The organism is Citrobacter sp. Cpo147, assembly GCF_030332405.1.
GTDB lineage: Bacteria > Pseudomonadota > Gammaproteobacteria > Enterobacterales > Enterobacteriaceae > Citrobacter > Citrobacter portucalensis.
The window spans coordinates 287482-401630 of sequence record NZ_JAOWHX010000041.1 but is presented as its reverse complement, the minus strand read 5'-3'; the positions used below and the strand labels follow the sequence as shown (position 1 = coordinate 401630).

Annotated in this window: 103 protein-coding genes, 1 tRNA gene and 4 pseudogenes (1 of these 108 running past the window's edge); 62 read left to right on the top strand and 46 right to left on the bottom strand. The window is 52.7% G+C overall.

The genetic code is table 11. The annotated features are described in order from the left end of the window. Positions 1 to 33 precede the first annotated feature (33 nt). The 6 genes and pseudogenes from OGY06_RS22585 (at position 34) to OGY06_RS22560 (ending at position 5543) form a co-directional block, all read left to right on the top strand. Positions 34 to 1167: an amidohydrolase/deacetylase family metallohydrolase gene (locus OGY06_RS22585; protein ID WP_003830377.1), complete on the top strand. Its 1134-nt coding sequence runs from the start codon at positions 34 to 36 to the stop codon at positions 1165 to 1167. Beyond that, complete coding sequence (locus OGY06_RS22580; RefSeq protein ID WP_032942188.1) at positions 1151 to 2269, top strand: DgaE family pyridoxal phosphate-dependent ammonia lyase; 1119 nt, start codon at positions 1151 to 1153, stop codon at positions 2267 to 2269. The genes OGY06_RS22585 and OGY06_RS22580 overlap by 17 nt, the downstream gene beginning before the upstream one ends. Further along, positions 2266 to 3006 (top strand): 2-dehydro-3-deoxy-phosphogluconate aldolase, encoded by a 741-nt coding sequence (dagF, locus tag OGY06_RS22575; protein WP_286605973.1) that lies wholly within the window; start codon positions 2266 to 2268, stop codon positions 3004 to 3006. The genes OGY06_RS22580 and dagF overlap by 4 nt, the downstream gene beginning before the upstream one ends. Before the next feature lie 21 nt (positions 3007 to 3027). Continuing rightward, a pseudogene (locus tag OGY06_RS22570) lies at positions 3028 to 4949 on the top strand (BglG family transcription antiterminator). A gap of 77 nt (positions 4950 to 5026) precedes the next feature. After that, positions 5027 to 5269 (top strand): type II toxin-antitoxin system RelB/DinJ family antitoxin, encoded by a 243-nt coding sequence (locus OGY06_RS22565; protein ID WP_003830370.1) that lies wholly within the window; start codon positions 5027 to 5029, stop codon positions 5267 to 5269. Beyond that, positions 5259 to 5543, top strand: a pseudogene (locus OGY06_RS22560) (type II toxin-antitoxin system RelE family toxin). Before OGY06_RS22565 ends, OGY06_RS22560 begins: the two are co-directional and overlap by 11 nt. 3 nt (positions 5544 to 5546) lie before the next feature. Here OGY06_RS22560 and nrdG read toward each other — a convergent pair. The 5 genes from nrdG to treR all read right to left on the bottom strand — a co-directional run bounded on the left by nrdG (position 5547) and on the right by treR (position 12904). Beyond that, a complete protein-coding gene (gene nrdG / locus OGY06_RS22555; RefSeq protein ID WP_003830365.1) occupies positions 5547 to 6011 on the bottom strand; it encodes an anaerobic ribonucleoside-triphosphate reductase-activating protein in 465 nt (154 codons plus the stop codon). A 120-nt stretch (positions 6012 to 6131) separates the two neighbouring features. After that, complete coding sequence (gene nrdD, locus OGY06_RS22550; RefSeq protein WP_048236263.1) at positions 6132 to 8270, bottom strand: anaerobic ribonucleoside-triphosphate reductase; 2139 nt, start codon at positions 8268 to 8270, stop codon at positions 6132 to 6134. Positions 8271 to 8678: 408 nt separating this feature from the next. Beyond that, complete coding sequence (treC, locus tag OGY06_RS22545; RefSeq protein WP_286605972.1) at positions 8679 to 10331, bottom strand: alpha,alpha-phosphotrehalase; 1653 nt, start codon at positions 10329 to 10331, stop codon at positions 8679 to 8681. Positions 10332 to 10380: 49 nt separating this feature from the next. Next, a complete protein-coding gene (treB, locus tag OGY06_RS22540; RefSeq protein ID WP_286605971.1) occupies positions 10381 to 11799 on the bottom strand; it encodes a PTS trehalose transporter subunit IIBC in 1419 nt (472 codons plus the stop codon). A 157-nt stretch (positions 11800 to 11956) separates the two neighbouring features. Further along, positions 11957 to 12904: a trehalose operon repressor TreR gene (gene treR, locus OGY06_RS22535; RefSeq protein WP_286605970.1), complete on the bottom strand. Its 948-nt coding sequence runs from the start codon at positions 12902 to 12904 to the stop codon at positions 11957 to 11959. Between the two features lie 11 nt (positions 12905 to 12915). On the opposite strand from treR, the gene mgtL reads away from it, so the two are divergent. From mgtL to OGY06_RS22515, 5 genes are all read left to right on the top strand, one after another. Continuing rightward, entirely contained in the window at positions 12916 to 13149 is a 234-nt protein-coding gene (gene mgtL, locus OGY06_RS23240) for a mgtA regulatory leader peptide MgtL (RefSeq protein WP_122973918.1), read from the top strand. A 144-nt stretch (positions 13150 to 13293) separates the two neighbouring features. Further along, positions 13294 to 16002 (top strand): magnesium-translocating P-type ATPase, encoded by a 2709-nt coding sequence (mgtA, locus tag OGY06_RS22530; RefSeq protein ID WP_197385335.1) that lies wholly within the window; start codon positions 13294 to 13296, stop codon positions 16000 to 16002. Positions 16003 to 16377: 375 nt separating this feature from the next. Further along, positions 16378 to 17355 (top strand): TRAP transporter substrate-binding protein, encoded by a 978-nt coding sequence (locus OGY06_RS22525; RefSeq protein ID WP_286605969.1) that lies wholly within the window; start codon positions 16378 to 16380, stop codon positions 17353 to 17355. A 62-nt stretch (positions 17356 to 17417) separates the two neighbouring features. After that, positions 17418 to 17927: a TRAP transporter small permease gene (locus OGY06_RS22520; protein ID WP_043018240.1), complete on the top strand. Its 510-nt coding sequence runs from the start codon at positions 17418 to 17420 to the stop codon at positions 17925 to 17927. Positions 17928 to 17957: 30 nt separating this feature from the next. Continuing rightward, on the top strand, positions 17958 to 19244 hold the full coding sequence (locus tag OGY06_RS22515; protein WP_003830349.1) for a TRAP transporter large permease: 1287 nt from the start codon (positions 17958 to 17960) through the stop codon (positions 19242 to 19244). A gap of 91 nt (positions 19245 to 19335) precedes the next feature. Here the strand turns inward: OGY06_RS22515 and ridA are convergent, their stop codons facing one another. The 4 genes from ridA to pyrL form a co-directional block, all read right to left on the bottom strand. Next, entirely contained in the window at positions 19336 to 19722 is a 387-nt protein-coding gene (gene ridA, locus OGY06_RS22510; protein WP_000047544.1) for a 2-iminobutanoate/2-iminopropanoate deaminase, read from the bottom strand. A 76-nt stretch (positions 19723 to 19798) separates the two neighbouring features. Beyond that, positions 19799 to 20260 (bottom strand): aspartate carbamoyltransferase regulatory subunit, encoded by a 462-nt coding sequence (gene pyrI / locus OGY06_RS22505; RefSeq protein WP_003025816.1) that lies wholly within the window; start codon positions 20258 to 20260, stop codon positions 19799 to 19801. A 13-nt stretch (positions 20261 to 20273) separates the two neighbouring features. Beyond that, complete coding sequence (gene pyrB, locus OGY06_RS22500; RefSeq protein WP_003025818.1) at positions 20274 to 21209, bottom strand: aspartate carbamoyltransferase; 936 nt, start codon at positions 21207 to 21209, stop codon at positions 20274 to 20276. Positions 21210 to 21245: 36 nt separating this feature from the next. Then, complete coding sequence (pyrL, locus tag OGY06_RS22495; protein ID WP_003025819.1) at positions 21246 to 21347, bottom strand: pyr operon leader peptide; 102 nt, start codon at positions 21345 to 21347, stop codon at positions 21246 to 21248. A gap of 238 nt (positions 21348 to 21585) precedes the next feature. Here pyrL and OGY06_RS22490 point away from each other — a divergent pair, with 238 nt between their 5' ends. After that, complete coding sequence (locus OGY06_RS22490) at positions 21586 to 22038, top strand: YhcH/YjgK/YiaL family protein (RefSeq protein WP_048215052.1); 453 nt, start codon at positions 21586 to 21588, stop codon at positions 22036 to 22038. Positions 22039 to 22144: 106 nt separating this feature from the next. Here OGY06_RS22490 and argF read toward each other — a convergent pair whose 3' ends face one another. Beyond that, positions 22145 to 23149: an ornithine carbamoyltransferase gene (argF, locus tag OGY06_RS22485; RefSeq protein ID WP_003830265.1), complete on the bottom strand. Its 1005-nt coding sequence runs from the start codon at positions 23147 to 23149 to the stop codon at positions 22145 to 22147. 163 nt (positions 23150 to 23312) lie between these two features. On the opposite strand from argF, the gene rraB reads away from it, so the two are divergent. The 3 genes from rraB to OGY06_RS22470 all read left to right on the top strand — a co-directional run bounded on the left by rraB (position 23313) and on the right by OGY06_RS22470 (position 25544). Next, complete coding sequence (gene rraB / locus OGY06_RS22480) at positions 23313 to 23738, top strand: ribonuclease E inhibitor RraB (RefSeq protein WP_003025845.1); 426 nt, start codon at positions 23313 to 23315, stop codon at positions 23736 to 23738. A 51-nt stretch (positions 23739 to 23789) separates the two neighbouring features. Further along, the gene (miaE, locus tag OGY06_RS22475; protein WP_148362521.1) at positions 23790 to 24548 is read left to right on the top strand and encodes a tRNA isopentenyl-2-thiomethyl-A-37 hydroxylase MiaE; all 759 of its coding nucleotides are present in this window, start codon (positions 23790 to 23792) and stop codon (positions 24546 to 24548) included. A gap of 165 nt (positions 24549 to 24713) precedes the next feature. Beyond that, positions 24714 to 25544, top strand: a complete 831-nt coding sequence (locus OGY06_RS22470; RefSeq protein ID WP_003830260.1) for a hypothetical protein — start codon at positions 24714 to 24716, stop codon at positions 25542 to 25544. 26 nt (positions 25545 to 25570) lie between these two features. On the opposite strand, the gene OGY06_RS22465 is transcribed toward OGY06_RS22470, so the two are convergent. From OGY06_RS22465 to pepA, 4 genes are all read right to left on the bottom strand, one after another. Continuing rightward, positions 25571 to 26074, bottom strand: coding sequence for a GNAT family N-acetyltransferase (locus OGY06_RS22465; RefSeq protein WP_003830259.1), 504 nt, complete (start codon positions 26072 to 26074; stop codon positions 25571 to 25573). A 206-nt stretch (positions 26075 to 26280) separates the two neighbouring features. After that, positions 26281 to 29136, bottom strand: coding sequence for a valine--tRNA ligase (locus OGY06_RS22460; protein WP_008786064.1), 2856 nt, complete (start codon positions 29134 to 29136; stop codon positions 26281 to 26283). Further along, complete coding sequence (holC, locus tag OGY06_RS22455; RefSeq protein WP_003830256.1) at positions 29136 to 29579, bottom strand: DNA polymerase III subunit chi; 444 nt, start codon at positions 29577 to 29579, stop codon at positions 29136 to 29138. Before holC ends, OGY06_RS22460 begins: the two co-directional genes overlap by 1 nt. 119 nt (positions 29580 to 29698) lie before the next feature. Further along, a complete protein-coding gene (gene pepA, locus OGY06_RS22450) occupies positions 29699 to 31210 on the bottom strand; it encodes a leucyl aminopeptidase (protein WP_003025870.1) in 1512 nt (503 codons plus the stop codon). Positions 31211 to 31363: 153 nt separating this feature from the next. On the opposite strand from pepA, the gene OGY06_RS22445 reads away from it, so the two are divergent. From OGY06_RS22445 to lptG, 3 genes are all read left to right on the top strand, one after another. Further along, positions 31364 to 31414: a hypothetical protein gene (locus OGY06_RS22445; RefSeq protein WP_212723231.1), complete on the top strand. Its 51-nt coding sequence runs from the start codon at positions 31364 to 31366 to the stop codon at positions 31412 to 31414. 62 nt (positions 31415 to 31476) lie between these two features. Then, a complete protein-coding gene (lptF, locus tag OGY06_RS22440) occupies positions 31477 to 32577 on the top strand; it encodes an LPS export ABC transporter permease LptF (protein ID WP_003830254.1) in 1101 nt (366 codons plus the stop codon). Beyond that, positions 32577 to 33659, top strand: a complete 1083-nt coding sequence (gene lptG, locus OGY06_RS22435) for an LPS export ABC transporter permease LptG (RefSeq protein WP_003025875.1) — start codon at positions 32577 to 32579, stop codon at positions 33657 to 33659. Before lptF ends, lptG begins: the two co-directional genes overlap by 1 nt. A 103-nt stretch (positions 33660 to 33762) precedes the next feature. Here the strand turns inward: lptG and OGY06_RS22430 are convergent, their stop codons facing one another. Together OGY06_RS22430 and ahr are read right to left on the bottom strand one after the other, a co-directional pair. Next, positions 33763 to 35265 carry a helicase HerA-like C-terminal domain-containing protein gene (locus OGY06_RS22430; protein ID WP_206160189.1) on the bottom strand — a complete coding sequence of 501 codons (1503 nt, stop codon included), beginning with the start codon at positions 35263 to 35265 and terminating at the stop codon, positions 33763 to 33765. A 147-nt stretch (positions 35266 to 35412) separates the two neighbouring features. Then, positions 35413 to 36432, bottom strand: a complete 1020-nt coding sequence (gene ahr, locus OGY06_RS22425) for an NADPH-dependent aldehyde reductase Ahr (RefSeq protein WP_111466188.1) — start codon at positions 36430 to 36432, stop codon at positions 35413 to 35415. Positions 36433 to 36662: 230 nt separating this feature from the next. Between ahr and OGY06_RS22420 the strand changes: the two genes are divergently transcribed. The 4 genes from OGY06_RS22420 to OGY06_RS22405 all read left to right on the top strand — a co-directional run bounded on the left by OGY06_RS22420 (position 36663) and on the right by OGY06_RS22405 (position 39443). Beyond that, positions 36663 to 36747: transfer RNA gene (locus OGY06_RS22420), tRNA-Leu, on the top strand. A gap of 164 nt (positions 36748 to 36911) precedes the next feature. Continuing rightward, positions 36912 to 38174 (top strand): tyrosine-type recombinase/integrase, encoded by a 1263-nt coding sequence (locus OGY06_RS22415; protein WP_080084040.1) that lies wholly within the window; start codon positions 36912 to 36914, stop codon positions 38172 to 38174. Positions 38175 to 38204: 30 nt separating this feature from the next. Then, positions 38205 to 38843, top strand: coding sequence for a hypothetical protein (locus OGY06_RS22410; RefSeq protein WP_121528458.1), 639 nt, complete (start codon positions 38205 to 38207; stop codon positions 38841 to 38843). Between the two features lie 369 nt (positions 38844 to 39212). Beyond that, positions 39213 to 39443: a helix-turn-helix transcriptional regulator gene (locus tag OGY06_RS22405; RefSeq protein WP_001670042.1), complete on the top strand. Its 231-nt coding sequence runs from the start codon at positions 39213 to 39215 to the stop codon at positions 39441 to 39443. Positions 39444 to 39539: 96 nt separating this feature from the next. Here OGY06_RS22405 and OGY06_RS22400 read toward each other — a convergent pair whose 3' ends face one another. Beyond that, complete coding sequence (locus OGY06_RS22400; protein ID WP_000190569.1) at positions 39540 to 39725, bottom strand: YlcI/YnfO family protein; 186 nt, start codon at positions 39723 to 39725, stop codon at positions 39540 to 39542. Positions 39726 to 39915: 190 nt separating this feature from the next. Between OGY06_RS22400 and OGY06_RS22395 the strand changes: the two genes are divergently transcribed. The 9 genes from OGY06_RS22395 to OGY06_RS22355 all read left to right on the top strand — a co-directional run bounded on the left by OGY06_RS22395 (position 39916) and on the right by OGY06_RS22355 (position 48641). Then, a complete protein-coding gene (locus OGY06_RS22395) occupies positions 39916 to 40092 on the top strand; it encodes a host cell division inhibitor Icd-like protein (protein WP_001118612.1) in 177 nt (58 codons plus the stop codon). Beyond that, positions 40085 to 40444: a hypothetical protein gene (locus OGY06_RS22390; RefSeq protein WP_039023359.1), complete on the top strand. Its 360-nt coding sequence runs from the start codon at positions 40085 to 40087 to the stop codon at positions 40442 to 40444. Before OGY06_RS22395 ends, OGY06_RS22390 begins: the two co-directional genes overlap by 8 nt. Before the next feature lie 31 nt (positions 40445 to 40475). Further along, positions 40476 to 40760: a hypothetical protein gene (locus tag OGY06_RS22385; protein WP_001027162.1), complete on the top strand. Its 285-nt coding sequence runs from the start codon at positions 40476 to 40478 to the stop codon at positions 40758 to 40760. Then, positions 40757 to 41140, top strand: a complete 384-nt coding sequence (locus tag OGY06_RS22380; RefSeq protein WP_175330035.1) for a DUF5375 family protein — start codon at positions 40757 to 40759, stop codon at positions 41138 to 41140. Before OGY06_RS22385 ends, OGY06_RS22380 begins: the two co-directional genes overlap by 4 nt. Beyond that, complete coding sequence (locus OGY06_RS22375; protein WP_000211877.1) at positions 41137 to 43809, top strand: TOPRIM and DUF927 domain-containing protein; 2673 nt, start codon at positions 41137 to 41139, stop codon at positions 43807 to 43809. The genes OGY06_RS22380 and OGY06_RS22375 overlap by 4 nt, the downstream gene beginning before the upstream one ends. Before the next feature lie 400 nt (positions 43810 to 44209). Next, entirely contained in the window at positions 44210 to 44971 is a 762-nt protein-coding gene (locus OGY06_RS22370; protein ID WP_001066197.1) for a phage polarity suppression protein, read from the top strand. Further along, positions 44971 to 45243 carry an ogr/Delta-like zinc finger family protein gene (locus tag OGY06_RS22365; protein ID WP_001185337.1) on the top strand — a complete coding sequence of 91 codons (273 nt, stop codon included), beginning with the start codon at positions 44971 to 44973 and terminating at the stop codon, positions 45241 to 45243. The genes OGY06_RS22370 and OGY06_RS22365 overlap by 1 nt, the downstream gene beginning before the upstream one ends. Before the next feature lie 313 nt (positions 45244 to 45556). Continuing rightward, positions 45557 to 47794: an AAA family ATPase gene (locus OGY06_RS22360; RefSeq protein WP_044699105.1), complete on the top strand. Its 2238-nt coding sequence runs from the start codon at positions 45557 to 45559 to the stop codon at positions 47792 to 47794. Between the two features lie 4 nt (positions 47795 to 47798). Then, positions 47799 to 48641 (top strand): hypothetical protein, encoded by an 843-nt coding sequence (locus OGY06_RS22355; protein WP_121528462.1) that lies wholly within the window; start codon positions 47799 to 47801, stop codon positions 48639 to 48641. 286 nt (positions 48642 to 48927) lie between these two features. Here OGY06_RS22355 and OGY06_RS22350 read toward each other — a convergent pair whose 3' ends face one another. The 5 genes from OGY06_RS22350 to OGY06_RS22330 all read right to left on the bottom strand — a co-directional run bounded on the left by OGY06_RS22350 (position 48928) and on the right by OGY06_RS22330 (position 53837). Further along, positions 48928 to 49800, bottom strand: coding sequence for a phosphorothioated DNA-binding restriction endonuclease (locus tag OGY06_RS22350; RefSeq protein ID WP_126957117.1), 873 nt, complete (start codon positions 49798 to 49800; stop codon positions 48928 to 48930). A 501-nt stretch (positions 49801 to 50301) separates the two neighbouring features. Continuing rightward, positions 50302 to 51558 (bottom strand): NAD(P)/FAD-dependent oxidoreductase, encoded by a 1257-nt coding sequence (locus tag OGY06_RS22345; RefSeq protein WP_126957119.1) that lies wholly within the window; start codon positions 51556 to 51558, stop codon positions 50302 to 50304. After that, positions 51545 to 51799, bottom strand: coding sequence for a (2Fe-2S)-binding protein (locus OGY06_RS22340; protein ID WP_008786074.1), 255 nt, complete (start codon positions 51797 to 51799; stop codon positions 51545 to 51547). The genes OGY06_RS22345 and OGY06_RS22340 overlap by 14 nt, the downstream gene beginning before the upstream one ends. Further along, positions 51796 to 52899, bottom strand: a complete 1104-nt coding sequence (locus tag OGY06_RS22335) for an NAD(P)/FAD-dependent oxidoreductase (RefSeq protein ID WP_286605968.1) — start codon at positions 52897 to 52899, stop codon at positions 51796 to 51798. Before OGY06_RS22335 ends, OGY06_RS22340 begins: the two co-directional genes overlap by 4 nt. Next, positions 52896 to 53837, bottom strand: coding sequence for a 4-hydroxyproline epimerase (locus OGY06_RS22330; RefSeq protein ID WP_079937204.1), 942 nt, complete (start codon positions 53835 to 53837; stop codon positions 52896 to 52898). Before OGY06_RS22330 ends, OGY06_RS22335 begins: the two co-directional genes overlap by 4 nt. 308 nt (positions 53838 to 54145) lie before the next feature. On the opposite strand from OGY06_RS22330, the gene OGY06_RS22325 reads away from it, so the two are divergent. The 8 genes from OGY06_RS22325 to OGY06_RS22290 all read left to right on the top strand — a co-directional run bounded on the left by OGY06_RS22325 (position 54146) and on the right by OGY06_RS22290 (position 62317). Beyond that, positions 54146 to 54961 carry an AraC family transcriptional regulator gene (locus OGY06_RS22325; RefSeq protein ID WP_286605985.1) on the top strand — a complete coding sequence of 272 codons (816 nt, stop codon included), beginning with the start codon at positions 54146 to 54148 and terminating at the stop codon, positions 54959 to 54961. Positions 54962 to 55099: 138 nt separating this feature from the next. Beyond that, a complete protein-coding gene (locus OGY06_RS22320) occupies positions 55100 to 56020 on the top strand; it encodes a dihydrodipicolinate synthase family protein (RefSeq protein WP_003830108.1) in 921 nt (306 codons plus the stop codon). A 14-nt stretch (positions 56021 to 56034) separates the two neighbouring features. Continuing rightward, a complete protein-coding gene (locus tag OGY06_RS22315) occupies positions 56035 to 57642 on the top strand; it encodes an aldehyde dehydrogenase (NADP(+)) (protein WP_286605984.1) in 1608 nt (535 codons plus the stop codon). Positions 57643 to 57653: 11 nt separating this feature from the next. Then, a complete protein-coding gene (locus tag OGY06_RS22310; protein WP_286605967.1) occupies positions 57654 to 59255 on the top strand; it encodes an APC family permease in 1602 nt (533 codons plus the stop codon). Positions 59256 to 59266: 11 nt separating this feature from the next. Then, entirely contained in the window at positions 59267 to 60277 is a 1011-nt protein-coding gene (locus OGY06_RS22305) for an Ldh family oxidoreductase (RefSeq protein WP_286605966.1), read from the top strand. A 766-nt stretch (positions 60278 to 61043) separates the two neighbouring features. Further along, positions 61044 to 61493 (top strand): STM2901 family protein, encoded by a 450-nt coding sequence (locus OGY06_RS22300; protein WP_003830103.1) that lies wholly within the window; start codon positions 61044 to 61046, stop codon positions 61491 to 61493. Then, on the top strand, positions 61487 to 61813 hold the full coding sequence (locus tag OGY06_RS22295) for a DUF1493 family protein (protein ID WP_003830102.1): 327 nt from the start codon (positions 61487 to 61489) through the stop codon (positions 61811 to 61813). Before OGY06_RS22300 ends, OGY06_RS22295 begins: the two co-directional genes overlap by 7 nt. Before the next feature lie 18 nt (positions 61814 to 61831). Continuing rightward, positions 61832 to 62317: an Hcp family type VI secretion system effector gene (locus OGY06_RS22290; RefSeq protein ID WP_003830101.1), complete on the top strand. Its 486-nt coding sequence runs from the start codon at positions 61832 to 61834 to the stop codon at positions 62315 to 62317. Positions 62318 to 62372: 55 nt separating this feature from the next. Here the strand turns inward: OGY06_RS22290 and symE (OGY06_RS22285) are convergent, their stop codons facing one another. After that, complete coding sequence (gene symE, locus OGY06_RS22285; protein ID WP_003830100.1) at positions 62373 to 62735, bottom strand: endoribonuclease SymE; 363 nt, start codon at positions 62733 to 62735, stop codon at positions 62373 to 62375. Between the two features lie 777 nt (positions 62736 to 63512). Between symE (OGY06_RS22285) and OGY06_RS22280 the strand changes: the two genes are divergently transcribed. From OGY06_RS22280 to pdxY, 3 genes are all read left to right on the top strand, one after another. After that, positions 63513 to 64883, top strand: a complete 1371-nt coding sequence (locus OGY06_RS22280; RefSeq protein WP_003830098.1) for a tyrosine phenol-lyase — start codon at positions 63513 to 63515, stop codon at positions 64881 to 64883. A 190-nt stretch (positions 64884 to 65073) separates the two neighbouring features. Continuing rightward, the gene (locus tag OGY06_RS22275) at positions 65074 to 66339 is read left to right on the top strand and encodes an aromatic amino acid transporter (protein WP_126957743.1); all 1266 of its coding nucleotides are present in this window, start codon (positions 65074 to 65076) and stop codon (positions 66337 to 66339) included. Positions 66340 to 66350: 11 nt separating this feature from the next. Next, positions 66351 to 67208, top strand: coding sequence for a pyridoxal kinase PdxY (pdxY, locus tag OGY06_RS22270; protein ID WP_126957745.1), 858 nt, complete (start codon positions 66351 to 66353; stop codon positions 67206 to 67208). Between the two features lie 500 nt (positions 67209 to 67708). Here the strand turns inward: pdxY and OGY06_RS22265 are convergent, their stop codons facing one another. Beyond that, the gene (locus OGY06_RS22265) at positions 67709 to 69262 is read right to left on the bottom strand and encodes an L-lactate permease (RefSeq protein ID WP_079937197.1); all 1554 of its coding nucleotides are present in this window, start codon (positions 69260 to 69262) and stop codon (positions 67709 to 67711) included. Between the two features lie 436 nt (positions 69263 to 69698). On the opposite strand from OGY06_RS22265, the gene dld reads away from it, so the two are divergent. The 4 genes from dld to OGY06_RS22245 all read left to right on the top strand — a co-directional run bounded on the left by dld (position 69699) and on the right by OGY06_RS22245 (position 74316). After that, positions 69699 to 71396 (top strand): D-lactate dehydrogenase, encoded by a 1698-nt coding sequence (dld, locus tag OGY06_RS22260; RefSeq protein WP_191221870.1) that lies wholly within the window; start codon positions 69699 to 69701, stop codon positions 71394 to 71396. A 74-nt stretch (positions 71397 to 71470) separates the two neighbouring features. Further along, positions 71471 to 72190, top strand: a complete 720-nt coding sequence (locus OGY06_RS22255; RefSeq protein ID WP_001102107.1) for a (Fe-S)-binding protein — start codon at positions 71471 to 71473, stop codon at positions 72188 to 72190. 10 nt (positions 72191 to 72200) lie between these two features. After that, positions 72201 to 73628, top strand: a complete 1428-nt coding sequence (locus OGY06_RS22250; protein WP_003830092.1) for a LutB/LldF family L-lactate oxidation iron-sulfur protein — start codon at positions 72201 to 72203, stop codon at positions 73626 to 73628. Continuing rightward, a complete protein-coding gene (locus OGY06_RS22245) occupies positions 73621 to 74316 on the top strand; it encodes a LutC/YkgG family protein (protein ID WP_003830091.1) in 696 nt (231 codons plus the stop codon). The genes OGY06_RS22250 and OGY06_RS22245 overlap by 8 nt, the downstream gene beginning before the upstream one ends. A gap of 49 nt (positions 74317 to 74365) precedes the next feature. Here the strand turns inward: OGY06_RS22245 and gntP are convergent, their stop codons facing one another. Beyond that, positions 74366 to 75709 (bottom strand): gluconate permease GntP, encoded by a 1344-nt coding sequence (gene gntP, locus OGY06_RS22240; protein WP_286605965.1) that lies wholly within the window; start codon positions 75707 to 75709, stop codon positions 74366 to 74368. A gap of 261 nt (positions 75710 to 75970) precedes the next feature. On the opposite strand from gntP, the gene uxuA reads away from it, so the two are divergent. From uxuA to OGY06_RS22215, 5 genes are all read left to right on the top strand, one after another. Further along, a complete protein-coding gene (gene uxuA / locus OGY06_RS22235; protein ID WP_003830090.1) occupies positions 75971 to 77155 on the top strand; it encodes a mannonate dehydratase in 1185 nt (394 codons plus the stop codon). An 80-nt stretch (positions 77156 to 77235) separates the two neighbouring features. Then, on the top strand, positions 77236 to 78711 hold the full coding sequence (locus tag OGY06_RS22230) for a fructuronate reductase (protein ID WP_149335442.1): 1476 nt from the start codon (positions 77236 to 77238) through the stop codon (positions 78709 to 78711). Positions 78712 to 78887: 176 nt separating this feature from the next. Further along, a complete protein-coding gene (gene uxuR, locus OGY06_RS22225) occupies positions 78888 to 79661 on the top strand; it encodes a Uxu operon transcriptional regulator (RefSeq protein ID WP_032934226.1) in 774 nt (257 codons plus the stop codon). Positions 79662 to 80288: 627 nt separating this feature from the next. Beyond that, positions 80289 to 80498 carry a hypothetical protein gene (locus OGY06_RS22220; protein WP_003830087.1) on the top strand — a complete coding sequence of 70 codons (210 nt, stop codon included), beginning with the start codon at positions 80289 to 80291 and terminating at the stop codon, positions 80496 to 80498. Between the two features lie 193 nt (positions 80499 to 80691). Continuing rightward, positions 80692 to 81765 carry a porin gene (locus OGY06_RS22215; protein WP_286605964.1) on the top strand — a complete coding sequence of 358 codons (1074 nt, stop codon included), beginning with the start codon at positions 80692 to 80694 and terminating at the stop codon, positions 81763 to 81765. 62 nt (positions 81766 to 81827) lie between these two features. Here OGY06_RS22215 and OGY06_RS22210 read toward each other — a convergent pair whose 3' ends face one another. From OGY06_RS22210 to OGY06_RS22175, 8 genes are all read right to left on the bottom strand, one after another. Next, positions 81828 to 82229 carry a hypothetical protein gene (locus OGY06_RS22210; RefSeq protein ID WP_286605963.1) on the bottom strand — a complete coding sequence of 134 codons (402 nt, stop codon included), beginning with the start codon at positions 82227 to 82229 and terminating at the stop codon, positions 81828 to 81830. A 191-nt stretch (positions 82230 to 82420) separates the two neighbouring features. Next, a complete protein-coding gene (locus OGY06_RS22205) occupies positions 82421 to 83608 on the bottom strand; it encodes an MFS transporter (protein ID WP_003830081.1) in 1188 nt (395 codons plus the stop codon). Positions 83609 to 83702: 94 nt separating this feature from the next. Continuing rightward, positions 83703 to 83954 carry a putative Se/S carrier protein gene (locus tag OGY06_RS22200; protein ID WP_003830079.1) on the bottom strand — a complete coding sequence of 84 codons (252 nt, stop codon included), beginning with the start codon at positions 83952 to 83954 and terminating at the stop codon, positions 83703 to 83705. Continuing rightward, on the bottom strand, positions 83951 to 84718 hold the full coding sequence (gene yjiL / locus OGY06_RS22195) for a putative 2-hydroxyacyl-CoA dehydratase activator YjiL (protein ID WP_286605962.1): 768 nt from the start codon (positions 84716 to 84718) through the stop codon (positions 83951 to 83953). Before yjiL ends, OGY06_RS22200 begins: the two co-directional genes overlap by 4 nt. A gap of 9 nt (positions 84719 to 84727) precedes the next feature. Continuing rightward, positions 84728 to 85879 (bottom strand): double-cubane-cluster-containing anaerobic reductase, encoded by a 1152-nt coding sequence (locus OGY06_RS22190; RefSeq protein WP_003830073.1) that lies wholly within the window; start codon positions 85877 to 85879, stop codon positions 84728 to 84730. Between the two features lie 95 nt (positions 85880 to 85974). Further along, positions 85975 to 86439 carry a GNAT family N-acetyltransferase gene (locus OGY06_RS22185; RefSeq protein WP_003830072.1) on the bottom strand — a complete coding sequence of 155 codons (465 nt, stop codon included), beginning with the start codon at positions 86437 to 86439 and terminating at the stop codon, positions 85975 to 85977. 13 nt (positions 86440 to 86452) lie between these two features. Then, positions 86453 to 87733 carry a DUF445 domain-containing protein gene (locus tag OGY06_RS22180; protein WP_003830070.1) on the bottom strand — a complete coding sequence of 427 codons (1281 nt, stop codon included), beginning with the start codon at positions 87731 to 87733 and terminating at the stop codon, positions 86453 to 86455. 75 nt (positions 87734 to 87808) lie between these two features. Then, complete coding sequence (locus OGY06_RS22175) at positions 87809 to 88735, bottom strand: LysR family transcriptional regulator (RefSeq protein ID WP_003845596.1); 927 nt, start codon at positions 88733 to 88735, stop codon at positions 87809 to 87811. Positions 88736 to 88954: 219 nt separating this feature from the next. Here OGY06_RS22175 and OGY06_RS22170 point away from each other — a divergent pair, with 219 nt between their 5' ends. Together OGY06_RS22170 and metC are read left to right on the top strand one after the other, a co-directional pair. Continuing rightward, complete coding sequence (locus tag OGY06_RS22170) at positions 88955 to 90187, top strand: dicarboxylate/amino acid:cation symporter (protein ID WP_003830065.1); 1233 nt, start codon at positions 88955 to 88957, stop codon at positions 90185 to 90187. A gap of 30 nt (positions 90188 to 90217) precedes the next feature. Continuing rightward, complete coding sequence (metC, locus tag OGY06_RS22165; RefSeq protein WP_286605961.1) at positions 90218 to 91408, top strand: cystathionine beta-lyase; 1191 nt, start codon at positions 90218 to 90220, stop codon at positions 91406 to 91408. A 79-nt stretch (positions 91409 to 91487) separates the two neighbouring features. On the opposite strand, the gene mdtM is transcribed toward metC, so the two are convergent. The 3 genes from mdtM to OGY06_RS22150 form a co-directional block, all read right to left on the bottom strand. Continuing rightward, on the bottom strand, positions 91488 to 92729 hold the full coding sequence (gene mdtM / locus OGY06_RS22160; protein WP_286605959.1) for a multidrug efflux MFS transporter MdtM: 1242 nt from the start codon (positions 92727 to 92729) through the stop codon (positions 91488 to 91490). Between the two features lie 324 nt (positions 92730 to 93053). Further along, the gene (locus tag OGY06_RS22155; protein ID WP_286605958.1) at positions 93054 to 93704 is read right to left on the bottom strand and encodes a LysE family translocator; all 651 of its coding nucleotides are present in this window, start codon (positions 93702 to 93704) and stop codon (positions 93054 to 93056) included. Positions 93705 to 93752: 48 nt separating this feature from the next. Further along, complete coding sequence (locus OGY06_RS22150; RefSeq protein ID WP_126957763.1) at positions 93753 to 94568, bottom strand: helix-turn-helix transcriptional regulator; 816 nt, start codon at positions 94566 to 94568, stop codon at positions 93753 to 93755. A 230-nt stretch (positions 94569 to 94798) separates the two neighbouring features. Here OGY06_RS22150 and OGY06_RS22145 point away from each other — a divergent pair, with 230 nt between their 5' ends. Further along, a complete protein-coding gene (locus tag OGY06_RS22145) occupies positions 94799 to 95713 on the top strand; it encodes an Rpn family recombination-promoting nuclease/putative transposase (protein WP_286605957.1) in 915 nt (304 codons plus the stop codon). Between the two features lie 51 nt (positions 95714 to 95764). Here OGY06_RS22145 and OGY06_RS22140 read toward each other — a convergent pair whose 3' ends face one another. After that, positions 95765 to 97177, bottom strand: a complete 1413-nt coding sequence (locus tag OGY06_RS22140; RefSeq protein WP_286605956.1) for an aminotransferase-like domain-containing protein — start codon at positions 97175 to 97177, stop codon at positions 95765 to 95767. Positions 97178 to 97354: 177 nt separating this feature from the next. Between OGY06_RS22140 and OGY06_RS22135 the strand changes: the two genes are divergently transcribed. The 4 genes from OGY06_RS22135 to OGY06_RS22120 all read left to right on the top strand — a co-directional run bounded on the left by OGY06_RS22135 (position 97355) and on the right by OGY06_RS22120 (position 100259). Beyond that, on the top strand, positions 97355 to 97519 hold the full coding sequence (locus OGY06_RS22135; protein WP_008786105.1) for a DUF1127 domain-containing protein: 165 nt from the start codon (positions 97355 to 97357) through the stop codon (positions 97517 to 97519). Positions 97520 to 97667: 148 nt separating this feature from the next. Further along, on the top strand, positions 97668 to 98132 hold the full coding sequence (locus tag OGY06_RS22130; protein ID WP_149335433.1) for a MarR family winged helix-turn-helix transcriptional regulator: 465 nt from the start codon (positions 97668 to 97670) through the stop codon (positions 98130 to 98132). A 5-nt stretch (positions 98133 to 98137) separates the two neighbouring features. Further along, positions 98138 to 99205 carry an HlyD family secretion protein gene (locus OGY06_RS22125; RefSeq protein ID WP_286605955.1) on the top strand — a complete coding sequence of 356 codons (1068 nt, stop codon included), beginning with the start codon at positions 98138 to 98140 and terminating at the stop codon, positions 99203 to 99205. Then, positions 99195 to 100259, top strand: a complete 1065-nt coding sequence (locus tag OGY06_RS22120) for a DUF2955 domain-containing protein (protein ID WP_286605954.1) — start codon at positions 99195 to 99197, stop codon at positions 100257 to 100259. Before OGY06_RS22125 ends, OGY06_RS22120 begins: the two co-directional genes overlap by 11 nt. A gap of 105 nt (positions 100260 to 100364) precedes the next feature. Here the strand turns inward: OGY06_RS22120 and symE (OGY06_RS22115) are convergent, their stop codons facing one another. From symE (OGY06_RS22115) to hsdR, 5 genes and pseudogenes are all read right to left on the bottom strand, one after another. Then, positions 100365 to 100709, bottom strand: coding sequence for an endoribonuclease SymE (gene symE, locus OGY06_RS22115; protein ID WP_164563160.1), 345 nt, complete (start codon positions 100707 to 100709; stop codon positions 100365 to 100367). A 226-nt stretch (positions 100710 to 100935) separates the two neighbouring features. Then, positions 100936 to 101877 (bottom strand): annotated as a pseudogene (locus OGY06_RS22110) (restriction endonuclease subunit S); the annotation flags it as partial. Between the two features lie 300 nt (positions 101878 to 102177). Next, positions 102178 to 102345, bottom strand: a pseudogene (locus tag OGY06_RS23345) (restriction endonuclease subunit S); the annotation flags it as partial. Next, positions 102342 to 103931 (bottom strand): type I restriction-modification system methyltransferase, encoded by a 1590-nt coding sequence (gene hsdM / locus OGY06_RS22105; protein WP_286605952.1) that lies wholly within the window; start codon positions 103929 to 103931, stop codon positions 102342 to 102344. The gene hsdM and the pseudogene OGY06_RS23345, both read right to left, overlap by 4 nt. A 157-nt stretch (positions 103932 to 104088) precedes the next feature. Beyond that, the gene (gene hsdR, locus OGY06_RS22100) at positions 104089 to 107598 is read right to left on the bottom strand and encodes a type I restriction-modification system endonuclease (RefSeq protein WP_286605951.1); all 3510 of its coding nucleotides are present in this window, start codon (positions 107596 to 107598) and stop codon (positions 104089 to 104091) included. 198 nt (positions 107599 to 107796) lie between these two features. Between hsdR and OGY06_RS22095 the strand changes: the two genes are divergently transcribed. From OGY06_RS22095 to OGY06_RS22085, 3 genes are all read left to right on the top strand, one after another. Continuing rightward, positions 107797 to 108711: a restriction endonuclease gene (locus tag OGY06_RS22095; RefSeq protein WP_286605950.1), complete on the top strand. Its 915-nt coding sequence runs from the start codon at positions 107797 to 107799 to the stop codon at positions 108709 to 108711. Between the two features lie 270 nt (positions 108712 to 108981). Then, entirely contained in the window at positions 108982 to 109269 is a 288-nt protein-coding gene (locus OGY06_RS22090; RefSeq protein WP_286605949.1) for a BrnT family toxin, read from the top strand. Further along, a complete protein-coding gene (locus OGY06_RS22085; RefSeq protein ID WP_003830041.1) occupies positions 109256 to 109558 on the top strand; it encodes a BrnA antitoxin family protein in 303 nt (100 codons plus the stop codon). Before OGY06_RS22090 ends, OGY06_RS22085 begins: the two co-directional genes overlap by 14 nt. Before the next feature lie 112 nt (positions 109559 to 109670). On the opposite strand, the gene yjiA is transcribed toward OGY06_RS22085, so the two are convergent. From yjiA to OGY06_RS22065, 4 genes are all read right to left on the bottom strand, one after another. After that, complete coding sequence (gene yjiA / locus OGY06_RS22080) at positions 109671 to 110627, bottom strand: GTPase (protein WP_071692305.1); 957 nt, start codon at positions 110625 to 110627, stop codon at positions 109671 to 109673. Positions 110628 to 110639: 12 nt separating this feature from the next. After that, the gene (locus OGY06_RS22075) at positions 110640 to 110834 is read right to left on the bottom strand and encodes a YbdD/YjiX family protein (protein WP_003830038.1); all 195 of its coding nucleotides are present in this window, start codon (positions 110832 to 110834) and stop codon (positions 110640 to 110642) included. A 106-nt stretch (positions 110835 to 110940) separates the two neighbouring features. Next, the gene (gene btsT, locus OGY06_RS22070; protein WP_003830033.1) at positions 110941 to 113091 is read right to left on the bottom strand and encodes a pyruvate/proton symporter BtsT; all 2151 of its coding nucleotides are present in this window, start codon (positions 113089 to 113091) and stop codon (positions 110941 to 110943) included. Positions 113092 to 113379: 288 nt separating this feature from the next. Beyond that, positions 113380 to 113922, bottom strand: a complete 543-nt coding sequence (locus OGY06_RS22065; protein WP_003830032.1) for a hypothetical protein — start codon at positions 113920 to 113922, stop codon at positions 113380 to 113382. A gap of 191 nt (positions 113923 to 114113) precedes the next feature. Here OGY06_RS22065 and tsr point away from each other — a divergent pair, with 191 nt between their 5' ends. Continuing rightward, on the top strand, positions 114114 to 114149 hold the start of the coding sequence (gene tsr, locus OGY06_RS22060; protein WP_043018314.1) for a methyl-accepting chemotaxis protein. Its footprint extends 1626 nt past the window's final position; 36 of the gene's 1662 nt are visible here — the first part of the coding sequence; its start codon is at positions 114114 to 114116; the stop codon falls past the right edge of the window.

The following is a 114149-nucleotide window of genomic DNA, read 5'->3' as shown; positions in this document are numbered from 1 at the left end:
ACACGACCGCCCCCATTTCAACAGGAGAGAGACATGTTTGATTTACTCCTGCGCCGTGCGCGCCTCGTTGACGATACGGTGAGCGATATTGCGCTCAAAGACGGCAAGATCGCGGCGTTGGGTGACGTTGATGGTCCGGCGCTGAAAACCATCGAGCTGGGCGGTGAGTGCTACGTCAGCGCAGGCTGGATTGACTCCCACGTTCATTGCTACCCGAAATCCCCGATTTATCACGACCAGCCGGATAGCGTCGGTATTGCGACCGGCGTCACTACCGTGGTGGATGCGGGCAGCACCGGGGCGGATGACATCGACGATTTTTACACCCTGACCCGGGAAGCTGCGACCGAAGTGTACGCGTTGCTGAATATCTCCCGCGTGGGGCTTATCGCCCAGAACGAGCTGGCCAACATGGCCAATATTGACGCTGATGCGGTGCGAGAGGCGGTGAAACGCCACCCTGATTTTATCGTCGGTCTGAAGGCACGTATGAGCAGCAGCGTAGTCGGTGAAAATGGCATCACGCCGCTGGATCGCGCCAAAGCGATGCAAGCACAGAACGGCGACCTGCCGCTGATGGTGCATATCGGCAACAACCCGCCGAATCTCGATGATATCGCTGAGCGCCTGAGCGCGGGTGACATCATTACCCACTGTTACAACGGTAAGCCGAATCGCATTCTGACGCCGCAAGGCGAGCTGCGGGCGTCAGTGACGCGGGCGATTTCACGTGGCGTGCGTCTGGACGTTGGGCATGGCACCGCCAGCCTGAGCTTTGCGGTGGCAAAACGCGCGATCGGCCTGGGCATTTTGCCGCACACCATCAGCTCCGATATTTATTGCCGCAACCGTATCAGCGGCCCGGTACATTCCCTGGCGAATGTGATGTCGAAATTCCTCGCCATTGGGATGTCGCTTCCGCAGGTCATTGAATGCGTTACCGCCAATGCCGCCGATGGTCTGCGCCTGAAACAGAAGGGGCGGCTGCAGGTCGGTCTGGATGCCGATTTAACCCTCTTTACGCTTAAGCGCCAGCCAACCGTGCTGGTAGATGCAGAAAACGACAGCCTGCAGGCTGAACAACTGCTGGTGCCGCTTGCCGCAATACGTGCGGGCAAGGGCTATATGACCGAACAAGGGAGCGCGGAACATGCCTTCGATTTTTGAGAAATACGATTTAAAACAGGTGATTAATACCTCCGGCCGTATGACGGCGCTTGGCGTCTCCACGCCGCGACCAGAAGTGGTTGAAGCCGCGATGGCGGGGATGAACCAATATTTCGAGATGAAAGACCTGGTCAATAAAACAGGCGACTACATCGCGAAATTACTGGAAGTGGAAGGGGCAACGGTTGTCTCTTGCGCCTCGGCCGGGATCGCCCTGTCGGTGGCTGGCGTATTGGTTAAAGATAGCGACTGGCTGCTGGAGAACCTGCACGTCACGCCCATTGAAAACAACGAAATCGTGCTGCCCAGAGGTCACAACGTCAACTTTGGCGCTCCGGTAGGCACCATGGTGGCGCTTGGCGGCGGCAAGTTAGTGGAAGCCGGTTATGCCAACGAATGTTCCGCGGCGCAGCTGGCGGCGGCCATTACACCGCGTACGGCGGCCATTCTGTATATCAAATCTCACCATTGCGTCCAGAAAAGTATGCTCAGCGTGGAGCAGGCCGCGGTGGTGGCGCGTACGCATAATCTGCCGTTGATCGTGGACGCGGCGGCGGAAGAGGATTTGCAGTGCTACTACCGGGTTGGTGCAGATCTGGTGATTTATAGTGGCGCCAAGGCGATAGAAGGACCAACCAGCGGTCTGGTGATAGGTAAAACCCAGTACGTTGAGTGGGTGAAGCGCCAGACGGCGGGAATTGGCCGGGCGATGAAGGTGGGCAAAGAGGGAATTCTTGGACTGACCTGCGCCATCGAACTGTATTTGAACGCGCAGAAAGAGAGCGGCGCGGAGATGGTCGAGAAAATGACGCCGTTCATTAATGCCTTGAACCAGCTTAACGGCGTGAGCGCCCGCGTGGTGTGGGATAGTGCAGGGCGCGACATCGCACGCACGGAAATTAAGTTTGATGAAGCGGTAACCGGGATCGCCACGGGGGAACTGGTCGACGCGCTGAAACAGGGGGAGTACGCGATTTACTTCCGTGGTTACAAAGCCAATGAAGGCATTATCGAAGCCGATGTGCGCAGTGTCGATCGCGCGCAGCTGGAGATTGTGGCCCGTCGAATTGGTGAAGTGATTTCGCAGGAGAAAAATGCATGAAACTGACCCCTAACTTTTATCGCGACCGCGTCTGCCTGAACGTGCTGGCAGGCTCCAAAGAAAATGCCCGAGATATTTATGCGGCGGCGGAAGGACACGTGCTGGTTGGCGTATTGTCAAAAAATTACCCGGATGTCGCAAGCGCGGTAGCGGATATGCGTGAATACGCGGCCCTTATCGACAATGCGCTCTCCGTGGGGCTGGGGGCGGGCGATCCTAACCAGTCGGCGATGGTCAGTGAAATCTCCCGTCAGGTGCAGCCACAACATGTCAATCAGGTCTTCACCGGCGTGGCTACCAGTCGCGCGCTGCTGGGCCAGCAGGAGACAGTGGTCAACGGACTGGTCTCGCCAACCGGCACGCCGGGCAGGGTGAAAATCTCCACTGGTCCGCTAAGCAGCCAGACGCCGGACGGTATTGTGCCGGTAGAAACCGCGATTGCGCTGCTCAAAGACATGGGCGGTAGCTCAATTAAATACTTCCCGATGGGCGGCCTGCAATGCCGTGACGAGTACATTGCGGTCGCGCAGGCCTGCGCCCGTCATGACTTCTGGCTGGAGCCAACCGGCGGTATCGATCTGGATAATTTCACTGAAATCCTGCAAATTGCCCTCGATGTCGGAGTGAGTAAAATCATTCCTCACATCTATAGTTCGATTATTGATAAGGTGAGTGGTAACACTCGTCCGGACGACGTACGCCAGCTGATGGCGATGACCCGGGCCTGCGTAGGCTAACTGACTGATGAGGAAACTGACGTGCGATTCCCCAACCAACGTTTAGCACAGCTGTTTGACATGTTGCAAAACGAAGCGCTTCCGCAGGACGAGCTGGCGCAGCGGTTGTCGGTTTCCACACGCACCGTACGGGCGGATATCACCGCGCTAAACGCGCTGCTCACCCAGTACGGCGCACAGTTTGTCCTCAGCCGGGGTAATGGTTATCAGCTCAAAATTGACGACCCGGCAAGCTTTCACACCCTGCAAACGCAGCAGCCCAATACGTTGCTGCGCATCCCACGCACCAGCCAGGAACGGATACACTGGCTGGTGGTGCGTTTTCTGACATCGGCTTTCTCGCTGAAGCTGGAAGATTTGGCTGATGAATGGTTTATCAGCCGCGCGACGCTGCAAAACGATATGGCTGAGGTGCGCGAGCATCTGCAACGTTATCATCTGACGCTGGAAACGCGTCCCCGTCACGGCATGAAGCTGTTCGGCAGCGAAATGGCGATCCGCGCCTGTTTGACCGATCTGCTGTGGACGCTGGCGCAGCAGGATCCGCAGCATCCGTTAGTGACGCAAGAAGCGCTGAATGCGGGGCTCCCTGAACAGTTGCAACCCGTTTTGCAGGATATTTTTGCCCGTTTCCATATTCGTCTGACCGATGAGGGCGAGCTGTTTTTACGCTTGTACTGCGCGGTGGCGGTACGGCGGATTAGCGAAGGATATCCACTCCCGGATTTTGCCGCAGAAGAGGCCGATCAATCGGTGTGCCTGGCCACGCGGGAAATCGCGGCGGTATTGCACCGCCTGGCAGACAAACCGCTTTCCGTTTCCGAAGAAAACTGGCTACAGGTGCATATTGCTGCCCGCCAGGTACAAGAGATCGCGCCCAGTGCTATCAATGCGGATGATGATGAAGCGTTGGTCAATTACATCCTGCGTTTTATCAACAGCCAGTACAACTACAACCTGTTGAATGACAAACAGTTACATGCTGACATGCTGACCTGCTGACGCATATTAAGACGATGATCACCCGGGTGCGTTACCAGATAATGATCCCCAATCCGCTGCTGGAAAATATTAAACAGCACTACCCCATGGCGTGGGACATGACGCTGGCCGCCGTCTCGGGATGGGGAAAATATACGCCGTACACCATCAGTGAAAATGAGATTGGCTTCCTTGTGCTGCATATTGGCGTCGGGCTGGAGCGTAGTTACAACATCGGTTACCAGAGACAGCCGAAGGTTCTGCTGGTATGCGATGCCGGAAATGCGATGGCGCGGATGATTGAAGCGGTACTGGCGCGTAAGTATCCGCAGATAGAGATCGTCGATACCGTAACGCTTCGCGACTACGAACAGCGGGAAAGCATCAGCGAAGATTTTGTCATCTCTACCGCGCGGATTGGTGAAAAAGATAAACCGGTGGTGATGATTGCGCCGTTCCCTACCGATTATCAGCTGGAACAGATTGGTAAACTGGTGCTGGTCGACAGAACCCGTCCGTGGATGTTGAACAAATTCTTCGATGCCGCCCATTTTCGTGTGATTGACGAGCCAATGGATCAACAAACGTTGTTCAAAACCTTATGCCGTCAGTTGCAGGATGAAGGTTTTGTCGACGCGGAGTTTCTTGATTCGGTGGTTGAGCGTGAGGCCATCGTCAGTACCATGTTGGGTGACAGCATTGCCTTGCCGCACGCCCTTGGTCTGCTGGCAAAGAAAACGGTGGTCTACACCATCCTCGCCCCACAGGGTATCGCCTGGGGCGATGAAACGGCCCACGTGATCTTTTTGCTCGCCATCAGCAAGAGTGAATATGAAGAGGCGATGGCTATCTACGATATCTTCGTCACCTTCCTGCGCGAACGCGCGATGACGCGGCTCTGCGCGTGTCGCAATTTCACCGAGTTCAAAGCGGTTGCGATGGAGTGTGTGAGCCGTTTTTGAGAGGCGTTATCCAGAATTCGATGTAATGCGAATGTAATGCTAAACTGCATTACACATTCGATTTTACTGGAGGCATAATGGCCACGCTGAACGTCCGTCTGGATGACAAACTCAAAAATGAGGCTTATGCCGTGCTGGAAAAACTGAATATTACTCCAACGGAAGCTGTGCGATTACTGTTTCAGTACGTCGCGGAAACGGGGCGCATGCCGGTGAAAACCGTCACCCTTAGCGACAGTGAAGATGCACTCATTCAGACAGTCCGGGAAAGGCTTGCCAGTCCGCAAAAGGGAATCAAGGTTAGTCTGGATGACTTATGAACTGGAATTCGACCCGAGAGCCTTAAAAGAGTGGCATAAACTGGGTGATACGGTGAAGGCTCAGTTTAAGAAGAAGTTGGCCGACGTGTTGTTGAACCCCAGAATTGACTCTGCCCGTTTAAATGGTCTTCCTGACTGCTAGAAAATTAAGCTTAAATCGTCCGGGTTCCGTCTGGTGTACCAGGTTCGGGATGAGGTTGTGGTCGTGTTTGTTGCCGCGGTAGGTAAGCGAGAACATTCAGCCGTTTATCACGATGCAAACAAACGGCTTTAGCGATTAACGCAAATGATGTACAACCTGGTTGCTGCTGCCGCGCCAGATCAGTGCCGGGTCTTTAAGATCCTGCACAAATTTACCATCGACCAGCACGTTGATGAGATCCACCACCTGCATTTGTGCGGCGTTGAGTTCATCAAGCTTGTAGCCGGTCCACACCCAGATATCTTTCCCCGGACACTCAGCGTGAATACGCTGTACCAGTTGCAGGATATCCGGCACGTTTTGCGGATGCAGCGGATCGCCGCCGGACAGCGAAATACCCTGGTGAGGGATTCGCGTGTCGTTCAGATCGGCAATGATCTTGTCTTCCATCTCTTTGGTAAACGGCTGGCCGGAATTGAGTCGCCAGGTGCTTTTGTTATAGCAGCCAGGGCATTCATGCACGCATCCCGACACAAACAGGGTGCAGCGAGTGCCGGGGCCGTTAACGATATCGACGGGATAGTATTGATGGTAGCGCATAGCGGGTGTCCAGAAAGCATGTAGGCCGGATAAGGTGCTTGCACCGCATCCGGCAACATTGTGATGCCTGATGACGACGCGACTGCGTCTTATCAGGCCTACGGCCTTTGCAAACGGAAATTAACCTATCTGCCCATTACCTAAATGCTTAACGCGGCGCTTCACTTCTTCCTGCTTACCGGCGTTAAACGGACGAGCGTCCGGGCTGCCTAAATAACCGCATACGCGGCGGGTGACCGACACGCGTGCGGCGTCGTGGTTACCACATTTCGGGCAGGTAAAGCCTTTGCTGGTGCACTCGAACTCACCGGTAAAGCCGCACTCGTAGCATTCATCGATTGGCGTGTTGGTCCCGTAATACGGCACGTGCTGATAGCTGTAATCCCAGACGTCTTCCAGTGCTTTCAGGTTGTGCTGAATGTTCGGGTACTCGCCGTAGCAAATGAAGCCTCCGTTCGCCAGCGGCGGGTACGGCGCTTCAAAATCGATCTTGTCGTACGGGTTAACCTTTTTCTCCACGTCGAGGTGGAAGCTGTTGGTGTAGTAACCTTTGTCGGTAACACCCGGCACCACGCCAAACTCGGCGGTATCCAGACGGCAGAAACGATCGCACAGGTTTTCACTTGGCGTACTGTACAGACTAAAGCCGTAGCCGGTTTCGTCTTTCCACTGATCGACCGCCTGACGCAGACGTTCCACAATGGCGATAGCTTTAGCGCGAAGCTGCTCGCTGTCGTACAAGTGTTTGTCGCCAAACAGCGCGTTGATGGTTTCGTGAATGCCGATGTAACCCAGAGAAATCGACGCGCGGCCGTTTTTAAAGATTTCAGACACGTCATCGTCTGCTTTCAGACGCACGCCGCAGGCCCCTTCCATATACAGGATCGGTGCAACGCGGGCCTTCACGCCTTCCAGACGCGCAATGCGGGTCATCAGCGCTTTACGCGCCAGGAGCAGACGGTCGTCGAGCAGTTTCCAGAAGGTGGCTTCATCGCCATGAGCTTCCAGCGCGATACGCGGCAGGTTAAGGCTGATAACGCCGAGGTTGTTACGGCCATCGTGGACCTGTTCGCCGTTCTCGTTTTCCCATACGCCCAGGAAACTGCGGCAGCCCATCGGCGTTTTGAACGAGCCGGTCACTTTAACCACCTGATCGTAGTTCAGGATGTCCGGATACATACGCTTGCTCGCGCACTCCAGCGCCAGCTGCTTGATGTCATAGTTCGGATCGCCAAACTTGTGGTTCAGACCGTCACGAATCGCAAACACCAGTTTCGGGAACACGGCGGTTTTACGATTTTTACCCAGGCCGGCAATGCGGTTACGCAGAATGGACTGCTGGATCAAACGCGATTCCCAGCTGGTTCCCAGGCCGAAACCGAAGGTAACGAACGGCGTCTGACCGTTGGCGGTATGCAGGGTATTCACTTCATACTCAAGGGACTGGAATGCGTCGTAGCACTCTTTCTCGGTACGGGAATGCGCATAACCGTCGGCATCTGGGATCTGCCACTCTTCAGCGGTTTTGCGATGCTTATTAAAGCTCTCGGTCACGAACGGTGCGAGAACTTCATCAATACGGTTAATGGTGGTACCGCCATAAATATGGCTGGCAACCTGCGCGATAATTTGCGCGGTGACGGCCGTCGCGGTGGAGATGGATTTTGGCGGCTCAATCTCCGCGTTACCCATCTTAAAGCCCTGCGTCAGCATACCTTTCAGGTCGATCAGCATGCAGTTAAACATTGGGAAGAACGGAGAGTAGTCGAGATCGTGATAGTGAATATCACCACGCTCGTGCGCCTGGACGACATCACGCGGCAGCAGGTGTTGACGCGCATAGTGTTTGGCGACGATACCGGCCAGCAGATCGCGCTGGGTCGGGATCACTTTGCTGTCTTTGTTGGCGTTTTCGTTCAGCAGAGCAGAGTTGGTTTGCTCAACCAGACCACGAATTTCCTGGTTCAGACGGCCACGTTTTTCACGCTGTATATCACGGTCGTGGCGATATTCGATGTACGCACGGGCGAGTTGTTTGTACGGACCAGACATCAGCTGGTTTTCTACCGCTGTCTGGATCTCGTTGATATCGACCTGGCTGCGCTCATTCATCTGGCTACTAACGACTTCTGCGACGGTGGCACAGTAATCTGCGTCATCGACTCCCGCTGCTTTAGCTGCACGCAGAATGGCTTCTTTGATGCGCTCTGATTTAAACGGCACTTTACAGCCATCTCGTTTCATCACATGCGGTGTCATGATCACTCCATATTTATAAGAACAGGTTATCCACAGAGGTTGGAGAAGCGGCCATGGCTTTATTCATCTATCTGGCCAATGACTTCCCGCAATCCTGACCCACTTTATCCACAATTCCACCGTTAAACGGTGCACTGTAGTTGTAGCAATTGTAGTCGATTAATACAACATATTGGGTCGGCGTGCATTTTAAGTTCTATATGTAGTGATTTGCATCAAGGATGTTTACGATTTATTTGATGTAGCGCAAAGTAAAAATCGGAGCGTACAGATGACGGGCAGTACAGCGATTGTAAATTGTGGGCAGAAAATTCTGATTAATTATTCAACAAAAACAGGAAGCTAAGCTAAGCGTATATAGCAACGCCCGGTAGCGCTATGCGTACCGGGCCTGAACATAATTGCAAGCTATTTTTGCAACCACCAGACGGCCTCAAAAGGACGCAGTGTCATGTCCCCAGGTTGGCTGGCAACCTCGGCATAGTTGTGCATCAGCACCTGCCAGTTTCCGTCGGTCTGGGCTGGCTGCCAGCTCTGGAAGGTATCGCTCAGATTGGCAATGACCAGCAGCCGCTGCCCTTGCCACTCTCGTTGATAGCACCACAGATGCGGGCTGTCCGGTAGCAGATCCTGGTAGTCGCCCCAGGTGATAACCGGCTCCGCTTTGCGCAATGCGATCAGCTTCTGATAGGTGTAGAACACCGAGTCGGCATCGTTCAGTGCTGCCGCCACGTTAATGTCTGCTGCGTTGTCACACAGATTGATCCATGGCTCGCCGCGGGTGAAGCCCGCGTGTTTGCTGGCATCCCATTGCATCGGCGTGCGGCTGTTATCGCGTGATTTACTGGCGAGGATCGCCAGCAGTTCTTGCGCATCGCGTCCCTGGCCGTTCAACTCGGCAAACATGTTATGGCTTTCCACATCGCGATAATCGGTAATCTGGCGGAAGTGCGGGTTGGTCATACCGATCTCTTCACCCTGGTAGATATAGGGGGTGCCCTGCATGCCATACAGCACCATCGCCAGCATTTTGGCCGACGGAACGCGGTATTTACCTTCATCACCAAAACGCGACACGATGCGCGGCTGATCGTGGTTACACCAGAACAGCGCGTTCCATGCCTGATTGTGCATGCCCTGCTGCCAGTGGCGGAACAGGGTTTTTAGCGCGACATAATTGGGTTTTGCTAACGTCCACTTCTCACCGTTGGGGTAATCCACTTTCAGGTGGTGGAAGTTAAAGGTCATCGACAGTTCGCTACCATCTTGTGCGGCGTACTGCTGGCAATGTTCCAACGTGGTGGATGACATTTCGCCGACCGTCATCAGGTTGCGTGGGGTAAAAACATCGCGGTTCATCTCACGCAAAAATTCATGCGCGCGTGGGCCGTCGGTATAAAAACGCCGTCCATCGCCGTCGGGATCGTTCGGGAAGTCCTGGTCTTTAGAGATAAGATTCACCACGTCGAGGCGCAGTCCGTCCACGCCGCGATCGGCCCAGAACTCGCAGACTTTTTTTAGCTCGGCGCGGACCGCCGGGTTTTCCCAATTCAGGTCGGCTTGCTCCGGAGCAAAGAGGTGCAGATAGTACTGCTCGCTTTCGGCGTGCCAGTCCCAGGCGTTGCCGCCAAACTTGGAACGCCAGTTATTCGGCGGGCAGTCTGGCGTGCCGTCGCGCCAGAGATAAAACTGACGATACGGGCTGTCTTTATCCAGCGCTTCACGAAACCAGGCGTGCTGGGTTGAGGTGTGGTTAAACACCATGTCGAGAATAATACGGATGCCGCGTGCTTTCGCCTGTACCACCAGTTCGTCAAAGTCTTCCAGCGTGCCGTAGGCCGGATCGACAGACGTGTAGTCTGCGACGTCGTAACCGTTATCAACCTGCGGCGAAATATAGAACGGCGTCAGCCAGATGGCATCAACGCCCAGCTTTTGCAGATAGTCGAGGCGCTGCGTCACGCCGCGTAAATCTCCGGTGCCGCTGCCGGTGGTGTCCTGAAAACTCTTGGGGTAAACCTGATAGATAACGCCGTTTTGCCACCAGTGGGGAATATTCATGGTTGTTTCCTGGAAATACGCTGGGGCGCAACTGCGCCCCGAAGAAAAGTTAGACAATCTGTAATGTGCCCAGACGGTGTTTACGCTGGTAAACGAATGAGGTCAGTACCATTGGGATGACAATCGCAATGACCATCGCCATGCCAAAGACCTGCCAGTAAGTCGGCTGGATGGAGAGGATGCCCGGCAAACCGCCGACGCCAATCCCGTTCGCCAGCACACCGTTCAGGCCGCACAGCAGTCCGGCGAGACCGGAACCGATCATCGCGCACAGCATCGGGAAGCGGTATTTCAGGTTGATCCCATACATCGCTGGTTCGGTTACCCCGAGATAAGCGGAGATCGCGGCAGGAACGGAGATTTCACGTTCGTTGTGTTTGCGACTGGAGATAATGATCCCGACCACCGCAGAGGCCTGAGCGATATTCGACAGGGCGATCAGTGGCCATACCGGCGTGCCGCCCATGCTCTGAATCATCTGCATATCGATAGCCAGCGTGGTCTGATGCACACCGGTGATCACCAGCGGGGCGTACAGGAAGCCGAACAGCGCCGCGCCAATCGGGGCAAAGCTGCCGGTCAGCAGATGACGGACCGCAAACGCGACACCGTCGCCAATCATGCGGCCAAATGGACCGATAAAGGCATGCGCAAGGAATACCGCAAGGATCAGCGAGCACACCGGGACGATCACCAGATACAGGTAATCCGGGACGATGCGCTTCATGCGTGTTTCAATAAACCCGAGCGTCAGCCCGGCCAACAGTGCCGGAATGACCTGCGCCTGGTAGCCCACTTTCTCAATGCTGAACAGGCCGAAGTTCCACACGTCCGGCACCTGCTGACCGAGCAAATAGGCGTTCATCAGTTGCGGAGAAACCAGGGTCACGCCCAGCACAATACCGAGGATCGGCGTACCGCCCATTTTCTTCACCGCCGACCAACAAATCCCGACCGGCAAATAGAAGAAGATCGCTTCGCCAATCAGCCACAGGAAGTCATAGAGGGTTTTCAGCGAAGGATGCATCTGCGCCAGCGTCTGCCCGTTACTCATGGGCAGATCGCCGATCACGTTACGGAAACCTAAGATCAGGCCGCCGCTAATCAGCGCTGGCAGCAGCGGGAAGAAGATCTCCGCGAAGTGAGAAATCAGCTGCTCGTGCCACTTCATGTTCTGCCGCGCCGCTTTCTTTGCCTGCTCTTTGTCGGCACTGGCTTGTCCGGTGGTCGCCAACAGCGCTTTGTAGTAATCGCCCACCTCGGTGCCAATTACCACCTGAAATTGCCCGGCGTTGGTGAAGCAGCCTTTGACCATTGGCAACAATTCGATCTCTTTCGGTCTGGCGTTTGCAGGCTGATTCAGCACAAAACGCAGGCGAGTAATGCAGTGGCTCACCGTAGCGATATTGTCGCGCCCGCCAACCAGCTCAATCAGCCGGTCGATGTCTGCTTGTTTTATTTTGCTCATGATGGTGTGTGTTCCCCGTAGACCGGAAAAGACGCTGTTGCGTCGTCATTCGGCAACTCTCTCGTTGTTGACGCCAGAGTATATCTTCGATGATTTTTTAAAAATGGGAACGTTCCCGAAACGCAGCGAAGATCACAAATTAATGCTCAGAAAGCGATCAGGAGAGGGTGGAAGGAATAACGATTTGTCGTGGTTCGCTACGGCCGTTGATCTGTTCGATCAGCTGCGAGGCCACTTGTCGCCCGGCTTCGGCGTATCCTGGATCGACGGTGATAATTTCCGGATGGAGGAATTTCATCAGCGGCGTGCTGCCCACGCTTGCCAACTGCAGGTTCTCTATTCGCTGCTCCTGCAAGTATTTGCTGACGCCAAGGGCAAGGGTATCCGTCGCACAGACTAAGGCGGTGGTTTCCGGGGTGATGACGTTGGCGGCCTGTTCATAGCCCTGCTTCATGGCCAGACCAGGTAGCGCTGCCACAGGATGCAGTTTATGTTTTTTACAGAATGCCAGGTAGGCCTCATGGCGGCGTTTACCAGTGGTCACATCGCTATGCGGAACACCAAGAAAGCTAATATGGCGATGCTCGCGTTCGTATAAACGCTGCATCAGGGTACGAATGGCACCCTCATCGTCATAGCAGACGGAGGCAAAGCCTTTTGCATCTCTTGCCAGCAGCACCAGAGAATCCTGCCAGGAGGCGAGCATGGTTTCAGTAATGCCGGTAAAACCGAACAGCACCACGCCATCAATGTTACGGCGTCTGAGCATGCCGAGATGTTCTTCAACCAGCTCGGGCGAGAACTGGCTTTCCATCATGATCGGATCGTAGCCCTGTTCATAAAAGGCGGGCAACATGGTCTGCACGGCGAGATTTTCCGAAAGCGAGTCCAGACGCGTGACGATAATCGCCACCACCTTGTCGCTTTGTCCGCGCATGGCGCGTGCGGAGCGGGAAGGGGAAAAACCGTGCTGATTCATCACCGCCTCAACGCGTTCGCGGGTGCGTTCACTCACGCCGCTTTCATTGTTGAGCACACGGGAAACGGTTGATTTTCCCACACCGCTTAAGCGGGCGATGTCTTTAATGGTCAGCCGATTTTGCATCCTGTTTTCCCATGTTGCGTGTGAAGTTATGCCAAATAGAGAATAACTTTACTCAAGCGCAGTGCAATGGGCAAAGTCTGGTATATGTTTGGTTTAGTTTCCATGGTTTATCATACCGCCATAATTGCCACAAACCTTATGGTTTTCTGCGTATAATCCGCAGCGCAAATCATTCACTTACCGGAGGCTATATGGATCCCGATCCCACCCCTCTCCCGAGATGGAGAAACAACCCTTTCCGGTAAGCTTGTCTTTCACTGTCTTACCGGAACTGTAAGACAGTGACGTTCTGACGTCCCTGTTGTGATTTTAATATTGCCACCAGGCAAGGCTTTGCCACGCCTGAAGGATTTACTGCGCCTGTTTATACTGGTGCAGAGGGACTGCCTATGTTCAAAAATATAACCCGCCAGCTGTTTGCCCGGCTAAACCGCCATTTACCGCATCGTCTGGTGCATCGTGATCCATTGCCGAATGCTCAGACCGTTGCCAGCACGCCGATCCCGCCATCGCTGAGCGAACATTGCCTGAAAATGGCGCTGATGGACGAAGAAGCGCTGTGGAAAACGTTCGGCGCTCATCCGGAAGGCTTAAACGCCGCAGAAGTCGAAAACGCCCGCGAAATACATGGCGAGAACCAGTTGCCGGCGCAGAAGCCGTCGCCCTGGTGGGTGCATCTGTGGGTCTGCTATCGCAACCCGTTTAATATACTGCTGACCATTCTCGGGGCGATTTCCTATGCCACCGAAGATCTGTTTGCCGCTGGGGTCATCGCCCTGATGGTCGTCATCTCTACGCTGCTGAATTTTGTGCAAGAGGCGCGTTCCACCAAAGCGGCTGATGCGCTGAAAGCGATGGTCAGCAACACCGCCACGGTGCTGCGCGTTATCAACGAGAAAGGGGAGAACGGCTGGGTTGAACTGCCGATCGACCAGTTGGTTCCCGGCGATGTCATCAAGCTGGCGGCAGGGGATATGATCCCAGCCGATTTGCGCGTGGTGCAGGCTCGTGACCTGTTCGTGGCCCAGGCTTCGCTGACCGGTGAATCGCTGCCGGTGGAGAAAGTGGCAACCAGTCGCGATCCGCAGCAAAGCAACCCGCTGGAATGCGATACCCTGTGCTTTATGGGCACCAACGTAGTGAGCGGCACGGCGCAGGCCATTGTGATTTCAACCGGCGCCAATACCTGGTTCGGGCAACTGGCAGGCCGCGTCAGCGAGCAGGAAAGCGAGCAGAATGCCTTCCAGAAAGGGATCAGCCGCGTCAGCATGCTGCTGATCCGCTTTATGCTGGTGATGGCGCCCATCGTGCTTATCATCAACGGCTACACTAAAGGCGACTGGTGGGAAGCGGCGCTGTTTGCCCTGTCTGTGGCGGTGGGACTGACACCGGAAATGCTGCCGATGATCGTCACCTCAACGCTGGCGCGTGGGGCGGTGAAGCTGTCAAAACAAAAGGTTATCGTTAAACACCTCGACGCTATCCAGAACTTTGGCGCGATGGATATCCTGTGCACCGATAAAACCGGCACCCTGACTCAGGATAAAATTGTACTTGAGAATCATACGGATATCTCTGGAAAGCCCAGCGAACATGTCCTGCATTCTGCGTGGCTGAACAGCCATTATCAGACCGGGCTGAAGAATCTGCTGGATACGGCGGTGCTGGAAGGCGTGGACGAAGAATCAGCCCGCCAGCTCTCGACTCGCTGGCAGAAAATCGATGAGATCCCGTTTGATTTTGAACGTCGCCGCATGTCGGTAGTGGTGGCAGAAGAAACCGATGTACACCAACTGGTCTGTAAAGGGGCGCTACAGGAGATCCTCAACGTCTGTACCCAGGTGCGTCACAACGGTGAGATAGTCCCGTTAGATGACAACATGCTGCGTCGGGTGAAACGCGTCACGGACACGCTGAACCGCCAGGGGCTGCGCGTGGTGGCGGTGGCGACGAAATACCTGCCAGCGCGTGAAGGTGATTATCAGCGTATTGATGAATCAGATCTGATCCTCGAAGGCTATATTGCGTTCCTCGATCCGCCGAAAGAGACCACCGCACCTGCGCTTAAAGCGCTGAAAGCCAGCGGTATTACGGTGAAAATCCTCACTGGCGATAGCGAATTGGTGGCGGCGAAAGTGTGTCATGAAGTGGGCCTGGATGCGGGTGATGTGGTTATCGGTAGCAGCATTGAAGGGTTAAGCGATGATGAGCTGGCTCGGCTTGCTCAGCGCACCACGCTGTTTGCCCGTCTGACGCCAATGCACAAAGAGCGCATTGTCACGCTGCTCAAGCGCGAAGGCCATGTGGTCGGCTTTATGGGCGATGGTATAAACGATGCCCCGGCGCTGCGCGCGGCGGACATTGGTATCTCCGTTGACGGCGCGGTAGATATTGCACGTGAAGCGGCGGATATCATTCTGCTGGAAAAGAGCCTGATGGTGCTGGAAGAAGGGGTGATCGAAGGGCGCCGTACCTTCTCTAATATGCTGAAGTACATCAAAATGACGGCCAGTTCTAACTTCGGTAACGTGTTTAGCGTGCTGGTGGCGAGCGCCTTCTTACCGTTCCTGCCGATGTTACCGCTGCACTTACTGATTCAGAACCTGCTGTACGATGTATCCCAGGTAGCGATTCCGTTTGATAACGTCGACGAAGAGCAGATCAAAAAGCCGCAGCGCTGGAATCCTGCCGAGTTGGGCCGCTTTATGATCTTCTTTGGACCGATCAGCTCGATCTTCGACATTCTGACCTTTTGCCTGATGTGGTTCGTCTTCCATGCCAATACGCCTGAACATCAGACGTTGTTCCAGTCTGGCTGGTTCGTGGTGGGCCTGCTGTCGCAAACGTTGATTGTGCATATGATCCGTACCCGTCGCGTGCCGTTCATCCAGAGCCGCGCCGCATGGCCGCTGATGCTGATGACGCTGGTGGTAATGGTGGTGGGCATTGCATTACCGTTCTCGCCGCTGGCCAGCTACCTGCAATTGCAGGCGCTGCCGCTGAGCTACTTCCCATGGCTGATTGCGATTCTGGCGGGTTACATGACATTAACCCAGCTTGTGAAAGGTTTTTATAGCCGTCGCTACGGCTGGCAGTAATCCTCAACGTCTCTGCAGGATGGTGTTAATACCATCATGCATTTTTCTTTTTCATTCGAAAGATATTCTCCCAAAATATTAGTGTTTTATTTTTATTGAAATGCTAACGGGTGTTATTAGTATCAAATCGCCTTCTTTGCGTTGTTTTTGTATCAATAAAACGATCTGCATTGCAAAAATGAAACAGTGTGCTAAAAATTTTAAGCATCTGCGATTTTTTGTGAACGCAGTCATCGAAATAAATTGTTACACCAGTTAGTCTGCGCAGGTAACGTCGTTAAGAAAGTTTCTCGCTGCCCGTTTTTAATTCCGGCAGTCATTTGCTCTGCAAGCTATTCCTGTTAATGGATATTATGAACTTCTGGAGAAGGACAAATGAAACTGACAAAAAACCTGTTAAGTCTGTGTATTGGCGCGTCTGTATTCCTGGCGAGTCATGCAACGCTGGCACAAACTTTTCGCGCCGCAGATGTGCATCCGGCTGATTACCCTAACGTTGTTGCTGTCAAACATATGGGGGAAAAACTTAGCGCTGCGACCGACGGCCGTCTGGAGATTAAAACCTTTCCAGGTGGCGTGTTAGGCGATGAAAAACAGATGATTGAACAGGCGCAATTAGGCGCTATCGATATTATTCGTGTCTCAATGACGCCTGTTGCCGCCATTCTCCCTGAAATTAACGTGTTTACCCTGCCATATATTTTCCGCGATGAGGACCATCTGCATAAGGTTCTCGATGGCATGATCGGTCAGGAAATTGGCGACCGTCTGACGGCCAATACCAAATCGCGGCTGGTGTTTCTCGGTTGGATGGATGCCGGCACGCGTAACCTGATCACCAAAAATCCGGTGGTGAAACCGGAAGATTTACACGGTATGAAAATCCGCGTTCAAGGAAGTCCGATAGCGCTGGATACCCTGAAAGCGATGGGCGCTAACTCCGTTGTCATGGGCGTCAGTGAAGTATTTAGCGGCATGCAGACCGGCGTTATTGATGGCACGGAAAATAACCCGCCAACGTTTGTTGCGCATAACTATTTGCCGGTCGTGAAAAACTATACCTGGAGTAAACACTTTATTATTCCTGAGCTTTTTCTGTTTTCGAAAGCTAAATGGGATAAGTTGAAAAAAGAAGATCAGGATCTCATTATTAAACTCGCCAAGGAAGCACAGATAGAGCAACGAAAACTTTGGCATGATTATAATGCGAAATCACTGGAGACCATGAAAGCCAACGGCGTTCAGTTCCACGATATTGATACGGACTTTTTCTATAAAGCCACGCAGTCAGTGCGGGATAATTACGGTAAAGACCACCAGGATTTGATCAAACGTATTCAGGATGTGAAGTAATTCATCAGGTGGAGGATATCAACCCTCCGCCTGAATCTTTTGATTAATTCGAGGTGATAATTATGGGTGAATGCTATTCATCGGTAATGGATTTTCTTTATCGGGTGTCAATGTGGATTGCCGGTATCGCATTATTGGTCATGGTCGCCATTATCCCCATTGGCATATTCGCGCGTTATGTTCTGAATAACGCCCTGTCATGGCCTGAACCCGTCGCTATTCTCTGTATGGTGACATTCACCTTTATTGGCGCGGCGGTGAGCTATCGTGCAGGCTCGCATATCGCGGTGAGCATGGTGACTGACCGTCTGGGGGATGCTTCCCGCCGTTATTGCTCGGTAATCGCAGACGTTATGTTGGTGGCGATAAGCCTGTTTATCCTCTGGTACGGAACCAATCTCTGTCTTGAACTGTGGGACCAGCCCGTGGCGGAATTCCCGCTTTTAAGCGCCGGGCAAAACTATCTTCCGTTGCCAATTGGCTCTGCCATAACGCTGCTGTTTATCGCAGAAAAGATTTTCCGTGGACCGCAGTACCAACGTCCCGTTGTTATGCTGGGATCGACCAGCTAGTTACCGCCCCCATTTCAGAAAGGAAAGCAGATGGATGCATTTATTCTCGTCTTTACGCTCGGCATTATGCTGGCGATTGGGGTACCGGTAGCGTACGCAGTTGGCATTAGCGCCATCATTGGGGCCTGGTACATAGATATTCCGCTGGAAGCGGTAATGATCCAACTGACCAGTGGGGTGAATAAGTTTTCGCTGCTGGCGATCCCATTCTTTATTCTGGCCGGGGCTATTATGGCCGAAGGGGGAATTGCGCGGCGACTGGTGAACTTTGCCTATATTTTTGTTGGTTTTATCCGCGGCGGACTGTCGCTGGTAAATATTGTGGCATCAACCTTTTTTGGCGCTATTTCCGGATCGTCCGTGGCGGATACCGCGTCCATCGGTTCGGTAATGATCCCGGAGATGGATAAAAAAGGTTATCCGCGTGACTTTGCCGCAGCGGTAACGGCCAGCGGTTCGGTGCAGGCGATTCTTACGCCGCCCAGCCATAACTCGGTTATCTACTCGCTGGCAACCGGTGGCACGGTGTCGATTGCCGCGCTGTTCATCGCCGGGATCCTGCCGGGGCTGCTGTTAAGCCTCAGCCTGATGGTGATGTGTGTGGCGTTCGCGCACAAGCGCGGTTATCCAAAAGGAGAACGTGTACCGTTTCGCCAGGCGCTGAAGATTTTCGTCGATACGCTGTGGGGCCTGATGACCGTTGTGATCATCATGGGCGGTATCCTGTCAGGTATCTTTACCGCAACGGAGTCTGCGGCAATTGCCTGCCTGTGGGCCTTCTTTGTCACCATGTTTATCTATCGTGACTATAAATGGTCTGAGCTGCCGAAGCTGATGTTCCGCACGGTGAAAACGGTCACTATCGTCATGATCCTGATAGGCTTTGCCGCTGCGTTCGGTGCCGTCATGACCTATATGCAGTTGCCGATGCGTATCACTGAAGCCTTCACCAGCATCTCGGACAACAAATACGTCATCCTGATGTGTATTAACATCATGCTGCTGCTGATCGGTACGCTGATGGATATGGCACCGCTGATCCTCATTCTGACGCCGGTTCTGCTGCCGGTGACCAACGCGCTCGGCATTGATCCGGTTCATTTTGGCATGATCATGCTGGTGAACTTAGGGATCGGCCTGATTACGCCGCCGGTAGGGTCGGTGCTGTTTGTGGCCAGTGCGGTGAGTAAACAGAAAATAGAGCAGGTGGTGAAGGCGATGCTGCCGTTTTACCTCGTGCTATTCCTGGTGCTGATGCTCGTGACGTACATTCCGGCGATTTCGCTGTTCCTGCCGAAACTGTTTGGTGTGATGTGATAAATGCCCGGTGGCGCTTGCGCTTACCGGGCCTGTAAAGGACCCGTGCATTGGCCGGACGAGGCAAAGCCATCATCCGGCACAAGAAGACTTAGCGACGAACAGCGATCGCTTCAATCTCGATTTTCACGTCTTTCGGCAGACGGGCAACTTCTACGCAAGAACGCGCAGGGAAGGTCGCGTTGTGTTCGGTGAAGAATGCTTCGTAGGTCGCGTTTACAGTTGCGAAATCGTTCAGGTCTTTAACGAAAACGGTCGTTTTTACGATGTCGCCCACTTTCAGGCCTGCTGCTTCAACGATAGCTTTTACGTTTTCCAGCGACTGACGTGCCTGAGCGGACACGTCTTCCGCTACGGCACCGGTTTTCGGATCGACCGGGATCTGACCGGAAGTGATTACCATGCTACCCAGGTCAACGCCCTGAACGTATGGGCCGATTGCTGCTGGTGCATTTTCCGTCGCGATAGTCTTGCTCATGATTTCTCCTGAATTACAGCGGTAGTAGAATGTTCCCGCTCATTATAGGGAGCCGGGATCTCATAACCAACCCCAATTAGTTGGCCAGCACCACATAATGCGAAAACTCTTTTTCACAGTATTTGCATTTGAGTGCGATGTCATCAGCGCGCTTTTTCACTGCAAAACTGGAAGATACTGGTTCAGCATGGCTGATACAGTTGCTGTTCGGGCAAACCAGTACGTTGTCGATACGCTCAGGCAGGCTCGGACGTGATTTACCCACCACGTCGTAATCGTCAATGCGGTTTACCGTTGCCTGCGGGGCGTACAGGGAGAGCTGGTTTACCTGCTCATCGGTCAGGAACGTGTTTTCAATTTTAATCAGGTCCTTACGGCCCATCTCGCCTGACGGCAGGTTCAGACCGATGGTGATACGTTGGTCGGTTTCCGTCAGTTTGAACAGCGTCAGCAGCTTAAAACCAACCTGTGCGGGAATATGGTCAATCACGGTGCCACGTTTGATGGCTTCAACCTGCAGTTTGTTATCGTGTGTCATCTCTTTTTCTCCCTTACAGTGCCAGTTCGCTATTCAGTACCAGTGCCAGTAACGCCTGGCGGGCGAAGATGCCGTTGCCAGCCTGCTGGAAATACCAGGCGTGCGGCGTCTTGTCGACGTCGGTGGTGATCTCATCGATACGCGGCAGCGGATGCAGTACCTTCATGTTTGCTCTGGCGCCGTTCAGATCGCTGGCGCGCAGAACAAACTGCGCTTTCACGTTGGCGTATTCGGACGGGTCCAGACGCTCTTTTTGTACGCGGGTCATGTAGAGGATATCGACCTCCGCCATCACCTCTTCAATAGTGCCGTGCAGGCTCCAGGCGATACCTTTTTCATTCAACATATCCAGAATATATTGCGGCATGGCCAACGCGTCCGGGGCGATGAAGTAGAAACGGTTACCTTCAAACTTCGCCAGCGCCTGGGTCAGGGAATGGACGGTGCGGCCATATTTCAGGTCACCCACCATGGCGATGTGAAGATTGTCCAGGCGACCCTGAGTTTCCTGAATGGTGAACAGATCCAGCAGTGTTTGGGTGGGATGTTGGTTGGAGCCGTCGCCTGCGTTCAGTACCGGAACGTTACCGGAGAACTCCGTAGCCAGACGCGCGGCGCCTTCCTGCGGATGGCGCATTACGATGGCGTCGACATAGGTGCTGATGACGGAAATGGTATCGGCCAATGTTTCACCTTTTTTGCCCAGAGAGGTGTTGCTGCTGTCAGAGAAACCCACCACGCTGGCGCCCAGGCGGTGCATGGAGGTTTCAAAGGATAAACGGGTGCGGGTTGAGGCTTCAAAGAAGCAGCTGGCGATAACCTTATGCTTTAATAGCTCCGGCTGTGGGTTAGCTTTTAATTTCGCCGCCGTTGCGAGGACCAGATTGAGGTCATCGCGGCTGAGGTCGTTTATGGAAATGATGTGTTTTTGATAGAGCGGATTAGCCATGTTTATCTCCTGACGCCTGGGCAAAAAAAAAGCCCCTCAATTGAGGGGCTCGGAATGGGTGATCAACGGAAAGAAAAACGGCAGGCCAGCGTCCTTTTTCAGACGCGGTAAGACAAAATGTCGTACACACTGAACCATACATCCTCCCGGCAAATTGTCCGCGATTATACTCAGCTCCGTTATGGGATCAAGCGAAAAATGCACAAATTATTCATCGCAAACGATTCTCATGAATATTCATTCACCCTGAATGCCAAACAGTAACAATGAGATAAACATGCGTTGACGCAAAATATCGGCAAATAGCAGTAGTATGGCAGACCATTTTTTCGTATAACAACTAAAATGAAACGATGTTTTAATTAAGGGGTTTGAGATGATTGTCGGCAATATTCACAACCTGGATGCCTGGCTGCCGGAAGAGCTGCGTCAGGCGATTGAACACATTAAAGCGCATGTGACGGATGAGACGGAAAAAGGTAAGCACGACATCGACGGCGATCGTCTGTTTTATCTGATTGCTGAAGATATGACGGAGCCGTTTGCACAGCGCCGCGCCGAGTATCACGCGCGCTATCTGGATATTCAGATCCTGCTCAAAGGTCAGGAAGGCATGACCTTCAGCACGCAGCCTGCGGGCGCGCCGGAAACTGACTGGCTGGCGGATAAAGATATCGCCTTCCTGCCGGAAGGGGTACAGGAGAAAACGGTGGTGCTGAACGAAGGTGATTTCGTGGTGTTTTATCCGGGCGAAGTGCATAAACCGCTGTGCGCGGTCGGTGCTCCAGCGCTGGTACGCAAAGCCGTGGTGAAAATGCGGGTGGCATAAGCGTATTTGCCGGGGGCGGCTTCGCCTTACCCGGCCTACGGGAGCGCGGTTGTAGGCCGGATAAGATGCTTAGCATCGCCATCCGGCATTCTTTTCATCCATGCCCTCACTTCGCCAGCGTCGCCACCATCACCGCTTTGATGGTGTGCATCCGGTTTTCCGCCTGATCAAATACGATACTGGCGGGGGATTCAAAGACCTCATCGGTCACTTCCATTCCGCCGTGCAGACCATATTCCTGTGCCATTTGTTTGCCAAGCGTGGTTTGATCGTCATGAAACGCGGGCAGGCAGTGCAGGAATTTCACCTGCGGATTGCCGGTCAACGCCATCATCGCGCTATTAACCTGGTACTTACGCAGCAGCGCAATACGTTCGGCCCACTTCTCTTTTGCTTCGCCCATTGATACCCAGACGTCGGTATAGATGAAGTCCGCGTCTTTCACGCCAGTGGCGACATCTTCAGTCAGCGTAATATTGCCGCCGTTTTTCTGCGCCAGCGCTTTGCACTCCGCAACCAGACTTTCTTCCGGCCAGCAGGCCTGCGGTGCGACCAGGCGCAGATCCAGCCCGGTTAACGCGGCGGCTTCCAGCATGGAATTGCCCATATTGTTGCGGGCATCACCGGTGTAGACCAGCGTCATCTCATTAAACGCTTTACCCGGCAGGTGTTCCTGCATAGTTAACAGATCCGCCAGCAGTTGAGTGGGGTGAAACTCGTTGGTTAATCCGTTCCACACCGGAACTCCGGCATATTCCGCCAGCGTCTCGACAATCTCCTGACCGTGACCCCGATACTGAATACCGTCGTACATGCGGCCGAGCACGCGGGCGGTGTCTTTGATCGACTCTTTATGGCCAATCTGGCTGCCGCTTGGCCCGAGATACGTCACGCGCGCGCCCTGATCGTATGCGGCAACTTCGAAAGAGCAACGGGTACGGGTTGAGTCTTTTTCGAAGATGAGCGCGATGTTTTTACCGGTGAGCTTAGCGACTTCAGTGCCGTTTTTCTTATCTGCCTTCAGCTGTGCGGCGAGCTGGAGCAGTGACGTGAGTTCAGCAGAGGTGAAATCAAGCAGTTTCAAAAAATGTTTCTGATAAAACGCAGACATGGTTCCCTCACATGGCTTAGGCTATTTATTGAATTAAAATTCAATTTATATGGATGTTTATTCATTTGCAACCTTGTTTAACAAATCTTTCCTGGAAAGGTGGAGGCAATGACAGCGGTATGTGACAATAAGAGTATCGGCAGGACATTATGAGGAACGAGCCATGGCAAACCCGGAACTACTGGAAGAACAGCGTGAAGAAACGCGCTTGATTATTGAAGAGCTACTCGAAGATGGCAGCGATCCAGATGCGCTGTACACCATCGAGCATCACCTTTCCGCGGATGACTTCGAAACCCTGGAAAAAGCGGCAGTAGAAGCCTTCAAGCTGGGTTATGAAGTAACCGAGCCGGAAGAGCTGGAAGTGGAAGAAGGCGACACGGTTATTTGCTGTGACATTCTGAGCGAATGTGCACTGAATGCGGAGTTGATTGATGCTCAGGTTGAGCAACTGATGAACCTGGCTGAAAAATATGATGTGGAATACGACGGTTGGGGTACCTATTTTGAAGACCCGAACGGCGAAGAAGGTGAAGACGGCGACGATGAAGACCTCGTCGACGAAGATGATGACGGCGTGCGTCACTAAGTCATCTACTGACCTGCGGTAGCCCAGGCTGCCGCAGGCCAAGGACAACGTATGGATTACCTGCAAATACTTTCCCCGATCTACAACTTCCTGCACTGTAAAACGCCCCAGGCCTGGCTTGATAAAGCGCGAGACCCAGCGAATCTGCCTCTGTTATTGACCGATCACCTCGTCTGTGAGCTGAAAGCGGCGCAAACGGCGATGCTGCTGGTGCGTAAGTATGTCGCGGATAAACAGGGATCGCAGGCGCTGCTGGACTGGCTGAAGCCCTATGAAGCGTTTGCTTTCAGAGAAGGGGATGAGCCGGATTTTATCGCGCTGAATAAACAGATAAGCAAAAGCGTGATGCCGCAAACCGACGACCCGTGGGGACGCAAGCTTATCGACAGCATGGTTTTGCTGATCAAAGAAGAGCTGCATCATTTCTGGCAGGTGCGTGAGGCGATGATGAGCCGCAACATTCCCTATATCAAGATTACCGCCAGCCGTTACGCCAAAGGCATGCTCAAAGAGGTACGCACCCATGAGCCTTTAACGCTAATCGATAAACTGATTTGCGGGGCTTACATTGAGGCGCGTTCCTGCGAACGGTTCGCCGCGCTGGCGCCGTATCTGGATGATGATCTGCAGGCGTTTTATCTGTCGCTATTGCGATCCGAGGCCCGACACTATCAGGATTACCTGGCGCTGGCGCAGCAGGTTTCAGCCGATGATATCAGTAGCCGGGTGCGGTTTTTTGGCGAAGTAGAAGCCGCGTTGATCACCTCTCCTGACGATGAATTCCGCTTCCACAGCGGTGTGCCAGCTTAATTCCTTTCTTTGACGCGCGGTGCTCATCGCCGCGCGGTTTAATCCTTCCTGTTTCTGTTAGCAAAATCTGGTGGCTGGAAATCGCTCGCTGCTGCCGTAATAATCAAAACACACGAAGGGGAAATATATCCCCGTAACAGAGATGATTTGGCATAAGGATGGTTAATGAACTGGGCACACGTTTTGTTGGCAGGTTATATCGGGGCGGTGATTGCTATCGTCGTCGGCATGTTTCGCAAAAAAGGCTGGCTGGGCAAGATCTCCGGCGCGGTGGTTTTTGTGCTGGCGATTATCGCGTGGAATCTGTTTGATGTGCACTACCTGATCCCACGCGAAAGCCCGGATTATGGTCTGACCGAAGAGCAGCAGTTTGAAAAGGCGATGCTCTCCAATCCGGCGTTTCAGGTGATTAAGGAGCAGGAACCTGAGCTGACACAAAAAATTATCAGCCAGGCAGCGCAGATGAAGAAAGCAGGGAGTAGCGAACAGCAGGTTATCGACGCGATACAGCCGCAAATTCTTCAGTTGCAAATGGCAAGATTGCAGCAGGCGCCAGATGCCAATGTCATTGAATATATGAAAATTAACCTTGAGCAGATCGCTGCTGTGGCCAAAATCGGTGATGACGAATGCTTCCGCTTTCTGTTTCCGGCAGTGAAAGGGGGGATTAACCCGGCACGTCTGGTTCCGCATGAGATCATGAACCGTCGTATGGCGAGTGATATGAGTATGATGCGTGCTGCCTATGGTCCGAACAAACATACGGTCGCTGCAGAAGAGAAACAGCTGGCGTTGCAGGATCTGCAAGCAATAAGCCCTGGGTTAGTACAGCGCTATGGGCCGGATATTCAGATCATGGCCGATCCGACTAAAGCGATCGGCAAAGAGAAGATTGCCTGTGAGATAGTGCAGGATCTCTGGTCACAGGTGCTGAAACTGCCAACCGCCCGCGCGGCTGGCGTTATTAGACTGATGCTCTCAGCCGAGATGCAGTAACGTGGCTAAAGCCTCTCGGCGTAAGGTCAGAGGGGCTTTAACATCCGCACTTCACAATCCACGTGCCCGGTACAGCCCAGCGCTTCGCTGATATGCTCAAAGCCTAAATGTTCATACAGGCGGATTGCCTCGGTCAGAAACGCTGTGGTCTCCAGATAGCACTGTTTAAAACCCTGCTCGCGGGCATGTTCGAGCGCCATCAGCGCCAGTTTTTTCGCCAGCCCCTGACCGCGCGCGCTCGACAGGAAGTACATCTTTTGCAGCTCGCAAATGCCTGGTTCACTACATCCTAACGGCGCAACGCCACCGCCGCCCACGACTTCACCGTTTTGCTCAACCACCCAGTAGGCCGCGCCCGGCTGGCTGTAAACCTGGAACAGTTCGTCCAGATTAGGGTCGGCAACGGTATACCCCTTATCGGCGGTAAGCCCGTATTCAGCGGAAACTTTGCGGATAACACGGGCAATGGCGGCGTTATCATCGGCAGAAATTCGGCGCAGCGTTGCCGCGACGGAGGTAATGGCACTCATAGCGAACTCATGACATAAAAGTGAGACATATGCAGTTAATACCACTGCGGCGAGGGGAAGCGCAAGCGAGGATAATTCAATAAAAAGCCTCTGAGCCTATGCGTCAGAGGCTTTATCGTCTGTGGTGTCGGATGCGCTACGCTTATCCGACCTACGATGACGGTGCCCGTTTGCCGGATAAGCGCAGCGCTATCCGGCATAGGCAATTACAGCGCGGCGATGACCGCCTGCTGTTCAATCAGCTTCGCTTTGGCTTCTGCGTAACCATCCAGCTTCTCACGCTCTTTGGCGATAACTGCTTCCGGTGCGCGGGCAACGAAACCTTCGTTGGAAAGTTTGCCTTCGATACGGGCAATCTCACCTTCGATTTTCGCTACTTCTTTTGCCAGACGCGCCAGCTCATCTTCTTTGTTGATGAGGCCAGCCATCGGGATCAGCAGCTCGGCGCCGTCGATGATTTTGGTCACGGAGACCGGGCCTTTGTCATCAGCTGGCAGCACGGTAATGCTTTCCAGACGTGCCAGGTTCAGCAGGAAGCTACGGTTGTCGTTCACACGACGCATTGCGTCAGCGCTGCAACCACGCAGCAGCAGCTCCAGCGGTTTGCCCGGGGCGATGTTCATTTCCGCACGGATGTTACGTACGGCAACGATCGCCTGCTTCAGCCATTCGGTATCGGCCAGCGCGGCTTCATCAACCTGTGCGGCGTTATATTCCGGGAACGGCTGCAGCATGATGGTATCGGCAGTGTTGCCACAAATCACTTTCACGCGCTGCCAGATGGTTTCGGTGATGAACGGAATGATTGGGTGCGCCAGGCGCAGCAGACCTTCCAGCACGGTAACCAGCGTATTGCGGGTGCCGCGCAGTTCAGACTCGGAACCGCCGTTCATGACCGGCTTGGTCAGCTCCAGATACCAGTCGCAGAACTGGTTCCAGGTGAACTCGTACAGAATGCCCGCGGCGATATCGAAGCGGAAGTTATCCAGCGCTTCGCGGTACGCTTTGATGGTCTGGTTGAATTCAGCCAGGATCCAGCGATCCGCCAGCGACAGGGTCATTTCGCCGCCGTTGAAGCCGCAATCCTGATCTTCGGTGTTCATCAGCACGAAGCGGCTGGCGTTCCACAGCTTGTTACAGAAGTTACGGTAACCTTCCAGACGCTTCATGTCCCAGTTGATATCGCGACCGGTAGAGGCCAGCGCTGCCAGGGTGAAACGCAGGGCGTCGGTGCCGTGCGGCTCGATGCCGTCCGGGAACTGCTTCTCGGTACGCTTGGCAATTTTCTCAGCCAACTGCGGCTGCATCATGTTGCCGGTACGTTTCTCCAGCAGTTCTGCCAGAGAGATACCGTCGACCATATCCAGTGGGTCAATCACGTTGCCCTTGGATTTGGACATCTTCTGGCCTTCGTCGTCACGGATAAGACCGGTCATGTAGACGGTCTTGAACGGAACCTGCGGCTTGCCGTTTTCATCTTTGATGAAGTGCATGGTCATCATGATCATGCGGGCAATCCAGAAGAAGATAATGTCAAAGCCGGAAACCATCACGCTGGTTGGGTGGAACTGACGCAGTGCGTCGGTATTTTCCGGCCAGCCCAGCGTAGAGAAGGTCCACAGTGCAGAAGAGAACCAGGTATCGAGAACGTCTTCGTCCTGACGCAGCGCAACGTCGGCGCCGAGGTTGTTTTCCTGACGCACTTCGTCTTCGGTACGGCCAACGTAGACATTGCCGTCGTTGTCATACCATGCCGGGATACGGTGACCCCACCACAGCTGACGGGAAATACACCAGTCCTGAATATCACGCATCCAGGAGAAGTACATGTTTTCGTACTGCTTCGGTACAAACTGGATGTCGCCGTTTTCAACCGCTTCAACCGCCGGTTTCGCCAGCACGTCGGCACGGACGTACCACTGGTCGGTCAGCATCGGTTCGATAACCACGCCGCCACGGTCGCCGTAAGGTACGGTCAGGTCGTGCGGTTTAATTTCTTCCAGCAGACCCAGGGCATCAACGGCGGCAACCACCGCTTTACGCGCAGCAAAACGTTCCAGCTTCTGGAACTCAGCCGGGATTTCATTGGAGTAAACGTCGGACTCTTCGCCTTTGGTGTCGTACACTTCCGCGGTTTCACGGATGTCACCGTCAAAGGTCAGAATGTTGATCATCGGCAGGCCGTGACGTTTCCCGACTTCGTAGTCGTTAAAGTCGTGTGCCGGGGTGATCTTCACGCAGCCGGTGCCTTTTTCCATGTCGGCGTGTTCATCACCGACGATCGGAATGCGGCGGTTAACCAGCGGCAGAACAACGAATTTGCCAATCAGATCTTTATAGCGCGGATCTTCCGGGTTAACGGCTACGCCGGTATCACCCAGTACGGTTTCCGGACGGGTGGTGGCGACGACCAGGTAATCTTTACCGTCTGCGGTTTTCGCGCCGTCGGCCAGCGGATAGCGGATGTGCCACATGGAGCCTTTAGACTCGCGGTTTTCCACTTCCAGATCAGAAATAGCGGTGCGCAGTTTCGGGTCCCAGTTGACCAGACGCTTGCCACGGTAGATCAGATCTTCTTTGTACAGGCGAACAAAGACTTCTTTCACGGCATTGGAAAGACCTTCGTCCATAGTGAAGCGCTCGCGCTCCCAGTCAACGGAGTTGCCGAGACGGCGCATCTGACGGGTAATGGTGCCGCCGGATTCCGCTTTCCACTGCCAGATTTTGTCGATAAACGCTTCGCGACCGTAGTCGTGACGGGTTTTACCTTCTTCAGCGGCAATCTTACGCTCAACCACCATCTGGGTAGCGATACCCGCGTGGTCGGTACCGGCCTGCCACAGGGTGTTTTTACCCTGCATGCGCTGGTAGCGAATCATGGTATCCATGATGGTTTGCTGGAAAGCATGACCCATATGCAAACTGCCGGTGACGTTCGGCGGCGGGATCATGATGCAGAAGGACTCTTTGCTTTCATCGCCGTTAGGTTTGAAATAGCCCTGCTTTTCCCAGTGCTCGTAAAGCGGCTGTTCGATATCTTGTGGGTTGTATGTCTTTTCCATTATTTCCAGGTTGCCGTATTCAGGTTAAAACCAGCCACGCGGTAAGCTTTGTAGCGATCGCGTGCCGATTGTTTCAAAGAATCTTCGTAAGGAACGAAGTCTATCACTTCTGTGAAAGCGGTGGCAAAATCTGCAAAGCCAACGCGCAAACTGATGAGCAGGTCGCGCGGGCTGCTATTGCGTTTCTCCGGCCAGGCAATCTCTACCGGCGCGCCGCCTCTGGGGCCTTCTCCCGCCAGATTATGCGGAACAAAACTTTCTGCCGGTCTCGCCCACAGAGCTTCATCCAGTCGAAGAGCTTGCTTTTCGTTTTCACAGGCGATCAGCACGCGCTTGCCAGCACGCCAACGTTCTGCGGCAATTTCACACACCAGTTGTTCAACGGCGCTTAAGCCATCGACGGTGTTGTCATTGTCCAGAATATAGAACGTTGCGTTTCTCATGATATGGGGCTTCTTGTTGTGGATTTAAATGCAAAGCCGGGTGGCGCTACGCTTACCCGGCCTACGGTTGAGTAACGTTGTCGGCCGGGTAAGGCGAAGCCGCCACCCGGCGTTTTACATCACTCTTCGCCGTTAAAACCGGCACGATTGAGCAGGAACTGCGACAGCAGCGCCACTGGACGACCGGTTGCGCCTTTGGCTTTCCCTGAACGCCATGCGGTACCGGCGATATCCAGGTGCGCCCAGTTGTACTTACGGGTAAAGCGTGACAGGAAGCAGCCCGCGGTAATGGCACCGCCAGGACGTCCGCCGATGTTCGCCATATCCGCAAAGTTGGACTCTAACTGCTCCTGGTATTCATCACCCAGCGGCAAACGCCACGCGCGGTCACCAGCCTGCTCGGACGCACCGATCAGCTCATGCGCCAGCGGGTTGTGGTTCGACATCAGGCCGGTGATGTGATGGCCCAGCGCAATTACGCACGCGCCGGTCAGGGTCGCGACGTCAATCACCGCTTCTGGCTCAAAGCGCTCGACGTAGGTTAACACGTCGCACAGCACCAGACGGCCTTCGGCATCCGTATTAAGCACTTCAACGGTCTGTCCAGACATGGTGGTCAGCACGTCTCCTGGGCGATACGCGCGGCCACCCGGCATGTTTTCACAGCCCGCCAGCACGCCGACAACGTTGATGGGGAGCTGAAGCTCGGCCACCATGCGCATCACGCCGTATACCGCTGCCGCGCCGCACATGTCGTATTTCATCTCATCCATGCCTTCGGCTGGTTTGATTGAGATACCGCCGGAGTCAAAGGTTAACCCTTTACCGACCAGCACGATCGGACGCGCGTCTTCGGACGGATTGCCTTTGTACTCGATGACCGACATCAGCGACTCGTTCTGCGAGCCGTGACCGACGGCCAGATAAGAGTGCATGCCCAGCTCTTTCATTTGTTGCTCGCCGATCACACGGGTCACAACATTTTTGCTGTAGCTGTCTGCCAGCTGGCGCGCCTGAGAGGCCAGGTAGGCGGCGTTACAGATGTTCGGCGGCATGTTGCCAAGATCTTTTGCCGCTTTGATGCCGGCGGCGATCGCCAGACCGTGTTGGATCGCACGCTCACCGCTGGTCAGTTCGCGGCGGGTCGGCACATTGAAGACCATTTTACGCAGCGGGCGACGTGGCTCGCTTTTGTTGGTCTTCAGTTGATCAAAGCTGTACAGCGTTTCCTGTGCCGTCTCAACGGCCTGACGCACTTTCCAGTAGTTATTGCGCCCTTTGACGTGCAGCTCGGTCAGAAAGCAGACGGCTTCCATTGAGCCAGTATCATTCAGCGTATTGATGGTTTTCTGAATGACCTGCTTGTACTGGCGCTCATCAAGTTCGCGCTCTTTGCCACATCCAATGAGGAGAATTCGCTCAGACAGAACGTTAGGAACATGGTGCAGCAACAGGGTTTGACCCGGTTTGCCTTCCAGTTCGCCGCGACGCAGCAGTGCGCTGATGTACCCGTCGCTGATCTTGTCGAGCTGCTCTGCAATCGGAGAGAGGCGGCGTGGTTCAAAGACACCCACGACGATGCACGCACTCCGCTGTTTCTCCGGGCTACCGCTTTTTACACTGAACTCCATGCACTACGCTCCTGAATCTTAAAGACAACGGCGGTGGCTACGGATAGAATTGCAAGCTTTCGTAACTCATACCCGCTGTTGCGGTGACTTCGTGTTAATCTTAACGTTATTACGGCATTGGCACGTCAGAACAATTTCTGAGAGGTGGATCCGTTGAGTATAATGATCTTAGCGACGATTTCGACGACTCAAGAGAATAAATGACGTTTAAGCCATGAAACAAGCTAAATTCCGGCAAAAGACGGGTTTTTACGGGCGTATTTAAAGTGATAATCATAAGATATCTGGTTCGGGAAACGCTCAAAAGCCAACTTGCGATCCTATTCATCCTGCTTTTGATCTTCTTTTGTCAAAAGTTGGTCAGGATCCTTGGTGCGGCGGTTGACGGTGATATCCCGGCAAATCTGGTGCTCTCGCTGCTGGGGCTGGGCGTGCCAGAAATGGCGCAACTTATCTTGCCCTTAAGCCTGTTCCTCGGGCTGTTGATGACGCTGGGCAAACTGTATACCGAAAGCGAAATTACGGTCATGCACGCCTGCGGGCTGAGCAAGGCAGTGCTCGTGAAAGCGGCGATGGTGCTGGCGCTGTTTACCAGTATTATTGCGGCGGTCAACGTGATGTGGGCTGGACCGTGGTCCTCCAGACATCAGGACGAAGTCCTGGCGGAGGCGAAAGCGAACCCCGGTATGGCGGCGCTTGCTCAGGGGCAATTCCAGCAGGCGACCAACGGCAGTTCGGTGCTGTTTATCGAAAGCGTTGACGGCAGCAACTTCAAAGACGTGTTCCTCGCGCAAATCCGCCCGAAAGGCAACGCTCGTCCTTCGGTCGTCGTAGCCGATTCCGGACATCTTACCCAATTACGCGATGGCTCTCAGGTTGTGACGCTGAACCAGGGCACGCGCTTTGAAGGTACCGCGCTGCTGCGCGATTTCCGCATTACCGACTTCCAGGATTATCAGGCGATTATCGGTCATCAGGCCGTGGCGCTGGATCCAAACGATACCGACCAGATGAACATGCGTACGCTGTGGACGACCGACACCGATCGTGCCCGCGCGGAGCTGACCTGGCGTATCACGTTAGTTTTCACCGTATTTATGATGGCGCTGATGGTCGTACCGCTGAGCGTGGTGAACCCGCGTCAGGGTCGCGTGCTGTCGATGCTGCCAGCAATGCTGCTCTATTTGCTGTTCTTCCTGGTTCAAACGTCGCTGAAGTCGAACGGTGGTAAAGGTAAGCTGGATCCAGTGTTCTGGATGTGGACGGTTAACCTGGCGTATCTGGCGCTGGCGATTGTGCTTAACCTCTGGGATACGGTGCCGATGCGCCGCTTGCGTGCCCGTTTTATGCGTAAAGGAGCGGTATAATGCAGCCTTTTGGTGTACTTGACCGCTATATCGGTAAAACCATTTTCACCACCATCATGATGACGCTGTTCATGCTGGTGTCGCTCTCTGGGATCATCAAGTTCGTTGACCAGCTGAAAAAAGCCGGGCAGGGGAGCTACGATGCGATGGGCGCCGGGCTGTATACCCTGCTCAGCGCGCCGAAAGATATCCAGATCTTCTTCCCGATGGCGGCGCTGTTGGGGGCATTGCTGGGGCTGGGCATGCTGGCCCAGCGTAGTGAACTGGTGGTGATGCAGGCTTCTGGCTTTACCCGTATGCAGGTGGCGTTGTCGGTGATGAAAACCGCGATTCCGCTGGTGCTGCTGACGATGGCTATCGGCGAATGGGTCGCGCCACAAGGCGAACAGATGGCGCGTAACTACCGTGCGCAGCAGATGTACGGCGGCTCGCTGCTCTCTACTCAGCAGGGTTTGTGGGCGAAAGACGGTGACAGCTTTGTCTACATCGAGCGAGTGAAAGGCGAGGCCGAGCTGGGCGGGATTAGCATCTACTCGTTTAACGACAAGCGCCGTCTGCAGTCCGTTCGCTATGCCGCAAGCGCGACATTTGACCCGGAGCAGAAGGTCTGGCGTTTGTCGCAGGTGGATGAATCCAACCTGACCGATCCGAAGCAAATCACCGGCTCGCAAACGGTGAGCGGCACCTGGAAAACCAACCTGACGCCCGACAAGCTCGGCGTCGTGGCGTTGGATCCTGACGCGCTGTCGATTAGTGGTTTGCATAACTATGTGAAGTACCTGAAGTCGAGCGGCCAGGATGCCGGACGCTACCAGCTCAATATGTGGAGCAAAGTCTTCCAGCCGCTGTCTGTGGCGGTCATGATGCTGATGGCGCTGTCGTTTATCTTTGGTCCGCTGCGTAGCGTCCCGATGGGCGTGCGCGTGGTGACAGGGATTAGCTTTGGCTTTGTGTTCTATGTGCTGGACCAAATCTTTGGCCCGCTGACGCTGGTGTACGGCATTCCGCCGATTATCGGTGCGCTGCTGCCAAGCGCCAGCTTCTTCCTGATAAGCCTGTGGTTAATGCTACGTAAGTCGTAATCACAGTAATCGTAGGCCTGATGGCGTTGTGCTTTTCAGGCCTACTCCGGACCCGTAGGCCGGATAAGGCGTTTACGCCGCCATCCGGCAACGTAACACGGGGCTAGCGTTTTCTCCCGCCCATCAAACTCCCCAACATGCCGCGGATTATCTGATTGGTAACCTGTCGCGCCGCGCTTTTCGCCACGCTCTGCACTACGCCATCGCGCTTACCGCCACGCGGTCCGGTGCTGCCAAACAGAATATCCTTCAACCCACCGAGAATACCGCCATCCACATCGACAGCTTTACCGTTGGCGGGGGGCGTATTTTGCTGCTCGGTACTGGCCTGCACGCCTTGCTGTAAACGTTCATAGGCGGACTCGCGGTCGATATCTTCTTCATATTTGCCGTACAGCGAAGAGTGATTAATCAGCCCGTTGCGCTCGTCGTCCGTCACCGGTCCCATCCGTGAGCATGGCGCAATCACCATCGCCCGTTCAACCACAGAAGGGCTGCCTTTGGCGTCCAGAAACGACACCAGCGCCTCACCGGTTCCCAGCTCCTGAATGGCTTTTTCGGTATCAAATGCCGGGTTGGCGCGCATGGTTTGCGCCGCGCTTTTCACCGCTTTCTGGTCTTTCGGCGTGAATGCGCGCAGGGCGTGCTGCACGCGGTTCCCCAACTGACCAAGCACGTTGTCCGGAATATCCGACGGGTTTTGCGAGACGAACCACACGCCGACCCCTTTCGAGCGGATCAGGCGGATCACCTGCTCGATTTTATCCAGCAGCACCTGCGGGGCATCGTTGAACAGCAGGTGCGCTTCATCGAAGAAGAACACCAGTTTGGGCTTCTCCAGATCGCCCGCTTCCGGCAATTGTTCGTACAGTTCGGAGAGCATCCACAGCAGGCTGGCAGCGTACAGTTTGGGCATCTGATAGAGCTTCTCGGCGCTGAGGATATTAATCATCCCTTTGCCGCTGGCGTCGGTACGCATCCAGTCTTTGATGTCCAGCATCGGTTCGCCAAAGAAGTGTGCCGCGCCCTGCTGCTCCAGCGACAGCAGTCCGCGCTGGATAGCCCCGACCGAGGCGCTACTGATATTGCCGTACTGATTCTGGAAGGATTTAGCGTTATCGCCAATGTACTGGGTGATGGCCCGCAGGTCTTTGAAATCGAGCAGCAACAGACCCTGGTCATCGGCAATACGGAAGATAATATCCAGCACACCGGACTGCACGTCGTTGAGGTTCAGCAGACGGGCCAGCAGCAGCGGTCCGAGGTCAGATACAGTAGCCCGCACGGGATGACCTTTTTCGCCGAAGATATCCCACACGGTGACCGGATTAGCATGCGGTTGCCAGTCGGTAATGCCGATATTTTTCAGGCGGGCGAGCAGCTTTTCAGAGGCTTGTCCTTCCTCGGCTACACCGGTTAAGTCACCTTTCACATCGGCCATAAATACCGGCACGCCAATCTCGGACAACGATTCGGCCAGTTTCTGTAGCGTGACGGTTTTACCGGTCCCGGTCGCGCCGGTAATCAGCCCGTGGCGGTTGGCCATACCTGGCAGTAAAAACAATTCGGTGTCCGGTGTGCGGGCAATTAGCAGGGGTGCGCTCATTGAGATTTCCTCCATTTATCCTGCCTGGAGTATAGGCAACCGTGACGCACTCTTCACCGCTAAATTGCAGAGATTGTGAGGAGAATTTAACCTGTCTGGAATAGCGGGGAGAATAGCCGGGAAGCTTACGCCACCCGGCAAAGACGATCAGAAGTCGGCTTTAAGCACTACGCGGTAGCGGGCTTTGCCGTCACGCACGTGCTGGATAGCTTCGTTAATTTGCGACATCGGGTACAGTTCGGTGGTGGGCGACACCTTGCTGCGCCCGGCAAACTTCATCAGCTTGCGCAGTTCGAACGGCGTACCGGTCGCCGAACCAGAGATACTGCGATCGCCGGCAATTAAGGTGAACGCCGGAACCGGCAGCGGCTTCAGCACCGCGCCGACGGTATGGAAGTTACCGCCGTAGGCCAGCGCTTCAAAATAGGGCTGCCAGTCGAGATCGACGTTAACCGTGTTAATAATGAGATCGAACTGGCCCGCCAGCGCTTTTAGCGCATCCGGATCGCGGCTGTTGACCACTTTATCCGCCCCCATTGCCAGCACTTCCTGCTCTTTCGCCGGATTGGAGCTGAACGCGGTCACTTCGCAACCCATCGCATGTAACAGCTTAATGGCGATATGCCCCAGGCCGCCGATGCCGATCACCCCGACGCGGCTGGTGGCGGTGATATGGTGCATCAGCAGCGGTTTGAACACCGTGATGCCGCCGCACAGTAAGGGGCCAGCGGCTGCCAGATCGATACTGTCCGGCAGCGGGATCACCCACTGCCAGTCGGCCCGCAGCTTCTCGGCAAAGCCGCCGCGATTAAGAATTGTGGGAACAGACCCTTCCAGACAGTTAATCTGATTACCGCTGATACAGGCGTCGCAATGCCCGCAGCTGCGCGCCGTCCAGCCAACGCCGACGCGCTGACCAACTTTCAGGCCCTTATCCTGCGCCGCGCTGCCGAGCGCCGCCACGCGACCAATCACCTCATGCCCGGCAACCAGCGGATACTGAGAGAATCCCCATTCGTTGTCGATCATCGACAAATCGGAATGGCAGATACCGCAGTAATCGACCTGGACTTCTACATCCTCCGGCTTAAGCTCGCCAGCATCATATTCATAGAGTTCGAGTTCGCTGCCCGCCGCTTTTGCAGCGTAGCTTTTTATCATCGACATCGTGTTTCCCTCAGTGTGGTGTTGAACTGGAAGTGTAGAGCATGGGGAAACGGGACGCTTCGCAGAAGGGGGGATTAAGGCGGTTATTGCGTGGGCTAAACCGTGATGTTGATTGCAGGTACAAAAGGTAATGCTGAAATTTTCAACACTTAGCGAGCCAGACACACGCTGGCGCTTGCATGGTGGCGCATGACAGGTATAATCCACAACGTTTTCCGCATCCCTTCCGTGCCGGAGTGGCGAAATCGGTAGACGCAGTTGATTCAAAATCAACCGTAGAAATACGTGCCGGTTCGAGTCCGGCCTTCGGCACCATTAACACTTCTTTTGACGTTTCCTGAAGTCTACAAATCCAGAAAAAATCCTTAAAAACAAGCCAGTTACCGTATTTCATGGCCTTTGTTGGTCTCTTGTGGTCTACCCTCTTTTGGGGGCATAATCGGGGGCATGTCAATTCGATCAGGATTTGTGCCCCCAAAATGAAACTCAATGCTCGCCAGATAGAGACCGCAAAGCCGAAAGAGAAAGCCTATAAAATGGCTGATGGAGGCGGCTTGTATCTTGAAGTCTCCCCAAAAGGTTCCAAGTATTGGCGCATGAAATATCGCCGCCCATCTGACAAAAAGGAAGATCGGCTCGCTTTTGGTGTATACCCGACGATCACTTTGGCTGAGGCTCGGGGTAAGCGCGATGCAGCAAAGAAATTGTTGTCTCAGGGCATTGACCCCAAAGCTGAGCAAAAGGGGGCACAAGCTGAAATTGAGGGGGCATATTTATTTGAAACTATCGCAAGGCAATGGCACGCAAGTAACCTAACTTGGAGCGAAGATCATAGCCGTCGCGTTCTGCTGACGCTTGAGCAGTATATTTTCCCCTCGATAGGTCAAATTGACGCCAGAACGTTGAGAACCAGCCAGCTTCTCAATCCGATCAAAGCTGTTGATGCGGCAGGTAAACATGATGTTGCGCAGCGACTGATGCAGCGCGTAACCGCAATTATGCGTTTCGGTGTGCAGAATGACCTTCTTGAATCAAATCCTGCCAGTGATATGGCTGGAGCGCTTTTAAGCGTTAAGGCAACCCATCACCCAGCACTACCCCCAAAAAGAATCCCTGAGTTTCTTGAAAGACTATCACGCTATAAAGGGCGACTAATAACACGGCTTGCCGTTGAATTAACGCTACTCACATTTATTCGTTCAAGTGAGATGCGTTTTGCTCGATGGAGTGAGGTTAACTTTGAACGAAGCGAGTGGACGATACCCGGAATTCGTAAACCTATTCCCGGCGTAAAACACTCTGAGCGTGGGATGAAGATGAAAACTGAACATATTGTTCCGCTTAGCAAACAAGCATTTGATATTTTTAAACGTTTACATGCCTTGAGCGGTAAAGGCGAGGTTATATTTCCCAGCGATCATGATCCTAAAAAAGTAATGAGTGAAAATACTGTAAATAGCGCCTTACGTGTAATGGGATATGATACGAAGACAGAAGTATGTGGGCATGGTTTTAGAACTATGGCGCGTGGTGCGCTAAGTGAGTCGAAACTATGGAATGATGATGCCATTGAAAGACAGCTAAGTCACGTTGAACGAAAAAACGTGAAAGGTTCATATATGCATACTTCTGAATATCTTGAAGAAAGAAGATTAATGCTGCAATGGTGGGCTGATTACATTGATGCTAACAAGAATGGATCTATCACACCATATGATTTTGCGCGTGTGCATGGAAAATAATTACCATTGTGGTACTGAGGAGAGATTCAAATGAATAACACTCAATCTGATAATAATTTGTTTTATTTTAATAGGTTAACGTACATTACACCGCACGAAGTGGCGCTTGCTATGAATGGTTTTGACTATGATACCGAAAATGATGAATTGACTGATATTCAATTAAAAGAGGTTATTCGGTTAAGAAAGGCAATAACCAGAAATCTACAATTGATTAATGAATATAAAAACATATCCGCCACGCAAAAAGTGGAGGCGAATTTAGTATTAACTGCCGCTTATATCTTTCAGAGGGAAGATATTGTACCTCCTGAAATTAAGGAAAGAATTGAGAACGCATTGCAACAACAAGTAAAAAATAAAGATTGGGACGATATTTTAATGATGCTAGGAGGAAGTGAATTATATGAAGTTGGTAAAAAGTTAAGGAGTAATGGCAGAGGGCAGTACAGAAAAGATGATGAGGATAATTATAGTTGTAAATTAATTTACTTACTAATTGAGTTGCTTAAGAAACATGGAAAGGGAAATTATAGCGATAATAGTGTTATATATAATGATATTGTTTCTTTTTGTAATGAGAATGAGATTCTATTGAAAGGGGTTAAAAAAGCTACGTTTTATAAGAAAATAAAGCTGGGGAAAGACATTATAAAATACGGAGAGTGAATTTATTATTACTATCTGTATATCTCTCATTAAAAGGGGCTACAAGAGGCCTTAAGGGGCTATAGGGGGTAATACAGTATAATACTGTGGTAATCCCTGAGTAATATGAATCGATAAAACGCAATAATACCTTCTAACGTATGATTTGTTTGTGCTGCATTGCTATCTATATGAATTTTATTGATTTTATTTTGTTGTGCGTTTTCCTCTTCTCGTGTTCTTTCATATGAACATTATTTCTTTTTTCAGTAGAAACTATCACGTTTCAATAGAATCAGCGTTTGTATTAATAGATTCCATTATCACTAGAATCACTTTTTTTCAGTGTTTAAAGTCACCGTGAACTTAAGTAGAACACGGAGTAACAAGATGGAATATGCAAACAACCTTTCAGACAATCAGACTCTTATTTCAGCAAAAGAGGTGTTAAGACGCGTTCAGCGTAGCAAGGCATGGCTTTACAAACAGCTTTCAAATAATACATTTCCCCGCCCAGTAAAAATAGGAACTCGTGCAATTTCATTTGTTGAAAGCGAAGTCGATCACTGGATTCAAGAGCAAATATATGCCTCTCGTGGTGAACGGCATGAAAATCACTAATAAAAAAGCCCGACATATTGAGTTTGTGGGCTTAAAAATATTGTCGCTTACTGAAATTAGCATGGAGCCTGAGAGAACGTCTGTTAGCTTCTCTATTCAGCCTCCTTGCTCTGGCTTAACTTTCCTGCGCTGGCGGCGTTTGATCTCACTTTGCATGGATGTAATGATGAATTGTGACGTACTTTCGTCCTCTTCTTTCACCATTTCCATCGCTTCAACTACGTCATGTGGCACTCGTGCCTTTAAGGCTTGTGATTTAGCATTCTTTGTACCGGTAGCCATTACTGAATCTCCGTATGTTTGGTGGGCCACAGTATACACGGGAAAAGAACAAAGAAAAGCATTGACGTGGGCCACACCTGATATTTATAGTGGGCCACACCTTAAGTGTTCTAGGGTGAAAAAGGCGAAGCCCGGCAGTGCAGCAACACTAACCGGGCCTCTGACCAATCCGCTGTATGAGGAAACGAAGATGGCTAAACAGAAGTGTACCTGGTTATTTGCGGCGATCAACCGCAGTCAACGCAATGCCCGTCCTGTGATGTTAAGGATCACCGCAGATAACGAGCGCTCAGCGCGGCGCAGACTGGCCCCGGACTACGTGCTGAGCTTTGCCGGTCGCATTCCCTGCGGAGGTGAACATGCGTAATTATCCGCAACCCGGCGAACGCTGGCAGCATGAACATGGCTGGACCGTCACGATTATCCGATTAATGGAAGCCACTCCCTCCGTGGCACTGGTTAATCCTGAATTCAGCCGAGAAGTGCTGATACGTTATGACAGCGACAACCAGATTTCTTCCTGCCCTCTGGCATGGTTTGAACAGCGGTATACGCGCCTGTTTGATGCGCCGCTCTTTAAACCTTCACCAGCTCCGGCAGGCGGTAGTGGCTCCGGCCCGCTGACGCTGCACCCGTCAGTGGTATTTACCCGCTGGCGGGAGCGCAGCATACGGCGTTCTGCTGAACCTGACGACAGTCACTATTCAAATTTTCTCTGACAAAACACCGCTGAAAACGGAGTAATCCACGATGAATATTTCAAACGGGCACAACAGTGCTCAGGGCCGCGCTTTGCCTGAAAAACACAATACCGGTGCTTTTGCCTATGGGTTGTCAGAGGACGGTTTTGGAAAGCTGACCCGCGCAAGAAATGCCTGCGACATGCTCCAGCTTCTCTTTTCTGAATACCCGTCTCAGGTCGGAGCACTTGATGCAGGTTGTGCGCCGGGTGTCGCCGCGCTGATGGAATACCTGCGGGCAGATTTGACGGATATTGCGCACAGCTGCGCACTGATTGAAGGAGGTGCCAAATGAACCAGCCGCAGGTTTCCATTTTCCCGGCAGAAATGACCACCGCGCTGTACCGGCGGGCTATTGCATCGGCATGGCGGCAGAAAACGCTGAACGAAACCGGCAGCGATCAGTATGGTCCGCACAGCCTGACGGTTGAGCGTATTGAAATGGCCATTGCCCTGCATATCGAGTGCGCATTGATTAACGAATATGGCGAAGCACAGGGAGCAGCGGCGGCGCTGGCGCTGCTGACTGACATGCTGGAACCATCATTGCTGACCGCGCCGCCGGTACTGACTGTGCACGGCTGTGAAGTGATGGCGGAGCTGTACCGCACGCTTCCGGCGGCCTTTGATGACTTCTGCAGCACGGGTGTGGCGCTGCATCAGGGGGAAGTATGACAACACAGACGGTTACGCAGATTTCAGCCGCCGCGCGGGGGAAATGGCCCGTTATTCTGCAGATGCTGCGTATTGATGTACCTGAAAACGGCAGGCACGGTCCCTGCCCGAAATGTGGGGGCAAGGATCGTTTTCGCCTCGATGACCTTGACGGGCGCGGGACGTGGATTTGCAGCCAGTGCGGCAATGGTGATGGTCTGGATCTGGTTAAGCTCATGACCGGTTACGGCGTCAGAAAGGCTGCGCAGGAGGTGGCGCAGGTGCTTAATGTGCCGGATGTGCAGGAACTGCCCGTTAAGCCCGCCAGGCAAAAAGCCCCTAAACGCGATATGAGCCTTACCGTGGCGGCGCTGATGAAAGAGAGCCACACGGGAGAAAGCCCCTATCTGAACGGGAAAGGATTTGCCGGATATCCGGCCTCCCTGACCGGAAGCGTGCAACATATCAGCGGTAAGGATTTTCCTGCCGGTTCCCTGTTGTTACCGCTCACCACCAACGCCGGAGCCGTGACCGGTGCGCAGCTTATCGCCCCGACGGGTGAAAAAAGTATACTGCCCGGCAGCACGATGAAAGGCGCGTTTGTGGCGCTCAGCCCGTTACCGTCTGAACCGCCGGTACAGGTGGTGATTACCGAAGGTTACGCCACGGCACTGACGGTGAGCCAGCTCACCGCCGGATGCGTAGTGGCTGCCATATCTGCAGGCAACCTGCCCAACGTGGCGCAGTCGCTGCGGGCACGCTGGCCTGAGGTAAAAATTATCATCGCCGGTGATAACGATTTTCAGGACGGGGGCGAAAATCCCGGCAGATCCTTTGCTGAACGGGCTGCAAAAGCCGTCGGCGGCTGGATGACGTTGCCACCGGGAGAGATTAAGGCTGACTGGAATGATTTCCATCGGGAGCACGGTATTACCCGCGCCCGTGAAGCCTTTCGTAATGGTCTGGTGCTGTGTGGGGAGGGCCGCACGCAGCTGCCGCACGGATTCCGTCTTACCCAGGAATATCTCTGGTATGAAAAACAGGTACAGCGCAACGGTGAAACGGAGATCCAGAACGTCAAAATATGCAACCCGCTGCGTGTGACGGCAATCACCTGCGATGCTGATGGCGGTAACTTCGGGCGACTGCTGGAGTGGGAAGATACGTGGGGTGAGCGCCGCCGCTGGGCGATGCCGATGGAAATGCTGAGCGGCAGCGGTGAGGAGCTGCGCCGGGTACTGCTGGTCAACGGACTGTCCTATATCAGCACCACCGGTGAGGCCCGCGCACGCCTTATGGAATATATCTCTCTTTGTAAACCGGAACGCCGCGTGACCTGCGTCAGCCGCACCGGCTGGCATGGTCAGGTTTACGTCCTGCAGGATGAGGTCAGCGGTGAAGGTGCAGAGGGTGTCATTCTCCAGACCACTTCCGTGCAGGGTCGCGATTTCCGCGTGTCGGGCACAACGGAGGAATGGCGGGAGCACGTTTCCCGCTACTGCACCGGCAACTCCCGCGTGGCGTTTGCCGTCAGTCTGGCGTTTGCTGCCCCCCTGTTACGGTTGGTTGGTATGGACGGCGGCGGCTATCACCTCAAGGGGGAATCGACGGACGGTAAGACCACCACCATGAAAGCGGCAACCTCCGTCTGCGGCGGGCCTGACTACTGGCAGACGTGGCGGGCAACCGGCAACGCGCTGGAGGGATGCGCCAGCCGCCGCAACGATGCCGCCATGATGCTCGATGAGATCCGGGAGGTGGACGGACGCGAGGCAGGCAATATCGCCTACATGCTGGCAAACGGTCAGGGCAAGGGCCGTGCCGGTACGGACGGTGAGCTGCGCACCCGTAAGCAATGGCGGCTGCTGTTCTTTTCAACCGGCGAGCTGTCACTGACCGAACATGCGGCAAAAGCTGGTGAGCGTACCTTTGCCGGGATGGAAGTCAGGATGATCCAGATCCCCAGCGATTCCGGGAAATTTGGCGTATTTGAGGAGCTGCACGGCTTCGACAGCGGCAAGGCACTGGCGGAACATCTGGAGTGGGCCACGTCCAGCTACTACGGTTCGCCGTTCCGGGAGTGGCTGAAAGCCCTGACCGCTGACCTTAACGGGCTGACGGCACAGGCAAAGTCACTGATGAAGGAATATACCGCCGCGCTGACCCCGAAAGATGCGGGTAATCAGGTGGGCCGGGCCGTCAACCGATTTGCACTGGTGGCGATGGCGGGCGAGCTGGCAACCCGTCTGGGGATCACCGGCTGGCCTGAGGGTGAAGCGCTGCGGGCAACCCGCGTCTGCCTGAACGCATGGCTGAAAGATCGCGGGCATACTGCCAATCAGGAAGATATTGCCGCGCTGGAGCAGGTACGCAGTTTCTTTACCGCGAATCAGTACAGCCGCTTTGCAGACTGGCACGACGAGCGCAACCGCCCTGGCAATATGGTGGGCTGGCGCAGGGTGGAGAAAGGCAGTACCGCGCAGGGCACGGAAGCCGTCACCACGTTCTACGTCATGCCGTCCGGCTGGAAAGAAATCTGCCGGGGATTTGACCCACGCAAGGTGGCGCGTTTGTGCGCGGATCGTGGATACCTGCTGCCCTCCACCGATGGCAAGCTACAGACAACCATTCGCCCGCCAGAGATGAATCCCCGCAGACTCTATGTCTTCAACAGCGAGGTGCCGGGTTAAGGCTTTGCGTGAGTCTTATTTATTAAGGGTAACAGGTGAAACAGGTGGAACAACCGTATTTTACAAGGGCTGAGCCTGTTCCACCTTTTGAAATAGTGAGGTGGAACAGGTGGAACGCCAGCCGATCTGCTGTTCCACCTTGTTACCCGCGATGTTCCACCTGTGCTGTGCATATAAATACTTTATAAAACAATGCTGTAACACATGTTTCACCTGTTCCACCACAGCAGGGACATAACGCAGACTGAAACCGAGGCATTTTTATCTGGCTGGCTTTCATAGCCACGCCTGAATAACTGCAAACGCCCGTTGTGCCAGCCACCACACACTGAGCATCGATAGTGCGCTTGTGTCAGCCACGACACAATTGACGTAACGAAGCAACCCGACAGGAGAAGTCATGAACAACACCGCAGAGAATACCAGCCTTTCCACTTTTCCGGCTGTAACGCAGCGGGCACTGGAAACCCTGAACACAACCAGAAACGCATGGCTTGAAGCACGTCGTCAGCAAAAAGCGGCAGCAGATAATATTGCGACAATCCGCCAGCGCCGCGCTGAAATGGAAGCCACGACTAACGCGCTGAATGAGGAGTGGCGCACGCTGTTTCGTGAAAGTCAGGGCGTAGTCTCAAAGGAAATGAAAAAACTGCGCACGGAAATTGCGCTGGGACGAGAAACGCTTGAGGATTTTGATGAACTGCTGGCAGCTCAGGAAAGCGAAAATGCCTTATTACCGCAGGAGGCCGGGAAATTAGCCGGGCAGTATATCAGCGCACATAACACCCTTGTGGAAATTCGCGCAAAGCAAATCTGGGAAGACTTCATGCAGTCGCATGGTAAGGCGTTAATCCAGACACTGAGCCTGCTCAAAACCACAATGGGGCGGGAAGCCAGTGCCGTTGTGGGTGTGGTGAATTCAGTTAATGACCCGGACACAGTACTGAAAGACTTTATTCACAAACATATCACCAAACCGGCTCTTACTAACGCTGCGATGCCGGAACAGGACCCGGTATTTAAACTGGCAGGTGTTGCGCCGGATTATGCTGCCCTTGCTGATTTCCGCAAACTTCCCTCTCCGGCGGCCCTTCATAAAATGAAGATCCGGCAGGAACGTGAAGAACTGCAAAAACGTAACCGAGCCGCGGAGGGTATCTGATGGCACTTAAATGTCCCGAATGCGGCACTACGGCACACGCCAGAACCTCCGCCTATGAAGCACCATCGGTTAAACGCTCATGGTATCAGTGCCAGAATCTTGAATGTTCCTGCACATTTACCGCACTGGAAAGTGTGGATACGATAATTATGAAACCCAGGCGCAATGAACAGGAATCAGATGAACCGGAAGAGCCTGAAAAGCAAAAGAAAACGCTCAATCGCTATGGCTCTGCATCAAAACTGTCAAGCCGTCAGCAAATCCCTGTCTGATCAACATAAAACGCCCACGTAATCCCGGTACTGTACCGGGATTTTTTACGCCTTTTTCCTGGCTGGCCTGAGAGCGCATGAGTGCATGTCTATGGTGCATGAAAACGCATGAGTCTCATGCGCCGTTTTTGACGCGAAAGCCCTTGTGTGGCGGCTCCTGAGACGATTTACGGGGTGCATGAAAACCATTCTGTTAAGCGAAGCGGGCAGGCGGGCGGGGCAGTGCGCGCTTAGTTTCAAAACATGAAGTTGTTGATTGCTGAGGTATCAAGTAAAGTTGCATTGTATAGTTCCTACACCATTGAGGTGACATATGAATGTCGAGCAAATTCGCCCGCGCATTAGCAAAAATTTGAAAAATTTATTTCTAGATCCTAATAACTACCGTTTTGTTGACAATGACCAGCACAAGCCAGTCTCAGAAAAGGACATGCTAGATCCAACAATTCAGCGTAGGACTCGCTTTTTTATAGAAGGAAATAGACAAGAGAATATCAAAGATCTAATAGCAAGTTTTAAAGCTAATGGATACTTAGATGTTGATGTTATTCAAGTAAAGGATTTAGGAGATAACAATTATTTAGTCCTTGAAGGAAATCGTCGTGTAACGGCGCTGAAAGCATTGCAGGAAGCACATGAAAAGGGTTTTGATATTGGAAAACTAGACCCATCTATTTTTAGAAGTGTGCCTTTCGAAATCCATAATAATCAAGATGTTGAAAAACATCTGATTGTGATGGGATTAAAGCATATAAGTGGCAATAAAAAGTGGTCAACATTTAACCAATCCAAACTGCTTTATGATTTTTTAAAACCATATGAAGACAAAACTCGAGATGAGTATGTTGAAAAAGAAGATGAGCTAGTTAGTTCGCTCGGTATTTCTAAAACTCGTCTTCGCTCTATGCTTAGAGTTTATAATCTAATTTCCTTATATAAAACAAGTGAGTATGGTGAGCAATTCGAACCAAGTATGTTTGGTATTTTTGAAGAAATAATCAAAAAGCCTGTAATTAAATCTTGGTTAGACTGGAGTGATAACGGTTATTATGCTCGAAATTTAGTGAATCTTGATAGGCTTTTTTCGTGGATCTCTAAAACAGATGAATACCTTGAGAAAAATGAGCTAGAAGATGACATTGAAGAGGAAAGTAATGGTGAATACGTTGAGCTAGAACCAATAATTACTAAATCTCTTGAGATACGAGATCTTGCTCTGTTCATCAATAATGAAAAAGCCTTGAAGGTAATGGAGGATGAGCGTAGCCTTGCAAGAGGATTAGCTGCGAGCGGTTCAGTAAATCAGCAAAACTATAAAAATGCTTTAAGCAAGCTTGAAGACTCCTTGAAGGATTTAAATTTATATAGTAGCCTCATAAACCAAGAAGATTTGCGCTTATTAGATGATGCAAAAGAAAAACTAACACAAATAATGCCAAAACAGACGGCTATAAATATCGAAGGAGGAAACTATACAACTAATTTTGAGTATGGAGTAAAAAAACACTTTAAATCTATTCATATCAAAAAATATAAATTCTTTAAAAATTTCTCATTGGATAATTTCAATAAGATTAATATCATTGCTGGGTTTAATAATGCTGGGAAAACTTCTTTACTTGAAGCGATTTACTTATTGACGCAGCGTAATGATATATCATCGCATTTTAATCTTATTAGGCAAAAAAATAAAATCAGTACTTTGAGTCCAACATTGTTGAATGCTCTTTTCCAAGATAAAATAATCTTATCAGGAGTGTTTGATGATAGTAATGTTACTGTTGAAATGATTAAATATGATGATTCTTCAATTGATAAACAAGATGACTATATAGCGTCTTATAGCTTAAAGTCTAGCATTGATGGAGAATTTAGAAATAACACAGTCCATACTTTTATTCATGAACGTATGAGAAGGAATGCTGATCAAGTTTCGCATTTGTGTTCATCGTCATTTAAAAGCCCTTATTTCTACGATATAGACGATTTGCTCACTGATTATAACAAAAGTATAGGTGCAAGTTTAACGTCTGTAACTGACTCAGAGTCAGATGATTTAAATATACAATCCGCTATCGGCCTGGTTATTGAATTTATGAATAAAATTGAGCCAACGATAAAAGATGTCAGATTCACTGAGGACATGGAGCTCAAAAGGTTTATCGTAGAATCAGCATATGATTTTAACAGAAGTTTCGATCTTACGTCTTATGGAGAGGGTATTCAGCGCATCTTTTATATAGCCTTATCTTTTGCTGCGTGTCGCAACGGTGTACTTTTTATTGATGAATTTGAAACTGCGATTCATTATAGTTTACTATTGGAGTTTACTAAATTTACGCAACAACTTGCAGAACGTTTCAATGTGCAAGTGTTCCTTACGTCACATTCGGGGGAATGTATCACAGCTTTTTTAAATAACGATTATAACAATGATTGCATTACTGGATTTCAGTTAAGCAAAGTTGACGATAAAGTAGTAGTGAAAAGGGCTGATGGCGAAAGATTTGGCTATTTGATAAAAAATATTGATCTTGATATTAGAGGCTAAAATTGTGAGTGTATCTTATAATAGAGTCATAGTTGCCTTTTGTGAAGGACAGCATGACGTCGCTTTTCTTAGCAGAATTCTTTTAGTTAATGGATTCCTACTTCAAGATCTCAAAATTGGTCAATTACCTCCACCGTTTGATAAACGCTTTGAAAAAGAACTAAGTCAAGTAAGAATTCCAGATAAAAAACTTGGTTTTCAGCCAAACGGGCCGAAACTACCTTCTGTTTGTTTCTATCATGATGGAAACTTAATTTTTATACATAATCTAAATGGTGATGGCAGAAGTCGTGAAAGGGCTGAGTTAGTTACTATGTATAAAGAACTTTCTGGTACAGATGACTTCAGTATAGAAATTGCATATAGATTTTTATACTTTTTTGATGCTGATGAACTTGGCATTGATGCAAGAATAACAGATATTAAAAATGAGATAGGTTTAGAAGAAGCTACTCAACTCTCCAATGGTAGTATTATTGATTTCGATGGGAGTGAATGGGGTGGTTATATTTTTCATGATGTTCAAACTCAGCTTGGTACCTTAGAGGATCAATTGTTAGGTTATTTTCATAACAAAAGCCAACAATTGCAGCAAGATATTTTGAGTTTCCTTCAAACTAATTTATTGATACAAGAAAGAACGAAGCGATTTATAAGTTCTAATGCTGGTGAAAGTTATAGTGGAAGATCTCAGTATTACGAAAAAAAATCCGTTTTAGGTATGTATGCTCAGCTCCAGTTTTCAGGTGTTAGTAATGCTGTTTTGATTAGTAACACAGATTTTTTAAAAGCTGTCGATATTAATGGATGTCAGCAATGTACTCTAATTAATAGACTTTTTATGTGACAATAATAAAGGCAGAGATTAATTTCTCTGCCTTTATGACAGATTTTATTGGTCAAAAAATGTTAAAGATGATTAATCTGAAGTTATCTCAGATTTCTGATGTTCAGGTTCGTGTCCGGTAAGCGGATCCGAACCAGAGTGCCTACATTGAAAAATCTCTTTTTTAGTAAAATTTAGGTTGTTACTCTTGTAATGGGGGCATAAAAAGGGGCATTAATCCATTTTTAAATGTAAAAACAATTAAAATACAGCTGGTTAATTAAATGTTCGAGTCCGGCCTTCGCACTCACCCTCTAAACACCTCCTTCCTGTGCCACTCCACAAAACCTTCTTTTGGATAATTCTCGCGCATCATCGGTAGAGCAATCTCCTTCCCGTCGAAATCCCAGAATAGTCTGCCCACCATGCCGCTGCCATTTACTGCGGGTGACACCTGAACTCGCATACTCTCATCCAGCCCAATCGAACCTTTATCAAATGCTTTATGGTGGATTGCACACAGCGCCAGGCCGTTTGAAATCTCGCACGGGCCGCCGTGCTGTTTCCATTTAATATGGGCGGCCTCTAGGGCAACCGAAGTGCTGTCGTGGCGCATATTGAAGCCACAAATGGCGCATTTATAGTTATAGGCACGCAGAACCTGCTGGCGGAACAATGGGTCCCGCTGTTTGCGGATTTGCAGGATATCAAACCCCAGTTCATCCGCGATCTCTTCCTGGATGCTTTCGGTGAAGTGAGCCTCGAGAATTTGCTGTGCCAGGGTGTTAATGAGGTTTTTGCTCTTTTTCAGTAGGGCAAAATGCTGTTCATCAAAACCTCCCACAACGTTATGCGTCACCAGTTCTCCGGCGGGGGGCTGTTTGCTGCTGCCGGATGTTGAGCAATGCTCGGCGTTTTGGAGCTCCCAGAATCCATCGCCCTGTAAGCGCCAGAAGGGCATATCCGGGCGGTACTGCGCGCGCTGTGGTCCAAATCGCTCCAGCAGGCTATGCAAGGGGGCGCGAACTTCTGAACCGTAATCAAACAGGCGGTCATGGCCTTGCTGATACCCCGCCAGCACGTGAAGCAGCAGTAGGGGCTTGTGCGGCGCGCGCTGTTCGCCTTTACGCCAGATGGTGATGTCAGCAATTGCCTGTTGCAGGGATTTACTAGAAGTCATTGATTTCATTTTCGGGTAAATAATTGCGATGATGCTCGCAAAATATCACTTAATCAAGCGTTGCTGTGCCTATTACGGCCAACACTAAAAATAATATTCATTATCGAATTCGCAGATTAATTAAAAAACTTTTTTCGCCATATTATTTTTAAGTTATTCAAGCTTATTCATAGGGGGTATTTTATAAAAATAAACATTGCTTTAGTAAGTGTTATTTTTTCTAACGATACGGAAAGAAAAGGTTATTTCCTGGGGTGTTATGCTAGTTTCTGCTTACTAATAAAAGCAATATCGGTAATTTGAATTGTTGGGTTTATCATATTTTAAACATGCATTACATTCCCTTTATATTTTTGAATGTTTGGCAGAAATAGGACGCTCGGTTCCCAAAACACAGAGTGAAATAGATATGGGTGAAGATAAAATTATTCCCTTTGACGAAATGGTCTACGGATACACCACATCAAAAAAGGCGCCAGTGGGCGCCTTTAAACCTGACCATCACCCCTCTGGTTTTGCTAGATGGATAAGCGTGTCGATACGCGCAGGGGAGAGCGGTTCGCGCGGCTGCGGCAGCGGCCAGCCGTACAGCCAGCGGGCGCTGGTGGCGCAGACTTTTCCCTGGCAGGCCCCCATTCCACAGCGTGAGGCGAGCTTTGCCGCTTGCCAGCTTTCGGCGTTTTGCACGTCGCCACAACGAATATCCTCACAACGACAGAGCAGCGTATCTGCGGTGGTCGCGGCTTTTAGCGACTCCGGCAATGCAAAAGTCGTATGCAGCGCGTGGGCAAAACGCTGCCAGCGGGCGCGCGCGGAGATGGCGCTTTGGGCTTTTTGCGGACAATTTGCGGCGGCGTAGCCGGCAATTTCTCCCTCGGCTAACGCCAGCTCGCTGCCGCCAAAGCCGGTGCATTCTCCTGCCGCATAGATATCCTGCACACTGGTGCGTTGATCCGTATCGACCCAAATAGCCTGATTTTCTGTTTTGCAGCCAAAGATGGCGCCAGGTTCTATATTCGGTACCAGCCCATAGCCAATGGCCAGCCTGTCGCAGGCTATCTCTCGGGTTTGTCCCTGGTGGCGCACGGTCACTGACTGCAGACAGGTATCACCCTGCGCTTGGATGACCTGGCTTGCCGGATGATAGCGGGCTGGAAAGAGCTCGCCGAACTGACGCAATTTTTCAGGCCAGCGCCATAGCCCGGTTGCGAAACGGGCCAGTGCGGTCATCGGTGCCTGTTCGATGATGGCAACAATATTCCCGCCAGCGCGTTTCACCGTACTGGCGACCGCCAGCAGAAGAGGACCGCTGCCTGCAATGACCACGCGTTCCCCTTTGAGTCGCAGGCCATGTTTTATCTGCGCCTGCAGGCCTCCGGCCCCCGTCACATTGGGTAGCGTCCAGCCAGGAAAAGGCAGCGAGAGTTCTCTGGCGCCGCAGCATAAAATCAGCCGCTGCCAGCGGATTTCGCCGCAGTCGTCTGCGGTTTCGAAGACTACGGAATGTGGGGTGGGGCGGGCAATTAGCCGGGCACCGCTCAGCAGTGTGATGTTGGGATGTTCAGCTACCGCCTGACGAAGCCGTCTGGCGTGCCGGGGGAGTGAGACCTGCGGCCCGTCGCGCCAGATTTGCCCGCCGGGGCGCGGGTTGTCATCAAGGATTATCACTGATTTTCCACAGCGTGCGGCAGCCAGCGCCGACGACAATCCGGCTGGCCCTGCGCCAAGGATCAGGATCTCACAGTCAACGCTTTGCATGATGGCTCCTTTCAATCACCATTTCGGGCTGGCATTCCGTCTGGCAGGCGAGCACCCGGTGTCCGTTCACCGTGACGCGGCACTCCTGGCACACTCCCATTCCGCAGAAGGGCGCGCGCAGTTGACCACTCACCGAACGACGGGTCACGCCGTTGCCCACCAGGGCCAGTGCTGCTGCAATACTCATTCCGACGGGAACCTCACAGCTCTGGCCGTCGATAATTACGTTCAGGGTTGTCATGCGATGGCCTCCTGCTTGTGCAGGCGTGCGGGGAGCCAGGCGTCCGGGGATACCGCCGGGCGCTCGCCAAGGATCTGGGCGCAAAGTAACTCGGCGGTTGCTGGCGCGGTTGTGACGCCCAGTCCTTCATGTCCCAGCGCCAGCCAGATACCCGGACGTGCAGGATGTGGGCCAATCAGCGGGTTACCGTCAGCCGATGCCGCGCGAAAACCGCTCCAGCAACGAATGATATTAAGTGCCTCAAGAGAGGGTAAAAAATGGCGCGCGCGCGCCAGCATCTGTGCCAGCAGGGGGAGGTCAACCTCGCGGTCGGTGTTATCAAACTGGCGGGAGGAGCCAATCAGCAACTGTCCGGTGGGGCGTGGCTGAATGTTAAAGGCCACTGAGGTACCGCATGCATGGGCGCTGGCACCGTATCCCAGCTCTACCAGCTGGTGGCTGAGCAAGGGGCCGTAGCGGTCGGTGATCGCCAACTGACCTTTTTTGAGCCTGAGCCAGTTTTCACCCAGCAGCGCATTGGCCCCCAGACCGCTGGCGATGACGATGGCGGGCGCGCGCAGTCGTTTACCGCTGTGTAGGGTGACGTAAGGGGCATCAACAGAGAGGGCGCTATCCCGAAGATGCGTTAAATCAGCATCGTTAATAAACCAGCGGGCGACGTTTGGGGCGTAAACTATCCCGTCGCCGGGGACCCACAGCCCGCCAGCGAGCCCGGTGGTGAGCAGCGGTTCGCGCGCGGCAAGCCGATCGCGGGTCTGCATTTCGCTGACAACCTGGTATTGTGCCATCCGTTGTTGCTTTTCTTCTGCCAGCGCAAGCTCTTGCGGCGTTTCCGCCAGCCACAGCGTGCCGCATCCGCGCCAGGCACAGCTTTCCGGCATCCGGGGCGTCAGTTTGCGCCAGCTCTCCAGAGACCAGGCGGAGAGTGCGAGCTCCGCAGGATCGTCATCCATGCACACCAGGTGGCCCATACCCGCCGCCGTCGCGCCCGCATTGCCGTCATCGACCAGCGTGACTCGCTGCCCGCGAGCGGCCAGTTGCCAGGCGCAGGCGGCCCCGATAATCCCGGCACCGATGACGATGACGTCACTTTCGATCACAGTGAGATCCCCCAGCAGAACGGATCTTCAGGATTGAGGATCAGCTTGTTATCGCCACAGACCCATGCCTCCCCGCGGATCGTCGGGACGATCTTGTCGCCATGCGGCACGAAATGCGCCGTAAATTCGCTGCCGATGATGCTCGCCTGCCGCCAGGATTCTCCGGATTTGAGTTTTCCGTCCTCTGCCAGACAGGCCAGTTTGGCGCTGGTGCCGGTGCCGCAGGGCGATCGATCCCAGGCTTTACCGGGACAAAGAACAAAGCTGCGGCTGTCCGCGCGATCATCTTCTGCAAACAGTTCGATATGATCGATAATGCCGTCATGTTCACCACGGATGCCTGCACGATCTAACCCTTCACGGATTGCCCATGCGTACTCCGTCAATTCAGGGATCTTTTCCGGCGAGACCGCGAACGGATGATCGTTGACGAGGAAAAACCAGTTGCCGCCCCAGGCGATATCACCCGTTACCGTACCGTGGACGGTTTCAACCTGTACCTGCTTACGCCAGCGGTAGGCCGGCACGTTTTCGACCGAGACGCTGCCGTCTTCGTGCAGCGTGGCGGTCACATCGCCCACCGGCGTTTCAATCAGATGTTTACCGGGTTGAATGCGCCCAAGCCATGCCAGCGAGGCAATCAGCCCGATGGTGCCGTGACCGCACATGTTCAGAAAGCCGCAGTTGTTAAAGAAGATGACTCCCGCCGTGGCCTGTGGCGAAACCGGTTCACAGAGCAATGCACCGACCAGAACGTCGTTACCGCGTGGCTCAAGAATAATGGCTTTACGCCAGTCGTCGTAGTCGCGGGAAAAGCGCTCCCGACGCTCGCTCATGCTCCCCGTACCCAGATCCGGAAAGCCGTCGATGACCAGGCGAGTGGGTTCACCGCCGGTGTGAGAATCAATCACTCTCAGTTCACTGTACTGCGCTGTCATAGGATCTCCGGAAAGTTAATATTTTGTTGCTAAATGCTGACGCAAGCCTTGCGTCCCGGCTTGATCGCTTTCGTCACCGCAAATGACGAAATCAGCATAATGGCCGCTGTCATCGTTAAGTCGGTATCATATTTATTTGTTATTAATCATTTCGTTAGTGGTGTGGTAAACCAAAAAAGGCAACCGCGCCAGTGGCTGGAAAAGGGGAAGTTATAAATCTACGGCAGGATCGCAAAACGCAGTAAGGATGCTTGCTCGGTTAACAAAAAGTTAATAAATATTCAGGTCACTAATCGGGAGGAAGCATGATGTCCTGTGTGATTAATGATGTGCGGGCCCCGTCGCCGGTGCCGGAAGTGGCTGAACTTAGCCAGATATGTGAGGGGGTGGCGCGTCAGCGTCCGGACAATATCCAGACGTTGCTCCATGCGATGGCATTGATTGCGCCGCTGCTCAATGCCATTCCGAATGTGGTTTTTTTTATCAAAGATGTGCAGGCCCGCTATTTGATGGTCAATATGACCCTGGCACGACGCTGCGGGTTTAAGACGGTGGTTTCTCTGCTGGGTAAAACTTCTGCTGATGTTTTCCCTTCAGCGCTTGGGCTGGGCTATACCGAGCAGGATATGCGGGTGCTGCGCGAAGGGGTAACGCTACGCGATCAGCTGGAAATGCATCTCTACAACGGTCGTGAACGCGGCTGGTGTTTGACTCAGAAGCTGGCGCTGCGGGATGCGCAGGGCCAGGTCATCGGTATGGCGGGGATTTCACACGATCTGCAGGAAGCGCAGGCGCGTCACCCGGCGTGGCAGAGGCTGGCGATCGTCGACGATCATATCCGCAACCATTATCACCGTCCCATCGCGATGGAAGAGCTAACCGCCCTGAGCGGTATGTCGGTGGCGCAAATTGAGCGCTACTGTAAGCGTATTTTTCATCTCACGCCGCGCCAGATGATCCACAAAGTTCGGCTGGAAAAAGCCACCGAACTGCTGGCGGGCGATACGCCGATTACCGATATTGCGTTGCAGTGCGGTTATACCGATCACAGCGCGTTTAGCCGCCAGTTTAAGGCGATGACGGGCTCTACGCCGCGTGATTTTCGCATTACGCTTGCCGGGTAAGACACACTCACTGTGCTAATTTCGTCATCAAAGAGGAAGAAAACCACCAAGCAGTCGGTCGCCTGAAACGTCAATCTGTCAGTGAATATTCACCATTTATTCACTTTCAATTAACAAATTGACGACAAGGAACCGAACATGAGCAAGAAAGCCATTCACTGGAGCGGTGTATTCCCGGCAGTCAGCACCCAGTTTCGTAGCGATTATTCCCTGGATCTGGATGCCACCCACACGGTGATGAAAAACCTGGTCAAGGATGGTGTTTCTGGTCTGGTGGTGTGCGGCAGCGTGGGGGAGAACACCTCTCTGACCACGCAGGAAAAGCTGCAGATCATCGAGGTAGCGAAAGATGCTGCGGGCGGTCAGATCCCGGTCATTGCGGGGGTGGCCGAATTCACCACCGCGTTTGCACAGAAGATGGCGAAAGAGGCAGAGCGCGTGGGCGTCGACGGTATTATGGTGATGCCTGCGCTGGTGTATTCCTCAAAACCGCATGAAACAGCGGCCCACTTCCGCAGTGTGGCTACGGCTACCGACCTGCCTATCATGGTGTACAACAACCCGCCGATTTACAAAAACGACGTGACGCCGGATATCCTGGCGACGCTGGCCGACTGCGACAACATCGTCTGCTTCAAAGACTCCTCCGGCGATACCCGCCGTTTTATCGACTTACGCAACTCCGTTGGCGACCGCTTTGTGCTGTTCGCTGGGCTGGATGATGTGGTGGTCGAGAGCATTGCCGTTGGGGCGGAAGGCTGGATCTCCGGAATGTCGAACGCCTTCCCGCGTGAAGGGGAGACGTTGTTCCGCCTGGCGAAACAACAGCGTTATGAGGAAGCGATGGCGCTTTACCGCTGGTTTATGCCGTTGCTGCATCTGGATGCGCGCCCGGATCTGGTGCAGTGCATCAAGCTCTGTGAAGAATTGCTGGGGCGTGGCAGCGCCATTACCCGTCCACCGCGTCTGGCGCTGGAAGGGGATACCCGTGCGCAAGTGGTGGCGATTGTTGAGAAGGCGCTGGCGACCCGTCCACAGCTGCCGGATGTCGGCCTTTAAGTAAAGGAGTGATGATGACGCTACCTCTCTCTGTTTCGGGTCAGCAGTTTATCGCCGGACGCCGCGTGGCAAGCGGTGAGGCGACGCTGCCAAGCCAGCGTGCTGCTGACGGCAAGCTGACCGGATACCATTTTTACCCGGCCTCTCGTGAGGAGGCCGCCGCCGCGGCGGAGGCGGCTGACCAGGCGTTTCCTGTCTATTCACAGACTGCGCCGGACGTGCGTGCCCGCTTTCTCGACACTATTGCCGACGAGCTGGATTTGCTCGGCGAGGATTTTTTCGCCATAGCCCACCAGGAAACGGCGCTGCCGCTGGCGCGGTTACAGGGAGAGCGTACCCGTACCAGTAATCAGCTGCGCATGTTTGCCGGGGTGCTGCGTCGGGGCGATGCCTTTGGCGTACGTATTGATACCGCACTCCCTGACCGCCAGCCGCTGCCGCGCCCGGATCTGCGTCAGTTTCTGACCGCGCTTGGCCCGGTGGCGGTGTTCGGGGCCAGCAATTTTCCGCTGGCCTTTTCTACGGCAGGAGGCGATACCGCATCCGCGCTGGCGGCGGGTTGTCCGGTGGTGGTGAAAGCCCATCCCGGACATATGGCGACGGCGGAATTGACTGCCCAGGCGATTGTGCGTGCGGTCGCGGCATCTGGCCTGCCTGCGGGCGTTTTTAACATGATTTTCGGCACCGATATTGGCGCGGATCTGGTTCGCCATCCGGCGATTCAGGCGGTGGGTTTTACCGGTTCGCTGCGCGGCGGTAAGGCGCTCTGGCAGCTGGCGCAGCAGCGTCCGCAGCCGATCCCCGTCTTTGCGGAAATGTCGGCCATTAACCCGCTGATTATTCTGCCGCAGGCCGTCGCCACGCGGGCAGAAACGCTGGCCAATGAGCTGGTGTCCTCTTTCACTCTGGGATGTGGACAGTTTTGTACCAAGCCGGGGCTGATCCTTGTCTTACGCGGCGAGGGTATGTCCCGCTTCACGCAGGCACTGAAGGTCGCGGTTGACCTGGCACCGGCACAGATCATGCTGAATGCCCCAACGCTTGCCCATTATGAAGAGGGTGTCAGCGCGCTTGAGGCACATCCGCATATTCAGCGTCTGGCAGGGTCTGATGAATCGGTCATCGGCCGTGCGCAGGCCCGGTTGTATCAGGCTCCGGCTTCGCTGCTGCTGGCACAGGATCCACTGCTACAGCAGGAGGTGTTTGGCCCGCTGGCGGTGTTGGTCGAGGTTGCCGATGAGGCGGAGTTGCAGTCCATTTTGCGCGTGATTCCGGGCCAGTTGACTGCAACCGTGCACGCCGATTCTGATGATGGGCCGCTGGCGCAGCGCCTGCTGCCAGCCCTCACTGAAAAAGCGGGACGCGTTTTGTTTAACGGTTATCCGACCGGTGTCGAGGTCTGTGATGCCATGGTGCACGGCGGCCCGTGGCCTGCCACCACCGATGCTCGCGGTACCTCGGTAGGGACGCAATCCATCGACCGTTTTTTACGCCCGGTATGCCTGCAAAATGTGCCTGCCGCGCTGCTTCCGCCTGCTGTCCAGGATGACAACCCTCTGAACCTGCTGCGCCTGATTAACGGGCAGTGGACCCGGGAAGCCATTTCCCCCTCTGTTGACTGAAGGGCATGACCATGACGATTCACTCTACGCACCAAACACAGGCCCGCGTTGCTGAGGTGGGTAAATTTAAAAAGCAGCTAACGCTAACCGACCTGACGTTTATTGGGCTTGGGGCTATCTTCGGTTCCGGCTGGTTGTTTGCCGCAAGCCATGTGGCATCGATTGCCGGACCTGCGGGCATTGCCTCGTGGGTCATCGGCGGGATTGCCGTTCTGCTGCTGGGGATTGTCTATTGTGAACTGGGCGCAGCACTGCCTCGTGCCGGAGGGATTATCCGTTATCCGGTTTTTTCCCACGGTGAGTTGATGGGGTATCTGCTTGGATTTATTACGCTGATTGCGTTTTCAAGCCTCATCTCCATAGAGATTGTTGCCGCGCGGCAGTATGCGGCAGCATGGTTCCCGATGCTGACTCAAACTGGCTCAAGCGACCCAACGCTGCTGGGATGGATAGTGCAGTTTTTGCTGCTGTGTTTGTTCTTCGGGCTGAATTACTACAGCGTAAAAACGTTTGCCCGTTCCAATAACATCATCAGTATTCTGAAATTTTTGGTGCCGTTAGCGGTCGTTGTAACGCTATTTACCTTTTTCAAACCTGAGAACCTGCACGTTCAGGGGATTGCACCCTTTGGTATGTCGGGCGTTGAGGCTGCGATTAGCGCCGGTGGGATCATCTTCGCCTACCTGGGGTTGACGCCAATTATTTCTGTGGCGAGTGAAGTCAAGAATCCGCAGCGTACCATCCCGGTGGCGCTGATTTTATCCGTGGTGCTGTCGACGATTATTTACGTGCTGTTGCAACTGGCATTTCTTGGCAGTATTCCGACCGATATGTTGGGTGGCGGCTGGGCAGAGATCAGCAAGCAATTTTCGCTGCCGTACCGGGATATCGCCATTACGCTCGGTATGGGCTGGCTGGCGTTTATGGTAGTGTGCGACGCGATTGTCTCCCCAAGTGGTACCGGCAATATCTACATGAACGCCACGCCGCGCGTGATTTATGGCTGGGCGAAAGCAGGCACCTTCTTTAAGACGTTTACCCACATCGATAAAGAGTCTGGCATTCCGCGTCCGGCGCTGTGGCTGACCTTTGCATTGTCTATCTTCTGGACATTGCCGTTCCCGTCATGGGAACAACTGATAAGCGTGGTGTCGGCGGCGCTGGTACTGAGCTACGCCATTGCCCCTGTCACAGCGGCGGGGCTACGCCGTAATGCACCGGATTTGCCACGTCCATTCCGCGTGCGTGCCTTCGGGATTATCGGTCCGGTGTCGTTTGTGATTTCGGCGCTGATTGTATTCTGGTCTGGCTGGGGCACGCTGTCATGGCTGCTGGGGCTGCAGATTGTGATGTTTGTCGTCTATGTACTTTGCAAATCCAAAGTGCCGGTGCACACCGTGAGTCTGGCACAGCAGGTGAAGTCGTCTCTGTGGCTTATCACCTTCTACGCGCTGATTATGCTCTTTTCCTGGTTGGGCAGTTTTGGGGGGGCAGGGGTGATTGGTCATCCGTGGGATACGGTGGTGGTAGCGGTGATGTCGCTGGGAATTTACTACTGGGGCGAGCGAACCTGTCTGCCGCAGGCTAACTTTACCGGTGATGAAGAAGAGTAAAGGAGTCGGTCATGGAGATGGTAAACCTCTCGTTAACAGAGGCTTATGCGCTGGCATATAAGGTGCTGCGCGGGAACGGATTCAGTGAAGCGCATGCCGTGGTGGTCGCGACAAACGTGACCCACGGTGAGCGTGATGGCTGTGCCTCGCATGGTTTGTGGCGGTTGCTGGGGATTGTGGAGACGCGACGTAAAGGAAAGGTGTCACCTGACGCTGAGCCGGTTATCACCGATACCGCGCCGGCCATTGTGAAGGTGGATGCCGGTGGGGCATTTTCCCTGCTGGCATTCGAGCGCGCACTTCCACTGCTGATAGAAAAGGCGCGCCACAGCGGAATTGCAGCCCTGGCGATTAACCGCTGTGTGCACTTTTCGGCGCTGTTTGCCGACGTTGAGCCGCTCACCGAGGCGGGGCTGGTGGCGCTGGCGACGACGCCCAGCCATGCGTGGGTTGCTCCCGCGGGCGGGACGCAGCCGCTTTTTGGCACTAACCCGATAGCATTTGGCTGGCCGCGTGAAGAAAAACCCCCGTTTATCTTCGACATGGCCACCAGTGCGGCAGCACGGGGAGAGATCCAACTCCATCAACGGGCGGGAAAAGCGGTGCCGGAAGGGTGGGGGATTGACGGTGACGGTCAGGCCACCACCGACGCGCAGGCGATCCTCGACGGTGCGATGTTGACGTTTGGCGGGCATAAAGGGTCGGCACTGGCGGCAATGGTGGAACTGCTTGCCGGACCGCTCATCGGCGATATGACCAGCGCGGAATCGCTGGCGTGGGATAAGGGGGCTGGCGGGTTGCCCTATGGTGGCGAGCTGATTCTGGCCCTGGACCCGGCCCGCTTTCTGGGACTGGAGGCTCTGCAGCATCTGGCACGTGCCGAGCGACTCTTTGCCGATATGCAGCGGCAAGGGGCGCGTTTACCGGGCGAGCGTCGCTATCATTCCCGTACGCGTACAACTCGTGACGGTGTGGAAATAGCCCATTCGCTGTTCAAGGATATATCTGCGTTAGTGAAATAATTATCGCGAGAACAGGAGGGACGATGTCCCTCCTGTTATACGTGTATCGTTACATATTCCTTTTTCACACTGTATTTTGAGCGAAGTCGCCCTGCCAGGATCTATGCAGAGAGGGAAATCGGGTATGGTGACGGAGAATTCACAGAGTATTAAACATAACTGTTCAGGTAGAATTCGGTAAGCCAGAATTAACATGATTAATCCTTACCATTATTTATACGTAAAGGTAAGTAAATCATAACGATAACCCATATAAAAATGCCAATAATTTTTATGGACCAGGGTTCAAACAAGGCGAAACAGGCGAGGATTCCTGCGCTCAGCAATGGTCCGGATAATAGGTCAAGTACTCCATCCAATAGACGCATTTTCGTGGGTAAAAACCTGCTTACGATAGAAACGATAATATAAATAATCCCTACGATGATAATAACGGCAAGGGTTTTATCTTGCCATGAATCGAATTAGAACAAGCAAATTAAACATAAGGTAGCCACATAACCGCTAAGAATTATATTTATTATCGGAATAGTAAACTTACTCATATCATTATGCCTCGGTAGTTTTATTTACATTATTGTTATGAATGTTTTCTTTACCAGATATAGCACTCAATCACTACATTATGTCTTCCTGGTACATTACTACTAACGGCATGATATTTATTTTATCTGAAAATAGACTTTATACGGTAGTCATCTTTATTCTTCGTGATTCCCCTGGAGTACGATAAGCAAGCAAATCATTGAGGGAAGAAGGGGGACTGATGGATACAGTAGAGGAACTCAACGGAACATACTTTTATAAAGGGGTCTGTAACATTTCTGCAGGTGAGCTATTTTTCTGGATCTTCCTCGATAAAATTGATGAACAATTTGGGGGAATTAAAGATGTGGTAACAATGTCATGTATCATTCTTGGGTTACCATTGCTGAAAACACGGGGTAAACCATATGGGGCAACACAAGGCACATCAATTGCCTCCAAATATTCTCGTGAGTTTCTTAACGTAACATTGTCCGTCAGGCTTCCTACCATCACCAATGCCAGTATCAAATATTTAAAACCAATGATGACTAACAATCTTGGGGCATTCGTTGGACGAACAATTCCTGTGATTGGTTGGGCATTACTCGCAAGTGATGTCGCCCAAATTGTCTATAAAACGGTGAATACCTACAACACCATTGCCAGAGAGGAAGATCGCGTATGGTGACTGATAACGAGGTATTAGAATTTTTTCGGGGAGAGTTATCTCTCGCGGTAACGTTTACTTTCAAGCCTATCCCGATTGAACTTGATACGCCGCTGCAAGGTTACGCTGAATGGGATGAATTACCGTATGCCATTGAAGATTTTGGAGAGAAATATAACGTTGATGTTTCAGTCATTGATTTCGAGGCCTATTACCCGTGGGAAAGAGAGTCGGTCTATCGAAAGTGGTTTACCAAAGAACCCATCAAACAAGTGTCAAAACCGCTTACTGTGCGTATGTTCGCAGAATCAGCCAGAGCAGGTCACTGGTTATATGATTGATTACAAGGAGTTTTAAAAATGGCTGTACCCGTTCATTTATTTTTAAAAGATGATGGTGGCGCGATGATTCGTGGAGGTTCAGATGTCCGGGGACGTGAAGGCAGTATTGAGCTCCGTGGTCTGACACATAACCTTAGCATTCCAACAGATGGTGCCACCGGGAAGCTAACCGGCACACGCCAACATGGCCCATTTCTATTTGACAAAGAGATCGACTCCTCCAGCCCATACCTTTACAAAGCAGTTGCGACAGGTCAGACACTTCAAAGTGCGGAACTTAAGTTCTATCACATAAACGACGCAGGCCAGGAAGTGGAATATTTTAATACCCTACTTGAAGGTGTAAAAGTTGTATCAGTGACACCAATCGTGCATGACACACGTACGGTAACGGGAACCGGGCATTTGGAAAGCGTACAACTGCGCTATGAAAAAATCACCTGGTGTATTGTAGATGGCAATATTCAATATACCGACGCCTGGAACGAACGTACTACGGCATAACAAAGATGGCGCAATAACCCCTAATAAAGGCGCCACAGGCGCCTCAAGGACACTCTTACCCCTTCAACGTTTTCCCCGCAATCACCGCGATAAACTCCAGCACCTGTTTTTGTTTGCGTGCTGACAGCTTTTCTACTTTGCGCAGCGATTTCATCAGCGCTGACTCTTCGGGCTGGGGCGTTTGGGCGGTGAGCACGATGCAACCTTGCATTACGCGCACATCAACGCGGGTGCCGGTGTCGAATCCGGCGGCTTTAAGCCACTGGCCCTTCATCACGATGGACGGAAACTGAACGTACTTCACCGGCAGACGGCTGTAATCAGGATAACGGCTCGCATATCCCACCTTCAGGCGACGGTTATCTGCGGCGTGCACTTCTTGATCAAATGAAACTGCAATACAATGCGTATCAGTCATGATGGCTATTCTCGTGAAATAGTTACTGTGATTAGCGATGCGCAGGTGTTGGCGCACCTTCGCATCGCGCTAATAAAACCCCTGTAAATTACGCCAGTAAACTGGGGGAAGTCCAGATGTAAATAAGATGAAATAAGCGCGAATAGCACGCTTTCGGAATAAATAGAAAACGCCTTCACCCCAATAAATCCGGTATTATTCACCGTATAAATCCATTCCCCTCCAGTCCGCCAAATACGGCCATTTCCAGAAAATAGCGCTCCTCTGCATCAGGCCAAAAATGCGATCTAACTCACTGAAGCAAATAGCAAACTCTGAAACAACACCGTTTTGTACACTTTGCTTTACACTTTTAGTGATGTAAATCACAAATGTCACTCCATGAAGTGATCCGACTCTCACAAAATGAGGTGTACTCATTCAGCAATACATTACGAGCACAGCCTGGAAAGTTAAGTTTTCAGTATTTCCACTCTCCGCAGACACACTACGATGAATGGCAAATCGAAACGCAAAAAAAAACTTGTTGAATATTAACGGGTAAAAAAAAGGCGTGTGATTTGCATCACTCACATTTACAGCTTTTTAAATTATTGCCAGTGATTAATGTTGACCGGGCTATTTCCATAATCAATCAAATCTTGCATAGTGCCTCCACATTATTTCTCCCCCTGGCTCAGGAGGCGAATAGTTATATTTCATCAGACTTTATTGATGAACCAGGTATGATTTACTTCACATTAATACGTACATGACCACTGTTACTGGAGAAACAAAATGAATTATCCGGCAGAACCCTTCCGTATTAAAAGCGTTGAAACTGTATCTATGATCCCGCGTGATGAGCGCCTTAAGAAAATGCAAGAAGCGGGTTACAATACTTTCCTGTTAAATTCGAAAGATATTTATATTGACCTGCTGACCGACAGTGGCACCAACGCAATGAGCGACAAGCAGTGGGCCGGAATGATGATGGGTGATGAAGCGTACGCGGGCAGCGAAAACTTCTATCATCTGGAAAGAACCGTGCAGGAATTGTTCGGCTTTAAACATATTGTTCCGACTCACCAGGGCCGCGGCGCAGAAAACTTATTATCACAACTGGCTATTAAACCAGGGCAATATGTTGCTGGTAATATGTATTTCACTACCACCCGTTATCACCAGGAAAAAAATGGTGCGGTGTTTGTCGATATCGTTCGTGACGAAGCGCACGATGCCGGTCTGAATATTGCGTTTAAAGGTGATATCGATCTTAAAAAATTACAAACGCTGATTGATGAAAAAGGCGCAGAGAATATTGCGTATATTTGCCTGGCGGTGACGGTTAACCTCGCGGGCGGCCAGCCGGTCTCGATGGCGAACATGCGTGCGGTGCGTGAACTGACGGCAGCACACGGCATTAAAGTGTTCTACGACGCTACCCGCTGCGTGGAAAACGCCTACTTTATCAAAGAGCAAGAGCAGGGCTTTGAGAACAAGAGCATCGCCGAGATCGTGCATGAGATGTTCAGCTACGCCGACGGTTGCACCATGAGTGGTAAAAAAGACTGTCTGGTGAACATCGGCGGCTTCCTGTGCATGAACGATGACGAAATGTTCTCTTCTGCCAAAGAGTTAGTCGTGGTGTACGAAGGGATGCCATCTTACGGCGGTCTGGCCGGACGCGACATGGAAGCCATGGCGATTGGCCTGCGTGAAGCCATGCAGTACGAGTACATCGAGCACCGCGTGAAGCAGGTTCGCTACCTGGGCGATAAGCTGAAAGCCGCTGGCGTACCGATTGTTGAACCGGTGGGTGGTCACGCGGTATTCCTCGATGCGCGTCGCTTCTGCGAGCACCTCACGCAAGATGAGTTCCCGGCACAAAGTCTGGCCGCCAGCATCTATGTGGAAACGGGCGTACGTAGTATGGAACGCGGAATTATCTCTGCGGGCCGTAATAACGTGACCGGTGAACACCACAGACCGAAACTGGAAACTGTGCGTCTGACTATTCCACGTCGTGTATATACCTACGCACATATGGATGTCGTGGCTGACGGCATTATTAAACTTTACCAGCACAAAGAAGATATTCGCGGGCTGAAGTTTATTTACGAGCCGAAGCAGTTACGTTTCTTTACTGCACGCTTTGATTACATCTAAAAAATAGTTATGGCCCCATCACATGATGGGGCTTTTTTGTATTCCTTTTCCATGAACAGGAAGCCTTTGCGGTGCTCGTTACCGTGACATAACTAAAAAAAAGTAAACCCTGACTCCGACATTTTTATTATCCGCATGATGTACAAATGACAGCTGTAATTATAACGAATAGTCTACAGGAACATTTATCATGGATATTAATGCCATTGAGCGACAGAGTAGTACCCCCGGACTGATTAGCGGAACCATGTTGGTTATCGCAACCGTAGTGGGTGGCGGGATGTTCTCCCTGCCGATTGCGATGGCCGGCGTATGGTTCCCCGGTGCGTCTGTTATTCTTCTGTTTATCGCCATCATGATGTTATTAACCGGTCTGATGCTGGTTGAAGTTAATCTGCATTATGGTGCCGGTGCCAGTTTTAATACCTTTACTCAGGATTTATTAGGCCGTAAGTGGAATATCGTAGTCGGTATCGCTTTCGGCTTTGTGCTGTATATTCTGACCTATGCCTATATTTCCGGATCGTCAGCGGTGATGGCGCAAACCGTGTTCAAATACAGCGGCGTGCGCTTTCCGGCGAATATCTCGGTGGTGATCGTCAGTATGCTAGTCGGCGCGATTGCCTGGTACAGCTCCTTGCTGGTTGGACGCATCACTACCGTGTTGATTATCGGTAAGTTTATCGCGTTCTTTGCTACTTTCTCCGGGCTGGTTGGTCATATTGAAGTGGCGAAACTTGTCGACAGCGTGGCGGTGGCGCTGCCCAACTCACAGTACCTACCTTACATTCTGATGACGCTGCCGTTCTGTATTATCTCGTTTGGTTTTCACGGTAACGTGCCGAGCCTGGTCAAGCTGTATGGCAAGAGTGGGGTCCCGAATATCACGCGTTCGATTATCATCGGTACGCTGTTTGCCCTGCTGCTGTACATCTTCTGGCTGGGCGTCACGATGGGTAACATCAGCCGTTCCGCGTTCCCGCCAATTATCGCCAAGGGCGGCAATATCGATGTGTTTGTCGAGGCCATCAGCGAGCTGTTCACCAGCCGGTATATGGATCTGATCCTGACCTTCTTCGGCAACTTCGCAGTAGCCAGTTCTCTGCTGGCGGCGACGCTTGGCTTGTTCGATTATATCGCCGACCTGTTTCACTTCCCGGATGACGGCATGGGCCGCCTGAAAACCGCGCTGGTGACCTACTTTCCGCCAGCCGCCGTGTGCTTCTTCTTCCCGAACGGTTTTGTGCACGCGATTGGCTACGCCGGTCTGGCCTTTACCATCTGGAGCGTGATCCTGCCGCCGTTCCTGGTGAAAGCCGCGCGGAAACGTTTCCCGACCGCCAGATATACCGCGCCTTGTAATAACACCGTGCTTAACCTGGTGATTGTCTGTGGGGCGGTTGTCTATCTGACGGTTGTTCTGGACGTATTTGGTCTGCTGCCAACGTTTCGTTAGACGGAGTCAAAATGAAAAACGTGTTGTCTGTTCAGTCGTCAGTCGTTTATGGCTATGCCGGAAATAAAGCCGCTGTGCTGCCGATGCAGCTTTCGGGGATCGATGTCTGGCCGTTTTACACCGTACAGTTTTCCAACCACACCCAGTACGGGATGTGGCAGGGCATGGCGATGCCGCACGGCGAGCTGAGTGCCATCATCAGCGGGCTGGATGACCTGCAAAAGCTGGCGCAATGCGATGCCGTGCTGTCCGGGTATCTTGGAGATAAACGTCATTGTGAAGAGGTGAAGCACGCGGTCACCACCATTCGTCAGCGTAATCCGCAGGCGCTCTATTTTTGCGATCCGGTGATGGGCGATCCGCAAAAAGGCTGCATTGTCGCGCAGGGCGTAGAGTCCTTTTTTGTCGATGATGCCATTCAACTGGCCGACATAATGGGACCGAATCTCTATGAGCTGGGCGTGCTGACGGGCAGACAACTGCGTGGTTTTGACGAGGTGGTGGAAGCTGCGCAACAGCTGGTGGCATGGGGGGTGAAAAAGGTGCTGGTGAAGCATCTCGGCGACTGCTCACGGGACAAACAGTCGTTTGAAATGCTGCTGGTGACGCCGGAACAGACGTTACACATTGCCCGGCCGCTGTATACCTTTGCCAAAATGCCGGTGGGCGTTGGGGATCTGATTTGCAGCGTGATGCTGGCCTCACTGCTCAATGGTTATGAGGATAAGCAGGCGCTGGAGCGGACCACCAGTGTCGTCGATGCGGTGATGCGACTGACAAAAGAGCATGATTCGTATGAACTGCGGCTGATAGATGCGCGTCACCAGATAATGGATCCGCAAATTCTCTATCGGGCAGCGGTACTGTAGCGCCGCAGGGAGGCTTTATGTTTCTGACATTGCTGCGATTTCAGCATCCGCTGGTCTACCGTTTTGCGTGGCTTCGTCTGTGGGTGGTGGTGTTAAGAGCATGCGGTCTGCGTAAGAGAAAGGGGTGAGCATTTTACGCTGCTGTTGCTGCCGGATGCGGCTCGCGCCTTATCCGGCCTATAAATGAGCGTGAAACGCAAGCCTACAAATGAGTGTGAAATGTAGGCCTGATAAGCGAAGCGCCATCAGGCATAAGTGCCAGGTATTACACGCGGAAGTAGCGTGGTGGAATCAACGCGGAAAAGGCGTCGAACTTCTTCACCATCTTTTTCCAGAACAACATAACAACAATCCTCGATTTGAAACATCGGCGCTATTTTAGTCAGCGCCGACAAATCGTAAAGCCTGTCGCCTTGTTCCGTTTCTGGGGTGGTGTAAACCTTTTTGGTCACTGTGTCGTCAAATACGATTGCCGCGAATTTGACGGGGTTGACAATGGTTTACGCCATAAACCAGTAATAAAAGAGACCGACTTTCAGGCCAAGGATCACAATGTAGGCACAGCAGTATTTCATGGTGCCAGACATGATCTGATTGGCCTGACCGTCCATTTTGGTGGCAGAAACCGCGATGGCGATGCTTTGCGGCGAAATCATTTTGCCCCCCGTAGCGCCAGAGGTATTGGCCGCCGCCAGCCAGTTGGGATCGATATGTAACTTGCTGGCAGCTATGGTTTGCAGCTTGCCGAACAGAATGTTCGAGTTGGTATCGCTGCCGGTAACGAACGTGCCCAGCGCGCCAATCACCGGGGCGAGGAAGACGTACGAGCTGCCGGTCAGATCGACAATCGACTGCGCCAGCGTGGAGATAATCCCGCTGAGATCCATCACCGTGGCCAGCGCGACGATCGCCATAATTGCCACGATAGAGTTTTTAAGCTGGAAAATCGTTTTGATAAATACTTCCAGCATCCCGCGTGCGGACGCTCCCTGAATAAAACCGCCGATAATGGTCGCAAAGATAATCAGCATCCCTGGTGTGGTCACCCATTCAACTTTCAGTGCCATCGTTTTGCCGTCAGCCAACGTGAAATGCAGCACAGAAGCCAGTTGGGACGCCGCACCTTTTATTGTCGGGAACAGCGGTGAACATAGCAGGATAAACACAAAAATAAACAGATAAATAGAGCCCACGCGGAACAACACTTTTGCCGAGCGCGGCGTGGTTTCGCGGGTATGGCTGACCTCAATGCGCCACTCGGGATCGGTTTTCCCTTTGCGCAGGCGACTGACCATCGCCACGGCAAACAGGCTGACCAGGCTACCGGCAAAGGCGGGTAATTCCGCGCCAAGATGGATGGCGACAAAATATTGTGGAACCAGCGTGGAAATGCCGCAAATCAACGTGATCAGAAATACGCCGCGAATGGCTTTCAGGCCACCGCCAATAATGCAGACAATCACAAACGGCAGCAGGATATTAAACAACGCGAGCTGCAAAATAATGGTTCCGCCTAAGGTATAAACCGGCAGATTAACCTGTTCAGCCAGAATAGAAACCGGGATCCCGACCGCGCCGAATGCGGTGGGAACGGTATTTGCCACGAGAGAGGCAATCGCCGCCTTCAACGGGTTGAATCCCAGCGCAATGAGAATGCCGATCGGAATAGCGACCGCCGTGCCATAGCCCGCTGCGGCTTCAAGAAATCCACCAAAACACCATGAAATCAGCAGCACCTGAATACGCTTATCTTCGCTAATGCTGGCGAGAATATCGCGCAAAATATCCAGCGCTTTGGTCGCCTGCATGACGTTATAACTGAAAATAGCGCCGAGGATCACAATCACGATCGGCCATAGTCCCTTCAGTGCGCCATACCCTATCGCGGCTTTCAGATTTTGTACGGGCATTTCCCAGAATATTGCCGATAGTGCAGCGGTGAATACCAAAGAGATCAGTACGGAATAATGGATGGGCATTTTTAATTTCAGTATTAAAAATACCATCAGCAGCAAAGGAGAGAGTGCCAGAGCAAACATTAAATATTCGTGCATTACAATTCCCGATTTACTTTTTTAGACTGAACTATATTTAGGGGGAAGGAAGCTACCTGAATAATAAAATAAAAAATGCAAACTGAATCGCTTCAGTGAAATAAAGTTATAAAGGTTAATAATTGTATAAATAATGTTATTTTTTTATTAAATATGAATAACCACTAAATATTACAACACCCATTAGAGTTAATCATTAATAGGTATGGGATGATCTTTGCAATAAATGAAATAAGTGTTTTGGCATCCCCTCAAAGGGCGAGGTATGAATTATATGGCGGTGGTAATTTCATTAAAAAAATGTGAGCGGTACCGAAAGAAATAAAATGGGGTATTGCATGTGGATATTGATTGAGGGAATATTCTGTTTTGTCATACAAATGAACTTATAGCCATTTTCACTGGCCCTGATATAAGGAGCGGAGAGCCGCCCTCCATGAAACATACTGATAATAAGACCTTTTTGACGACTCTTACCCAATTGGTTGGCCCTGCTCATATCCTCACCGAACCGTCAAAAACTGCGCGTTACCGTAAGGGATTCCGCTCGGGTCAGGGTGATGCTCTGGCGGTGGTTATCCCCGGCTCTTTGCTTGAACTCTGGAAAGTCCTTAGCGCCTGCGTTGAGGCCGATAAAATAATCCTGATGCAGGCGTCGAACACTGGCCTGACCGAGGGTTCGACGCCAAATGGTAATGACTACGACCGCGAGATCGTCATTATCAGCACGCTGCGGCTGGACAGTCTGCATGTGCTGGATGAGGGCAAGCAGGTGCTGGCTTATCCGGGCACCACGCTGTACTCGCTGGAAAAGGCGCTGAAGCCGTTTGGCCGTGAGCCGCATTCGGTGATCGGCTCTTCGTGCATCGGCGCGTCGGTTATCGGCGGTATCTGTAATAACTCGGGCGGTTCTCTGGTCCAGCGAGGCCCGGCTTACACCGAGATGTCGCTGTTTGCCCGCATTGATGAACAGGGACGCTTGCAGCTGGTCAATCACCTTGGCATTGAGCTAGGTCAGACGCCAGAGCAAATCCTTGCCCGGCTGGATAACAATGCGATTGAAGCCGCGCTCGTCAACCATGACGGGCGTCACGCGCACGATCACGACTATGTTAGCCGCGTGCGGGACATCAATGCCGACACGCCAGCACGTTACAACGCTGACCCGGATCGCCTGTTTGAATCCTCTGGCTGCGCGGGCAAGTTAGCGGTGTTTGCCGTACGTCTGGATACCTTTGAAGCCGAGAAGAACCAGCAGGTCTTTTATATCGGTACCAATCAGACTGATGTCCTGACCGAGATTCGCCGCCACATCCTGGCGAATTTTACAAACCTGCCGGTAGCTGGGGAGTATATGCACCGCGATATCTATGATATTGCAGAGAAATACAGCAAAGATACCTTCCTGATGATCGACAAACTTGGTACGGACAAAATGCCGTTCTTCTTCAACCTGAAGGGGCGTACCGAGGCCATACTTGAGAAAGTGAAGATTTTTCGTCCGCACTTTACCGACCGCGCTATGCAGGCTTTTAGCCATCTGTTCCCGAGCCATCTCCCGGCGCGGATGAAAACCTGGCGCGATAACTATGAACACCATCTAATGCTGAAAATGTCCGGTGAGGGTGTGGCCGAAGCCCAGGCATGGTTAACGGACTATTTTAAATCGGCCGAGGGCGCGTTCTTTACCTGTACCGCGGAAGAGGGCAGTAAGGCGTTTCTGCATCGTTTTGCCGCTGCGGGCGCTGCCATTCGTTATCAGGCCGTTCATTCCGATGAGGTTGAGGATATTCTCGCGCTGGATATTGCATTACGCCGTAATGATACCGAATGGTATGAGCATTTACCGGCAGAAATTGACAGTCAGTTGGTGCATAAACTCTATTACGGTCATTTTATGTGCTATGTCTTCCATCAGGATTATATCGTTAAAAAAGGCGTAGATGCCCACGCGTTAAAAGAACAGATGCTGGAATTACTGCGCCAACGCGGAGCGCAATATCCGGCGGAACACAATGTCGGTCATCTGTATAAAGCGCCGGAAAATTTGGCACGTTTTTATCAGGAAAATGATCCGACCAACACTATGAACCCAGGTATTGGTAAAACCAGCAAACAGAAAAACTGGGCATGAAATATGAATGAACATTTGTTTGATATCGCGATATCAAGCGTAATAAACAGAAATGAAGCAATGGAGTAGTTATTGTGAATGTAAATTTCTTTGTTACCTGCATTGGTGACGCACTGAAATCACGGATGGCACGAGACTCCGTATTGCTGCTGGAAAAACTGGGGTGTCGCGTGAATTTCCCCGAGAAGCAAGGGTGTTGCGGTCAGCCAGCCATCAACAGCGGTTACATCAAAGAGGCGATCCCTGGGATGAAAAACCTGATCGCCGCGCTGGAAGACAACGACGATCCGATTATCTCCCCTGCGGGCTCCTGCACCTACGCGGTAAAAAGCTACCCGACGTATCTGGCCGATGAACCGGAATGGGCGCTACGTGCTGAGAAAGTTTCCGCGCGTATGCAGGATCTCACCTCCTTTATCGTCAACAAACTGGGCGTGGTGGACGTTGGCGCCAGCCTGCAGGGGCGCGCTGTGTATCATCCTTCCTGTAGCCTGACCCGCAAACTGGGGGTGAAGGAAGAGCCGCTCACGCTGCTGAAAAACGTGCGCGGACTGGAGCTGCTGACGTTTGCCGATCAGGACACCTGCTGCGGCTTTGGCGGAACGTTCTCGGTCAAGATGGCCGAAATATCCGGTGAGATGGTGAAAGAGAAAGTCTTACATCTGATGGATGCAAAGCCGGAATATTTGATTGGCGCAGACGTCAGCTGCCTGCTGAACATTGGCGGCCGACTGCAACGGGAAGGCCAGCCGGTCAAAGTGATGCATATTGCTGAAGTGCTGATGAGCCGCTGAGGGGAAAGAGATGTCGATAAAAACCAGCGATGTAGAATTTAAACTGCGCATTCGTCAGCAGATAGAAGATCCGATCATGCGCAAAGCCGTGGCTAATGCGCAGGAGCGTATCGGCGCAAATCGGCAAAAAATGGTCGATGAGTTAGGCCACTGGGAAGACTGGCGCGATCGTGCCAGCCAGATCCGCGATCACGTTCTGAGCAACCTCGACGCTTACCTGTATCAACTCTCCGAGAAAGTGACGGAAAACGGCGGGCACGTCTATTTCGCCAAAACCAAAGAAGATGCCACTCGCTACATTTTGCAGGTTGCGCAAAGTAAAAATGCGCAGAAGGTGGTGAAGTCCAAGTCGATGGTGACCGAAGAGATCGGCGTCAACCATGTGCTGCAGGATGCCGGAATCCAGGTGATCGAAACCGATCTCGGGGAATATATCCTGCAACTGGATCAGGATCCTCCTTCGCACGTCGTGGTCCCGGCGATTCATAAAGATCGCTATCAGATCCGCCGCGTGCTGAACGAACGTCTGGGGTATGACGGCCCGGAAACCCCGGAAGCCATGACCTTATTCATTCGTCAGAAGATCCGTGAGGATTTCCTCAGTGCCGAAATCGGTATTACCGGCTGTAACTTTGCCGTGGCGGAAACCGGCTCGGTGTGTCTGGTGACCAACGAAGGCAACGCGCGCATGTGCACCACGCTGCCGAAAACGCACATTGCGGTGATGGGCATGGAGCGTATCGCGCCGACCTTTGCCGAGGTGGATGTGCTGATCACCATGCTGGCGCGCAGCGCCGTGGGCGCACGTCTGACGGGCTACAACACCTGGCTGACCGGCCCGCGTGAGGCGGATAACGTTGACGGACCGGAAGAGTTCCATCTGGTGATTGTCGATAACGGTCGCTCGCAGGTGCTGGGCTCAGAGTTTCGCGATGTGCTGCGCTGCATCCGCTGCGGAGCCTGTATGAACACCTGTCCGGCGTACCGTCACATCGGCGGACACGGCTATGGCTCTATCTATCCTGGACCTATCGGCGCGGTGATTTCTCCGCTGCTCGGCGGCTATAAAGATTTTAAGGATCTGCCGTACGCCTGTTCTTTATGCACGGCCTGTGACAGCGTCTGCCCGGTGCGCATTCCTCTGTCAAAACTGATCCTGCGTCATCGCCGGGTGATGGCCGAGGAGGGCATTACGCCGAAAGCCGAGCGACGGGCGATCAAGATGTTCGCCTATGCCAATAGCCATCCGGGGCTGTGGAAAGTCGGGATGATGGCGGGCGCGCATGCGGCGAGCTGGTTTATCAATGGCGGCAAAACCCCGCTCAAGGTTGGCGCGATTGGTGACTGGATGGAGGCGCGCGATCTGCCTGATGCTGACGGCGAGAGCTTCCGCAGCTGGTTTAAAAAACATCAGGCGCAGGAGAAAAAGAATGGATAACCGTACCGCGTTTTTAAACACCATCGCCCAGGCGCTGGGTCGCCCGCTGCGTTTCGAACCGCAAGCGGATGCCGCGCCGGTTAACAACTATGCCAACGAGCGCCTGACCGAGCTTAGCCCGCAGCAGCGCTGCGATGCGTTCATCCAGTTCGCCAGCGAAGTGATGCTGGCTCGCTGCGAGCTGACTCGCGAGGACCTGGCCGCAGACGCGGCGTTACGCCTGTGCGAAGAATTGGGTCAGCAGCCGGTGGTGCTGAGCGGCGACAGCCGGCTGGTGGAGCTGGGTATCACCGAACGCTTGCAGCAGGAATGCAACGCCGTGGTCTGGGATCCGGCGCGTGGTAGCGAAAATATTACCCAGGCCGAGCAGGCGAAAGTCGGCGTAGTGTATGCCGAATATGGCCTGACCGAGTCCGGCGGCGTGGTGCTGTTTTCCGCACCGGAGCGCGGGCGTTCCCTGAGCCTGTTGCCGGAGTCCTCGATTTTCGTGCTGCGTAAAAGCACCATCCTGCCGCGCGTGGCGCAGCTGGCAGAAAAACTGCATCAGAAAGCACAGGCCGGTGAGCGTATGCCATCGTGCATTAATATCATCAGTGGACCCAGCTCGACGGCGGATATTGAGCTTATCAAGGTGGTTGGGGTACATGGCCCGGTGAAGGCGGTGTATCTGATTATTGAGGATTGTTGAGGCAGGATGGAAAACCGCTCTGGCGCTATAGGCCAGAGCGGTATCGACGTTATGCAATCATGCTGATGATCAACACGATAATCAGGCCAACCACGGAGTTCACCAGCTCCAGCAGACCCCAGGTTTTCAGCGTATCCTTCACCGACAGGTCAAAGTAGCCTTTGAACAGCCAGAATGAAGCATCGTTAATATGGGTCAGGGTGTTGGAGCCCGCCGCTGTTGCCAGTACCAGCAACGCCGGGTCGACGCCCACCAGTTGACCGGTTGCCGGGTCGAGGATCGCTGCGCTAATAATCCCCGCCGCCGTCATGGCGGAGACCACGCCCTGACCCGTTGCCAGACGAATCAGTACGGTTATCAACCACGCCATAATGTACGGAGAAATGTTGCCGTGTGACATCAGCATGCCGATGGTATCGCCGATGCCGGTATCGATAATGGTTTGCTTCAGTACGCCGCCCGCGCCGATGATCAGGATCACCATGGCGATGCTTTTCACCGCGTTTTCAAAGGCGTTCATTACCCACTGCATGTCATGACCGCGCGCGGTACCAAACAGCACGAAGGCGACAACCATGGCGATAAACATTGCAATCGGCGAGGAGCCTAAGAAGTTGACCACTTCCCACGCCTGCGTCCCTTTCACCAGCCAGATGTTGGCGATGGTGGTGGAGATCATGATGATCGCCGGGATCAGCGGCACCAGGATAGAAACTCCGAAGGACGGCAGGTTGTTCTGGTCAACCGGTACGTCGGCCTTCATGAATGACGGCGTTGGACGATCGAGGTTGCCGAGGAATTTCGGCAGAATAAGCCCGGCGCAGATCACGCTCGGAATGGTCACCAGGATACCGTAGATGTAGACCATGCCCATGTCAGCGCCGTAGGCGTTAACCAGCGCGACCGGACCCGGCTGCGGTGGGAACAGTGAGTGAGCGGTGGTGGCGGCGGCAACCGCAGGAATCGCCAGCTTGAGGAACGGGATCTTCGCTTCCGCGGCAATGACGATCACCAGCGGTGCCAGCATAATAAACGCCACTTCATAGAACATCGCCAGGCCGAAGATCAGACCAATAATGATCACCGACAGCTGCACGTAACGTAGACCGAGTCGCGCCAGCAGCTTATGGGCAATCTGATGCGCCGCCCCGGAGTCAACCATCAGCTTACCGATGACTGCCCCGAATACCACGATAATCGCCAGCTCACCCAGCGTGCTGCCAAAGCCGGATTTCATGGTATGCAGCAGTTCCATTAAATCCATTCCCGCCAGCATACCGACCGAGAGTGCCGCCAGCAGCAGGGCGACCATCGAGTTTATTTTGAATCTTAAATTGAGCACCAGCATCAGGCCGATGCCGAATACAACCCACAGAATATTGAGAACGTGCATATAACGTCTACCTTACTTTGGTTGAACTATTATGATTTTGGTTGAGATGTTACATATATTGGTCAACCTATGATGCGATGGATGTCACATTGCGTTACATGTTTACATTAATACTGGGTTGTCTGGACGTAAAAAGGCGATCTAATCAGCAGGTATCGTGATTTGGTTAACCAATTTAGCGTTTCAGGTTGACATGTAATACCAAAAGGAGGAATTTATGTGCCATATCGTCGAGTCCATAACGTAAATGAGGAATAAAACATGGAACAGACATGGCGCTGGTATGGTCCTAACGATCCGGTCACCTTAGCGGATGTACGTCAGGCGGGTGCTACGGGCGTTGTTACCGCCTTGCACCATATCCCGAACGGGGAAGTGTGGACGGTTGATGAGATCCTAAAACGCAAAGCCATTATTGAGCAGGCGGGCCTGGTATGGTCGGTCGTCGAAAGCGTACCGATCCACGAAGACATTAAAACCCGTTCCGGCAACTATCAGCAGTGGATTGCCAACTACCAGCAAAGCCTGCGTAACCTGGCCGAGTGCGGCATTCGTACCGTGTGCTACAACTTTATGCCGGTTCTCGACTGGACCCGTACCGACCTGGAATACGTCCTGCCGGACGGCTCCAAAGCGCTGCGTTTCGATCAAATTGAATTTGCCGCCTTTGAGCTGCATATCCTCAAACGCCCGGGCGCGGAGGCGGACTACACCGCCGAAGAGATTGCGCAGGCGCATGAACGCTTCACCACCATGAGCGAAGAAGACAAAGCACGTCTGACCCGCAATATCATCGCCGGTTTGCCGGGCGCGGAAGAGGGCTACACGCTCGACCAGTTCCGCCAGCATCTTGAACGCTATAAGGATATCGATAAAGCTGCGCTGCGTGAGAATTTTGCCGTCTTCCTGAAGGCGATTATTCCTGTAGCAGAAGAGGTCGGTGTGCGCATGGCGGTACACCCGGACGATCCGCCGCGCCCAATCCTTGGCCTGCCACGCATTGTTTCCACCGTGGAAGACATGCAGTGGATGGTCGATACGGTCAACAGCATGGCGAACGGTTTCACCATGTGTACCGGCTCCTACGGCGTTCGTGCGGATAACGACCTGGTCGACATGATCAAACAGTTTGGCCCGCGCATTTACTTCACCCATTTGCGCTCCACGCTGCGTGAAGATAACCCGAAAACTTTCCATGAAGCGGCGCATCTTAACGGCGACGTCGACATGTACGAAGTGGTGAAAGCGATCGTTGAGGAAGAACAGCGCCGTAAAGCCGAGGGCAAAGAGGATCTGATTCCTATGCGCCCGGACCACGGTCACCAGATGCTTGACGACCTGAAAAAGAAAACCAACCCAGGTTACTCCGCGATTGGTCGCCTGAAAGGCCTGGCGGAAGTGCGTGGCGTTGAGATGGCTATCCAGCGCGCTTTCTTTAGCCGCTAAAGCAGTGTTGCCGGTCGCCTGTCTGGCCGGCTTTTTTCTTTTCTCTCCGTTGGTCTTTCCGACGGGATCTGGAGTTCACGATGACAACGACAATTGCCAATAGCAACCTGCCGGTTGCACGCCCTGCATGGAACAGCTCTCGTCTGCAATCCCGCATTGTTCACCTGGGATGCGGCGCTTTTCACCGCGCGCATCAGGCGCTGTACACCCACCATCTGCTGGAAACCACCGACAGCGACTGGGGTATCTGTGAAGTTAACCTGATGCCGGGTAATGACTGCATACTGATTGAAAACCTGCGCAAGCAACAATTGCTGTATACCGTGGCGGAAAAAGGCGCGGACAATACCGTGCTGAAAGTGATTGGCTCAATGAAAGAAGCCCTGCACCCGGAGCTTGATGGCTGTGATGGTATTTTACAGGCCATGGCGCGCCCGCAGACGGCAATTGTCTCGCTGACGGTCACGGAAAAAGGCTACTGCACCGATGCCGCCAGCGGCCAGTTAGATCTCAATAACCCGCTGATTAAACACGATCTGGCGAATCCGGCCGCGCCGAAGTCGGCGATTGGTTACATCGTACAGGCGCTGCATCTGCGTCGTGAGCAGGGACTGGCGGCCTTTACCGTGATGTCCTGTGATAACGTGCGTGAAAATGGGCATGTGGCGAAAGTCGCGGTGCTGGGCCTGGCGCAGGCGCGTGACCCGCAGCTGGCGCAGTGGATTGAAGCAAACGCCACTTTCCCGTGTACCATGGTAGACCGCATTGTTCCGGCGGCAACGCCTGAAACGTTGCAGGAGATTGCCGACCAGTTGGGCGTTTACGATCCGTGCGCTATCGCCTGCGAACCGTTCCGCCAGTGGGTGATTGAAGACAACTTTGTTAACGGTCGTCCTGATTGGGACAAAGTCGGCGCACAGTTTGTTGCCGACGTAGTACCGTTTGAAATGATGAAACTGCGCATGCTCAACGGTAGCCACTCTTTCCTCGCTTATCTGGGCTATCTTGGCGGTTATGAAACCATCGCTGACACCATGACCAATCCAGCGTACCGCAAAGCGGCGTTTGCACTGATGATGCAGGAGCAAGCGCCAACGCTGTCGATGCCGGAAGGTACCGATCTCAGTGCCTACGCGACGCTGCTGATCGAGCGTTTCAGCAACCCGTCTCTGCGCCACCGTACCTGGCAGATTGCGATGGATGGCAGCCAGAAACTGCCGCAGCGCCTGCTGGATCCGGTGCGTCTGCATCTGCAAAACGGCAGCGGCTGGCGTCATCTGGCACTGGGCATCGCGGGCTGGATGCGCTACACCCACGGTGTGGATGAACAGGGGCAAGTCATTGATGTTGTCGACCCAATGCAGGCCGAATTCCAGCGCATTAACCAACAGTTCCAGGGAGCCGAACGGGTGACGGCGCTGCTGGGGTTAAGCGGCATTTTTGGTCACGATCTGGCGGAAAACGCCGATTTTGTGGAAACGATTATCGCGGAGTATCAACAGTTGTGTGAACACGGCGCACGCGAGTGCGTTGCAGCGTTAAGCGCTGACGCATAACCTCCCAGGTATGACGGGTCAATCAAAATACTAATTTGGTTGACCCGTTTTCTGTTTTTGGCTTCCCGCAAATGCTATAGTTCAGGCGAAAAAAACGTTATTGGTAGGCCGGATAAGGTGTGCGCAGTCATCCAGCCTCCGGATTCTGAATTGACGCATCTGACGGACATAACACGATGAAATCAAACACTTCTCAGCAAAGACCCTACCAGGAAGTGGGTGCAATGATCCGCGATCTGATTGTCCAGACGCCGTACCTGCCTGGTGAGCGCTTACCTCCGGAGCGTGAAATCGCCGAGAGGCTCAATGTCACTCGCACGGTGGTGCGCGAAGCGTTAATCATGCTGGAAATTAAAGGTCTGGTGGACGTGCGTCGTGGTGCCGGGATCTACGTACTCGACAATGCAGAAGCACAGACTATCGACAGTTCGGATGTGAATCATTGCAATGATGCAGGCCCGTTTGAGCTGCTACAGGCGCGACAGCTGCTGGAAAGCAACATCGCCGAATTTGCCGCGCTGCAGGCCACCCGCGAAGATATCGTCAAAATGCGCCAGGCGTTGCAGCTGGAAGAGCGGGAGCTGGCCTCCAGCGAACCCAACGGTTCTGAAAGCGGTGACATGCAGTTCCATCTCGCTATCGCCGAGGCCACGCATAACAGCATGCTGGTGGAGCTGTTCCGCCAGTCATGGCAGTGGCGCGAGAACAACCCGATGTGGATCCAGCTTCATAGCCATCTCGATGATACCCACTATCGTAAAGAGTGGATGGGTGACCACAAGCAGATCCTGGCGGCGTTAATCAAAAAGGATGCTCGCGCGGCCAAGCTGGCGATGTGGCAGCATCTGGAAAACGTCAAACAGCGCCTGCTGGAGTTTTCAAATGTTGATGACATCGACTTCGATGGCTATCTGTTTGACTCCTGGCCGCTGGATAAAGTTAACGCTTGATTTTACCACCTCTCACGCGGGCTGTTGCGGCCCGCTCGGCATTGCATAACAACCTTTCTTTTCACGTCTTAAACCTCATGTAAAAAATGGTTTCCATAGTCTTCAATGATCATTTTTTTCGCCGCCCCTGTGTGATGTAAATTGATTTTCATCAATTAAAAACAACTTATTTTTGCTTGCGAAAAAATGCGCTATTTACCTTATTTTTACCTTTTTGTGCTTATTTTTAGACAATACAGGTCTGTATTAAGTGAGAATCAAAGTGATTTCCGCTGCAGATAGTGCAGGGCCGCCTGGCATAACAGCGCATAAAAACTGGTGGTTTGCGTAAAAGTAGACATTAATAATGGCATGTAACTCATTGTCTGTAGTGATGTTTTGATTGAGCATTATTATTAATGTGAATGATTTGTGGCTTTTTAATCATATGAATAAAAACGGATATATGTAAAGCTAACATTACACATTATTCTATAATCAAGTTATCTTTCATTTGAAATAACGTTCCAGTTTTTTGTTCTTTATTAACAGTTTCATTACTATTGTGACTGTATTTTGCCGTTGACATGTTTTTACACTGACTGCATATTTCATCGCCATAAGCGTGTTTGCGTTCAGGAGATGATTATGCCCTCTCGAGATTACCCTGATATCCGAAAAGCCAGGGGAACCCGATCAAAAGATATGGTTCTATTAAGTGCCCGTGTCGATACTTCTCTATGGGAATATGTTCGGACGCTGGCATTTGAAACTCGTAAAAGTAAACAAGACATTATTGCCGAGGCATTAATGTTGCATCGCTCTATTAATGAGAGCACAAGCGAAGAATCTAAGTAATTACTCTCTGTTCGGGTTTTCTTTAAAACCCAAAATTGAAACAGGTCTTGCCACTTCATTATTGCCTTTATTGGTATATTTTTTCGGTGTGTTATTGGTGTTTCCCCTTATCTGGAGGGGACTTTTTTATGTGGGCATCCCGCCTTCATAACAAAGTTGATAGCAAAATTCACAATTAAAAGTGAGTAATAACATGAAAAAGTCAGTAGTGGCATTAGCTGTAATGGCATTAGGGGTAACCTCCGTTCATGCAGCGGAAATTTATAATAAAGATGGCAACAAACTGGATCTGTACGGCAAAGTAAAAGCGGTCCATTCCTGGACTGACGGCAATAACGCCGATGAGACCTACGCGCGTCTGGGTTTTCGCGGTGAGACACAAATCAACGATCAACTGACCGGTCATGGCCAATTTGAGAGTCAGTTTGATGCCTCTAAAGCAGAAGGTTCTCAGAATGGCGTTAAGACACGTCTGGCGTTTGCTGGCCTGGATTACGGCCATGACGTTAGCTTTGACTACGGTCGTAACTACGGTATCGCTTACGACGTGGGAGCTTACACTGACACTCTCTCAGAGTTCGGCGGTGACTCCTTTGAAGATGCTGACCGCTTCCTTACTTCACGCACTTCTGGCGTTGCAACACTCCGTACCAAAAATCTGTTTGGTGCCGTTGATGGTTTGAGCGTTGGTGCGCAATTCCAGGGTAAAGGTGATGCGAACTCGGAAGACCCAGCGAAGCCTAATTTGACTAAGCAGCACGGTAACGGCTACGGCTTCTCCCTGGGCTATGATAATATCGCGGATTCTGGTGTTTCTGCCATTGCGGCCTATACAAAAAGCTCAATTACCGCGGCCCAAAAGAAAGGCAATACAGACGGTATATGGGATGGTGAAAACGCAGAGTTCTGGGGCGCAGGCCTTAAGTATGATGCAAACGCAATCTACGTTGCGACCATGTACGGCGAATCCCACAACCTGCTCCTGAATACGCGCGAAAAAAATTCTCAGGGTGTCCCTCAGGATGCGGACAAAGCGCAGCACTTTGAAGCGATGGCGGCCTATGTGTTTGATTTTGGTCTGCGTCCGAACGTGGGCTACGTCCATACGCGTGACAACAACAATAACGATCTGACCGAATACGTTGCGCTGGGCACAGACTACTACTTCAACAAAAACATGGTTGCTGATGTGGGTTACAAAATTAACCTGCTTGATGGCAAAGACGGCGACAATCAGGTTGTTGCGGGTCTGACCTATCAGTTCTAAGTAGTTATACTAGTACGAAAAAGGCGTCTTGGTTAAGACGCCTTTTTTACATTTGCTGGAGTTTAAACCGGCTGACTCTCTTTCATCTGTACACCGTTAAACAGCCATTGCCAGATGCCCACTTTTACCCATGCGACCACGCAGAGGATCAGATAAAAAAGCGGATTATGGGTAATGGTAACGCGCATGACTTCCATTAAATCCACATGCAAATTTCCGGCAATTGCCATATTGATAACAAAAATAGAGGCTACCGCGCTGGCCAGTAAAATAAGTATGGCATGTAACTTTGTTATCTCCGGTAACTTGCCAGAGGCCCATTGCCATAAGAATGTTGTTGATAACAGGAAGATAATAAACAATCCCAGTGCGCCAAATAAGCCAAAGTCTTTATAATCCTTTAGCGTGCTAATTAAACTCGCTAAAATAATTAACCCCAGTAGTATTTTTTTAAACCACGACATGTGCCTTTCCCGAAGATGGTGTTGATGTTGAATTAATATGTCCATTTTTACGCATTTTAAATTGAGTTTATAAATGAACATCTGGGGATTATAAATTGTCTGGCGGGTAATTGCCGATTATTTGCGGTTTATTAAATGCTGACATTTAATTGCGGACTAATCCGAATATATCTTCTTTAGACGTTAGCCGGTTATACCCTTTTGGGCGAGGCGAAACGCTGTTTGTATAATTGCGTGAGGCTGATAAGTGCCGCAATAAACAACGCGACCGCGCCGCACACCGTGGCGTTAACGATCGCCTGTGCGCCGCTTCCCAGCAGGCTGGTTAATAGCGGACCAAGTATTTGCCCAATGCCGTAAGTCAGAGTGACCAGGCCCAGCAGATTAATATTGCGCGGTACGCTAAGTTGTCGGGCAAGCGGCATCACCAGTGAAGTGGTTCCCATAAACGTTGCGCCAAACCCCATGCTGCTTATCACCAGCAGCGGCAAGGAGCCGCTGGCGAGCGTCATGACCACGCAGGCGCTTTGAATCAGCAAATTCACCGTCAGGCATTGCAATACACCCCAGCGTCGGGCGGCCCACAGCCAGGCGAAACACCCCGGAATTATCGATATGCCGACCAGCGACCAGAGATGGGCAGTCAACAGCGGCGAACCGGCACTTTTCGCCATCAGCGGCAGGTAGGTGGCGACAATGATGTAGCCAAATCCGGCCAGCCCGTACAGTAGCGCCAGCAGCCACCAGGACATAGGCTGATACTCTGTTTTTACCGGGGCCGCAGCGGGGAGCATGTGGTCGCGAGATGGCAGGAGTATAACCAGTAGCACGAAGAACAGAGCCGAGGCTGCCGCTGCGCCCAGCCAGAGCGTGTGCGATGAAAGCGCAAAATGCAGACCGATAATGACATATTCATTGCCCAGCAAAATGCCTGCACCAACGCCGGAGAACAACGCCGCGATCACGAAGGGATGCCGGGTATGATGCAGAACGATCATTGAGCCAAAGATCATCATACCGGCACTGGCGACGCCTGCCAGAAAGCGGATCAGCATCACCAGCGCGGGCTGCGTAAAGCTGGCCATCGCCAGAATCAGCCCTGCGGTAGCGAGCGCGGACGTTAGCAGCATCGGGCGTAAGCGTGAGGGAAGATGGAAGAGCCCGAAGGAGAAGAGCAGGCTTCCTGCCAGATACCCGGCGTAGTTGGCGCTGGCAATCCAGGAGAGTTGGTCAAACGTAAATAGACCTTCCGACAGCAGCACTGGCAGCATTGGTGTATACAGAAAGCGCCCAATTCCCATACCCAGTGTTAAGACCAGCATGCCAAAAAGCGCGACGCTGATGGCATGACGATTTGAATCTGGGCTTCCCTGGGACATACGGACTCTCATTTCGCGCTGTTAGCTGATAATTGTTATATTACATGCGTAAATGATAATGAAAAGTAAAATAAAACCAAGTCCCCTGACTCGTTCAGGAAGGAGGAAAAGTGGCAAGGCAGCGCCAGTCTCCGTTTTCAAGACGGTAGATAGATTCGGTATGACCCGGAATTATCCACTCATCCTCCTTGCCAGCAACACAGTCGATGTAAATGCACAGCCCGCAGCCACCGCGTAGCTCGCGGGGAATATCTGCCACCCGAAAGCACATACCCGCAGCCTGTAGCGCTTTACGCGTTTTGATGACGCCGAGGGTAGTATGAAACAAGAACAGTGTTTCCTTCACTCACGTTTCCCCTGACGCTGACCAATTAACGCGGCCCCAATCGCCCCAGCAAACTGCGCGTCGGGATGCGTGTGTACGGGAATGCCAATGTGGCCTTCAAGCATACGAGCAAAGGCGTGACAGTGACTTACTCCCCCGGTAAATAACAGTGGAGCCTGCCCTGAAAGCCGTCCGATGAAATTCGCGCTGCGTCGGGCCATCGCGTTGATCACACCTGCTAAAATGGCCTCCGGCGCGACACCCGCAGAGCGCAGGCTTATAACCTCTGACTCGGCAAAAACCGTGCACATGCTGGTGATGGCATGTGGTTCGACGCCAGCGGTAATCGCATCTAGCTGCTCTACGCTGGCGCCGAGCGTGCGTGAGATGACTTCCAGAAATCGTCCGGTCCCTGCCGCACATTTGTCGTTCATCAAGAAATCGCTGAGGTTGCCATCATCATCTAACTGGATGACTTTACTGTCCTGACCGCCGATATCAATCACTGTGCGGGTGCCGGGAGCCAGCAAGCGCGCCCCCAGACCGTGGCAGGAAATTTCAGTGACCTGTTTGTCGGCATAATCCACGAGCTGCCGTCCGTAGCCAGTGAGGGTTAAAAATGGTCTATCGTTCAGCCCCGCTTGCAGCTTTTCCCATGCCTGAGCGATCGCTTCGGCAGGGCGAAAAGGTGTTGGGCAGAGGAAGCGACGTCTGATGACGTTCCTTTCCAACAAAATCCCTTTAGTCGCCGTGGAGCCGGAATCGATCCCTATTGAGTATGTCATCCCTGTTCCTCACAACATTTCAATGAACGCGGCGACACGAGTGCTAAGTTGGCCGATATCCGCGCTGGAGTAGTCGGTTTCAATAGCGATATAGGGAATGTTGTGCTGCTGGCGGACGTGGCGTTTAATGGCCAGTGATTCAACAGCGTAAGTGTGGCAAGCCTGTAAAATGACATCGACGACGCCGTCAGCCTGGTACTCTTCAACCATTTGGCTGAGCATTTTCAGACGTTGATCGTTAGGGGAAATACATGAGCAGCCGATGGCGAGGTATTTATCGGTCAGCGCGTCGTAGACGTCGCCAGTTTCCTCCACGCACTGTTCAGTGGCTTTCGCCCCGGTGCAGTTTTCATAGCCCACCACCCAACCGCCGTTTTCTTCAATGGCACGAACCACTTTTTCTGCCGCGCCGCCGATGGGGCAGCCGGTTATCAGTATGCGTGGACGCGACGCCAGACGTTTCCCGGCCTGCCATTCCTGATGTACCCGCTCGGCCATGCTATTAAGCTCGTCGATCAGCGCTGCTTTATCAAAGCGGAAGGTTGCACCGTAGACGACTTTCAGAATGTCACTGCCGCTGAGTGCGGGTGGGTTGAGCTGACCAACGCGGTAGAAGTTTGCCAGTGCACGACGTTCCTGGTTTTTTAGAATGACGGCTTCACGTAGCGCGGCTTCGGTTATCGGGGTGCCAAAACGGGCTTCGATTACCTGCTGCAAACGCAGGATCTCGGCTTTCCACAGCGCCCGCGAAGCCGCATCACTGGCGCTGTTGGGCAGTTGCATCACATGTACCGCTTTAAATTCAGCCATGTACTCGTACATCTTCTTTTTACCATCGCAGGTCGTTTCGCCCACCACCAGGTCAGAGAAGTAGAAGTACGGACATTTATCCGTTTTACCAAACCCGTAGCTGCTTTTGATCAGTGGACACAGGTTTCGTGGCAGATCTTTTTCGGCCTCTTCAATCGTTTCATCAGAGGTTGAGCATAGCGAAACGACGACCGCGCCTGCCGCCATCGCTATCTCCTGCGGCATAAAGGTGCAATAGGTCCCAACGAGCGGGATACCCTGCTCTTTAAGATCCATTACGGTGAGAAAACCTTTCTGACGGGCGTCGGAGAATTGATTAAAAATGGCGGGTAAATCGGTGATTAGCGACATGATTTTCCTTCCCCGTAACACGGGAGACAGTAAAAAGACGTCGCATTATAACCATGCAATTTATCTGGCTTTATTGATGTACAACAATTGTGCGCTTACAGATTACGACTGTAGACCCGTGAGACTTCCCCCCACGGATGATAGCCCGGCCCGTCAAAGTAAAATCCCGCTTTCTCGTATAAGCCTTCCAGGTCAGTACACAAATGGAGCTGCATAAAGCCTAGCTGTTTAGCCTGCTGCGCAATATGTTCAATCAGGCGAAATGCCAGACCGTGACCACGATAGCGAGGATCGACATAGAGCGCGCATAGCCACGGCCACAGTTCGCCGCGACTGATAAAATCATTAGTGATCAATCCGGCGCAGCCAACAATGCTGTCGCCGTCCTGCAGCCAGTACCACTGCGGTAGCGGGTTCTTTGCGCCAATGCAACGATGCAGCGCATCTTCGTATACCTTCACGGAGTCTTCTGAGGCCCATTGTTGCTGAAAGTAAGCGGTGACCTCGTGCAGTTTTTCCGGTGTTTCGCGCAGGGAAAAAATGCGGATGTTCATCGTCATTGAATTTTTCTCCTTAAAAATTCGCCAGCGTCAGCAGGGAAGGAATTTGCGACAACAGATATAACACCAGCCCAATAGAACCGCCAACCAGCGTGCCGTTGACGCGGATAAACTGCAAATCTTTACCGATGTTCAGTTCAATTTGCTGCGACATATCGCGTGCATCCCAGCTTTTCACCGTGTCGCTGATATGGCGCGTCAGGAAGGTGGCGAACTCTGGCGCTACTTTATGCGCGGCCTGTTCCAGATGCCCATTCAGTGAGGCGCGCAGGGCGCTGTCGGCTACCAGTGTTTCGCCGAACCACTGCCCGGCGCTGGCGATGCGCTGCTTCACGCGGGAATCATCGGCGTTAATGTCGGTTTTCACCCACTGACGTAGATCTGCCCACAGCTCGCCAAGATAACGGTTGAAGGCTTCATCTTCCTTCAGATAGCTTTTCAGGCTTTCGGCCCGCACGGCCATCTCCGGATCGTGTTTGAGCTTATCGATGAGTTTAAACGTGGCGCGATCGAAGGCATGGCGGATCTGATGCGCGCGATCGTGGCTGATGTCATCCAGCAAGGAGTTAACGGCATCAGACACCAGCTCGGCACTGTGCTCGCCCAGCCATTCGGTCGGCAGGATCTTCGCTTTCAGCGGATGTTCGGTTTCCAGCCAGTGCACGACCTGTCTGGCGATAAATGCCCGCGAGCTGTCGCGCTGGAGCAGGGCGATCAGTTGGGCGATCAGCGTGTCGAGCAGCACCTGATGGCGATTGTTTTTGGTCATGCTTTCCAGCATCAGCGCACTGGTACCTGAGAGATCGACCTTGTCGATGGCCTTGTGCACCGCCCGCTTGATCAGCCGCTGAATGCGCGAGTCGTCGGTCAGTTCGAGAAAACCGCTCATAATTTGCAGCAGATGCTGGCCGATGCGCTGGGCGTTTTCCGGCTGGCTGAACCAGTTGCCGATCAACAGCGCCGGTTCATGGCGGCGGATCAGCGCGACCAGCGACTGGGTATCGAGAAATTTTTCCTGGACAAATTGCCCGAGATTTTCGCCGATCCGATCCTTATTGCGCGGGATAATCGCCGTGTGCTGCGAGATAAACGGGATCGGCACCCGGCGAAAAAGCGCCACCACGGCAAACCAGTCCGCCAGCGCGCCCACCATCGCCGCTTCGGCGATCGCTTTGATCCCCAGTACCCAAAAGTTAGGCGGCAGAAACAGCGTGATGACGAAAGTGGCAGCGGCAATCAGCAGCAATGAGAGCGCCAGTCGCTTGGCGCGTTTGAGTTCAGCAATTTTATTCATAGGCTTAAGGATAGAGCCAGACGGGGGGATCGCGCAAAAAATGTGGAGCGCCTCCCATTTTCAGGTGGGCTGGGCTTACTCCGGGATCCAGTTGTCCCAGGCGGGTAAGGGGCCGAGTTCCGCCACCAGAAAATCGATAAACGATCGCACCTTAGGATTGCTGTACTTGCTGGGAAAGTACAGCGCATACAGGGCGTGAGTTTCACAGGTGATAGTGCCGTCGAGCATCAGCGGCGTTATCTCTTCTTTTTGAATATGATCGCCAATCAGATAGGTGGGCAAATACGCCACTCCCTGATCTTCTAACACTGACTTCAGCAATACCAGACTGCTGTTGGCCTGGATCGGCATATGCAGTTTCAACTGATGCAGACGATCCTGTTCATCCGCCACCTTCAGCACCGGTGTGAGGCCTGGATAAACCAGACAATCATGATCCACCAGATCGCTTCGACGCTGGGGCATGCCTTTTTTGGCGAGGTAGCCGGGTGAGGCACAGTACGCCCAGCGAACAGGCACCAGCTTGCGCATCGCATAGTTTTGCGGCGGTGCGGTGGAGATGCGCAGGGCGATGTCGAAATCTGTTTCGTTCAGATTCACAAAGTTATCGTTGAGATCGATATACAGATTCACATCCGGGAACTGGGAGCGATATTTATCCACCAGGTTCACCAGCCGGGAATAACCAAACGCAATTGAGCAGGTTATGCGTAATTCACCCTGCGGGCTGTGGTAATAACCGGAAGTGGTATTCAGCGTTTCATCGAATTCTTTCAAAAGCTTATTAGCGCGGTTGAAGAGATATTGCCCGGCGTCGGTCAGGGTAATACTGCGGGTGGTGCGTTTAATTAATGTCGTGCCCAGCGTGTCTTCCATCGCAGCCAGACTTTTGCTGACCGCAGACGGCGATACGTTGAGCTGCGCCGCGGCTTCTGACAATCCTCCGCAGTCGACGATTTTAGTAAAAAACTCCAGATGCTTGAGTGAAATCGGCGTACTCATAGTTTCCTTTAATTCACAAGTGATTTGCAAAAACGGTACGAATAGGCCGTTACATTCGCGTTTTAAACATGCAACTATTGAATCACAGGAAACAACTTGCTGGCAAAATGAAAAAATAACAACTTAGGTGAGTTACGTCACAAAATAAAAGGAGGCGAAACGGAAACTCATCACATTGTGAATTTAATCTCATTAATTATTATTCTAAAGGTACCGATTATGTGGTCACGACTCGAACCCTACAAATCGTCGATTATTTTATTAGTTGCTCTGGTGATTGGCGGCTTATTAGGTATTTATGCCCCATCGTTTGCAAGTAAACTCCAGCCAATAGGTCAGATATTCTTAAACCTGCTATTTATGATTATTGTGCCGCTGGTGGGGATCAGCGTTATGTCTTCGATCGCCAGTATGACCGACCTGAAAAGGCTGGGACGCATTATGGCGATTATCTTTATTGTTTCGATCGCCATGGCCTTTATTCCAGCCGCCGGGATCGTCGCGCTGGCGCTCTGGTATAACCCGGCGCAGGGCGTCACTATCGATCTCTCACAGTCGGTACAGGCGGGCAGCGGTAAGATGGATTTTGTCAGTATGATCACCACCAGCGACTTTATCGGACTGTTTTCTAAGTCCAATATTCTGGCGCTGATCGTAATGGCGATCATCGCCGGTGTCGCAATTGGCCAGTCGGATCAGGCCGGTAAACGCATTGCGTCGCTGCTGGAAGACGCCAATACCGTGATCATGAAGATCGTGTCGATCATTATGAAGGTCGCGCCGATTGGTCTGGGCTGCTACTTCGCCGCCACCATGGCCAGTCAGGACTCTGCACTACTGTTAACCTTTGCCCGCGCCATCGGCCTGTTTATGGTTGCCACGCTGGTCTACTTTGTTTTTGGCTCAATTCTCTATTCGTATATTGGCGGCGGTATTCCGGCGGTCAAAGCCTTCTGGCGTAACGCGATTGAACCGTCTGCGACCGCGCTGGGGACCTGCTCTTCACTGGGGACGCTGCCGGTGACGCTGCGTGCCGGTAAGGCGATGGGGATTAACCCGGAAATCGTTGATGTCTCCATTCCGCTGCTGGTTAACCTCAACAAGGGCGGCGTGGCGATGATTGCCGCGCTAAAAATTGTCTTTATCTATTCCGTGCTGGGCATGGAATTCACCACCGAAACCTTCTTCCTGACGATGCTGATTGCGGTGCTCTCCGCCATTATCGTTGGTGGCGTACCGGGCGGGGCGTTCCTCGGTGAAATCTTTATCGTCACCACGCTGGGCCTGCCGATGGAAGCAATCCCGATGCTGGTGGTGCTGGGCACCATTACCGATGCGCCGGCCACACTGATTAACGTTATCCATGATTTGAATGCGGCGCAGATTGTTGAACGGTTCGCTGGAAAAAAGCAGACCAACACTGAAATAAACTCTACTGCTGCGGTGGTATAGGTTTCACACGGATTAAGAACAGGAGATGTTATGAAAGACGCAATGAAGCTTGAAACGCACCTGGTTGTTGCTGGTCGTGACAAACGCTACACCCAGGGAGCGGTGAATCCGGTTATCCAACGCGCCTCTTCACTGGTATTTGATACCGTGAAGGACAAGAAATTTGCCACCGCCAATCGCGCTAACGGCGAGCTGTTTTACGGTCGTCGCGGAACCTACACCCACTTTGCCTTTCAGAAGGCAATGAGCGAGCTGGAAGGCGGCGTTGGCTGCGCGCTGTACCCTTGCGGCGCTGCGGCGGTGACTAACGCGATTCTGGCGTTTGTTCAGGGTGGTGATCATATTCTGATGACGGGTGCGGCCTATGAACCAACCCAGGATTTTTGCAATAAGATCCTGAGTAAATTCAACGTGGAAACAACGTATTACGATCCGCTGATTGGTGCAGGTATCGTCGATCTTCTGCGTCCGGAAACGAAGGTGGTATTCCTTGAGTCACCAAGTTCTATCACCATGGAAGTCCAGGACGTGCCGGGGATGGTGAAGGCTATCCGCGCGGTGAATCCGGAGATTGTTATTATGATCGACAACACCTGGGCGGCGGGCGTGCTGTTCAAAGCGCTGGATTATGGCGTGGATATTTCCATTCAGGCGGGAACGAAGTACACCATCGGTCATTCGGACGGCATGCTGGGCACGGCGGTGTCGAACGCCCGTTGTTGGGATCGTCTGCGCGAGAACTCCTATCTGATGGGGCAAACGCTGGACGCCGATACGGCCTACAATGGCAGTCGCGGATTGCGCACCCTGGCGGTACGCCTTAAGCAGCATCAGGAGAGCAGCATCCATATTGCCCGCTGGCTGTCGGCAAGGCCGGAAGTGGCGCGGGTGAATCATCCGGCATTACCGGAATGTCCGGGCCATGAGTATTTTCAGCGTGACTTTACCGGAAGCTCAGGCCTGTTCTCGTTTGTGCTGAAAAAGAGACTGACCGACGAACAGATGGCGAATTTTCTCGATAACTTCTCGCTGTTCCATATGGCCTATTCGTGGGGCGGATTTGAGTCGCTCATTCTGGCTAATCAGCCGGAAGAGCTAAACAGCATTCGCCCGGCAGGAGAGGTGGATTTCAGCGGTACGCTGGTCAGGGTGCATATTGGCCTCGAGGATATCGACGACCTGATTGCCGATCTGGACGCGGGATTTGCCCGCATTGCGTAAGGTGAGGTGAGCGTAGCCGGATGCGGCGCAAGCGCTTATCCGGCCTACATAGTTGTCGTAGGCCGGATAAGCGGGCAGGTTAGTTTTCAGTGGCTAACGTCGTTGCCTCATGCTGGCGTACCCGTTTGAGTAAACCTGCCAGCGTGAACACGACAGCGAGCCCTGCCGCAACCGCCAGCAGATGAAACGAAATCCTGCCGCCGTTAAACCATAGCCAGCGCCCAATTTCGACAGAAACCGCCATCACCGTCAGGATTACCATATTCAACGATGCGGAAACCGTACCCTTCGGTAAGTTGTTGGAAAACAGTGTAAAGCGGAACAGCGTCGGGAAGATCATCCCAATACCAAACGCATACAGGCTGGTCCCCAGCACCGACCACAGCCAGACGTGCGGCCACAGTAAATTGCCGACAATCAGCACTGCCAGCCCGCTCAGCTGTATAGGTGCGGCCCGCCAGATGAAGCGTGGTTGGGTCGGATCTTTCACGAAACGAACCACCACCATATTGGCGACGATAACTGCGCCGAACACCGGGGCCTGTGCCCAGGCAAATTCCGATGTGGTCATGCCGCCAGCATCGATCAGAATAACCGGTGAGACCGCCACCCAGCTCATCATCGGGATATAGCTTAACGACAGCGTGGCTGCGCCAAACAGGAACACCCGGTTGCGGAAAACGTCGCGGAAATCACGCACTACGCCGCGGGCACTGAACGGCACCGCGCCGCGCTGGACGGTTTCCGGCATGGCTAACATTAACCCAATCAGGGCGATAAGCCCCATGACGGCAATGATGGCAAACAGGATCTTCCAGTGTACAAAGTGCATCAGCGCGGCCCCGGAGAGCGGGCCGATAACCGGTGCAACCAACACAATGGAAGTGATTATCGCCATTAACTTAATGGCCTTCGTTTGCCCAAACGCCTCCTGCACCGTGACATAGCCAACGGTCGCGATAAAGCAGATGCTGGTGCCCTGCACAAATCGGGCTACCAGAAATTGCGCCATTGAGGTGGTGAACAGCGTGGCAGCGCAGGCGAGGGTAAAGATTAACGCCCCCGCAATCAGCACGGGTCGACGGCCAATTCGGTCGGAAAGCGGCCCCAGCAGCCATTGCAGCGCCATGCCGCCCGCCAGATAGAGGCTCACCGCAGCGGGTGCCAGGCTAACATCGGCGTTGAAATCACGTACCACATTGATGATGCCAGGCTGGATTAGGTCCGTCGACAGATAGGCGGCGAAGTCATATAAAATCAACGCGACAGGAAAAAATAGCGTTGTGGCGCGTTGGGAGAAAAACGCGAGAATCCGTTGCATAAAACAGCTCCTTGTCGGGAGAAAACCCTCAACGGGAATAGCGAAATTCAATACCGTCTTTGAGACGTCAGACCGATGACAGAAAAAAGCAGACTGCAAATGTACTGAATTTCATGTAATCAAAAACGCTGTCTGCGCGAAGCGCAAACAGAAGATACGCTCACTGACGCGGGGTCAGAAAACGTAACGATTACAGGTAACAATCAGCACATCGCACCTCAGGAAGAGTAAGTTGAACGGGTAATAACCATCCGCAGTGTAATGCGGATTGGATATTAATTAAACGAGTTTATCCGGTTTATGTGCAGAAAATCGCCCTGGAAATCAGACTACGATGCTCGGCAAAAACCGCAGAGCGATGGCACAACCGAAGATAATCAATACACCGCCAGCGATACGTTCTACCCATAATATCCCTCTGGATAACCGTCGCTGGATCTGCGGTAAACCGATGAACATCACGATCAGCAGATCCCAGCACAGCACTACGCTGGTCATCCAGATCCCGCTCATGGTTTGTTGCAGCAGCGTCACCGACGGGCCGAGCAGGGCGGTCATTAGCGCCAGATAGAACAGCGCATTTTTTGGGTTGAGCAGTGACGAACCCAATCCCAGCAGTAGCTGTTTGCCAAATCCTGGACAGGTAGACTGGGTGTCTGTTCCGGTCAGCGTTTGCGGGCGGCTGCGTACCAGCAGGCTGCCAATCCACAATAAATAAAGCGCGCCCAGCAGCTCAATAACCGTTAACAACAGGGGAAGCTGGCGCAGGATCCCCCAACCGATAATTGCCAGCAGAACATACAGCCCGTTGCCGAAAGCGATCCCCACGCACAACCCGGCGCTGCCGCGCATCCGGTATCGTGCGGCGTAACCGACCAGTAAAAAGAAGTCCGGCCCGGGGCTAAGCAATGCGACGAAATGCGCCAGCGCCAGCGCGGGAAAAGCAGAAGGAAAAAGTACAGAAAGCAGCGACATAGCGACCTCAGAGAATGAATCTGAGAGCACCGTACGCCTGACGCAGCGCTAATTATTGTCTGATATTGATCGTCCCAACGCGTACTGGCGCGGTGTGGCGGCGGTGTAGCGAACAAAGGTGCGATGGAAATGGCTCTGGTCGGCAAACCCGCTCTGGTATCCGACATCGGCAATTTCGTCCCCGGCCCGTAGCCGCTGGCGAGCATAGTCAATCCGTATGATGTTCAGATAACTTCCTGGCGTCAGCCCGGTATCTTGCTTAAAGGTACGGATCAGCGTCTCTTTACGCATATGACACTCATGTGCCAGCTCATCGAGCGAGGGCGGCGCGAGCAGGCTGGACTGCAACCGTTCGCGCAGATACTGGCTGGTTGCGCTTAGGTTGTCTTGTGTGACCGACTGCAACGGCAGCGTGTGCAGCAATGCTTGTGCGGCATCCGTTATTTGCGCGGTTTGGCGTTGCGGCATGAGCGTCACAAGGTGCATATAACGCTGGAATAATTGCGCATCGCGGATAACGGGAGCAGGCGTGCAAAGCCGCTGATTGGTGTTCTGTGCAGGCAGATTAGCAAGACACCACTGGGCATCAAGATAAAGCATATGATAGCTGCGAAACTGTCCGTTCACAGGATTACAGCTGTGAGGTGCCAGCGGCGGTATCACAATCAGATCGCCCACCTGCAGATGGTATTCCTCGCCATCGCACAGACAGCACGTTTCCCCCTCGAGAATTGCCCCAATCGAGAGCTGAGAGTGGTGATGCCGCTTATAGGCCTGCTGGCTCTGCCAGGTGCTGCGCAGCTCCAGCCACGGCAACTGCTCATCACGCCAGAACGATTGTGGAATATCTCGGGTATGCGTCACATCGTGTCCTCCCTGAAAGTGATGGTTTGTTATAGCACAGGCCGGGAGGTGAAAAAGTGGGAATGCGCATTGAGATGGCGATTCTGCGTGACGTGTTCCAGACAAATGTAGACGTTACATAAGGGCGTTGTTATCCCGGAAATCGCCTCGCAAAGAGAGAAAGTTGCAGGTGAGGATGTGGTTTTCCGGCGCTACAGTCATGGCATCTTATTTTCAGGTGAAGGATCGCCATGAACAAAGCTTCCGCTTCAACACCGCATGATGCGGTTTTTAAAACATTTTTACGTCACCCTGAGACTGCACGGGATTTCCTACAAATACATCTTCCCGCTTCGCTGCGCGAGCTTTGCGATCTTCGGACGCTTAAACTCGAGTCAGACAGTTTTATCGAAGAGAATTTACGTGCGTACTATTCCGATGTGCTGTGGTCGGTGAAAACGACGGATGGGGATGGATATATTTATGTAGTGATTGAACACCAAAGCACACCGGATGCGCATATGGCATTCAGACTGATGCGCTATGCGGTAGCGGCCATGCAGAAACATTTAGATGCCGGGCATCAGCAGTTGCCGCTGGTGGTGCCGATGCTGTTTTATCACGGCGCTAAAAGCCCGTACCCTTATTCGCTGTGCTGGCTGGATGAGTTTGCCAACCCGAAGCTGGCTCGTCAGCTGTATGCTGCGACGTTTCCGCTGGTGGATATTACGGTTATTCCGGATGACGAAATTGTGCAGCATCGACGTATGGCGCTGCTGGAGTTAATCCAAAAACATATCCGTCAACGCGATCTTATGGGGTTGGTCGAGCAAATTGTTTCCCTGCTACTTACCGGACTGACTAATGACACTCAGATAAAGACGCTGTTTAATTATATTTTACGAACTGGCGATGCACCTCGATTCAGTGAGTTTATTCGCGGGGTTGCCGAACGTTCACCGCAGCACAAGGAGCAATTGATGACGATCGCGGACAGATTACATGAGGCAGGACTACAAAAAGGCAGGCTGGAAGGGCTTCGAGAGGGGCGACGTGATGAGGCGCTACGTATTGCCCGCACCATGCTGGCAGATGGCATCGATATCAGCACGGTACAAAAAATCACCCGACTTTCCGTTGAAGATATTCAGGGCGTAAGCCATTAGAAATGACTTAAACCGTGCAATCGCCTGCACGGGAGCACCGGGTGGTCCGGTTTACTCTATTGCCGTTTTTACCGCCTCGCCGAGCTTCTGCATTACTTCCCGATGCTTCTCGTTTGGCGGCAACGCGCAGTTGATGCGCACACAGTTGCGATACTTCCCCGATGCGGAGAACAGCGAACCCGGCGCAACCTGGATTTTCAGGCGACAAAGCTGCTTAGCGACACAGACCATATCGACCTGGAGCGGCAGCTCGACCCACAGCATAAAGCCACCTTTTGGTCGGGTGACGAAGATCCCGCAGGGGAAGTATTCCCGTACCCAGCAGGTGTAGATCTCCATATTGCGCTGATAAATCTGGCGCATACGACGAATATGTCGATGATAATGACCTTCGCGCACAAAGGAAGCCGCTGCCAGTTGCGTAGCGGGAACGTTAGTTCCAATGACGGCGTACTTCATGTGCAGCAGTTTGTTGTAATAACGACCGGGCACCACCCAACCCACGCGCAGACCGGGGGCGACGGATTTGGTAAACGAACTGCAGAGTATTACGCGGCCGTCGCTGTCCCAGGAGTGGATCGTGCGCGGGCGCGGGTACTCTGTGGCCAGCTCGCCATACACATCGTCTTCAAAAATGACGATGTCGTGACGCTGGGCGAGGGCGAGCACCGCCCGTTTACGCGCATCCGGCATAATGAATCCGAGCGGGTTGTTGCAGTTGGGAACCAGCAGCACACCTTTGATCGGCCACTGATCCAGCGCCAGCTCCAGCGCTTCAATGCTGATCCCGGTATCCGGATCGGTTGGGATCTCAATCACCTTGATCCCTAAGCCGCGCAGTAGCTGCATCGTGCCGTAGTAGGCCGGTGATTCAACGGCGACAATATCTCCGGGCTGGCAGACCGTCAGCAGCGCCAGCGACATTCCGCTCTGACTACCGCTGGTGATCACAATATCATCTGCATTAACCACCGAACCGCCGTCCAGCATCAGCCGCGCAATCTGCTGACGCAGTTCACGGCATCCGGAGATTTCATCGTAGCCCAGTATCGCGCGCAGATTATGCTGTGCCACGCGGCTGAGCTCGCGCCACAGCGGCTTCAGGCTGGGTTGATTAATATCGGGCACGCCGCTGCTAAACGGAATTATCGATTTGTCCGCGTTGCCCTTTAGCATATCCAGCACCTGATCCCACTGGGTGATTTCGACCGGACGCTGTACCGGACGCGACATCGGTGGCACGGGTGGCTGCGCTTTTTGTGGCGCGACAAAATAACCGGAACGTGGTTGGGGCGTGATCAGCTGGCGCTGTTCCAGCGTCTGATACGCCTGCTGGACGGTGCTGATGCTGACCCCATGCTCCTGGCTCAGGCTGCGAACCGAGGGCAGTTTTTCGCCATGGCGATACAGCCCTTGCTCAATGCGTTCGGCCAGCAGATTGGCCAGATGTTGGTAACGCGTCATGCTGTATCCCTCATGGGTACCATACAGATTAAAAAATCAGTACAGATTGGTGTGAAAAAAGCGATGCAGAACTCTTTTTAACCAATCTGTATGTTAAATAAAAGTACTTTGTGAGTCTGTATTGTTTTAGGCCAGATCCGTGAAGATAAAGCCTCTGGCAAGGCGGGGAGGCAAGGTATGGAATTTCACGAGAATAAAGCAAAACAGCCGTTTATTGGGTTTGTACTGATCTGGCGGGCATACAAGGCGTGGCGGCTGCGAGCGCAAACGCGGCGCGTATTGCAACAGATGAGTGATGAGCGGTTGCGGGACGTCGGGCTGCGACGCGATCAGGTGGAGTGATTTTCTTTCATCGACAGAGGCTGGGGGGTTATCGTCCCGGCCTCTTTTATATTCATGATATTTATCAATTCATGCTTCTGGATATCCTGTTCCTTGATACTTATCCTGATAAGTATTATTTTCTTTTCAGCGATGAGGGGAAAATAAGATGACTGAAGATGAACTGTTTGCCCGCCGACCAATGGGGATGCGCATGGCAATGGTGGTGCGCCAGTGGCGGGCCATTATTGATGCTGCCATCACCGATACAGGCCTGACGCAGTCCAGCTGGACGGTACTGATGCAACTGTATCAACTGGGAGACAACGTCTCAGTCAGTGAACTGGCACAAATGCAGGGCATCGAACTGCCGCCGCTGATGCGCACCCTCTCGCAGCTGGAAAAGCAGGGCTATCTGCTGCGTTCCACATCGCCTTATGACAAACGCATCCGCCTGCTAACGCTGACCGCGCAAGGCCGCTTAAGGCTGGATGAACTCAACCGGGTGATAGAGACATACCAACATCGCGTCACCTGCACCATCCCTGAGGCGGAACTCGCTTCCTTCAGTGCCACGCTCAATCAAATCGCCTGCAATCTGCGGACAATCCGCGAAGAAGACAATCAACACTAAAAAATATGATGACCCCAGAACAAAAATTTGCCCGTTGGGTAAGGGTGAGTATTGCCGCTTTCCTGGTAATATTCGCCTGGTTTATCGTTGCCGATATCTGGATCCCGCTGACGCCGGACTCCACGGTGATGCGCGTGGTAACCCCTGTTTCCTCACGCGTTTCCGGCTACGTCTCGCAGGTGCATGTACACAATAATAGCCAGGTGAAGAAGGGCGATTTGCTGTACGAACTGGATCCGACGCCGTTTATCAATAAAGTCGAGGCTGCGCAAATCGCCCTTGAGCAGGCGAAGCTGAGCAATCAACAGCTGGATGCGCAGATAGCTTCCGCGCGCGCCAACCTGCGCACCGCGCAATTCAACGCCCATAACGATAAGACCACCCTTGATCGCTATCAGCGCCTGAGCGCCATGCAGAACGTGTCGCAATCCGATCTCGACAAGGTGCGTACCGCCTGGCAGACCAGCGAGCAGTCGGTGGCGGCGCTGAATGCCAGTATTCAGAACCTGCTGATCCAGCGCGGCGAGCGTGATGACAAGCGTAACGTGACGCTGCAAAAATACCGTAACGCGCTGGAAGAGGCGCAACTGAACCTCGGCTGGAGCAAAGTATATGCCCAGACCGACGGTACGGTGAGTAACCTCCAGCTTAGCCCCGGACTTTACGCCATCGCCGCCACGCCGCTACTGGCGCTGGTCAGCCATCAGACCGATATCGTGGCCGACTTTCGCGAGAAAAGCCTGCGCCACACTCGGGTAAATACCGATGCCGCCGTGGTGTTCGACGCCATGCCGGGCAAGGTTTTCTCTGCCCGCGTTACCAGCAGCGATGCCGGTATTCTGGCGGGCCAGGAGCAGGTTAATGGCCAGTTGTCACAACCGGAACAGTCTACCCGCTGGGTGCGCGATGCCCAGCGTATGCGCATTCACGTCGCGCTGAACGAACCGCTCGACACGCCGTTACCGACCGGGGCGCGCGCCACGGTACAGCTGTATAACAGCGAGGGGATGTTCGCCCGCACCTTTGCCGGGGCGCAGATCCACCTCGTCAGTTGGCTGCATTATGTCTATTAACACGCTGGCCCACGTCTTTACGCCGCACGGGAATATTGTCTATACCGCCAATGATTTTCGCCAGACCCTGCGTATCTCCGTTGCCGGGACAATCGCGCTGAGTATCTCGACCTTCTACAACGTGCAGTACGGCGTATTTTTTGTGGTTTATCCGCTGATGCTGCTGTCGCTGGTGCCGGTATTCAACCGCCATGTGGCAACACAGTTCGTGTTCAGCGCGGCGGTGAACTGCGTTGAAATGGTGCTAATCGTTGGTTATCTCTCACAGTGGCCGCTGATCATGACGCTGGTAGTGTTCGGCCTGTACGTGATGCGTTTTCGTTTTATGAGCAAAGGCCCGCTGTTTCTGCTCGGTTCGATGGGCGTGGTATGCCAGAGCACGATGCTCAACTTTATGAGCTATCCCACCACCAACTGGCATACGCTGATGTTCTCCAATATGGAAGCCTGCGTCATGGCGGTGGCGCTGAGCGCGCTGCTGCATTATCTGATTCCGGACGTGGAACCCCGCCAGCCACCGCCGCGCATTGAGAAAGATGCCGCCCGGGTGCGCCATGAATCGCTGCTTTCCGGCACGGTGGCGACGATGATTTTTGTGGTCTTCCAGATCTGCGATTTGAGTGATTCGCTGTCGGCGCTGATGGCAGGCATTTTGATCCTGTTTCCGATGCACTATCGCGGGGCGGTGATCAGCTCGATCTGGCGTGTGGTCGGCGTGGTGCTGGCCTGTCTGTATATTCTGCTGGTGCAGTTGCTTATCTATGATTTCAGCAATCATATGGTGCTGATGATGCCGCTGATTGGCCTTGGGCTGGCATTCAGCGCCCGCCTGCACGTAATGGAAAAAGTCGGCGCGGGCGTGGGGTTTGCCAGTATCACCACCATCGGCATTATGTTTGGCCAGAACCTGCACTCGGATCAGGACCTGGTGTTCAGCGATCTGTACCGCATCACCTCCGTCACCGTCGCACTGGTGGCAACGCTGACCATGGTATTTCTGGTGCATCGGGTGTTGAACTGCTTTGCCGCGACGCGGTTTGTGATTATCGAGTGAGTTGGGGGGGAAGTGCCGGATGGCGGCTGCGCCTGATCCGGCCTACGGAAAGCAGAATTTCCAGGCCCGGTAAGCGGTAGCGTCACCGGGCGTTTTCAGCGGGGATTATCCCTGTCTGCGCGGCTTCGCCGAAATCACGTTGATAAACTCCTGCACCTGCTGTTGCTTACGTGCGGACAGCTTGCACACCCGACGCAGCGACTGTAATAACGCGGGTTCTTCCGGCTCCGGCAGTTTTGTCGTTAGCACAATGCAGCCGGGCATTACTTTGACATCGAATCTACAGCCAGTAGCGAAACCGGCGGCTTCCAGCCACTGGCCTTTCATAATAATTGCCGGAACATGTGTGTAATCCGGATAACGACTCGCATAAGTGACGGTACCCAGACGATTATTTGCCGGGGAGACTTCTGGATCGCACGGATCTGCAATAGAATGGACGGTAGTCATAATGGCTATTCTCTATAAATAGTGATTGTGATGAGCGATATGACCGTGTTCCCGCACGGTCATATCGCGCTAAATACCTGTACATAACATCAGTAAATAAAAGAAAAGTCCAGCTGAAAATAGACTGTAATGGGAATGAACAGGAAAGGACTGGATATATTTTCGATGGTTATGAGTGCGGGGAAATAATAAAAAGCGCACCGGGCAGGTGCGCTTGAAATACGTGTCAGGATTTTTTACGCGAGGTTTTTTTACCGCCGCTGGCGGCGCGTTCGGCCTTGATTTTTTCCAGCAGGGCGGCGGCGCTGTTTTCACCGCTGATAAGATCCGGATTTTCCGCACGCCACTGGGCGGTAAGCTCACCGCGGAAGGCTTTCGCCAGGATCGACTGGGTGAGGCTGTTGACGCGGTTCAGGGCGTTGTTGACCTGCTTTTCAATGGTGTCGGCCCAGGCGAAGAGTTGTTCGACACGACGGACGATTTCGTGTTGTTCTTCTATAGAAGGTAAGGGGACAAATGCTTCTTTAAGATCTTTTAAATTTAATGTCTTTCTGGCAACCTCCTTGGAGGATTGAACTAACCAAGTTTGCATAACCGGTGAACTTAACCATATATGGAGAAACATAGGTTTAATCAGCTTACATTCAGGAGATACTCTGGCAACAGCACGAGCGATATTGACATTTATATCTTCTCTGACAATGCCTATTCTACCTATAGCTCCAACAATTGTTACAAGAATATCATTCTTTTGTACTTTTGAACGCTTATATTGTATGTCTATTTCTTTTGAAATCTTACGAAGATGATTTAGATCCACCTCACCATCATTGATATCACATACACGAATTAATTCGATACCGTCATTAATGTCATCTCCAGGCTGTACTACTCCATAACACAACGGTCTTTGTGTATTGATGACATTATTTAGAATTGTTTCGGTCCATTTTTTTGGAATAGAGATTTTATAATTATCTAATTCAATTGTTTTTTTTGTGTAATCGTTATTTTCTTTAGTCAATCGGCCAGTAACTGCCCCAGCAAGTACCGCCTGGCGAAAACGTTTCAGGATTTGTGGGATTTGCTCAAGACGTGCTTTGGTGCTGTCTACCTGTGCCAGCAGCGTATCGAGTTTTTCGGCAATGATTTTTTGTTCATTTTTTGGCGCGATATTAATCGTGAGCTTTTTTAGCGCATTAAGATAGATCCCTTTTTGCGCTGTTCCTTTGGAGTTTTCATGAATTTGAATCTGAAACTCTCTATTTTCTAATGCATAGCGAAAATAGGATGGTTCTAACTCTGATGTAGATAATACCGCGACACTACGTTGTAGTGTAAACGGTGTAAAATCCTGTGGAACTACTGCTGTTCTACCTAATGTTCCTACGATAGTCAGCAAAACATCACCACTTTCAATACTTGTCCGCTTATTTTCTTCCCAAAATTCAGCTTCAGAGATAATCCTGTGAGTTTCGCTAAAAACAATAGAACCATTGTTAATGTTTTTTGCACTGAGCATTGGTAGCCCAACTTCACTAGCTTTAGGGGGATTATGCGAACCATCAGTCACTTTTTTACATAAATCACCTATGCTGGATGTTTGCCACCCCTCCGGCAGTTTCCCCCCACTCATGCCTTCACCTCACCAAACGCTTCATTCAGCAACTGACGCTGCGCATCCGCCTCATCGCCCGCGCCCAGCTCGCGCATCAGCGCATCCAGCTCGCCCAGCGCCTGCACCAGCTCACCCATCGCCTCTGCCGCCAGCACGTCCGGCTCTGGCAGGCTATCGGCGTCGATGCTGTCCTTATCCTTCAGCCAGGAGATATCCAGTGAATCGGATTTTGCGGTGCGGATCCACTCGCGGCTGAACTTACGCCAGCGGCTGGTGGCCTGGTGCTGGTCGGTGTTTTTATTCTCTTCGCTGTCGGCGACTTCGCTCTCTTCGGCGTTAAAGCTCCACTCGCCTTCTTCACGCGGGCTTAAGCCGTGTGGATCTTCGCCGTAGACGGTTTCAAACGGCTGCAGGTGCTGCTCGGTAAACGGCGTGCGCTTGCCGAAGCTCGGCATATTGGTACGCAGGTCATACACCCACACGTCGTCGGTGCAGTTTTTATCCTGATGTGGATTGGCGACCGTACCTTTGGTAAAGAACAGCACGTTGGTTTTGACGCCCTGGGCGTAAAAGATGCCGGTTGGCAGACGCAGGATGGTGTGCAGATGGCACTTGTCCATCAGGTCGCGACGAATATCGGTGCCCTTGCCGCCTTCAAACAGGACGTTATCCGGCACCACCACCGCCGCGCGGCCGCCGGGGCGCAGGGTTTCAATAATATGCTGCATAAAGCACAGCTGTTTGTTGCTGGTCGGGTGGACGAAGGTGCGGGTAATGTTGGTGCCCGCGGCGCTGCCAAACGGCGGGTTGGTGGCGACAATATCGGCCTGCGGTAAATTCTCGCCGTCGCTGCCCAGCGTGTTGCCCAGACGGATGGCGCCGCCGTGGTCGAGGTTGCCTTCAATATCGTGCAGCAGACAGTTCATCAGCGCCAGACGACGGGTGCCGGGCACCAGTTCGAGGCCGATAAACGCGCGGTGGATCTGGAAATCCTGGGTGTCGCCATCAAGATCATCCAGATCGTTAGTCTGCGACTTCACGTAACGGTCGGCTTCAATCAAAAAGCCCGCCGTACCCGCAGCCGGGTCTTGTACCACTTCACGCGGCTGCGGCTTCAGCAGATGGATAATGGTTTTAATCAGCGGACGCGGGGTGAAGTACTGGCCCGCGCCGGATTTGGTTTCGTTGGCGTTCTTCTGCAACAGCCCTTCGTACATATCACCGAAGTCGTCGCGGGACTTACCGTGGTTGCCATTGTACCAGTCCAGCGCATCCATATAGCTGACCAATTCAGTCAGCTGCTTGGGCTGCTCAATGGTGGTGCTGACATTATGGAATACCGCCTGCACCAGCTTTTTATCATCTGCTCCTAACTGAACCAGCAGGTTACGGTAGAACTGCATCTGAGCCTGGCCAATGCGCGATTTCAGGTCGTCCCAGCGGTAGCCTTCCGGCAGGTAGTCCGCTTCCTGGCCGGTCTCTTTGCACATTTTCAAAAACAGCAGCGAGGCGAGTTCATTGACGTAGTTTTGATAGGAGACGCCGCCGTCGCGCAGGTTGTCGCACAGTTTCCACAGCTTGGCGACCAGATCGTTATTGTTCATTGAAGATCCCATTTGACATGGCGACCACCATTGTGGGTCGCAAAAGTGATTGAGCGTTTCAGATGCCTGATGGCGCTTCGCTTATCAGGCCTACAGGGTTGCGTGTAGGCCGGATAAGGCATCGCCGCCATCCGGCGAAAACGGGGATGATACCCTCTTAAGCCAGTTCGTCCCAGATGTAATCGCTGAACTTATCCAGCACGCTGTCGAGGTTGTCGTCAAAGGTGCGCTGTAACATTGGCTTACCGCCGCGACGGTGGAAATTGCCGGTTTTGAACACGTCGTCGTCGAGCACCACTTTCTCTTTTAGCGCCTGCGCTAAACGGTCGAGCCAGTTTAGCTGCTCGTCGCTCCAGTCGTTCTCGGCCTTGATACGCGTCAGCGCGTGGTCGACTCGTTCGTCGAACGGTTTGAGCGCATCACCCACCGCCGCACGACGGATATGGCCAATCAACCTGGCGGCGATATCCTGATTGCGCGTCGCTTTCCACGCGCTGCGCAGGGAAGACTCTTCAAAATGCTGGCGGTCAAACCACTCCTGCAATTCCACCAGCCCTTTACGGGTGAGGTCGCGCGGGCGATTGATCACCGCCTGCAGCGCGGGCTGGGCGTTCGGAGCGTGCTGCACCAGCGCATCGAAGGCTTCGAGAAAATCCTGCGGCGTGTCGTAATCGCCGTACAGCGATTTGACGCTCACCACCTCATCGTCAATATCGAGGAAAATAGGGGCCTCGCGCAGGGCGTTGATATCGGTTTTCAGCCTTTCGAGGCGGGCGATAAAGCCGGGAAGCTTATTGAAAATCTCGGCGCTCCAGTGCGGCCCTTTTTCCCGCAGGCGCGAAGCCAGGCCGCCGAAGTTGACGCCTGCGGCATCCTGGCATAGCTCGTCCAGACGACGTACTTGCTTATCCACCGTTTCGCTGCGATCGCGGTTATAGGTGGCAAGACCGATAATCCGCTGCAGCTTGGCGACCAGCTGTTCATGGCTGTGTTCGGCAAAGCTGCGGCCATCCGCTTCGATGGTTTTGTAGGTTTCTGAGTCGGTAATTTCATTGACCAGCGTTTGCAGTTCCACCTGCGGACGCACAACCACCGGGCGCATGGTGTCGACGCTTTCCAGCGAGCTGTAGATATCAACGCAGTCGAAAATCTTAAAGCTGGTTTTCCCCACCGACGGGCACAGACGCGTGGCGCGGCCTTTCATCTGCTCGTAGAGAATGCGGCTTTTGACTTTGCGCAGGAACACAATATTACAGATAGACGGAATATCCACGCCGGTGGTCAGCAGATCGACGGTGACCACGATATTGGGCAGCCGCTCTTTGTTGAAGCGAACGATCATGCTTTGCACTTTCTTCGCGTCTTTATCGGCGTCACCAGTGATCTTGATGATCGCGTCGTGCTCAAGCTGCGGATATTTTTTCTTAAACGCGGTGCGTAGCTCGTCAACCACCATATCGGCATGGGCGTTGGTGACGCAGAACACCAGCGTTTTTTGCTGCCCGGTGGGATCCAGGTATTTGGTGAGCTCAGCGCATACCGCACGGTTAAACCCTGGGATCACCAGACTGCGGTTAAAGTCGGCGACCTCAAAATCCTGATCGTCGGCCAGCGTGTCGTTGATCAGCTCACCCTGTGGGTTCAGGCGTTCCACCTGTTCACCCTCGGAAAGATAGACCCCATCCTGCGCGTTGCGGGTGACGATCTGAATAGGGGGATCCTGATCGATCAGGTAACCGTCGATCACCGCCGTACGGTAGGTGTAGCGGTAAACCGGCTCGCCGAAAATATCGACCGTGTGCAGTGCTGGCGTGGCGGTCAGGGCGATTTTTACCGCATCGAAATGATCGAGAATACGACGATAGGCGGAAACGTAATCCAGCTGGCTGCGGAACTGCAGCTCGCCTTCGGTCTGCTCTTTATCGAGAATGTAGCCGCGGTGCGCTTCATCGACGACGATACAGTCGTAGCGGCCGACCGGCATCGGTTCATCGGATTGCAGCGTGCGCTTGACCAGCGACTGCACCGTGGTGACGTGAATTTTAGTACTGTCTTCCGGGAATTTGTCGGTCAAGCCTTTGATATCAAAAATGCTGTTAAAGGTGTCGCCGTTAATGCGTGTGTCTTCAAACGACCCCAGCGCCTGCTCGCCGAGCGAGCGACGGTCGACCAGGAACAGAACGCGCTTGAAACGCTGCGACTGGATCAGACGGAACATCAGGGCGATGGCGGTACGGGTTTTACCGGTACCGGTCGCCATCGCCAGTAGGATCGCTTGCTGGCCGTTAACGATAGCCTTTTCCACCGCGCGGACGGCATCTTCCTGGTAATAGCGCAGGCCGAGTTCGCTCATTCCGGGGTTTTCGGCAAACCACTGGTTTTGTTTCTGCGGATCGCTGCCCAGCATATCCAGCAGCTCTTCGGGGCGATGCCATTCCGGCAGCGCTTTTGACATGTTGGTAGTGTGGCGGACGTCGCGATACCAGATGCCGCTTTTGGTCTTCATCGCCGCGCGGTATTCACGCCCGTTGGTGGAGTAGCAGAAAGGGATTTTAAAGTGCTGTTGACCGCTGGTGTCCTGCCAGCTGATTTCATACTCCGGTACGGCTTCGTGTACTTCGTCGGGAGCGTAGTGCTCCAGCAGCGTGTCGCGTAAGAAGGCGTTATCGAAGTATTTGCTGTAGCGGTAAGATTCGTTGAGCTTGCTGGGCACATCGGTATTTTTGCGTTTTGCTTCAACGACGGCAATGGGCTTAAGGCCAACGAACAACACATAATCGGCAAAGCCTGTTTTACCCGTTTCATCTGTACCGGTCGGCCATTCGGCTATCGCTTTGTTGACGCCGGGTTCCGGTCGAGCGCCTTTGGCAAAGCGTAACGTTTTGCTATCAGCCTGCCAGCCCGCTTTACGCAACTGGGCGTCAATCAGGAAGCGACTCTCTTCTTCGCTGAGATTCAGCGTGCGCTTGATAGCCTGGTCGGTGATTTCTTTGTGATAGGCCTTACGTTCCTGTTCGGTTTGCTTTGCCAGTTCGGCATCTTTTGCCGCAAGCTGAGCCTCCAGTGCGGCCAGACGCGCTTTGGTCTGGGCTTCGGTTTCCTGCTGTTTGCCTTCAAGGATGGCAATGTAGCCGTTGAGCGCAACCAGTCTTTGCTGCTGAGCTTCCAGCTCGGCCTGGCTTTGCACTTTCTCCTGCGCCTGACGTTCGAGCTGTTGTTTCAGTGTCAGCACTTCCTGGTGATAAAGAGACTCGCCATGTTCTGGCAGAACAAACATCGGTACCGGGAAATCGTAATCTTTGGTCACCAGCCGGTAGTACCAGACGCTGAGACGGAACCCGAGCCGCAGGCACATCTGGGCATCATCCAGATCGTTATGATATTCGTGGACGGCCAGGTTACCGATACGGCGCAGCTTATGGAAAACGGAAAGGATGCTGTCATCAATAAACGCAATCTTGCCCAGTTCGCGCAGCAGGTCATGCTGATTTTCGCAGGCGGGTATATCCAGCAACTGGCCGAGATGTTTCGCGGTGGCTTCGCCAAACATGCGCATTTTAATGAGGGTGGTGTTGGGATCGTCGGGGTAGTTATTTTCCGCCGCGCAGGCAATGGCATAAATGAAGTCGTTAACGCCTTTCAGAAAAACGAAGTTGGATTTTTCCATTGTTATCTATCCAGATACTGAGCGGGGGATGATTATATTACCCCAAATCGTAATGGGAGCTATCAGGCCTCATGGTAGCCTTCATGTTCCGTTCAATCAATGAACGATAAGAGAGTAACCGATTCTTTCTTAATGTGTTATTGAGGAATATAGTTCCTGAGAGGGTTATCTGATTTATATCAATGGCAGGGATGATTTATGGCTGTTCCAACATATGACAAATTTATTGAACCAGTGTTGCGTTTCCTGGCCACTCGACCCGAGGGCGCTTTGGTCAGAGAGGTGCGTGAAGCCGCAGCCGAAATGCTTGGGTTAGATGAACAGCAGCGTGCAGAGACGATTACCAGTGGGCAACTGACGTACCAGAACCGCACTGGCTGGGCGCACGATCGCCTCAAACGTGCCGGATTATCGCAAAGTCTATCCCGAGGGAAATGGTGTTTAACGCCAGCGGGAATGAGCTGGGTTGCCTCGCATCCGCAGTCGATGTCCGAGCAGGAAGTGAGTCATTTTGCTTTTGATTTTAACGGTGTGAAGCTCAGTAAGCAGGCGGATGCGGTGGCGTTAGATCCGCAGCCAGAATTGATTGAGGAGGATGAGCTTGCCCGAAGCAGCCCGGACGATCGCCTGGAGCAAGCGCTCAATGAGATTCGTGAATCAGTTGCTGAAGAGCTGCTGGAGAATCTGCTTCAGGTTTCGCCCGCGCGTTTTGAAGTGATTGTGTTAGATGTGCTGCACCGCCTGGGATATGGCGGTCATCGCGGTGATTTGCAGCGCGTAGGGGGAACCGGCGATGGCGGCATTGATGGGATTATCTCTCTCGATAAGCTCGGGCTGGAAAAAGTCTACGTTCAGGCCAAGCGCTGGAAAGGCACCGTTGGGAGCGCTGAAGTCCGGGGCTTTTATGGTGCATTGCCTGAGCAAAAAGTGAAACGTGGCGTCTTTATTACCACCTCAGGCTTTACGGCGCATGCCAGAGACTATGCTAACAAAGTTGAAGGTCTGGTGCTGGTGGATGGCGACAGGCTGGTACATCTGATGATTGATAATGATATTGGTGTATCCTCACGTTTACTCAAGTTGCCCAAACTCGATATGGATTACTTTGAGTAGTGGTAACACTGGAACCTGATTGCGGGTAATGGTGATGGAGCACGTTGTGGGCATCCGTGTTTCTTCTGGCCCAGAAATCAAGTGACTTTTGTGGCTGCGTATCAGCGCTAAACCCATGCCGGATGGCGGCTTCGCCTTATCCGGCCTACTCTCCTGGTCAACTTTCCTTTATCTCGAATACGCAAATTGTGAAGCTATTTCCAACAATCCAGGTATAATCGTAAGATAATTGTATATACGTTTTTGTATATACAATTAGGAATGAAATACATGCCAATGGAGTTTGAATGGGATGCAAACAAGGCACAAAGTAACCACCGTAAACATGGTGTTCGCTTTGAGGACGCAGTATTGGTTTTCGACGATCCCCGGCATTTGTCCAGACAGGATCGTTATGAGAACGGTGAGTATCGGTGGCAGACCATCGGTCTCGTTCATGGCATTGTGGTTATTCTGGTTGCCCATAGCGTTAGGTTTGAAAGTGGCTTTGAAGTCATTCGTATCATCAGTGCCAGAAAGGCAGGCAGTAAAGAGAGGAATCGTTATGAGCATGGTTAAACATAAACGCGGCAGCGTATCCGCGCTGAGTGCTCAGCATGAGGCTGAACTGAAGGCGCTGGCGAATAAACCGGATGATGATATTGATTACAGCGACGTTCCCGTGACCGAAGATGAGCAGTGGTCAGAGGCTCATCGCGGTAAGTTTTTCCGTCCGTTGAAAACGCAGGCATCGGTGCGCATTGATGCCGATGTGATGGAGTGGCTAAAGCGCCCCGGGAAGGGTTACCAGACACGGCTGAATGCTATTTTGCGCGAGGCTATGCTGAGAGAGCAAAACAAGAAATAGCCTTATACTGGGGCAGTAAGTGCCGGATGGCGGCTGCGCCTGATCCGGCCTACGGGAAAGTGCCATTAGTAGGCCCGGTAAGCGTAGCGCCTCCGGGCAATTCAGCAGGGGATTACTTCTTCAATCCCGCAAATGCCGCTCTGATCTCGTCTTCCGGCAAATTAATGCCGATAAACACCAGTTGGCTGTGCGGTTGCTCGTCGCCCCACGGGCGGTCCCAGTCGGCGCTGTACAGGCGCTGGACGCCCTGGAACAGCAGGCGGTTTGGCTCGCCTTCAATCCACAGCATACCTTTGTAGCGCAGCAGCTTCTCGGCGGATTCCAGCAGCAGGTTTTCCATCACTCGCGACACGTCGCTAATGTTGACCGGGTAATCCAGCTCGACGACGATCGAGGAGATATCGTTTTGCTTGTCGGCGATAAAGTGGAAGCGCGGTTTGGCGCTGACTACGTTCTCTTCCAGCATAAAACCGTTGGTATCGAACAGCAGGGAGAGGTCGATATCACCATGCGTCACGGTGTAAATCGGCGCACGGGCGTTGATGCGCGCCAGGCGCTCACGCAGTTTTTCACTTTCACCTGCGACGTCGGTTTTGGTCAGCAGGATCCGGTCTGCGTAGCCTACCTGCGACTGGGCGATGGTGAACTGGTTCATCTGCTCGTCGGCATGTACCGCGTCAACCAGCGCTATTACGCCGTCCAGCAGGTAGCGTTCGCAAATCACTTCATGGGAGAAAAAGGTCTGAATGATCGGGCCGGGGTCGGCCATGCCGGTGCACTCGATCACCAGACGGTCGAAATTGATGGCGCCTTTGTCGAGGTTGTCGAGCAGATCTAACAATGCGTCTTCCAGTTCACTGGAGCGGGTACAGCAAATGCAGCCGTTGGTCAGGGTTTTGATCTGCGTGGCGCGATCGCCAATCAGCTGATCGTCCACCGAGACTTCGCCGAATTCGTTTTCGATAACGGCAATCTTGTAACCGTGCTGCTCGTTGAGAATATGGCGCAGCAGGGTGGTTTTACCCGCGCCAAGAAAACCGGTGAGTAGGGTAACTGCAATCGGGGTCATTCACTTCTCCTTCTAACAGCAACTGCTTCCGCCGCTACCGTAGCGGGCTTCCTGGCGCTCGCGGAAGAATTCTTCGTAGGTCATGTACGGCTTATCGGGATGGTTGGTCTTCATGTGCTCGACGTAGTTGTCGTAGTCCGGAATACCAATCAGCATTTTCGCCGCCTGACCGAGATATTTTTTTGCCTGACCTAAAGTACCAAACATGGAACGCCCTGTTAATGAATAAAGCCGGATGGCGGCTTGCGCCTGATCCGGCCTACGTTAACTTTACTTTGTAGGCCGGGAGCGCAGTTCGCCACCCGGCTTCAGGTTAGTGGTGTGAAGAGGTCTTCACGCCGCCTTCCGGCACCGGTACATACGGCGTCTCTTTATCAGAGCGACCGTTGATGGCGCGGGCTTTCTGCCAGGTACGGAACCCGTAGAAAATGATGCTGTACACCACCACCAGGAACAGAATACTCAGACCTGCGTTGGTGTAGTTGTTGACGACGATGTGGTTCATGTTGGCAATCTGCTGAGCGGTCAGTTCGCCGCCGTTAGCAATCTTCTCTTTGTACTGATTCGCCATGAAGAAGAAGCCTTCCATCTGCGGGTTGGTGCTGAACAGTTTCAGACCCAGCGCCCAGGTGGTGCAGATAAGCAGCCATACTGCCGGAACAACGGTAACCCAGATGTATTTGGTGCGCTGCATTTTAACCAGTACCACGGTGCCGAGAACCAGTGCCACGGCAGCCAGCATCTGGTTAGAGATACCGAACAGCGGCCACAGGCTCTTAACGCCGCCCAGCGGGTCAACAACGCCTTGATACAGCAGGTAACCCCACAGGCCTACGCAGCCCGCAGTACCGATGATACCCGCAACCAGAGAATCGGTTTTCTTCAGGAACGGCACGAAGTTACCCAGTAAATCCTGCAGCATAAAGCGGCCAGAACGGGTACCGGCATCCAGTGCGGTCAGGATGAACAGCGCTTCAAACAGAATACCGAAGTGGTACCAGAAGCCCATATCAGCCATCGGCAGCACTTTGTGGAACACGTGAGCGATACCAACGGCCAGCGTCGGTGCGCCACCTGCTCGGTTCAGAACGGACGGTTCACCGATGTCTTTCGCGGTTTGCAGGATCTGCTCAGGCGAAATGACGAAGCCCCAGGAGCTGACGGTCGCTGCCGCATGTGCGGTGACGTCTTTCAACTGCGCCATAATCAGCGGTGCGTTTTCGCCGCTCATTTCATGCAGGTTCGGCATGGTGATGCCAAGGCCCGCAGGCGGGGTGTTCATCGCGAAGTACAGACCTGGTTCGATGATAGACGCGGCAACCAGCGCCATAATTGCGACGAAGGATTCCATCAGCATCGCGCCGTAACCGATAAAGCGCGCATCGGTTTCACAGGCCAGCAGCTTCGGTGTGGTACCGGAAGCAATCAGCGCGTGGAAGCCAGATACCGCACCACACGCGATGGTGATGAACAGGAACGGGAACAGAGCGCCTTTCCACAGCGGACCGGTACCATCAACGTACTGGGTCATCGCTGGCATTTTCAGTTCCGGGTTGAGGATAACAATCCCCACCGCCAGACCGACGATAACGCCGATTTTCAGGAAGGTAGCCAGATAGTCGCGCGGGGCGAGGATCAGCCATACCGGCAGCAGCGCAGAGATAAATGCGTAGCCGATCAGGGTAAAGGTAATAGTGGTGTCTTTAAAGGTCAGCGCCGGGCCCCAGTACGGGTCGTGCGCAATCACGCCGCCGAAGTAGATAGAAGCTACCAGCAGCACAATACCAATCACCGACACTTCGCCCACGCGTCCCGGTCGCAGGAATCGCATGTAGATCCCCATGAACAACGCGATAGGTACGGTTGAGCAGACGGTGAACACACCCCACGGGCTTTCTGCCAGCGCTTTCACTACGATCAACGCCAGTACTGCGAGGATGATGATCATGATTAAGAAGCAGCCGAACAGCGCAATGGTTCCCGGGATCGGGCCCATCTCTTCTTTGATCATCTCACCCAGAGATGCGCCGTTACGGCGGGAAGAGATAAACAGCACCATGAAGTCCTGTACCGCACCGGCCAGCACGACGCCTGCCAGCAGCCACAGCGTACCGGGCAGGTAGCCCATCTGCGCGGCCAGTACCGGCCCAACCAGCGGACCTGCACCTGCGATAGCGGCAAAGTGGTGACCAAACAAGACGTTACGGTTGGTTGGAACGTAGTTCAGACCGTCATTGTTGATGACCGCCGGCGTGGCACGCGTTGGGTCAAGTTTCATCACCTTTTGGGCGATGTACAGGCTGTAGTAACGATAGGCCACCAGATAAACAGAAACTGAGGCGACCACGATCCACAGGGCACTAATGTGTTCACCCCGACGTAATGCCACTACCGAGAGGCAGAATGCACCGATGATTCCGAGAATCACCCAGGGTATGTGCTTGAATATCTTTTTCGTATCCATAGTAAAACCTGGTATCTAATTAATAATTGGCCGAAGCCGCGTGGGTTTGATCTTGTGTTTGAGGAGGTTATTTGACTGCTATGTTGGGGGGATCTTGCCAGAGAATTACGCGCGTAAAGTAAGGTAAATAAGTGAGCGGTTGTATGTCAGCTTAAGCGGTCCCAAGTGTCAGTGAGCGGTAAACTGCGGGGAGAACGGGGAAATTTATGTGATTGAGATCACGGCATTATAGCGTTTGCCTGCCTACATGCCGTGTTTTCCCACTGACAAAGCACCTCACTGAGAGACTCAGATTACGATATAACAGTAAGGCGTATGTTCGATGTCTCTGAGCAACACATGTTTCTTACGTGATTTAGTCAGGTAATATTTTTCATCCAGATAGTAGTCAATGAGTTCATCGAGACGCTCTTTATCTATGCGGGGCGTTACCCCCAGCGTCCAGAAGCTACGCAGCTCTAATTCCGAACGTTTGATTTTTGCGCTTTTAACCAAATCAGCAATCATATTTCTGACGCAGCTTGTCGGATCCTGGTTCTGTTTGAGTTCAAGCGCAATGTAGCTATCTTGCGTCCAGCCTTTTTTCCGCAACAAGAAATCTGCACGCACTGACAAACGCTGTGGATTTTTCCGGAGATCGCAAGCAAGAGTTTGTTCACGCCACCATTCATGACCCGTCGAAGCCAGCAGATTGGCAAATTCTATCTGCATCCAGACTTCCCAACCGGAGATGTTGTACTGATCGATGATATTGAGCTTTTGGCGAATATCTTCACGTTCAAAAAAGTGGTGTGCGAGGGTGGATAGGTGATCAAAATCGCGATTTAACATAGAAGCATCCTTTCCTTCAAAAACCGGAATCCTACACCTAAGACGTAATGGAACGACTAATTTTTTGCGTAATTTGTCATAGGGAACGGTATTTAATGTGAAAACGATAATTCTGTGGCAATTGCTGGCACCATAAAGTTTTCTCTTTCCAGGCCGAAAACCAGAGTATCTGTCTAGCGGAAAGAGAAAACATGTTAAAACGAATGAAGATTGTTACCAGCTTACTG

What these genes read in the sequence shown, in the direction of transcription:
- OGY06_RS22585 (WP_003830377.1), top strand. Translation starts at nt 34, where the DNA reads ATGTTTGATTTACTCCTGCGCCGTGCGCGCCTCGTTGACGATACGGTG.
- OGY06_RS22580 (WP_032942188.1), top strand. Translation starts at nt 1,151, where the DNA reads ATGCCTTCGATTTTTGAGAAATACGATTTAAAACAGGTGATTAATACC.
- dagF (WP_286605973.1), top strand. Translation starts at nt 2,266, where the DNA reads ATGAAACTGACCCCTAACTTTTATCGCGACCGCGTCTGCCTGAACGTG.
- OGY06_RS22565 (WP_003830370.1), top strand. Translation starts at nt 5,027, where the DNA reads ATGGCCACGCTGAACGTCCGTCTGGATGACAAACTCAAAAATGAGGCT.
- nrdG (WP_003830365.1), bottom strand. Translation starts at nt 6,011, where the DNA reads ATGCGCTACCATCAATACTATCCCGTCGATATCGTTAACGGCCCCGGC.
- nrdD (WP_048236263.1), bottom strand. Translation starts at nt 8,270, where the DNA reads ATGACACCGCATGTGATGAAACGAGATGGCTGTAAAGTGCCGTTTAAA.
- treC (WP_286605972.1), bottom strand. Translation starts at nt 10,331, where the DNA reads ATGAATATTCCCCACTGGTGGCAAAACGGCGTTATCTATCAGGTTTAC.
- treB (WP_286605971.1), bottom strand. Translation starts at nt 11,799, where the DNA reads ATGAGCAAAATAAAACAAGCAGACATCGACCGGCTGATTGAGCTGGTT.
- treR (WP_286605970.1), bottom strand. Translation starts at nt 12,904, where the DNA reads ATGCAAAATCGGCTGACCATTAAAGACATCGCCCGCTTAAGCGGTGTG.
- mgtL (WP_122973918.1), top strand. Translation starts at nt 12,916, where the DNA reads ATGTTGCGTGTGAAGTTATGCCAAATAGAGAATAACTTTACTCAAGCG.
- mgtA (WP_197385335.1), top strand. Translation starts at nt 13,294, where the DNA reads ATGTTCAAAAATATAACCCGCCAGCTGTTTGCCCGGCTAAACCGCCAT.
- OGY06_RS22525 (WP_286605969.1), top strand. Translation starts at nt 16,378, where the DNA reads ATGAAACTGACAAAAAACCTGTTAAGTCTGTGTATTGGCGCGTCTGTA.
- OGY06_RS22520 (WP_043018240.1), top strand. Translation starts at nt 17,418, where the DNA reads ATGGGTGAATGCTATTCATCGGTAATGGATTTTCTTTATCGGGTGTCA.
- OGY06_RS22515 (WP_003830349.1), top strand. Translation starts at nt 17,958, where the DNA reads ATGGATGCATTTATTCTCGTCTTTACGCTCGGCATTATGCTGGCGATT.
- ridA (WP_000047544.1), bottom strand. Translation starts at nt 19,722, where the DNA reads ATGAGCAAGACTATCGCGACGGAAAATGCACCAGCAGCAATCGGCCCA.
- pyrI (WP_003025816.1), bottom strand. Translation starts at nt 20,260, where the DNA reads ATGACACACGATAACAAACTGCAGGTTGAAGCCATCAAACGTGGCACC.
- pyrB (WP_003025818.1), bottom strand. Translation starts at nt 21,209, where the DNA reads ATGGCTAATCCGCTCTATCAAAAACACATCATTTCCATAAACGACCTC.
- pyrL (WP_003025819.1), bottom strand. Translation starts at nt 21,347, where the DNA reads ATGGTTCAGTGTGTACGACATTTTGTCTTACCGCGTCTGAAAAAGGAC.
- OGY06_RS22490 (WP_048215052.1), top strand. Translation starts at nt 21,586, where the DNA reads ATGATTGTCGGCAATATTCACAACCTGGATGCCTGGCTGCCGGAAGAG.
- argF (WP_003830265.1), bottom strand. Translation starts at nt 23,149, where the DNA reads ATGTCTGCGTTTTATCAGAAACATTTTTTGAAACTGCTTGATTTCACC.
- rraB (WP_003025845.1), top strand. Translation starts at nt 23,313, where the DNA reads ATGGCAAACCCGGAACTACTGGAAGAACAGCGTGAAGAAACGCGCTTG.
- miaE (WP_148362521.1), top strand. Translation starts at nt 23,790, where the DNA reads ATGGATTACCTGCAAATACTTTCCCCGATCTACAACTTCCTGCACTGT.
- OGY06_RS22470 (WP_003830260.1), top strand. Translation starts at nt 24,714, where the DNA reads ATGAACTGGGCACACGTTTTGTTGGCAGGTTATATCGGGGCGGTGATT.
- OGY06_RS22465 (WP_003830259.1), bottom strand. Translation starts at nt 26,074, where the DNA reads ATGAGTGCCATTACCTCCGTCGCGGCAACGCTGCGCCGAATTTCTGCC.
- OGY06_RS22460 (WP_008786064.1), bottom strand. Translation starts at nt 29,136, where the DNA reads ATGGAAAAGACATACAACCCACAAGATATCGAACAGCCGCTTTACGAG.
- holC (WP_003830256.1), bottom strand. Translation starts at nt 29,579, where the DNA reads ATGAGAAACGCAACGTTCTATATTCTGGACAATGACAACACCGTCGAT.
- pepA (WP_003025870.1), bottom strand. Translation starts at nt 31,210, where the DNA reads ATGGAGTTCAGTGTAAAAAGCGGTAGCCCGGAGAAACAGCGGAGTGCG.
- lptG (WP_003025875.1), top strand. Translation starts at nt 32,577, where the DNA reads ATGCAGCCTTTTGGTGTACTTGACCGCTATATCGGTAAAACCATTTTC.
- OGY06_RS22430 (WP_206160189.1), bottom strand. Translation starts at nt 35,265, where the DNA reads ATGAGCGCACCCCTGCTAATTGCCCGCACACCGGACACCGAATTGTTT.
- ahr (WP_111466188.1), bottom strand. Translation starts at nt 36,432, where the DNA reads ATGTCGATGATAAAAAGCTACGCTGCAAAAGCGGCGGGCAGCGAACTC.
- OGY06_RS22415 (WP_080084040.1), top strand. Translation starts at nt 36,912, where the DNA reads ATGAAACTCAATGCTCGCCAGATAGAGACCGCAAAGCCGAAAGAGAAA.
- OGY06_RS22410 (WP_121528458.1), top strand. Translation starts at nt 38,205, where the DNA reads ATGAATAACACTCAATCTGATAATAATTTGTTTTATTTTAATAGGTTA.
- OGY06_RS22405 (WP_001670042.1), top strand. Translation starts at nt 39,213, where the DNA reads ATGGAATATGCAAACAACCTTTCAGACAATCAGACTCTTATTTCAGCA.
- OGY06_RS22400 (WP_000190569.1), bottom strand. Translation starts at nt 39,725, where the DNA reads ATGGCTACCGGTACAAAGAATGCTAAATCACAAGCCTTAAAGGCACGA.
- OGY06_RS22395 (WP_001118612.1), top strand. Translation starts at nt 39,916, where the DNA reads ATGGCTAAACAGAAGTGTACCTGGTTATTTGCGGCGATCAACCGCAGT.
- OGY06_RS22390 (WP_039023359.1), top strand. Translation starts at nt 40,085, where the DNA reads ATGCGTAATTATCCGCAACCCGGCGAACGCTGGCAGCATGAACATGGC.
- OGY06_RS22385 (WP_001027162.1), top strand. Translation starts at nt 40,476, where the DNA reads ATGAATATTTCAAACGGGCACAACAGTGCTCAGGGCCGCGCTTTGCCT.
- OGY06_RS22380 (WP_175330035.1), top strand. Translation starts at nt 40,757, where the DNA reads ATGAACCAGCCGCAGGTTTCCATTTTCCCGGCAGAAATGACCACCGCG.
- OGY06_RS22375 (WP_000211877.1), top strand. Translation starts at nt 41,137, where the DNA reads ATGACAACACAGACGGTTACGCAGATTTCAGCCGCCGCGCGGGGGAAA.
- OGY06_RS22370 (WP_001066197.1), top strand. Translation starts at nt 44,210, where the DNA reads ATGAACAACACCGCAGAGAATACCAGCCTTTCCACTTTTCCGGCTGTA.
- OGY06_RS22365 (WP_001185337.1), top strand. Translation starts at nt 44,971, where the DNA reads ATGGCACTTAAATGTCCCGAATGCGGCACTACGGCACACGCCAGAACC.
- OGY06_RS22360 (WP_044699105.1), top strand. Translation starts at nt 45,557, where the DNA reads ATGAATGTCGAGCAAATTCGCCCGCGCATTAGCAAAAATTTGAAAAAT.
- OGY06_RS22350 (WP_126957117.1), bottom strand. Translation starts at nt 49,800, where the DNA reads ATGACTTCTAGTAAATCCCTGCAACAGGCAATTGCTGACATCACCATC.
- OGY06_RS22345 (WP_126957119.1), bottom strand. Translation starts at nt 51,558, where the DNA reads ATGCAAAGCGTTGACTGTGAGATCCTGATCCTTGGCGCAGGGCCAGCC.
- OGY06_RS22340 (WP_008786074.1), bottom strand. Translation starts at nt 51,799, where the DNA reads ATGACAACCCTGAACGTAATTATCGACGGCCAGAGCTGTGAGGTTCCC.
- OGY06_RS22330 (WP_079937204.1), bottom strand. Translation starts at nt 53,837, where the DNA reads ATGACAGCGCAGTACAGTGAACTGAGAGTGATTGATTCTCACACCGGC.
- OGY06_RS22325 (WP_286605985.1), top strand. Translation starts at nt 54,146, where the DNA reads ATGTCCTGTGTGATTAATGATGTGCGGGCCCCGTCGCCGGTGCCGGAA.
- OGY06_RS22320 (WP_003830108.1), top strand. Translation starts at nt 55,100, where the DNA reads ATGAGCAAGAAAGCCATTCACTGGAGCGGTGTATTCCCGGCAGTCAGC.
- OGY06_RS22315 (WP_286605984.1), top strand. Translation starts at nt 56,035, where the DNA reads ATGACGCTACCTCTCTCTGTTTCGGGTCAGCAGTTTATCGCCGGACGC.
- OGY06_RS22310 (WP_286605967.1), top strand. Translation starts at nt 57,654, where the DNA reads ATGACGATTCACTCTACGCACCAAACACAGGCCCGCGTTGCTGAGGTG.
- OGY06_RS22305 (WP_286605966.1), top strand. Translation starts at nt 59,267, where the DNA reads ATGGAGATGGTAAACCTCTCGTTAACAGAGGCTTATGCGCTGGCATAT.
- OGY06_RS22300 (WP_003830103.1), top strand. Translation starts at nt 61,044, where the DNA reads ATGGATACAGTAGAGGAACTCAACGGAACATACTTTTATAAAGGGGTC.
- OGY06_RS22295 (WP_003830102.1), top strand. Translation starts at nt 61,487, where the DNA reads ATGGTGACTGATAACGAGGTATTAGAATTTTTTCGGGGAGAGTTATCT.
- OGY06_RS22290 (WP_003830101.1), top strand. Translation starts at nt 61,832, where the DNA reads ATGGCTGTACCCGTTCATTTATTTTTAAAAGATGATGGTGGCGCGATG.
- symE (WP_003830100.1), bottom strand. Translation starts at nt 62,735, where the DNA reads ATGACTGATACGCATTGTATTGCAGTTTCATTTGATCAAGAAGTGCAC.
- OGY06_RS22280 (WP_003830098.1), top strand. Translation starts at nt 63,513, where the DNA reads ATGAATTATCCGGCAGAACCCTTCCGTATTAAAAGCGTTGAAACTGTA.
- OGY06_RS22275 (WP_126957743.1), top strand. Translation starts at nt 65,074, where the DNA reads ATGGATATTAATGCCATTGAGCGACAGAGTAGTACCCCCGGACTGATT.
- pdxY (WP_126957745.1), top strand. Translation starts at nt 66,351, where the DNA reads ATGAAAAACGTGTTGTCTGTTCAGTCGTCAGTCGTTTATGGCTATGCC.
- OGY06_RS22265 (WP_079937197.1), bottom strand. Translation starts at nt 69,262, where the DNA reads ATGCACGAATATTTAATGTTTGCTCTGGCACTCTCTCCTTTGCTGCTG.
- dld (WP_191221870.1), top strand. Translation starts at nt 69,699, where the DNA reads ATGAAACATACTGATAATAAGACCTTTTTGACGACTCTTACCCAATTG.
- OGY06_RS22250 (WP_003830092.1), top strand. Translation starts at nt 72,201, where the DNA reads ATGTCGATAAAAACCAGCGATGTAGAATTTAAACTGCGCATTCGTCAG.
- OGY06_RS22245 (WP_003830091.1), top strand. Translation starts at nt 73,621, where the DNA reads ATGGATAACCGTACCGCGTTTTTAAACACCATCGCCCAGGCGCTGGGT.
- gntP (WP_286605965.1), bottom strand. Translation starts at nt 75,709, where the DNA reads ATGCACGTTCTCAATATTCTGTGGGTTGTATTCGGCATCGGCCTGATG.
- uxuA (WP_003830090.1), top strand. Translation starts at nt 75,971, where the DNA reads ATGGAACAGACATGGCGCTGGTATGGTCCTAACGATCCGGTCACCTTA.
- OGY06_RS22230 (WP_149335442.1), top strand. Translation starts at nt 77,236, where the DNA reads ATGACAACGACAATTGCCAATAGCAACCTGCCGGTTGCACGCCCTGCA.
- uxuR (WP_032934226.1), top strand. Translation starts at nt 78,888, where the DNA reads ATGAAATCAAACACTTCTCAGCAAAGACCCTACCAGGAAGTGGGTGCA.
- OGY06_RS22220 (WP_003830087.1), top strand. Translation starts at nt 80,289, where the DNA reads ATGCCCTCTCGAGATTACCCTGATATCCGAAAAGCCAGGGGAACCCGA.
- OGY06_RS22215 (WP_286605964.1), top strand. Translation starts at nt 80,692, where the DNA reads ATGAAAAAGTCAGTAGTGGCATTAGCTGTAATGGCATTAGGGGTAACC.
- OGY06_RS22210 (WP_286605963.1), bottom strand. Translation starts at nt 82,229, where the DNA reads ATGTCGTGGTTTAAAAAAATACTACTGGGGTTAATTATTTTAGCGAGT.
- OGY06_RS22205 (WP_003830081.1), bottom strand. Translation starts at nt 83,608, where the DNA reads ATGTCCCAGGGAAGCCCAGATTCAAATCGTCATGCCATCAGCGTCGCG.
- yjiL (WP_286605962.1), bottom strand. Translation starts at nt 84,718, where the DNA reads ATGACATACTCAATAGGGATCGATTCCGGCTCCACGGCGACTAAAGGG.
- OGY06_RS22190 (WP_003830073.1), bottom strand. Translation starts at nt 85,879, where the DNA reads ATGTCGCTAATCACCGATTTACCCGCCATTTTTAATCAATTCTCCGAC.
- OGY06_RS22185 (WP_003830072.1), bottom strand. Translation starts at nt 86,439, where the DNA reads ATGACGATGAACATCCGCATTTTTTCCCTGCGCGAAACACCGGAAAAA.
- OGY06_RS22180 (WP_003830070.1), bottom strand. Translation starts at nt 87,733, where the DNA reads ATGAATAAAATTGCTGAACTCAAACGCGCCAAGCGACTGGCGCTCTCA.
- OGY06_RS22175 (WP_003845596.1), bottom strand. Translation starts at nt 88,735, where the DNA reads ATGAGTACGCCGATTTCACTCAAGCATCTGGAGTTTTTTACTAAAATC.
- OGY06_RS22170 (WP_003830065.1), top strand. Translation starts at nt 88,955, where the DNA reads ATGTGGTCACGACTCGAACCCTACAAATCGTCGATTATTTTATTAGTT.
- metC (WP_286605961.1), top strand. Translation starts at nt 90,218, where the DNA reads ATGAAAGACGCAATGAAGCTTGAAACGCACCTGGTTGTTGCTGGTCGT.
- mdtM (WP_286605959.1), bottom strand. Translation starts at nt 92,729, where the DNA reads ATGCAACGGATTCTCGCGTTTTTCTCCCAACGCGCCACAACGCTATTT.
- OGY06_RS22155 (WP_286605958.1), bottom strand. Translation starts at nt 93,704, where the DNA reads ATGTCGCTGCTTTCTGTACTTTTTCCTTCTGCTTTTCCCGCGCTGGCG.
- OGY06_RS22145 (WP_286605957.1), top strand. Translation starts at nt 94,799, where the DNA reads ATGAACAAAGCTTCCGCTTCAACACCGCATGATGCGGTTTTTAAAACA.
- OGY06_RS22140 (WP_286605956.1), bottom strand. Translation starts at nt 97,177, where the DNA reads ATGACGCGTTACCAACATCTGGCCAATCTGCTGGCCGAACGCATTGAG.
- OGY06_RS22135 (WP_008786105.1), top strand. Translation starts at nt 97,355, where the DNA reads ATGGAATTTCACGAGAATAAAGCAAAACAGCCGTTTATTGGGTTTGTA.
- OGY06_RS22130 (WP_149335433.1), top strand. Translation starts at nt 97,668, where the DNA reads ATGACTGAAGATGAACTGTTTGCCCGCCGACCAATGGGGATGCGCATG.
- OGY06_RS22125 (WP_286605955.1), top strand. Translation starts at nt 98,138, where the DNA reads ATGATGACCCCAGAACAAAAATTTGCCCGTTGGGTAAGGGTGAGTATT.
- OGY06_RS22120 (WP_286605954.1), top strand. Translation starts at nt 99,195, where the DNA reads ATGTCTATTAACACGCTGGCCCACGTCTTTACGCCGCACGGGAATATT.
- symE (WP_164563160.1), bottom strand. Translation starts at nt 100,709, where the DNA reads ATGACTACCGTCCATTCTATTGCAGATCCGTGCGATCCAGAAGTCTCC.
- hsdM (WP_286605952.1), bottom strand. Translation starts at nt 103,931, where the DNA reads ATGAACAATAACGATCTGGTCGCCAAGCTGTGGAAACTGTGCGACAAC.
- hsdR (WP_286605951.1), bottom strand. Translation starts at nt 107,598, where the DNA reads ATGGAAAAATCCAACTTCGTTTTTCTGAAAGGCGTTAACGACTTCATT.
- OGY06_RS22095 (WP_286605950.1), top strand. Translation starts at nt 107,797, where the DNA reads ATGGCTGTTCCAACATATGACAAATTTATTGAACCAGTGTTGCGTTTC.
- OGY06_RS22090 (WP_286605949.1), top strand. Translation starts at nt 108,982, where the DNA reads ATGCCAATGGAGTTTGAATGGGATGCAAACAAGGCACAAAGTAACCAC.
- OGY06_RS22085 (WP_003830041.1), top strand. Translation starts at nt 109,256, where the DNA reads ATGAGCATGGTTAAACATAAACGCGGCAGCGTATCCGCGCTGAGTGCT.
- yjiA (WP_071692305.1), bottom strand. Translation starts at nt 110,627, where the DNA reads ATGACCCCGATTGCAGTTACCCTACTCACCGGTTTTCTTGGCGCGGGT.
- OGY06_RS22075 (WP_003830038.1), bottom strand. Translation starts at nt 110,834, where the DNA reads ATGTTTGGTACTTTAGGTCAGGCAAAAAAATATCTCGGTCAGGCGGCG.
- btsT (WP_003830033.1), bottom strand. Translation starts at nt 113,091, where the DNA reads ATGGATACGAAAAAGATATTCAAGCACATACCCTGGGTGATTCTCGGA.
- OGY06_RS22065 (WP_003830032.1), bottom strand. Translation starts at nt 113,922, where the DNA reads ATGTTAAATCGCGATTTTGATCACCTATCCACCCTCGCACACCACTTT.